Below are 115,343 nucleotides of genomic sequence, written 5' to 3' on the forward strand. Positions count from 1 at the left end.
GGAGCTCGCCGCAACCTGCCCCGTTCCCTTGAGCTGTTGAGAGGAACTCGCGTTGATGATCGGATTCAATGCCGGGGGTGCATGGCCTGCGATCCCGGTAACTGCGGAATTGGCAGCGAAGGTTCTGTTTTGCGCAGAGTTGCCATTACTCTGTGCCGACGTTTGTTCGACTACCTGAATGATGATCGTGTCATTCAGCCGTGCTGCTTTGAAATCGGCCGCAACATCCGCGAGTGGTGCATTCGGAGTCCAAAGGCTGCCGGTTGTTCTCTCAACTGGCTGCGCGACCGAAGACTGCTGCACCTTTCGAACATAGGCGGCGCGCATGTCGGCAGAAGTATCCTTCTGCTTCGCTTTGGCACAGGCCGGCAGAGATGCCATGACGAAGAGGAGGCCAATTGCAAATTGGAGTACCTTGGCCTGAGACATCATTTTCAAAGCGAACTCCTTAGCATTGCAGGACCGACAACCTCTGCCTGATACACTCGCTTGCGATCTGTCGATGACACTCGGATTCTTTCTCCGATCTTTCCGTTTTCAAGGCACACAACCGGCACTCGAATTGTCATTTCCGAAGAGGTGATTTCCAGCGTGACGACACTTCCCTTCTTAAGCGTCGGAGTGACAACGGCATGCGTCTTTTCAAGCTTTGGAAGTCTAGGGGCCCCCTGCACAGAAGAGGACTTCACAACAGCGTAGAAAGGTATGCACGAAGTGCGATCAGCACAGCGCAGCATCACTCGTGTGACATCTGACGATAGCTGTTCCAACTTCATGCATTCGAGGTCTGGATGTGTTTTCGAAGCCGGAATCGAAGCAGTGAGAGACACCTGTTCTTTCGCAACATTGACACCTTTCTCTCTCATCGCAGCAACGACATCATCTGCTGTGATGAAAGCAGCCTCTGATTGCGCGTACAGTGCGCCAGCCAGAAGCACGCTTGCGAAAATGTGCCAGCTCAGCCTCATGATCTTTACCTAGCCAACTGATTAAGCTGCTGCAACATCTGGTCAGCCGCCTGCACCACGCGCGAGTTCGATTCATAGGATCGTTGCGCGAGAATCATCTGAATGAACTCTTCAACGACGCTAACGTTCGACTGCTCAAGCATTCCCTGCTGAAGACTTCCGAGTCCTTCAGAGCCTCCGGGAGTGCCAACGATAGGATCGCCTGATGCGGTAGTCGCTAGCATCAAGTTATTGCCGATGCTGTTCAGACCACCCGGATTGGCAAACATTGCTAGCTGAACCGAGCCCACTTGCTGAGCGGCACTCTGACCGGGAATCGTGACCGAGACGGTTCCGTCGGAGCCGATCGTGATGTTCTGTGCATTCGTCGGAATGGTTACAGCCGGTTCGATCGCGTAGCCATCTGCGGTAACCAGATTTCCTTGCGCGTCCATCTGGAATGCACCCGACCGCGTATAAGCAATTTGGCCATCCGGCATCTTGACTTGGAAGAAGCCAGTGCCTTTGATGGACATGTCGAGCGGATTTCCGGTGCTACTAAAATCACCCTGTGACTGCACGACCTCAGAAGCAACCGGTCGAGAGCCAAGGCCGATCTGCAGTCCTGTCGCAACCGTGGTCTGCTGAGTCGAAGCCGCACCCGGTGTCACCATGTTCTGGTAGATCATGTCCGAAAACTGCACACGGCGCTTGCGAAACCCAGCAGTGCTAGAGTTCGACAAGTTGTTTGCAATGTTGTCGAGGTTCATCTGTTGAGCGGTCATACCGCTGGCTGCTGTATATAGAGAACGAAACATTGGGATTCCTTATGGATTCACGCGCGGAAGTTCTTCCGTTGCTGTCTTATTGAGATCAGAGTTAAAAAGCGAAAGCGCTTTCTCCATCATCTCGGCCTGGCGCTGAATGTTGATTAATTCAACCGCGCTGTTCACCGGATTCACGTTGGAGCCTTCGAGCACGCCCTGCTGCACAGAGGATTTCGTCGATGCTGTCGCGGCCGCGGCAGGAGCTGACAAATATTTGTTACCCATCGCCGTAAGCGAAGTATTGGCCGGGAATTCTACGATCTTGAGGCGTCCCGCAACCGCACCGTTCACCGAGACAGTGCCATCCGTTGCGACATGCACTTGTCCGCCTGACACATTGATTGGCCCCTTCTCACCAAGGACGAAATCACCTTCGCCAGTCGTCAACTGACCTTTGGCTGAGACCTGGAAATTGCCGCTGCGTGTGTACACCGGCCCGGCACTTGTCTGCACGGCGAAGAAGCCAGGGCCATCAATCGCGAAGTCAAGATCGTTGTTAGTATGCTCAAAGTTGCCCGGGGATAGATCAGTTCTAGTTCCACCCAGAAGACCGTAATTGTTGACCGCACGATTGAGAGGCGATGCGCCAGTGGGGGAAACACTAGCGAGAATGCTTCGAAACTGATTGCGCTGTGATTTGAAACCCGCAGTATTCGCATTCGCGAGATTGTTCGCGACCGCGTCCAATGCTTGCGTTTTAGACATCAGCGCCGTACAAGCTGCATAGAATCCGCTATCCATTTGGATCTCCGCTTTATCTAGAGCAAGCGAATTACCAGAACGCGGATCCTTGTGAGTGATGTAAGTAGCTGAAAAACTGTGTAAATCCAAACATACGAATGAGAGCTACATTAGCTCTCATTCAGAGCTTACTGCGCTCTCATTTGGCAGTGCCCGTAATCTGAGAATTGGAAAAGGCGGCTCATGTACATCGTACGGATAGTGCGATCATCGAGCATGCCTTCAAGACGATCATCAAGGCTCTGCAGGAAAGGCTCAATGCCTTCCGCAAACTGCACCGGAAGATACTTCAGCACGAACTCACTGGACGTCGAAAGACGATCTTCGGAGCGAGTCTCGGCCCACAGGATCGACCTGTCAACCCACGCGCGGGCGAAGCTAACGACGCGCGATAACGAGGTCATTTCGCCGCACGAGACATGATTATGAACATCGGTCAGAAAGTCGGAAGCGAATGTTGGCAGGTGCCAGCGCGTGGCAAGCTCCACGGCATCGAAAGGCGTGCATTGGAATCCGGCCCAGCCGATTCCCTCAACAACACGAGGCAACTGATGCATATTATGTATCAGTCCACAGATGTAAGCCTGTTCGCTCTCCACTCCCAATTCGAGAAAGTACGACGCGGTCGCCTCAGACACGATGGCCACCAACTCCGCTTCTTTCCAGAACGCCTCGGCTTCCTGGGACAGAACCTTGGATGGACAACACAGGGGGGTCGATACGGTCAGGAGCGAGGTTCCAAGCTGAACGATGCAGTCGGAAATTCGCTGCGCTCCCGGTTCAGTACCGGATCCGCAATGTCTGAACATTTGGATGAGCAGGCCAAGATCGGAGCGGACCAACTTACATACCTGCTCAAGGTCGATGACCGGTGCTTTGAGCAAAAGCTCCAGTTGAACCACTGTTCTGGCTAGTGCTGGAACCTCTTCGGGGGCATGCACAAAGGCCACATGCTCGCCCCCCATCATTGAATACGGCAGATTCAGAACTGTATCCGACATAACACCTACTCGCCGCAGTTCTATCGGCAGAACTGCCCGACTTCATCAGCAAGTATGTGTTCCGCGTGATCATATTCTGCTCAGAATGTCCATTGAAAGCTTTGCGCCCTCGAGCCGGCTCCAAACGTAGTTCTGGCAGACGCAGAAGCTCGCGGTAGAAGAATCTATCTGCCACGCGTAGTTACGCGCGATAGAAGCAATTTCAGACGTGCTCGAGGGCTGTTCAAACACAACCTCCTCGGCCTCCTGCTGTGGTTGCACCCGTGGCAGGTGGGATTCGAACTCATCACGCGTGATGAAACATGGTACGACCGTGCACCGAAGCATCGTCTCCAAGGTGGTAACGATTCGATGCTCTACAAATTCAGCCATGCCGATTACGAGCTTCTTGGTTTTAGCAACATAATGCACAGGCAACATGCTGTACATCTTCATCAGCGATGACGGGAAATGCAAAGGAAGCCGTATCTCCCTGTCGTGAAGCGCGAGAACCGGATAGCCCCACTGCGAAGACAGGACAGTCGCAATTTGCGGTTGGTTCATGAATCCGAGTTCCATCAGATTCTCGCCAATTCTGCCGCCCTTCTCCTTCTGACGCTGAAGAGATAAACGCAACTGTCTATCCGTAATCAGACCGAGAGAGAGAGCTGACAACCCGAAAGGCAGCCGAGGTCTGCGGGTCTCTACTCGCAGTCTTTGACGGGAGCGGAGCCGCGTGAGAGTTTCGCGCGTGGCGGACTCAAAGCAATCTGCACTGCAGAACCAATCATCGCCGATCGACACGCCGTCCGAGCGAAACGGAAACGACAGTTTTGAACGCGATGTGCATTCAGACGAGGCGCACTTGGGCAAGAGTTGATTCTGTACGGCTGGTAATGCGTAACGTAATAAATGGCGCATAAACTCTAGTTTCCTTACGACAACATAGAACGAGCATCGATTGGACCAAGTTCGGTGACCCTCAGTCCGTAGTTTCCGTCGACGATTACCACTTCGCCGAGAGCAATGACGCGATCGCCGAGCAGAAGTTCCACAGGCTCATCGACCTCACGATCAAGTTCGACCACGGAGCCGGTAGTTAAATCTGCGACCTCGCTCAAAGTGAGTATCTTCTGTCCAAACCTAAGCGTCAGCTCTAGTTCGACGTCCATGACCAAGCCGAGGTTCTGCGGGCCGGAATCGTCTACCGGCTTGCTGGGTTCGGCTACCGGCGGTGGAGGTGGTGCGGGAGCCTCGGCGGCTACGGCCTGAGTGAGGGAATCCTTGAGTCGCTGCGAAATGCACAGTCTCAGTACAACAGACTTATCACCAGATGCCGGTGACAGCACAATTTCTGAATCGCTGGATGACTTCGCTTCTTCGCGGACGACCTCGATGGCAGCGGCCCCAAACCGATCGCGGAGAGAGTTCGCCATTCCGCCTGCGGTCTGATTCACAATCTCCTGCAACGCATCTTCCTGCTCAGACTCTGCCATCTCGTCCGACATGCCAAGAAGAACCGACGCAAGAGCAGCCATGCCTGCCTTGTTCACAAGGACGGTAAGGTTGCCACTCAGCTCACCTGAGAACTGGAGTGAATAGCAAATTTCATCTGCCCCGTCTGCAGTCGCTGCGGCGTCGCCATCTCCCAACGGATAGGCTTCTCCGACAGTTTGCTCGAACACCGAAGAGAAGGACTCACAAAAGAGATCTCGAAGAATGCGGGTGGAGTCTATGGATGCCATCGTTAGCCCTTTCTCTCGGAACGCTTCGAGTAATCACGGGCATTGCGAGTACTCAATTGTGCTGCGCGCTTCACTCCAACCCTAACGGGAGTACCATCAAAAATCGGACGTCCGCTGACAAGCAAGGAGGCTGACGAAGTCTCTGGGACATTGAAGGTCAGCACTGATCCAGCTTTGGCTTGGAACAATTCGCGAACCTTTAGCCGAATCGCAGGTATGCCGAGCATCACCTGGAAGTCACAATCATTTAGATTCCTCCGCAACCTGGCGCTCACGCCTTCCGAACCGCGGGGGCGACGATACTCCCAGTCAATCGAAAGCTTACGAAGCATGGCGTTGCTGACGGTTGCAGGAAAAACGAGGTTCATCGTTCCCTTGCTCGCGTTGACGCTCACCTCGAAGCTGAGGGCAAGCACCTTTTCCTGCGGAGGAAGAAATCGCTGGATCTGCATGGTGGAGTGACGTTCGCCGAGATCGATTTCGAACCCGAGCGGTGCCCAACCTGTGCCGAGTTCACGAGTAATGATCTTGGTTACGCCGTTCATGATCTGCTCTTCGATCTCGCTGACCTCTCGCGAAATGTCGAGCTGCTTTCCTGAACCTCCGAGCAGAACGTCCACGATTGGAAAGACAATCGCGTGATCAATTTGCAGAGCGGCCATTACACCTTGAGGGTTCAACTCAAGTGCAACAAGGTAAGTGAGCTCGGGGACGGTGGCTAAGAACTCCTCAAACATGAGTTGTTCAACCGAGACCAATGACACTTCGAATGGAACGCGCAGGTACGCGCCGAGAGAGTGCGTAAGGCTCTTCGCCACGGATTCATGCAGGTTTGTAATTGCACGCGCCTGATCGTTGTGCATCTGACCAGAGCCGCGAGGATCCCACAGTTGCACGAACTTCGTCGGCGCCGCGTCAGCATCGGCCTTGCGAGCATGACCGAGGATGACGTCGATTTCCTGCTGGCTTAGGATCTTGCCCATGTGGATGCCTCACTCTTCTTCGGAAGAAACACGGCAGGCCCGATCTTTCTCGACAGGCTCTTGCGCAGCCTGAAGATTGCAGCCGAATGAATCTGCGAAACCCGCGACTCTGCGATTTCGAGCACCTGAGCAATTTCCTTCATCGTCAACTCTTCGCGATAGTAGAGGGACAGGATTCGCTGCGAACGCTCGTCGAGCTTCGCCACGGCTTCGGCAAGCAACTCGCTGTTCTCTTCTCTAAGGCAAATGTCAAACGCGTCCTCGCCCATGGACGGAGCGCTCTCGATCAGGTCGTGCACCTCCGAGCGATCGTAGGCCGCACTCACGTTTTGCGACACAACAAACAGCCCGTCAATCTGCGACAGAGTGTCGTATAGCTCCTTCAGGTCCATGTTCAATTCGTCAGCGATCTCTTGCTCATTCGGTTGGCGCCCCAATTGCAATTCCAGCTTCGCCGCTGCGGCGTCAATTTCGCGACCTTTGCGGCGAATCAATCGTGAGCCCCAATCAAGCGCCCGCAAGCTATCCACGATGGCTCCGCGAATACGGAATTTGGCATAGGTCTTGAACAGCACGGGCTTGCTGGCATCGAAGTTGTTCGCAGCTTCGATCAAACCGATCACTCCAGCGTTGACGAGATCTGACAGTTCGACATTTTGCGGCAGACGTTCTCGAATGCGTGACGCGATGTAGTGCACCTGCGGCAGTTCCTCGAGAATGAGGCGATCACGTTCGCTCATGTCGTATTGTGTGTTTTGATAAGCGCGTTCGGGGCGTCGGGACATAGGATCCTCTTCTTTGCGTTACCGTACGGAACCGATTGCCTGTACTTGGACAAGCGGCGGAATCTCTGTTGGGCTAATAACAACAACCTTTGGCAGGAAGGGCTCAAGCAGTCGCCTGAGATAGAACCTGCCGGGCGATGAACACAGTAAAACTGGCGGTGCGTTCAGCACTTGCTCTCCGAACGTCGTACGTAAACCGTCCAGAACACGACGTGCGACCGATACTTGCAACGTGCCATACGACATTCCTGAAAGCTGTTGAGTGGCGGCTCGGCTGCACTCTTCTTCCATCGCTTGATTCAATGTGAAAACCTTCAGTCCGCCGGTCTCATCGAGCAAACCGCGCACAATTCCTCTTCCCAGTGCCTGCCGTACGGCTTCGACGAGAATGACCGTGCTCTTGTTCATCGGCGCAGTGTCAACGAGGACTTCAAGGATGGTGCCGAGATCTCGGATCGAAACCTGCTCACGCAAGAGTTGTTGCAGCACCTTCTGCGTTTCTCCGAGCGTGAGTAGTTTCGGAATCAGTTCATCCACGAGCTTCGGATGCGACTCACTGAGGCGGTCAACCAAGCGCTTCGTTTCCTGCCGCGTCAGCATTTCATGCGCATTCTGCTTGATCAGTTCAGACAGGTGCGTAGCGAGCACGGATGTTCTATCCACAACGGTGTATCCGCTCGACAACGCCTGAGCTTGCAAGTTTGGCGAAATCCACTTAGCGCCAACGTTGAATGCAGGGTCTTTGGTTTCGATGCCGGGCAGGGCCGGCGAATTGGGATCAGAACTGATGGCCAGCAGACTATCTCGGCGCAACTCCCAGCGGGCGATCTCTACGCCGCGGAGATACACGACGTACTCCTGGTCCTTCAATGAGACGTTGTCAGTGATGTGAATCGACGGCACCAGGAATCCCAGGTGCTGAGCGAGGTTCTTGCGGACCGAACGAATCTTCCCAAGTAGTTGCCCGCCTTGTTTGGCGTCCACCATGGGTATAAGCCCGAGTCCAACCTCAAGCATCAGTTCATCGAGCTTAATAACGCTCTCAATCGCTGCATTGGGTGAAGCTGCCTGCTGCCCAGGTCCGGCAGCAGCATCCGTGGTTGCATCGCCTTCGGCAGGCTTTGCTGCCGGCTCTTTAATCCGGCGTGCAACCATGATCAGAACGCCACCTATCACCAGGAACGACAGCTTGGGCAAGCCCGGTATCATCGCAAGCGCAAGTAGTACACAGGCAGTGATCCAAAGTGGTTTGGCGCTACTAAATAGTTGGGTCGACAGGTCACTCCCAAGCGCTTTTCCATCAGACGACGCGCGAGTCAGGACGATGCCGCCAGCAACCGACACCAGCAACGACGGGATCATGGTAACCAGACCGTGGCCAACGGTGAGTACCGTATAGGTCTTCAGCGCGTCGGCAAATGGCACACCTTGCTGAAGCACTCCGATCAGGAATCCGGCGACGATGTTTATGACCGTGATCAAGATGGTCGCCATCGAATCGCGTTGGCTGAATCGCGCCGCGCCGTCCATTGCGCCGTAGAACTCAGCCTCGTGTGCGATTGCCTTGCGACGTGCACGAGCCTGCGCCTCATTGATGAGGCCCGCGTTCATATCGGCGTCGATCGCCATCTGCTTCCCTGGCATCGCATCGAGGGTGAAGCGCGCAGTCACTTCAGCAGTACGCACCGCACCGTGACTGATGACGAGAAACTGGATTGCAATCAAAGCTATGAACAGAACGAAGCCGACGACGTAATTACCGCCGACGACGAACTTGCCGAACGCTTCTATAACGGTGCCCGCTGCACCCATGCCCTCGTTACCGTGCAGCAGAATTCTTCGACTACTCGCCAAATCGAGCGAGAGACGGAAGAGCGTCAGTAGTAGCAGAAGACTTGGGAACACGGAGAACTCGACAGGCTTCAGCAACTGCAACGCAGTCAAAAGTACGAGAACGGAGGCAGTGATGCTTAAGGAAAGCAACAGGTCGAGTATGAATCCCGGCAATGGCACGAGCATGACAAACACTACGCACACCACAGCCAGAGGCACGATCGATTCACTTCCTGCAGAACGTATGGTGTCGAGCAGGCCTTTGTTGTTAGCCATTATTGTTGACCTCCATTCCCCGGTGTTCCCCGGCGATTTCGCGCGGCGGCTGCACGTGCTGCCTCTGCTCGCGCACGGAACACGAAGGCGAGAATGTCAGCGACGGCGGTGTAGAGCTTGGCTGGGATCTGCGAACCTATTTCAACGGATCGGTATAAGGCTTGAGCAAGGGGACGATTCTCGATCGTCGGTATTCCGTGCCAACGCGCAACTTCCTTGATCTCTTGCGCGAGCAGGTCTTGCCCTTTCGCCACAACAATTGGGACGTCCATGTCGAGTTCGTACTTCAGAGCAACTGCAAAATGGGTGGGGTTCGTGACCACGACTGTCGCGGTCTCTACCGCTTTGACCATCTTCTTTCTGCGAACTTGCCGTTGGAGCGACCGGATCTTTCCCTTCACGGCTGGATTGCCTTCTGACTCCTTGAACTCTTCCTTGAGTTCCTGGTGGCTCATTTTGAGATCGTTCTCCATTCGGCGCCAGGTAAGGAAGTAGTCGACTCCGGCCCAAACGGCGAGGACGAGGCCGCATTTAAAGAGCACCTCAAAGCAGAGCGATCCAAGGAACAACGTGTAGGTGCGCAGGCTAACCATGGAGGCAGTGACGATCTGCGTCCAGTGCGAGGTGAGGATGCCTGCGCAGACGTAGAGCATGGCTGCGAATGGCAGTAATGACTTCAGCAGCCCCGCGGCTCCGGATATTGAGAACAGTTGTTGAAGCTTGGTGGCTGGATTCAGACGTTCGAACTTGAATGCAAGTGCCTCCGGCGCGAGGACAAAGCCACCTTGCGCAAAGCCGACAGCGACGCAGGCAGCCCACGCTGCCAACATTGCAGGGACAGCCCATCGCACAGTCTCGAATACGGTCCACAACAGTATTGGACTGCTGAATGTGAGCGGTTCCGACGTGGCGACATCGAGCATGCTTCTATACATCCCCTGCCACCGCTGAAGCGCATTCGGACCTGTCCACACCATTACCGCGATTGCCGTTCCCGAAGCGGCAAGGTTCGTCAGGTCACGTGAACGCGCAACCTGGCCTTGCTCTCTCGCCTTCTGTCTTCTCCGTGGAGACGGCTTTTCTGTTTTGTTCGATTTGTCCGACATCTCAATGCGCCAAATGCAGAATTCGTTCGGTACAACCCATCGACTCGCTGAACAGCCGCGAAAATAGCCCGGGCCAGAAACACATAGAACCAGAAAGCACTACGAGCCCGAGAATGCTTTTGAGCGATGGCCCCATGAGCATCAAGGGCAACTGAGGAGACGCCTTGCTGAGCATCCCCAGTGCAAAGTCCGCGACCATGGTCGAGGCCAGCACCGGCGCAGCGATCTGAAGTCCAAGCTGCAAAATGCTCGCGCCCTCGTGCAGCACGCTAAAGACAAGCTCTCCATTCACCGGGTTCGAACCCGGTGGTAGGTAATTGAAGCTCTGAACGATCGTGCGAAGTATCCAGTGATGTACGCCAAGGCGGATGAAAATCAGCAGCGCTATCGTCTGGTGAAACACCGACATCACCGTAGTCTCGATTTGGCTGGTCGGGTCCATGATGTTCACCAGCGAGTACCCCATCTGCACGCTCAGGATCTGTCCTGCAAACATTGCCGCTTCAAATATCATGTTCGACGTCAGGCCGACAGCCAGGCCGATGATCATCTCGCTGCACACAACCCAAGGTGACAAAGGAGCATTGGCCAGCGACGGAGACAGCAAGGGGAACAACAGTGCCGTCAGCAGCAACACCAAGCACGCCTTGATTCGAGGTGGAATTGCAGCATGCCCATAGAACGGCGCGAATATCACGAGGCCCGACACGCGTAACGCGATCGGGATGGCCGTGTTCAGGATAGGTTGCAGTTCAATCGTCATTTCACTCACCGAACGTACTGGCTGAAATCCGAAAGCAAGTGGGTTGTGTAATCACCCAAATGGCGAATCATCCATGGCAGCAATGCGAATACGACAGCAGCGCTTGCCAACAATCGAGGCACTGTAGAGATAGTTGATTCCTGAATAGAAGTGAGAACCTGAATGATGTTCACAATCAAGCTCACAAGTATCGCCACACCCAGAACGGGAGCGATCACTAGGACCACTTCTTTGAGCACCGATCGTCCGAGCAACACCACCATGTCCGGCGTCATATTCAAAAGCTCCTGAGCAGAGAACCAATGAGTAAGTGCCATCCATCGACCATTACGAAAATGATCAGCTTCAGTGGTGTGGACACTACCACCGGAGGTAGTTGCATCATTCCGATCGAGGTGGTGATGGACGCAACCACCATGTCGATCACAAGAAACGGAAGAAAGAGAACCGCACCAATCTGGAATCCAGCCGCGAGCTCAGACGTGATGTATGAAGGGATCACGACTCTCAACGAGAGGTCGGATGGATTTTGTGGCCGAGGCTCCTTCGCTATGTCGACAAACATTGCGACATCTTTCTCACGGGTATAGCGCAACATGAAATTTCGAATTGCAGGTGTAGCTCGCTTCAGAGCCTCGGTAGCGTCGATCTGGTTTTCCTGCAGCGGCCGAACCGCATCGTTGAAAATTGTTTGACCTACAGGCTGCATGATGAAGACCGTGAGGATCATCGCAAGACCAATTAGCGTCTGATTCGACGGAGTAGTCTGAACCCCAAGTGCCTGGCGCAGGAAATGGAAGACGATCAGCAGCCTTAGCAGCGGCGTCATGCACATCAGAATCGCCGGCAAGAAGGAGAGGAATGTCAGCAGAATGACGATGGACCACGAACTAGTCGCTCCGGTCCCAATCCCCGTAATCCTGATGCCGCCAGCATCTGCAGTTGGCGACTGCTCAGGAATGAGCGGTGCCGCTTGCAAGCTGCCGGCGAGCAATACGAGCAGGATTATGAGAAAGCTAATGCGTCTTCTCACTGCTGCTCCATCTCCGATGTAAGGTCTTCGGGTAGAAATGATTTGAATTCGTCGCCTGACGGGGCAAGTGTCGCGAGGAGATTGATGGAACTGCTCGTCGCTCCGATCAGGAATCGCTGGCCATCGGCCTGAATAAGAGCGACGAATCTCTTATCTCCGAGCTGGGCTGTCTCACAAACGCGCAACTTGCGCGCCTGCTGCCGGACCCGATTGCGTTCCTGCATTCGACTCCATGCATCTGTAACGGCGGCCAATGCTCTCGTCACGAACGATGCGACATTGAAGCGGGCTCCGGGGCGGAGACCATCATTCGTCTGGGATTGAGGCGCTGAAGCGTCCATGGGATTCGCTTCGAATTCATCGATCGCACGAAGATTTCTCGATGAATCTATCTCTCTTTGCAGCTTGCGCTTGTTTCTCGCGCTCAAACTCATGCCAACTCCGTAATGCGCACGGCCAACGTATTTCCAACCACTTCGAACTCAGTCCAGCCAACCAAGGTCCCGTTCACGCGAAGTGGAACATCGCTGGTCGCCTTGGCTGCGGTTTCCAAAACTGTCCCTCGCCGCAGGGCGAGCAAGTCTCGGATCGTAAAGTTCACGACGCGCAGTTCGAGAGAAATGGTGCACTTCAACCACGGAAACATTTCCGTCGGTTCTTTTGCCGGTGCTAACGCGCGATGATCGGCGCGATCATCTGCAGGCAACTGAGCGGACTGTGAACTTGTACTCATAGCGCGCACTATCGAGCTACTCCGCTTGAGGGAGATGCAATCGATGTGCCGAACACGAACAGATTTCAGAGAGTGACAGATTGTCTGTAAGTGATTGAGGAACGTAGAGGTTCTTGAAAGTCGTGCTTTCCATCAGAGCTCAGGGCTGAGTAGATGGTTAGAATCGATGATCTAGAGAGACTCGCCAGCTCCGGGAAATGAGAATGGAACTGGCGGAGTCCTCATAGAGTGTTAACAGATCTCAGCGAATCTATCGCTGGATGTTGATGGTGTCTTGCGTGATGGTGTCGAATGCGGTGATTACCTTAGCATTCGCTTCGAAGCCGCGCTGATTGGTGATCATCTTCGAAAACTCCGTCGCAAGATCCACATTCGATTGCTCAAGCGAACCACTTGTCAGCGTACCCAGGCCACCCGTCCCCGGCACGCCAATCACAGCCGATCCCGAACTCGACGACGTCTGGAACGAGTTCGCTCCCACGCGGGTCAACCCGTTGGTGTTTCCAAATTGCGCCAGCGCCAACTGACCGATTGCCAAGGACTGTCCGTTGGAGTACGAACCTTCGATAATGCCATCAGGCGTAATCGAGAAACTGTTCAGCGTTCCGCTCGCATAACCATTCTGTGACTGCGCTGAAGTCGAATTCGCCGCCGCCGTCTGCTTGAGAAGTGAATTTGACATTGAATCAAGCACGGTCCAGCTTAGCGTCATGTCGGCGGCTCCATCCCTCAAGCTCTTGAGGGCGATGCCCGAGATGCTTGCATTTCCACTACCGACAGCGGCACCGTTCACCGTCGACAAATTTCCACTCGAATCAAAGCTCAAAGTGCCGGTACCAATTGTGAGCGGAGCCGTAGAAGACGAAGATACGGGGTTCCCAGTTACGGGATCAACGGACAAGTCAGTGCTCGGAGCGGTGGCAGTATAGCTCCATGCATTCGACCCAGTCTTCGTGAACTGGAAGTTCAACGTATGACCGGCACCGAGTGAATCATAAACAGTCAGAGGGCTGGAGTACGTAGAACCAACTGCGGCCTCAGCGTTGAGATTCATCGTCATCTGCAGAGTGGTGGTCGCAGTTGCAGGAACCACGGACCCAGTACCCACTTGCAAGGCACCAAGGCTGGTTGCACTGACAACTCCGTTCGACGCGCCATACCCCATTACCTGCTGGCCCTCTTGCGTCGTCAAGAATCCGTCTGAGTCGACCATCAGATTTCCGGCGCGAGTGTACTCGTAGTGCCCGTCCTGCTTCGTAATCAGGAAGCCGTTGCCATTGATGGCCAGATCGGTTGGAACTCCAGTGCTCGTAACGTTCCCGCCGGTGAAGTTCGCCGCAATTGCGCCCACAGCGCTGCCAGCACCCACCTGGAGCGATTCTCCTGCACCATTGGTGCCGATCGACTGATAGAAGAGATCACGGAAGTTTACCGTCTGATCCTTGTATCCAACCGTGTTCATGTTGGCCAAATTGTTGGCGACCACAGAGAGAGCCGTTTGGGCGGCGTTCAGACCTGACAGAGGAATCGAGAAAGATGGCATTAGTTATCTCCAGCCGTAGAGGAAGTCGCAGAATCGTTAGTGGCAGATCCGGTGTTTGTGCCCGCCATTGTTTTTAGCGTGGTATTGATGCTCATGAGTTGCTGAAGCTGGTTCAGGCTCACCATTTGACCCACCATTTGCGTCGTATCCATTGGGGAGGTGGGATCTTGCGACTTCAACTCCGTCAACAACAGAGTCATAAACGTGCTGTCAACAGTCGGCGAAGTCGAAGCACTGGATGACCCCGCATTGGACGTGGACGAAGACTGCGTTGCGTTCGTCGTCGCCTGCGCCTTTGGAAATACCGAGTTTACGTACATACAATCTCCTGATCTGCGATCGAAATTTGCAACTGGCTAGACGTGCATGTCCAGCCCTTGAGACTTGCTAGTAGATGGCTCGTAAATGTATTCGGCAGTCGCGGTCGTGGGAACAACGTCCTCATTGCGATATTCGGACGAGTCTTGCGCCAATCCTCGGTGGCTTTGTTGCTGCGGCTGCTGATGCCCCGAATGTGAGTTGTTCAACCCTGTATTCACCAACTCTATATCGGCGTTGATGCGATGGTCGCTCGACAACTGCTGCTGCAATTCGTGCAAACTGCCTGTCATCACCTTCTGAATGTCTTCGTGCTCAACGTAAATCTTCGCGGAAAGATGATTCTGATTCATGGAAGTGAGCACGTCGATCTTGCCGAACTCACCAGCCTGGATGCCAACTTTAAGCTCCGACTGTGACAGGTGTTGCACTAGATCCGCAGTTTGTACCGATCCCAATGGAGAGGTTGAGGGCTCCGACATTCGAGGATCCAACTCTCCAGCACCTTTGAGGGATTCGGAAGCGTTAACCTTAGCGGCAGCATCTCCCTTCGCGCCTTCCCCGCTAGGTTGTGGCACGCTGAAGGTCGTCGTTGCATCGGTCCGCTGCTGCGCGTTTTGTTGGTGAGCGTCGGTAGACTGTCCAATGTTCTGGGTGGGCTTAACTGAGGCGTCCAGTTGAACCTGCTTGCGTTCGCTCAGACCGCTGTCGCTGCCATTCTTCGCCTTCGGCTCGCTCCCCTTCTTGCCCAATGATGAGACCGTCTTCGACGGACTCGATTTTTGTGCTCCAGCTCGACCAAGCATTACGTTTGAGAACTGGTCCTCTATCGCCCGCACGTCACCATGAGCCAAATCACCATTCGTTGTGTTTGCGCTCGCACTCAATTCGACCGAGGTGTTCGCCGTCATTTGAGCAGACCGCGGCTGATCATCTGTTTGCTGCAACTGGGCCATGGCAGCAGATCCGTCGTCTGACATCATCCCCTGCGCAATCCTGCCTTGCGATTGGGCCACCAAATCATTAAGAACCGGTGAGTGAACCTGAGGCACCGCTGCAGTCACATCCGCTTTGATTAGAGAATCATGCTCGTCGGAATGAAGTCTCTTCTCAGGAACTAGAGCAGTCGCAGTCTGGATCTGCTGGCTCTCATCTGAGATGTCTGCTGCGAGTTCCCGACCGGGAGCAGAGCTCTGCTGCAAGCCGATTGCGGTGGCGCCCTGCATTAGCCACGCGTCTCCAACATGTGCTGCGCTCAACGGAATAGCACTGTCCGGAGCAGAGGCCAGACCAGAGTCACTAGACAAAGCTAATGATCCCTCTTCGGACTCGATGGCAGTTGGACTACTGGAAGACGATACTTGAAGACAAGCCATGCTGCTCGGCTGCGATGGGGGAGTGCTCATTTGCAAAAGTGACGCAAGCACGGACAGATCTGTCGTCCGTTGCATGACGGCCGAAACATCTTTGTCCGACTTCTCGCCGCTACGCTTCGGAGCGACAATATCAGAATCGCCCAGCTTGCCGACGCCTTGCTTACCTCCGGCATCCGCGGTCGAATTAGCTTCCGCATCCATGTCAAGGAACTCAACCAGCCCTCGAAATCCAGCGTGTGCCTGATGGCTCTGCACACTCTTCGGGGTGGACTCAACTGGCGCGTTTTTGAGGGTTAGCTTCACGTCTACTCACTCTGCATGCACATTGCCAATTAGCTTGTTCTGTATCGCAGCCGAATCAGTTTTGTATTTCGTTTATAACCTGATTCTTACGCCGCTCCCTGCCGATAGAATCGAACCCATTGCCGACGACCGAACCGAGCTAGGCACCATATGCCCACATTTGCTAGGCAAACGATGCCTACTGTTCTCTATGCCTGCGTGACAAGAACATTTCGTTAAGGCTCTGTTGCTCTCGCCGCTCGTATTCCAGGTAATACGCTTCTTCTTGCTGATCTTTGAGTTCTGCAACAATTTCGTGTCGCTGTCGAGCGTGAAGGAACCTCTTCATTTGGTTATCGTAGTTATTCTTTGCCGCGACAATCTTTTGACTCAGTTCAATCTCACACAACTCCATCTGCTTGAGCGTTGCTTCAAGAGCTTGTATTTCGTGAGCTATGGCCCCACGCTCCAAGATGTTGCACCGCTCGCGCGCGAGCATCTGAAACCCGGCGCGCAATTCAGCAAGTTGCTTTTCCAACTTACTCAGAACTTCACGGTGCTGCTCAAGGATTCGCTCCTCTCGCTTCTCAAGTTCTTTGCGATATCGCAGCACGGCAGAGAGTGAAAAGTTGAATGACATGTTATGACGGAAGCTCCATAAGCCTGTGAGCGTTCTCTTCGAGACGAGCGACTTCCTTTGATCCTTGTTGCAGGAACTCCCGAACCTTGGGCAAGCATGCAATTGCCTTGTCGATGACTGGGTCGCTGCCGGGCTGGTATGCTCCGATGCGAATGAGATCTTCTGAATGGGCGTAAGCGGACATAAGTAGTCGAAGCGCCTTCACCTTCTGCACGTGTTCAGCAGATGTAATTGCAGGCATAAGACGACTAAGACTGTCGAGAATCGAAATGGGTGGGTAATGATTTCTCGCCGCAAGCTCTCTATCGAGTACGATGTGGCCGTCAAGTAGTGAGCGCACCGTATCGACGACGGGATCCTGCTGATCATCTCCCTCCATCAGCACGGTGTAGAAAGCTGTGATGCTGCCCTTCGTAAACTTCCCCGCTCTTTCGACGAGTTGCGCCAGTCTGTTGAGCACAGAGGGCGTATAGCCCTTCGCCGTCGGAGGTTCGCCTGCGGCCAAACCAATTTCGCGCTGCGCCATTGCAAAGCGCGTCAGTGAATCGACGACGAGCAGCACGTTCTTACCGGCTCTGGAGAAGTACTCTGCAACCGCAGTTGCGGACATCGCCGCTCTAATACGCAGAAGTGGAGATTGGTCCGATGTGGTAACTACAACGACCGATCGCTTCAAGCCCTCTTCGCCAAGTACCTCGAGGAACTCGCCGACTTCGCGACCGCGTTCGCCGACTAGAGCCAATACAGTGAGGTCGGCCTCCGTACCCCGCGTCATCATTCCGATCAAAGTGCTCTTGCCGACGCCGCTGCCACCGAAGATGCCTACACGTTGGCCACGTCCACATGTCAGGAACGAATCGACTGCGCGGATACCAACTCCAAGCGGCTCGCGGATAGTTACGCGCTCCATTGGTGAAGGAGCGTTGTTATCAACCGGCACCGCCGTAGTCGCGCGATAGTCACCGCCGTTGTCGAGCGGAGTTCCATTCGCATCAATGACGCGCCCCAGCATCTCGGGTCCCACACGCAATGACGGCCTGGTTCCCCATGTGACAATCTGATCTCCGAACCTTACGCCGCGCGGCTTCTCCAGCAGCATCGAGAGCACCGTCGATCCACGAAAGCCTACGATCTCTCCGGGCCACGAGAGGCCATCGGCTGTCCGAACCTCGCAGGTTTCTCCGATCGAGCAGAACGGCCCCGAAGATTCGATCAGATTTCCAAGCACCTGAGTCACGCGCCCTCGCCAGCGAATGGGAGAACAACGCTCAAGGTAATGACGTGCGGCGGCTAGGGGTTCGTTACTCATTTGTCGGGACGCTGTGCGAGAAGGTCGAACAGTCCGCGCTCTATTTCTTTCAACTGAGTTTCGATTCCGAAAGAGGCGTTACCCACATCTGCATCAAGGGTGCAGTCCCCAGGCTGGAGTGACGCGTCTGGAACGAATTCAACTTTGACTCGGCAGCGCCCCTGCTTTTCGAAATAGTTCTGCCACGAATCCACTTCATCAGGGCGCACGTGAATGGAAACCTGGCTACCCTGTTTGAAGTTTTCTAGTGCGACTCTTACGAGCGCGGCGACCAGCAAGGGATCCACTTGTGCTTCACGATGCAGAATCTTGCGAGCGATATTGAGTGCAAGGTGAACTACTTCATCCTCGACCTTCGAGTAGTATTCCGCGCTATTCTGCTGAAAGCTATCAACAGCAGCCTTGATGCGAGCACGCTCTTTCCCGATCGCGATTGCATGCTGCTCAGCCAGACGCTTTTCGGCATCGACTCGACCAGTTTGCCAACCGCGATCATAAGCAGCAGCCAAGTCCTGCTCCGTGATAGTAGGCTTTTGCTCAACCACTTTTGGCTGACCCTGGACTGGTATCTGCGCAGCAACCTGCGGCACAGCACCGATCGCACTCAGCACATCCGGATAGCTAAAGGACCTCACAGCAGAATTTCGAGGCAAGTGATCAAAGGACGTACTCATCGTCTCCATCCGTTTTCAATACGATTCTGCCTTCGCTTTCAAGTTGACGGGCGACGGCGACAGCTTCTTGTTGTGCTTTAGCGACTTCTCGTGAACGCACTGGGCCCAACGACTCAATATCTTCTTTCAACATCTGTACAGCACGGGATGACATGGTGCGGAAGATATGGTCGCGAAGCTCATCGGTAGAACCCTTGAGAGCGAGAGCCAAAGTCTTCTTGTCGATACTCGACACAATTTCGCGAATTGCGACTTCTGATACGTTCAGAAGGTCCTCGAACGTGAACATCAGGTTTCGGATATTCACGGCTAGTTTCGGTTCGCTTGTCTCTATCGATTCGAGGATCGATCTCGCAGCAGACCCATCGAGTCTGTTCATAAGATCAGCCACGCTCTTAAATCCAGCGTAGGTTCTCCGGCTCTGCTCACCCAGCGACTGCAGCTTTCGGTTCAAGACAACTGAAACCTTTTCAGCCATTTCCGGCGAGAACTGACGCAGTTGCGCGAGACGCTTTACAGCTTCACTGCGTAGCTGCTCTGGCAGCTTCATCAATAGAGTCGAAGCTTGCTTCGACTCCATATGCCCCAGAATGAGCGCGACTGTTTGCGGGTGCTCTCCCTCCAGGAACTTCGCTAGTTGCTGAGGATCAGCTTTCTGCAGAGAGGCCAACTTACTGGCTGCCTCCATCTGCGTGTTCGAGAGTTCGTCAAGTAGTTCGCGCGCCCTATCCTCTCCGTACGCATTTACCAGAAGGCGCAGCGCGTACTCGTGTCCTCCTTGGCCAATGCACTCCTGCACCTTCGAGAGTTGGATGTACTCCTCGACTACCTTTTCCGCAGACTCAACAGGAACATTGTTCAGGGTCGACAGTTCAGCAGTGATCGCCTGTACAGATCTCTCCGAGAGGTTGCGATACACGGCCGCCGCTGCTTCCTCTCCGAGAAGTACCATCAACACTGCAGCTCTGCGAGTACCGGTGAGTGTAGGCGTAGCTTCAGCTTTCATCCGGCATCCTCATTGATCCACGCCTGAATCAATCGGCTCGTGGCAAGTGGGTCACGCTTGACTCGTTCAATTAGTTCTTTCCTGACATTCTTCGCCGACTCTCCCAGCAGAGTTTCCTCGCTCGCTTTCGCTGGTGCGGGTTGTCCGTTCGCGTCGGTCTTGCCTTCGGCCGGAAGTGCAACGCTGCGGAATGCAGCTAGTGCTTCGCGCTTCACCGGCCTTAGCACGAAGAAGTAGACGATGCCGAACAACATCAGAATGGCAGCGCACCGCACGAGCATCGACCAGTCATTCAAAACGGTGCGAACGCGCTGTGCCTTGCTTATAGGAGGAACATCGTTAGGAATCTGCTCGAAGGAGATGTTCTGAATCGCGAGTTTGTCCCCTCTGTTCGAATCAATCCCTAAAGAGTTCTGAGCGAGCGTTTCTAGCTGTGCAAGTTCCTCAGGTGTCCACTTGCGACGTTTGCCAGGACGGCCAGGAGTTGAAGGCTCGGCGAAATCATCGACCGCCACGGCAGCAGTGATGCGGCGAATCCTGCCTGCTGGCTGCGAGATATGACGAACTACACGGTTGATTGCAAACGCCTGATTCTCCGTCTTCGACACGTGGACGTCGGAGCTAGGAGGAGCTGATTGCGCGGTCGTGGCATTTTTTGCATTGGGTATATTGCTGGACGTCCCCGGAATCCCTGTATTGATGGCAGAACCGCCGATCTGTTCCTCAGACGTTTGCTTGCTGACTGCTACTTGCGATTCCGGATCGTACGATTCCTGGTTTTCGTCCACCGTGCTCGGGTCGTACTCAACATCTACACTGGCGCGAACGTGGTCCGGCCCGACGATTGGCTCCAGCGTTGACATGAGCTTTGCGACCAACAAGCGCTCGGCATTCGCATCCGCGATCCATCCGTTAGACTTCGGTCCGCCAAGCGGCTTGTTCGTGTCCGCGTCAGTGACAATCACATTCTCGGGAGAGAGGCCGTCGATCGCCCCTGCCACTAATCTCGAAATGGCCGTCTGACTCTGCTCAGAGAGCTGACCGCGTTTCGTTTTAATGATGACCGATGCCTTCGCAGGTCGTTCACGGGAGATGAACACGGAGTCAGTGGGTAGAACTAGGTGAACGCGCGCGCTCTCCACGTCCCGTAACGTCTGGATGGTGCGTTCTAACTCGCCTTCCAGAGCACGTTGGTAATTTACTTTCTCATCGAACTCGGTCTGTCCCCAGCTAACTTTGTCAAAGAGTTCAAATCCAAGCCTGCCGCTGTGAGGCATTCCTTCAGCGGCCACTTCAAGTCTCGCCGCATCAAGCTTGTCGGAAGGCACGCTAAGTACCTTTCCGTCAGTGCTTATTTCAAATGGGATATTCTTCGCCGCAAGCTGCGAGCTAAGTCGTTGTGCATCCTGCTGCTCCAACCCTGTGAATAGAGGCTTGTATTCAGGTTTGTTCAGCAATTTCACAAACACTAACAGCGACGCCAGCGTAAGCACTGCGCCAGCGCCCAACATCAACCGCTGCTTCTTACTGAGCCCGGTAGCGAGACGCTTTAGCTGGTCGACAACCTGAATTTGCGTGGACATAAGGACGTCAAGAAACCTCTAAAGTCTAGAACTGCATTCTCGATACTTCTTGATAGGCATTCACGATCTTGTTGCGCACCTGCATCATCAGTTGAAAAGCTATGTCCGCTTTTTCCACGGAGATCATGACGTTGTGAATGTCCTGCCGATCGCCTTCGGCAAGTTGCGTGACTTGCTGCTGCGCGGTCGAGTGCATTTGCTCGACGCCGCTTACAGCGTTCTTCAGAACAGAGCTGAAGCTCGCAGCGTCTCCGCCCTGACTGGGCGCGGTTGGCTGTGTTGGAGCCGTCGGCATCTGGGCTGCAGATGGCGTGTAGATCGCTCCGAACTGATTTGCCGAAATTGGATTCATCGCTAGTCGTCTCTACTTAAGAATGTCTATTGCGCCGGTAATGATTTGCTTAGAAGCGTTCACGGCCGCGGCATTCAACTGATATGCCCGAACCGAGTCCATGAGGTCCGCCATTTCCTGCACCGGATTGATATTCGGATACGCGACATAGCCTTCGCCGTTTGCGTCAGGGTTGCCGGGCTCGTAACGCATCACAGGCGGCGCCGGGTCTTCAACGACCTTCGTGAGTCGAACTGCCGGAGGATTGAAGTTCGCTAGTTCACCACTCGCGCCAGCCAGCATCATGCGAAACGAACTGCTTGGCGTGCTCGAGAAAACAACTTCTTTGCGCCGATATGGGCCGCCTTCTGGAGTGCGCGTCGTTTCGGCATTGGCCATGTTCGCGGCCACCACTTCTGCACGCTGTCGTTCGGCCGCGAGCGCGGAGCCACTGAGTTCAAGCATTCTGAAAAGGCTCATCTCTATTTCCCTTCGTTGATTGCGGTCATAATCCGATGGAACTCAGTCCGAATCAGCTGCACGCCAATGCGAAACTGCAGTTGAGTCTCAGAAAGCGCCGTACCCTCGCGCTCTAGGTTGACGTTGTTTCCGTCCGGACGCTCGATCAGACCAGGAACAGACTGGGCGACCGGAGATCCTGAAACTTGCGTTCCGTTCAGTACTCGATCCAACTCAGCACGAAAATCTATGTCTTGCGTGTGGTATCCAGGCGTGTCGATGTTCGCCATGTTATTGACCACAAGCTGGTGGCGCGAGTTCGTCACATTCAGGTACGACTCGACAGTCTTTAACATTGAAGGTAGTTCGCTCATCGGACGGCAAAGCTCCTCGGTGGAAGTCCATACTCCCGAATTCTGTTACGAATGGTTCGGAGGCTGACGCCAAGCAGTTCCGCGGTACGAGTCCGGTTTCCCTGCGTTGCTTCCAACGTCTTCTCCAGTAACGCACGTTCAATCTCGCGCAACGACTTTCCGACACCCGCATCTTGCGTGGGGAGCGCACGTGGCGCGATATGAAGAAACTCTGGCGTAAGCCAGCGGGCGTCGACTACTGCTGACTCATTCAATGCCATGATTCGGCGCACGAAGTTCTCGAGCTCGCGAATATTGCCGGGCCAGTCATGCTTGAATAGTCCCGAGATGAATTCAGCACTGAACTGCGGTATTCCGCGACCAGGCATAGCATGCTTTTGTGCGAAGTGATGAACGAGCATCAAGATGTCTTCCCGGCGGTCGCGCAGCGGCGGCAAGCAGATCGGGATCACATTGAGTCTGTAGTAGAGATCCGCGCGGAACGCTCCCTCTCCGACCATTTTCACCAGCGACACATTCGTGGTGGCAATCACGCGAATATCCACCTGCACCGGCCGCGAATTTCCGAGCGGATCGATTTGCCGCTCTTGTAGAGCACGCAGAAGCTTAGGCTGCAACTCAATTGGCATCTCGCCAATTTCATCAAGCAGCAGAGTGCCACCATGGGCTGCCGCGAACTTTCCCGTTCGACTCTGCACTGCTCCGGTAAAGGCTCCTCGGGTGTAACCAAACAACTCGCTCTCAAGCAGGTGCTCCGGCAGTGCTGAGCAATTAATTGCGACGAACGGACGCCCTTTGCGGTCGCTGACATCGTGGATGTAACGCGCGAGTAGTTCTTTCCCAGTCCCGCTCTCGGCTTCAATCAGGACATCGGCATTCGCCCTTGCGGCCTGTCGGGCTTTCTCCAGACAACGCTTCAGAGCAGATGAGTTTCCGACGATTCCTTCTACACCTGCGCTAACATCTTCGGGTGTGACACGGGCCGGAGTCGTTGCTTTTGCGAGGTGTTCGCGTAGGACTGCGTACGCAACTGGTTTCGTGAAATAGTGACAAGCGCCTTCCTGCATTGCGCTCACCGCTTCGGGTACACTCCCGTATGCAGTCAACACAATGACAATCGTCGATGGCGACGTCCTCCGCACGTGGGTCATCAACTGAATGCCATCCCCATCCGGCATGCGGACGTCGGTGATAAGCGCGGCGTACTCCTTCGTGGCGATTCTGCGCGTTGCTTCCTGAACGCCCGATGCCGCGTCGACCTGCCACCCATCCCTTTCGAGATTTGCTGCAAGCCCTGCCCGCATTCCTGGCTCATCATCGACGACCAGAATCGATTTTGATTTCTCTGACGTCATGCGGTTGGTATCTCCACGAAAACGGTTGTCCCCTGAGTGCTTGTCTGCGCCACTTCGATTACTCCGTTATGGGCTTCCATGATCCGCCTGCAGACTGCTAAGCCCAATCCCGACGACCTTCCATCTGCGCTGAATCCGGCTTCGAAAATATTTGGAAGGTGCTCAGGAGCAATGCCCGATCCATTGTCAGCCACTTCGACGCGCACCATTTCGCCTACGAGCCGGCTTGTGATCGCGATCTGACCTCCGTGCAAGTAACGGATCGAGTTGCTGCAGAGGTTCAGAAATACTTGCTTCAGCGCCTGAGCATTCCCTTCAACGCAAACATCGCCCGCATAATCCGCAAGCTGGACAGAGACGCCATTACTTTGAGCGACTGGACGAACAAACTCTACGCACTCCCTCAGAACAGGCAACAGAGGAATTCGCGCCAACTGAATGGATCCAGCGGAGTAGAACTGCAAAACCGTATTCACGATCGTCGAGAGCGTTCTCACGCCAGATGTCAGTTGCTCCATCCACGCCACGGCCTCAGGACTGAGTGATTCTTCTGAACGAAGGAGTGACAGAAACAGCTCCATCGATCCCAACGGATTTCTAATCTCATGGGCTAATACAGAGGAAATCTCACCGAGCGCTAATGAGGTACGAGCAACCTCACGCTGACGTGCAAGCTCTTTCACGACGCTGATGTCTCGCACAATGACGAGGTAATTCGGGATCTGCGAATCACGTGCCGATAGCTTTACCTGAATTGCCTTGATGGATAGCCAGCGAGCAGTTTCCGCACTGATCAAGACCTCTTCTTCAGCCGCATCCTGATTCGCCCTGGCGCGACGAACAATTCGAGTGACCGAGCCTTGAACGCGATCTCCCGACGCGACGGAGAGCCCTAGCAGTCGCTTCGCTTCCGGGTTCGCCACTGAGACGACTACGGCGTCAGAGTCCAGCAGGGCAACTCCGCAAGGAAGAGCGCAGAGGATCTTATCGAGGACTTGCCGTGTGCATTCCGTCTCCTGCAGGCTGAGCAGCAACTCCTGATTCCGGAACTCCAACTCACGACGCAGCCTCAGCACCTCTTGGCGCAATTGCTCGTGAGAAGACTCGAGCCGGTTTGCTGAATCGATGAATGCATCGAAGCTCGCGACCAAGCCTTCAGGGGTGCTTGGCCCGGCGTGCATTGGATCGAGATGAGAAGTGGGCAACATCTGCCTACTCACATTGCACGATCGATTCCAAACATCCGTTGCAAAAAGAAATCGCGGCTAGACGCCGCGACTTCTCGAATCCAATGCAGCTTAGTACAAGATATGTTCTGCTTTGATTGTCGTACCTGCGCCAACTAGGATGCTCGCTCGCTCTATCACGTTCCTTAGTTCACGAACGTTTCCAGGCCAAGTGTGATTCGCCAAGACTTCAAGTGCCGTATCTGTGAGTTCAATTGCACGCGGTGAGAATCTACTGAGGAAACTTGCCGCCAACGCGGGTACGTCTGACAACCGATCACGCAGGCTTGGCAACTCCACGGGGAAGACCGCGAGCCGATAGAAGAGATCTTCGCGAAACATCTTCTGCTTCACAAGTTCACGAAGGTTCGCGTTGGTTGCCGCGATCACCCGCACATCGACTTGGAAGTTTTCGGTACTGCCAAGCCGCTGAACTTCACCCTGCTCGAGGAAGCGCAGCATCTTGGACTGCAACGCAACAGGCATGTCGCCGATTTCATCGAGGAACAACGTACCCTTGTGTGCCGCGTGTATGCGGCCCACCCGGGACTGCAGAGCTCCGGTGAAAGCACCTTTCACGTATCCGAATAATTCAGCTTCGAGCAATGGCTCAGGAATCGCAGCGCAGTTGATAACGACGAAAGGATTCGCATGTCTCGTGCTCAGGGTGTGAACCGCCTGAGCAAAGAGGTCTTTACCTGTTCCGCTTTCGCCCGTAATTAGCACGGTCGTGTCTCTGGGAGCTACCGCGCGGATCAGAGAGTAGACCTTCTGCATCGCTAGAGAATCGCCGATGAGCCCAGGGAGACTTCGATCGGAGTTGCTGTACTCCGGAAGATCAGGAACTGCCGTAACCTGACGCAGTGGGCCATGATGTCCGATCAGTTCCACGACTTTGATCTCCAGCGGCGCGGTCGGAGACGCGAGTGGCTGCCCCGTCCGCGGATTCACAGCGATCACCTGCAAATGAGGATGCAATGAATCCAGCAACTCACGGAAATCTCCAACAGCAATATCTGGCAGGAACGGCTCGTAAATGAGCACATCAAAATCGCTACATGCGAGCTTTCCTAGTCCGTCGGTACCGCTTACAGCATCCTCTATAGCCCATTTCGTGGGATTAAGTCTTGCCCTGAGATTGGAGCGAAAGTCCGCATCGCTACTCACGATGAGCACACGAGGATTTTCGGATTCATCCCCGGATTTGGTAGAGAATTGCTGAGGTCGCAAGGGAGAAGTACCCATACAGCTATGCCTTTATAGAAAACTTATTATTCGTGTAACAGAAGCAGCTTTGGAAACGCAATCCGAAGCGATGAGAAATCCTCAGAGTGAACAAACTCCCCCGCAAACGCATTCATGTACGAGCGCAGCGCCGCTAAACCAGATGAAATCTCTTCTGCGCTGCCTCGCTTCACATCTGCTAGAACTTCAATACTCGCTGCCTGCTCAGATTCTCTCACACGCAAGTTCATCGACCGGGGCGAAATACTACGTAGTAGACAAACTAAGTAGCTACACAGGCGAACAACAAAGCCCTTCGGTGCGGTGACGATAGCGTCCGATTCTTCAGACACTTCGACCTTAATACCCTCGTATTGAAAGAGCTCTTTATGCTCTTCCAGCACATGAGTGATCGCTTCCCTTACAGAAATTGACTCACTTTGTATTGAGCCTCGAAATGGACGAACGATCTCGCGTATCAGATCCAGCCGGTTAACGGCAGCACTCAAAGATTCAAGCGCCTCAGAAACCCGCTTCTGTGATTCCTGTACATCAGCGGGATTCAGGGCCGCAAGTTCCAGGTTCCACTGCACCAACGTCAATGGCTGGGCAAATGCGTGCAGCTCCGACGCAATCGCGTCTGCTAATTGGGCCGATGTCCGAGTCATGCTATTCATCACTCATTACGTAGCCGATGCCGCGCACGGTCCGAATCAGCTTGAGGTCGAAGCCTGCATCCACTTTGTCTCTGACGTACTTTACATAGACGTCAACGAGGTTCGTCGTTACCTCGAATGACTGATTCCATACACGTTCTACCAGCTCCGCACGCGTGATGGGACGACGCGCATTGCGTACGAGATATTCAAGCAGGCTGAACTCCTTCGATGTGAGTTCGATCTTTTTGCCCCCACGCTCAACCCGATACTTCTTTCGGTCGAGGGTCAAATCCGCGATGGTGGAGACCGATTCGCTGGCCGCGGAGTTGCGTCGTAGCAATGCACGAACACGTGCAGAAAACTCGGGCAACGAAAAAGGTTTGTTCAAGCAGTCGTCGGCGCCGCAATCCAGTGAGAGAACCCTGTCTTCGACTTTGTTCCTGCCTGTGAGCACAAGGATGGGCATATCAGGTTTGGACGGCCTGATCTCTCTCAGAATGTCGAGACCATCGACATCTGGAAGATTAAGATCCAGGATCACCAAGTCGAATATGGACTCGGTCAAGGCGCGCTTGGCAGATTGGCCATCTGCGGCCAGATTAACCGAGTACTGCTCTGATACCAGTCGCTTTCCTATAAACGAAGCGAGAGGAAAGTCGTCTTCAACGACAAGTACTTGCGGAGGTTTCGAGAAGAGTCGGTCAGTACGTACAGAAACAGCCATTATGCATCCATCCTGAGAGTTCGAACTGGGTCTGGCGGCGATGGTCACCTTCGCTCGAAAGTGAGTTGCTGCATTATGGATAAACTATTATCGGAGATTAGAAAATACGTAGAATCACGCACTCTGAAGCTAAGAAGGCACGCCGCATCTCTCCTTCGGACATGTCCCTTCGCGCACTGGTAACCAGTTCTTCATCACACATCCACAATTCACACAAGTACTCATTAAAGTGGGATTGACGATACCCACGTCGCAGCCTCAACGTAAGCTTTGCTCAGGTCCTGCTCATTCAGCGACAATGCAGCAACATACTCCTCGCACCTGCTCCATTCACATCTCTCATAACCGACGACGAGATCCAACAGCCGACGCAGAGGGCCAGACTTTCCCGCGAGAGCCGCGCTAACTTTTACCGGCAGTTCGATGCGATTCGTAATTTTTGTCGCTTCGATTCCGAGAATTGCAGCCATCAAAGAGAACAGACCTAGGAGAAATCCCTCGTATTCCGTGCAGTGCGCGCGCACAGCCAGTAGTTCGCTGAACTTTGCCCTCAGCAACGCACAGCGGAGCAATTCACGAGGCTTTCCATCCGCGGAAGCAACCGTCCCGGTCAGCAACACCCAGCGACGCGCGCCACGCTCGCCTATTAACGACAACGCATGCCGAATGGACTGCACACTAGAGTGCAGACAAAACTCTGCAGAGTTTATGAATCGCAGCAAACGGTAGCAGAGCGCCGCGTCCTCTTTGATGATTCGCTCAAGTTCGTCGAACTTGAGTTCTTCATTCACCGTAGCCTGTAAGAGTCGGAGGCTATTAATGCGCGACGGACTCATCTCCCTGGTTTCCATGATCTGAGGTACACAGAAGTAGTATCCCTGGAACCATTTAAACCCTAACTCTCTCGCTCTGTCGTACTCCTCGCGGGTCTCCACCTTCTCGGCGAGTAGAATCGTGCTTGGCGATATACGAGCTTTGATCTCGGCTAGATTCTCCTCTGATGCGGCCTCGATATTTATCTTCACAACATCAATCAGAGGAAGAAATGCAGCGGTCTCTTCTTTGAACACATAATCATCAAGCGCCAACGAATACCCGCGAAGCTTTAGCCGCTCACAAGCCTTCAGTATTTCGGGCTCCGCCGGCACCGACTCCAGAATCTCGAGGACCGCTCTTCGAGGTGGAATAATGCTGATGAAATCGCTTGTAAGAACGCTGGCAGTACAGTTGATGAAGGCCTTGGCCTGACCGCACAGTGTCTCAATACCGAATAGGTACGCACTGTCAAAGACTTGAATCGAGGCTTGGCCTGCATCTGCGAATCTGGCTCTGTCGGTGTCTGCATCTCGGTACAGCAACTCATAACCGATGCAGTTTCCAGCCCCGTCCAGAATGGCTTGCCTAGCGATAAATCGGTTGGTGAAATCCATAAAAGGTTCAACGCTCTCTATCGGCACAAAAGTGCTGTGACTTCAGCAAAACTGCAGTCGAAGTTCCCGAGTTGGTTACGGACGTTCATGCCTCACCGATCATTCGGTCACAAGCGTGGAGCGCCGATGCGACAACCTGATCCATGTTGAGATACCTGTATTCCGCAAGCCTGCCTACAAACACGACATCTTTCTCCGCTGCCGCCATCGCCTTATAACGCGAGTACGCCTGGCTGCTTCCGGAGAAAGGCACTGGGTAATATGGATCGCCCTCGTCTGTGGGGTACTCACGAACGATCGACGTTCCTGAGTGCGTTTGTCCCGTCAGATGCTTGTACTCCGTGATCCGGGTGAACTCATGGTCGTTTGGATAATTCACGACGGCCACGCTTTGAAACTTAGGACTGTCAGCAATGTGTTCGTGCTCAAATCGAATGGATCGATATGGCAGTCGTCCACACCGGTAGCCAAAGTATTCATCTACAGGTCCCGTGAAAATCGTAAGAGCGAATTTGCTCTTGAGCTTCACTTCAAACCTCGAACCAAGTTCTGTGTCGATATTTGAATGCTCCAGCATGCGGTTAAACATCACTGTAAACCCATCACGCGGCATTGCCTGGTACACGTCGGTGAAGTATCGATCGTCACTGTTCGTACGCGTCGGAATTCTCGACACCACCTGAGGGCTTAGCTGTGCGAGATCCAACCCCCATTGTTTTCTGGTGTATCCGCGAAAGAACTTGTCGCACAGTTCGTGCCCCACCGTGGATAGCACTACATCTTCACTGCTTCGTATTTCCGGCCGAATTTCTCTGACCGCTTCAAGAAACTGAGCGACACCAACCTCGTCCAGACAGAGACCATAAAGTTGATTGATCGTCTCTCTGTTGATCGGGATCGGCAGCAACTGCTTGCCGACCTTCGTCAGGACCCGATGTTCGTATTCGCGCCATTCCGTGAAGCGAGATAGAAACTCCCACACCTTTGTCGAATTCGTGTGAAAGATGTGTGGCCCGTAACGATGGATCAGCACACCGGAACTGTCGTACTCGTCGAAACAGTTCCCCCCGACATGAGTTCTCCTGTCGATGATCGTGACGTGCCATCCAGCCTCGGCCAGTCTGCGCGCGGCCACCGCGCCTGCGAATCCGGCACCCACAATCAATGCATTCATTGCGCCGACCTCAAACTCAGCGAAAGTGTCTTATTCACGACACCTGTGCTCCACTGTCTTGCGACAGCAGCACCTCGTTGCCACTACGATCGATACCACCGGAGATTACAGGCCACCGCTGCGGAATCTGGTACTTCCACAGAAGTTCCTGAAGTTCGTTGCCCGGTGCTTTTCCTGCCGCTGCAAGCGCCTGATAATTTGGACCGCCAATTGGGCGAGTGTGCCTTACCTCGCATGCATCGATGATGGCTATCTTGCGTGGATCATCGACCCATGTAGGCCAAAGAGAATCAAGGCCCCATCCACTGAGGTTCTCGCCAAAACTGTCGGCACATCGTTCGAGACACGCGCGACTGAATACGGGCGCCATGATTTCGATGAAATTCGTGTAGCGCAGTATGAATGAAGACTCGACAAGCGTGGCCGTATAAGAGATATAGCTATCTAACGTCAGAGCTGGCTGCGCGAGTTCCAGCTTCAACTCTGCACATATTGCAAACATCCGGTTGATAGTTTTGGCATCTGCAGCGAGATCATCGTCGGGAAACCAGACGTAGTCATAGTGCGAAAGATCAACATGCAGAGCTTCAACCAAGTCATGCAACGCTGGCCATTTAGGCCCCTTGCTATCGATCCGAACCACGCCATCGGCCTTGTACAGTTCTGGATCGTCGCCAAAGTAATTCACGACGATGTCCCAGTTTCGCGCTTCCGTACCGGCCATCCACTCTGGATGGAGCGAGTTGTTTCCTGCGCGGACGATGACGAGATTCTTTGAGGTCTTCGGCAGATGCGCGCTGATCGTGAGTCGTTTCCGGCCTGATGCCGCTTGCGGGACTGTGTTCACCGCACCTACTGGAAGGCTTGCTCGCAACTGCGCAGTCAACTCGAGAATGGCACTCTTCTCTTCCGTAGTCAGCGTGGCCTGATGCCTCTCCAGCAGCGCAACTGCTTCGGCAAGTCTTCCTTGTGCCAGAAGCAAGAGCCCAAGATTCACGGCTGCTTGTCGATCCGATGCAGTCAGCTCAAGCGCTCGCCGATATCCCTGCTCCGCTTTGTCGACATCACCGCGTGCGTACTGGATCGTAGCCCAGTCATTCCAAAGATCCGCGGTAGGGCTGTTGGTGATCGCATCATCAAGCAGACCAATCGCTGCATCCAGATTGCCTTGGCTCGCCAGCAAAGCCGCGTTCTGTCCGGGATCTCCCGTTTGCTGATCTAGGTGCTCCAACATCGAGTCTCCTTCTGTGATAGCAAGCATGAATGCAATTGCCGTGCCTAATCATTTCCTAACTATATCTGCGGGCAATTCATGAATGGCAGGCCGACACCTCAAACATTAGCTGCGAATTAGGCGGGTAAATTGCATCGCGAGAAGGTTGAGGCTAGATGAATACTTTTCAGCGGAAGGACTTGGAGTGACTGTTCCTAAGCAAATTCACATAATTTGGATTGGAGACGAAACAAAGCGGCCCGACTCTCTAATCGAAACTTGGCGCGAGATGAATCCGACGTACTCGGTGCGCGTCTGGGGAAACGCTGATCTAGCCAACACGGGCTGGCACCTGAAAACGCAAATCGAGCAGTGGCTCACTCGCGAAATCAACGGCGCTGCCGACGTGATGCGTTGGGAAATCCTCTACAGACATGGAGGCGTAGCGCTTGATGCAGACAGCATGTGCGTTCGTCCGCTTGAGGATTGGCTGCTGGAGCCGGACTGCTTCGCAGTTTGGGAAAACGAGATTGTGCGCCCCGGTCTGATTGCCTGCGGTGCTCTAGGATGCACGCCACAGCATCCCTTGATTGGCCAGATCATTCACGACATCGCAGAAGATCCGGCACCGCTGTCAGGAATGGCGTGGGAGAAGGTCGGCCCAGGACGCATCACACAAACGGTTCGCGCCAACAAGTACCCGGGACTTACGATTTACCCAAGTCATTACTTCATACCTCGGCATTTCACCGGAATCGAGTACAACGGATCTGGTCACGTGTTCGCATCACAAAAATGGGGGTCTACACTGCGCGGCTATGGCAAGCGGCAAGCGAATGCTGATGCTGCCGCAGCGCACAACGCCAAAGTGGCCGCAGCTAAGCTCCAAGCTACCGTGGAGCAATTACTCAAGCAAGGAAACACCACCCAAGCTCTAACCATGCTCGACGCCGCGCTCCGCTCTGGAGAAACAGCGGAATTATGGAACGACTGGGCGACCGTGCAGAGCGCGGTTGGTAGTGCTGACCAGGCAGAGTCAGGATATCGTCGGGCACTAGCCCTCGAGCCAAATCATCGTGCAGCAGCCGTGAACCTCGGACTTCTTTTGCTATCGCAAGCGAAACTGCAGGAATCGATTCCGCTACTTGAACAACACCGAGACTCGTTGTCGGCTGAAGAAAAGCAGGCCATTCAACAATTGATTCAGCCGCTGCTCATGGCACAGGCTGCATCGCCGTCTCCTGAACAACAACTTAGTGGCGCTGAGCCATCATCGATTTCGCACGACGCGAATAATCCTCCCACCTGCAGCGTGATTGTTCCCTGCTACAAGCAGGGACAGTATCTTCGAGATGCCGTGGAGAGCGTCATTGCTCAAACGTTTACAGACTGGGAACTGATTATTGTTGACGACGGTTGTCCTGAGGACACGAGCGCGGTCGCGCACGAACTGATTGCAAAATATCCCGACCATCGCATTCGTCTCATCAATAAGGAAAACGGTGGCTTGGCCGATGCTCGCAACTGCGGCATACGAGAGGCCTTGGGACGTTTCATCCTGCCACTCGATGCTGATGACCAGATCATGCCCGACATGATGCAGAAGATGGTGCGCGCCCTTGATGCGGATCCCACGGTCAGCATCATTTATTCCGACCTCCAGGAGTTTGGAGCTTCAGATCGGCTATACCGAAATCCTGACTACGATTTCGCTCGGCTTTGCCACAGCAACCAGCTCAATTACGCCTCCATGTTTAGACGTGGAGCTTGGGAAGCGGCCGGCGGATACAACACGAATATGGTCTGGGGATATGAGGACTGGGATTTCTGGATTTCATGCGGTGAGCGCGGACACAAAGCGCGACGCATTGCAGAACCTTTGCTTCGCTACCGAATCAAAAGCGGCAGCATGCTTACCCAAGCGCGCTTGCACGACGCGGAGTTGAAGGCGCAGATCGTTCTAAATCATCCGGCCCTCTACAATCCCGGCACACAGCAGTGGGCGAAATCGATCCTCGGAGAGACGGCGCCTAGTATTTAGGCGCCTCTCATTTCCGTGTACGCAGTGCGTAGTTCGACTGACTCCGGAAATAATTCCACGCCACGAGCAAGCAGATTCACCGCTGCTTGCTCCTGGCCAATATGCGAACGCAACGCCGCAGCTCGCAACATTGTTTTCGGGTGAGCCACCCTGCTTGCAAACTCCTCCGCAGCTTCGGCCGCATCCGCCAGGTTCCCAATCGAGAAATGTGCCTTTATCAGCCGCTCATGAAACTCGGCCGCATAAGGCAACGCATTAATCGCGTTTCTTAGATGAGAGAACCCTGAGCCGTTTTCTCCCAATCGTACTTCGGTGTAGCCGAGCTTACTCTCGACTTGAGGATCCGTTCCGACTAACTGCAAACAGTGTTGATACGCCTGCCTCGCTTCTGCGAATCGCCCCAGGTCATGGAATGCATCGCCACGGAAGTGCTCGCACTCTGCCGACATTAATCCCTTCTTCTGCGCATGATCGAAACAAACGAGAGCATCTTGCGGTCGTTCGAGTCCACGCAACGCCAAGCCAGCAATGAACCACGCCTCGTGTAAGCTCGGTGCAAGCGTGATCGCTTTCTGAACACAAGAGAGCGCTTCTTCGTGCCGCTTGAATGGATCATTTAATTGGTGCGCGAGTTCCAGCCACGCGTACGCATTCGTAGGCTCTTGCTCGGCTTTCTTGCGCAACAATCCAAGATAGAACTCTGCCTTGCGTTGATACTCATCTTTTCCCGCAAGGTAGCCGAGATGATGAATACAGAAATCTGCCTGTTGCAGCTTGAGGCCAGTTGCAGCGATCTGTGGCGCCACAACTTCGTGAATGCAGCCTGTGTAATAGATTTCTGGAATCCGCCGAAAAAGCCTGACGACCGGGTGCTCGGCGAACGCAGGGGCGTGCGCGGCATCGGCACAGCGACCATCATTTTCCTGCGCACGACTTCCGTTCACGCTGCCATGGCGTAACGGAATATAGCTGCGAATAGGAACGATGTAGCCTCCCACGTCCGCTCTCTCTGTGTGCCTCTGAATGCAGTGATCTGCGTCTTTATCTAGCTGCTCATCGGCATCGAGAACGAGCACCCAGTCCGTCGTGTTCTGCTTGAGCGCTGCGTTACGGGCAGCAGAAAAGTCATTCTCCCATGGAACTCTAATGACTGTGGCACCTAGTTCGGACGCGATCTCAGGGCTTCCATCGACGGAGCCTGTATCAACTACGACGATTTCGCTCACGACGTTCCGGGCACTTTCAAGACACCCACGAAGCGTTTTTGCCCCGTTCTTAACTATTAAAGAGAGCCCAATCGATGACATCGAAGTCCTTCCGCACAATCTGAGTTTCAGGTGTGAATACCTGCCTAAACATTGAACAGAGCGCATCTCAGCTTCCAAACGCTCCACGACGTCAACATTCTTAACCACCCGAGAAAGGCATCTCGCTTGCATGTATTCCTGAAGGTACTCTCATTCTTCTCTCAGGATCGCAGGTTCACATGCCCACCGTTGGCCTATCGATGATCGTCAAAAATGGCGGCGAAGATCTTCGCCAATGCCTCGCCAGTGTTCGTGGAGTAGTGGATCAAATCGTCGTTGCTGATACCGGCTCAACCGATTCGACTCGCGACATCGCGTTGGAAGCAGGCGCAACCCTGATCGACGTTCCGTGGACGAATGATTTCTCTGCGGCCCGCAACGCAGCGCTGGCACCGATCAACACGGACTGGGTGTTGGTGCTCGATGCGGATGAAGAACTCGATCGCGAAGCTGCGAATCACCTGCAATATCTGACGTTGCGGCAGGATATCGGAGCCTATGCGCTTCCTATCCGGAATTACGTTCCCATAAGGTTTGCGCGAATGTACAACAGCATTTCGCGTCCCAATGACGAGCGTGTGCCAAGAGCAAACGGCTGCCCCAGTTTCACCGAACATCTGAACTGCCGCCTTTTTAGGCGTCACCCCGAAATCTATTTCGAAGGGCGAGTTCACGAGCGAGTAGAGGACCGCGTGCGAGCGTTGGGTCTGAAACTCGGAAAAGCTGAGGTCATCATCCATCACTTCGGCCAACTCGCGGCCGATGACGTCCGTGCCCAGAAGAATGTCTTCTATCGTGACCTGGGACGAGCAAAAGTTCAGGAGCAACCAAACTCGGCGATGGCCTGGATGGAGCTTGGGCTAACGGAATACGAGCATTTTCATCAATACGATGAGGCCATGCGTTGCTTCACACGCGCAGTCGAACTGGACCCGAAACGATCCGATGCTTGGACATTCATGGCAATGATTCACGCCGATCAAGGCCGCTGTCATGAGGCCTTGGCTGCACTGGACAAGGCAGGAAACGGCTTATCAGGCGCTGCACTTAGAGAACAACTTCGTGGGGACATGCTTCACGATCTCGGTCGCATTCAGGAAGCGCGAGTCGCATATACGCGCGCCTTAAAGACCGACACATCAAGCCCGATTCTCATGAGCAAGCTCGGCTACACCGAGGTTCGGCTCGGCATGAAGCGCCGAGGTTTGCGCCACATGCAGGAGGCAGTTGACTCGGCTCCTGAGTTACCCGATCTTCATGACCGTCTTCTGAAGGCACACATCTCTCAGGAAGATCTCACCGCCGCAGCTACGGTAGCCAAAACTATCGCTGAACGATTCCCTTCTCCAAAGTCAATCCTGCGCGCTGCTGGAATCCATGCACACATTGGTCAGTGGCCGTCAGTAAAGCAGCTGCTTGAACTCGGCTTACAGCAGTTCCCTGCATCTTCAGAACTTCAAGCTGCTTATCGCGAGTCAGTTCAACAATGATTGACCTCGGCAGAAAGAAGTCGGCCAGAACTAAAGGTTTGTACGTCGCGCCTCCGACGCTGAAGCTAGGACTCACGACCGACCAGCAGATTCATGCTGTTTCGAGCGTTCGCAATTGGTGTCGCAACTCGCTCACTTACATCGCTTGGGGCAGTTGCGTTTCTCATTTTTCGCTGTTGAAACGCGGCCTTCCTGCCGATAGTTGCTCCTTGGAAAGACGTCCCCTCCGCTTTCCGCTGCTACGCGTGGCACAAAACCGAAGCTTAGCTTTCGAAGAGAATAGGTAATTCAGTGTTTATCATCATCGGCTTAGTTTTCGTAATCGGCGCCATCCTCGGAGGGTATCTCATTGAGCACGGGCAATTGCTGGTTCTTCTTCAACCCGCCGAACTCCTTATCATCGGCGGAGCGGCAATCGGCACGGTACTCATTGCCAATCCACTTCACATTTTGAAGAAGATCGTTGGCAGCCTTATATCTGTGGTCAAGGGATCACCGTTTACCAAGAAGCGGTACCTCGAAACTCTCCAGATGATGTTCGAACTCTTGAACAAGGCGCGTAAAGACGGCCTTGTCGCGGTCGAGAAGGACGTCGAGACACCAAACGAAAGCCCAATCTTCTCAAAGTACCCGACCTTCTTGAAGGATCATCACCTCACGGCTTTCGTTTGCGACACCATGCGCATGGCGATAACGGGGGGAGTTGATCCGTTCGATATCGATCAGATGATGGAACTGGACATGGATGTTCATCATCATGAACAGTCGCAGCCTGTCGGTGCTCTGTCCACGATGGCTGATGCTCTGCCTGGTCTCGGCATCGTGGCTGCGGTGCTTGGTGTCGTAATCACGATGGGCGCTTTGGGTGGACCGCCAGAAGAGATTGGAAAGAAAGTGGCAGCCGCCCTCGTCGGCACCTTCTTGGGAATTCTCCTCTGTTACGGATTCGTTGGTCCCCTAGCTTCGCACATTGGAAAGATCGTCGAGGATGAACACGCGTACATTTATACGATTCGCGTTGTACTGCTTGCTTTCATAAAAGGTACGCCACCAATTATGGCTGTGGAGATGGCGCGGCGCGCTGTTCCTTCGCGTGTGCGTCCAACGTTCGCAGAGCTGGAAGATACTTGCCGAAGCGGTTCGGCGCCAGCGGCAAAGGCATAGGCCATGGAAGCAAAGCCGCAAATCATCGTAATCAAGAAGCGCAAGTCCGACCACGGAGGACACCATGGTGGCGCGTGGAAAGTGGCATACGCCGACTTCGTGACCGCCATGATGGCGCTATTCATCGTGCTCTGGCTTCTGAACACGAGCAAGCAGATCCAGGAAGCCGTTGGCGGCTACTTCAAAGATCCCACCGGAAACTCCAAGAAGGTCGGTACGAATCTCGCTGGATCAGGCGAGAACTTTATAGTCAACAAGGACAATCTCACGATCCTCAAGGAACAGCTCGAAAAGGCCGTTCACAAGATCAGTAACTTCGACAAGCTGAAGAACCAGATCACCATTACTGTGACTGACGAAGGATTACGGGTCGAACTCCTCGAGACGGAGAAAGGAACCTTTTTCGATCTTGGAAGCCGAGTCCCTAATGCAGACGGAACCGCCCTGCTCGAATCGATTGCGGAAGAGGTTGGGAAGTTTCCGAACAAGCTCTCCATCGAGGGTCACACCGATTCGACGCCGTATGCGCCCAATGGTGACTATACGAACTGGGAGCTTTCGGCCGACCGCGCAAACTCGACCCGAAAGCTGATGCAGGCACATGGGGTTCGAGCAGATCAGGTGGATAAAGTAACGGGTTTCGCCGACCAAAAGCTCAAGATGCCGAACGAGCCAACAAATGCATCGAATCGACGAATTTCTCTACTTATCGAGTACCTTCCAAACGAGAAGCCTGAAACATCAGAGAAGGAATCGCAATCCGCTCATGTGAGCGAACTCCCAACCGGAAAGGCCGGGTCCGTCGAGACGGCCCCCGCAGCCACTAAGGAAGAGAAACATTAGGAAACAGCAGTACTGAACTTCGCGTCGTGCGAAAGATAGCTAACGAAGCGCCAAACGTTAGGTGGAGTGATCAAAATGGAAGACTTGCAATCAGTGCAACCGGTATTTCAGCAGCCTGTAAGCGTTAAGTACACCGAGCCCGGATACTACGAGTTCAACGAGGTTTCGGATGAAGACTCTGTCCCGAACCTGTGCTTCTCTTCTCCGCAGGCACTCAAGGTGGGAGAGCGGGTAAACGTGACGCTCATGCTTCCTTCCGGCAGCGCGCAGCGAGTCCCCATGCACATTCAAGGCACTGTTGTGCAGTTTCAGAAGCTGGCTCCAGTGCAGGCATTCAGCACATTGGTGATTGCTCCAAACTACAACGCCGAAGCGAGCCACGTTTAGCCGCTCGTTCTGAGTTGCAAGTTCGCACGAAAACGCTTTACAGGTCTAGTCCAACACACGATTCGAAGGTTACTTCAATGGCCATACGCAAGAAAGCTCTACTTGCCCTAGGTACAATCCTGTTTTCCGTACTATGTCTTTCGGCATGGTCTCTCTACGAGCGGCATCAATACGATAGCGAATTAAAGGCCGCATCCGGTCGCGACTATCGCAAGGTTGCCGTAATCAGCCAGATCAGATCGCAGATCATGCAGATGCGATTGGCTCAACGCGGAACACTGCAATTCACGCTTATCCACGACCAGGCAAAGTTCGACGCGAGCAATCAGCAGTTCGAGCAGAACTACTCGGACCTGAAGCAGTCTATCTCCGAGGTGGGAACACTGCTCTCCACCGATGACGGATCATCCGAGCTGCGCGAGCTTGCGGAGAATGCAACGCAGTATGCGCAACTCCATTACCAGACGTCCGAGCTTTGCAAGCAAGGCAAGGCGATGGAGGCTATCGAGTTCGATACGAAGAACTTGGTCAGCGTCGGGAAAAGTCTGATTGGACATGCCGATTCACTCTTCAAGGCTCAGGAGCGGATGAACTCCGAAAAGGTGGATCGAGTTGACAGGCTAAGTCAGTTGTCATTGCTGGTGAACCTGCTCGTGGTTTGTCTCACAATCGCGAATGTAGTTGTGGTCTGGTTTGGCGTCCGTGGAATTGTGTCGAAGCTTTTCACTGCCACGATGGACCTTTCCTCGAGTGCGGAGCAAGTGGCCAGTGCGGCTGGACAAGTATCATCGTCTGCACAGGGCTTGGCGCAAGGCGCATCAGAGCAGGCGGCCACGCTGGAGGAAACCTCCTCGAACGCGCAGGAAGTGAATGCCGTCACCCAGAAGAATGCTCAGAATTCTCGCACGGCCGCAACCGCCGTCGAAGCTTCGCACCAGCATGTGGTTGATGCTGAAGCCGAATTGAAGGCGTTGGTTGAGTCGATGGGCTCCATCTCCACATCCAGTGAGAAGATTTCGAAGATCATCAAGCTGATCGATGAGATCGCGTTCCAAACCAATCTGCTTGCCTTGAATGCCGCTGTCGAAGCTGCACGCGCCGGAAGCGCAGGAGCAGGTTTTGCTGTAGTTGCTGACGAGGTGCGAAACCTGGCTCAGCGTTGCGCACAAGCCGCCAAGGATACTTCACTCCTGATCGAAGAATCCGTCACGAATGCGTCGGAGGGTGCCGCGCGGGTCCAATCAGTAGTGGCCGCTGTCAATTCGGTGGTCGGCAAGTCGGAAGAGATCAAAACGCTCGTCGAAGAAATTACGACCAGTAGCGCGGAGCAGGAGCGCGGACTTCAGCAGATCGCAACCTCGATGTCGCAGATGGAGCACGTCACCCAAAGCAACGCAGCCACGGCGGAGCAAAGTGCGGCGGCAGGCGCAGAACTCACCGCCCAGGCTGATACGCTCCGCACCATTGTTACGGGATTACAGTCATTGGTTTCTGGTGATCACGCCACGATGTAGTCTGGAAGGACCACAAACTCTCTCGAAACTGCGTTTCGGATTCACCCGAGGCAATCGGCCCACGCCGATTGCTTTTCTTCTTGCGCGACAGCTTTAGTCAGAACATTGGTGCACAAACGGCGAACTCTGCAAAGAGGTATTTGGGGATTGAATCTGGATGAACTAGAACCGGGGTAAAAGCTAGGCGTAAAGGTCGAGTCGGGAAACCAAGTCAGAGCCGGGCATGCTCATATGAGTCTGGTACTGATACACAGCTCTCATCACTGCGCCTGCGAGGAAGCCACCATCGGTCGAGTGCTGACCGAAATCTCCGAACGCGCTTGCAACCCCCAGGCCGGGCAGTTGCGGAGTCGGATAGGGCGCATCGTCAGAATATACAGGGGCGGACCAGCGATAAGTGTCGGTCGGGATCGCTATGCTCGGGCGTATGCGGCTCTTTGCTGCGAGCGCATTGCTGCCGTGCACGGCCAGAGCCGTCGTCTCGCTACTTATCCTCGATGCCGGTAGTAGAATCACGCGTCCGCTCATACCCTGAAGTTCGTGTCGCTAATGCCTTGCTGTGCGATAGATATATCGGCACAGCGCCAGAAAACATTAGACTGCAAAGAGTTGCGTGTCAACCCATTGGTTCGCGCGCGTATCTGGCATGTTGCCTTGCAGCCAAAAGACGAAAGGCCCGCCCATAAGGGCAGGCCTCCCGTACCTTGCAACAAATGCATTATGCAGGCGAACTATTCACCATCGCCCTGAGGCTCACGACCAGTTGCTGCATTGCTTGAGACTGAGCGCTCAACTGTGCTCCAGCCGATGCACTTTCCTCCGCTCCTGCGGCGGATCTCTGGGTAACGAGTTCCATCTCCTGGACCGCCCGGCTAATTTGCTGGAGTGATTTCGCCTGATCCTGGCTGCTGAGACCAACTTCCTGAACCAAGACCTTGGCCTTCTCCGCTTCAGCCGTTACGGCGGCGATGGCATGGGCGACTTCGGTCAATTTCTTGCTGCCCTGCTGAGAGGTCTCGATTGATTCTTCGATCAGAACGGCGGTGTCCTTTGCCGCTTGGGCGCAACGCTGTGCCAAATTTCGAACTTCATCGGCCACAACTGCGAATCCCATACCCGACTCTCCGGCGCGAGCGGCCTCCACGGCAGCGTTCAACGCAAGGAGGTTGGTCTGGAATGCGATTTCATCAATAGTCTTGATGATCTTGGAGATTCTCTCTGATGAAGCGTTGATCTGACTCATCGAGGCGTTCATCTCTTCCAACTTGCGATTGCCCACGTGAATTCTTTCGCTTGTAGCTTCCATCAGTTCCACTGCTGATTTGGAATTCTCAGCATTGCGATCAGTCATAGAAACTACTTCCTGCGTAGAGGACGACGTCTCTTCCAGAGATGCGGCTTGCTCTGAAGCTCCCTGAGCCAACGACTGCGAGGACGTTGAAATCTGATCCGCCGCACTCGCAACCTGTTCAGAGCCAGACGACAGATCGTGAACGATCTTCCGCAGTGCTGCGGTGACACCGAGCACCATTCGCAACGACACCACTCCAGCGACGATCGAGAGTAGGAGTCCAATGGTAGCCATTAACTTCGCTGTCCCTGCTCGTTCAAGATTGGCATTCTTCTGTTCAGCAAACTGTTGCTTCTGTGTATTGGCTAGCCACTGAATGTCCGCCGCTAACCCTTCGGCGATCGACTTGGTTTCGCGTGTGCCATATGCTTCCGCCTCGACCGGGTTGTTCGCTTTGCAATGGCCGTAGATAACTTCGAACTTTTCTCGCCACAGCTTGAAGTTAGTGGAGAGCTGTTCGGTCCTCCTGCGTCCCTCGTCGGTCTGGAGAAGCGGTCTCATTTGGTCGAGAGCGTCGAGCGCGCGATCGAAGGACTCTTCAGTTTTCTTGCGGTTCGCGTCCACGAAGTCGGGCTTTCCTGCATAGGTATAGAGAATCGTAGCGCGCAGTGAAGCTCGTACGTCGGCACGCGCGGTGTCTACCTCGCCGATAAGGAATAGCTTCTTTGCAGAAACGTCCACCGTATTTACATAACTGGCGCGCATTGAATCAATGAGATAAAGGAGCGTTGCGGTTAGAACAACGAATAGAACAAGCAGAGAGCTGAAAGCTAGAAATAGCTTGCGGCCAATAGTCATGTACGGGGACCTCGACGGAACGTTAGGCACGTATATCGGCAGAGCTATGATGGTTCATCAGCATTAATCGAGCCGTAAACACCACCATGCCTTATGGATAACGCTCTGGCTAATACACGGATTGCACACTCACGATTCCGGTGCGCTGTTCGGTCGATCAGCTTGTGTTCAGCCCTGGGTTGGAGCGAGCGACTGCCCAGAGTTGAAACCGCCTGCTTGGCGGAGCACTCTAAAGGAAGGTACTGATTCGAGAGGAATGTATGTCATCGCAGATTACAGAACAGATCGAACAGAAGCTTGAGTTGAAGGATGCTCGCCTGCTTCGCCAGCAGTGCTACATCGATGGCTCATGGGTGGACGCCGACAGTAAAGAAGTGATTCCTGTGACGAACCCGGCCGATGGCGCTGTGCTTGGGAGCGTCCCGAAGATGGGTGCTGCAGAAACACGACGTGCAATCGAGGCAGCGAATCGAGCCTGGCCAGCTTGGCGCGGCATGGCCGCAAAGGAGCGAAGCATCATCCTTCGCCACTGGTACGACCTTGTCATGGCGAACCATGAAGACCTTGCAAGACTCATGACGGCGGAGCAAGGCAAGCCGTTGACAGAATCGCGCGGCGAGGTGACATATGGAGCCTCGTTCATCGAGTGGTTTGCCGAGGAAGCAAAGCGCGTTTACGGAGACACCGTTCAATCACCGCAAAGGGACAAACGTGTGGTTGTGGTAAAGGAACCTATCGGAGTTTGCGCTGCGATCACGCCGTGGAACTTCCCTATTGCGATGATTACGCGCAAGGTAGCTCCGGCGCTGGCAGCTGGTTGTGTCGTTGTAGTGAAGCCCGCGGGATTGACTCCGTTTTGTGCGCTCGCGTTGGCGGAACTCGCCGAAAGGGCCGGGGTGCCCAAAGGGGTGTTCAATGTGGTGACTGGTGACACGAAGGCCATCGGTGGAGAGCTAACGTCAAACCCGCTCGTCCGCAAGGTCACGTTCACCGGATCTACGGCCGTGGGAGCTTTGCTGATGAAGCAGAGTGCTGCGACGATCAAGAAAGTGTCATTGGAACTCGGCGGCAATGCACCTTTCATCGTCTTTGATGATGCAGATCTGGACGCTGCAGTCGAAGGCGCGATTGCGTCCAAGTATCGCAACACCGGACAGACCTGCGTGTGCACCAACCGCGTGCTCGTGCAGGAAGGTGTTTACGATGCCTTCGCCGCAAAGCTGGTGGAGAAGGTGCGTCAATTGAAGGTAGGCAACGGATTCGAAGATGGCGTCACCCAGGGACCATTGATAGACCAAGCCGCTGTGGAGAAGGTGGAAGAACATATTTCTGACGCCGTAAGCAAAGGCGCGCAGGTGCTGACCGGAGGCAAACGTCACGGTCTCGGTGGAACCTTCTTCGAGCCCACTGTGCTGGCGAATGTAACTCCGAAAATGGCCCTAGCGCGAGAGGAGACATTCGGGCCAGTTGCTCCGCTGTTCCGCTTCAAGACAGAAGAACAAGCTATTCAGATGGCCAACGACACCGAGTTTGGGCTAGCCGCTTACTTCTATTCACGAGACATCGGCCGAGTGTGGCGAGTCTCAGAAGCGCTCGAATACGGCATGGTGGGAATCAACACCGGCCTGATCTCGAATGAAGTGGCCCCATTCGGAGGAGTAAAGCAGTCCGGAATCGGGCGAGAGGGATCGAAGTATGGAATTGAGGAATTCCTGGTGATCAAGTATCTGTGCATGGGAATCAACTAGGGAAATTCTCGGTTCCAAGGGGGCGTAATCCAGAGGCGCTCTTTCTTTGTTCCTCGATGTGTTTCGCCCTGCAAACGGCGCTAGCGTAGACGCTCTTCCCTGGTTTGGCAAGTATTTTGGATATCAAGCTACAACTAAAGTGCGTCCAACGGGTTTAGGCACCTCGGGAGGTGACCTATGCGGCGTCTTCTTATCGCAGTTGTGTTGCTGGCCGTCGGCACCTGCGTTGCTCAAAGCGGCCGCGGTGGCGGTCGCGGCGGAGGCTTCCACGGCGGTGGAGGATCCCACGCGTTCCATAGCGGTGCCGGATCGCACGGTTTTGGGGGTGGCGGCGGAGGATTTCGTGGTGGACCCGCGATGCATGGTGGAAGCGCTATGCGTGGCGGCACCGTGATGCGTGGCAACACTGCTGGATTCAGTGGCAGTGCGTTTCGCGGCGGGAACCGTGGTACTTCCAGAGGCGGCTACTCCGGAGGATACGGCGGCGGTAGTGGCTACAGCGGAGGCTACAACGGCAACTATCCCGGAGGGTACCCGCGCGCTGGTGGTGGTAGTGGAAGCGGATATGGCGGTGGATACAACGGGAATTATCCCGGTGGATACCCACCTGCGGGCGGCGGAAGTGGCCATGGTGGCGGACACGGCGGCTATGGTGGACATGGCGGTTATGGATGGTACGGCGACCATGATCGAGGTCACCACTACGATCGCGGAGGCTATCGCGGCGGCTACTACGGACGCGGATATTACGGACGCGATTACCGGTACTATCCTCGGTACTGGCGCGGCGGCGGATGGGACACCTGGAGTGTTGGGTTTGGCTACTACCCCTACTACGGTGGCTACTATGCCAGCTATCCGTGCTATGCGTACCCCTACTACTATCCGTATTACACGTGCCCAAATGCGTATCCATACTATCCATACACATACGTTCCGGGCGATGACGAGTAACGGTGTAGTTTGAGTGACGACGAGGCTCGATGCGGGAAGTGTGGTTGACAAGACTGAGAGCGCTTCCCGCTCCTTGCTCGCAGAAGTTGCAATTACCTCGTCGTGGACTGACCTAATGAGGACGGTGCTGCCGAATTCACTCGCAGCAGCAATGCGGTTCCGGCACGTAGTTTCAAGTCGCCTTTAGTTGATTCGAGCACGAACTGCCCGTCGACAGTCTTTCCTCCCGCGTCTTTGATCACGGCTTCCATTCCATAGACTCCGCAGGCATCATGCGAGAAGACCCACAGCGCCTGAGGTTGATCGTTCCCTGCTACCGCTGCCCGGCATTCGGTGCCCGACCCTGAATCAACGCGTGCGAGAATTCCCCAGTCTCCCGCATACACCGACTCTCCCACTTTCTGCCCACCGCGCTCGACGAGACCTGTCTCTCGATACACCGCGTCTCCACCAATCTGAACTGTGTTTTGCGACCACGGAGGTTGTGCCCCTCTTTCGAATCCTGAGCGCTGAGACTGTGCTGCTTCGACCTCGAGCCGCGATGCTATCGCTCGAAGATTCGCCGAGACTGTAATCGGGTGTCGGGGTGACTCTATCTTCTTGAATTGCAGCGTCACGGAACCCGGTTGCCCAGATTTTGCAGGCGAGACGGCCACCGCCTCTCCTATGACTCTGGTTCCAGCTTTCAGTCTCGAACCGTTAGGTAGCGGAACGTCCTGCGCGATCTTCGCGACCACAGCTTGGCCCGGCTTACTCCGATGGGAGTCGAGCGAAGTTTCAAGAGAAACTGGGATGATGGTACCGACGGGAATCTCGGTTTGGGCCAGGCCGAGACCAGAAAATGCTGCCAGCCCGATCAACAGCAAAACGGTTTTCATATCGACTGTCGGCACAGAGATGTTCGGCAGCGCGCATCAGGTTGCAGCGCAAAAAAGCGCGACCCGATGTGGCCGCGCTTCAAGAGAATGGGATGTCGATGTTAGTTCGACCCACCGCCCATGCCGTTTCTATCCAACCCAGTCTGGTATGGAGTGGCAATGGCAGCGCTCTCCGGATTGAGGAGCCCGTGCTGACTGGGTCCCAAGCCCAGTTTGATGAGAGCTCGGGAATCCGGAACGATCTTTGTTTGCCAGTGATTGTCATTCTGAAAACGCACGAGTGCGTCGCGAGTGGACTGATCCCATTGGCCGCTGGGCTCTCCGTCAAGGTAATGTTCGCGGATAAGCGCCTGTTGGATCTCGACGGTTCGGGACTGATCAATCGACTGTTGCCCACGAAACTTTGGCTTACTCACGGCGGCGGGCTGAACTCTTCCTTTGCGTCCCTTACGTGTGGATGCGACACGGGTAGATGTGTCGGAGTCTTCATCGTGAGTTTTTTTATTAGAGGCAGTAGCAGAACTGTGAGAGGAAGTGCGTTTTGCGCTTGCTGATTTTGATCGTGATGCGGAGACCGCATGGTGTGACTTGACTCGTGTCACACTCGACTTGCTCTTGCTGGCTGCCGCTGCCGGCGAGGTGCACAGCAGAGCTGCGGCGGTCAGCAAAGAAATATGTTTCAGTTTCTGGAATGAAATCATCCGATGCACCTCGATGAGTTGAAACTTCCTTGCGCTTGAGCGCAGGGCGCGATTCGACCGGCAGCTAAATTGTCCCCGTGCGCAAATAGGCTCGGTCGATCTCACAGAAATGTTGCCGGACATCAATTACGATGCCCGGCAACATTATTGAGATTGCTCTAGGGTACTACGGCAGAGTGCCTCCCAAGAAGGTATTTGTCGCTTCTCGGCCCTGTACAGCCTGGCGAACCACAAAGACGACGTCCTGTCCGGACTTCAAACCCGACTCGATTTTGGTCAGCGCGTCGGGGTCATTTACCGGCTGGCGATTCACTTCGAGTATCACATCACCACGCGAAAGCTGCACGGTCTCCGCAAAGCTTCCGGGCTTCACGTCGCTGACGATGACACCCTGATTAGGCTGTAGATTCAGCCGCTTAGCAACAGATGCGGGCACCGGGCGGACGGTGATTCCGAGCTTGCTCTCTTTCGGAGCCTGCTCCTCGTTGTCTTCTTCGTTGGTGCCAAGTTGAGCGCCGAAGAGCTTCTGGCGATCGGCCACTGTGACGGTCGTATCCATCTGCTTGCCGTTCCGGAGGTATCCGATCTTCAGTTTGTCTCCGGGATGGTGCGAACTGACCTCGTTCACCAGTTCGTCGCCGGTCGTGATGTTCTTGCCAGCGACCGAGATGATCGCGTCACCGCTCTTGATTCCGCCCTGAGCAGCAGGACCGCCGGGCGTCACATCCTGAACCACGACACCCTTGCCGCCGCCATACATGCGAGTCACCGCAGGACTGGTTTCGGCGCTGAACGTGATTCCAATGGAGCCGCGCTCAACTTTGTGAGCAGGCGAGACCAACTGGTTGAAGACCTGGGCAACCGTGTTGGACGGCAAAGCGAAACCTACGCCCTGATAGCCCGAGCTCTCGGTGTAGATCGCCGTGTTGATGCCGATGATTTCTCCATCCATATTCACGAGCGGACCACCGGAGTTTCCCGGATTGATGGCTGCGTCTGTCTGGATGAAGGATTGGAATTGGCGTCCGGGCACGATGTTGCGGCCCTTTGCGCTGATGATTCCGGCGGTAACCGTGGACTTGAGTCCAAACGGGCTGCCGATGGCCAGAACCCAATCGCCAACCTGCATGCTGTCCGAATTGCCGATCTTTGCGGCGGGTAACGGACGGTTCACGTCAATCTTGATGACTGCGAGATCGGTTTCACGGTCGGTTCCCACAACCTTCGCTGGGTAGCTGACGCTGGCAGGCTCGCCCATGAGGCTGACGCGAATTCGGTCTGCTTTATCCACCACGTGGAAGTTGGTGACGATGTATCCATTGGCGCTGACAATGATGCCAGATCCAAGCGACTGCGAAGTCATATCGCCGCCACCGGGCGCGCCAGGAACGCCATCGGGTTGCTGCCCGAAGAAGCGGTCAAACCAATCCTGCAAGCCGCCATTTCCGTCCTGCTGATCGTCTTCGCCATTTGGCTGTTGCTGCTGTGGCGGCATTCGGCGGAGACGCCGATGGGGATTCTTTATGGTCGATTCTGTATTGATGTTGACGACCGCGGGCTCTACAGTCTTGGCCACTCGCGCGAATTCATTGTCGTGCGTGCGGCCAGCGGGCACCGTCAATTGGGGTGCGTCGGCGCTGTCCACGTTCTTCGCGCGCGCAGTGTAGGTGAGCACGGTTCCGATCAACAACACCAGCGCCATGGTGACCGACCCTACGAATAAAGGCGCAAAACGACTCTTCTTGTACGGCTTTTGTTCCTGCGACAATCCGCTTGCATCTTTCAGCGGTTCCATGTGCCCTCCGGCAATTCAATCTGCAACCCATTCTAACTTGTAGGAAAGAAAGGCGCACTGACCTAGCGAGGGGGTTTGAGCCACGCCGGTTCAGGTTTGTTAGACGCACTGCTGTAGCAATTCGTCAACATAATTTGGCCTCCAACACGGATATCCGAATTAGGGAAATCCACTGAGACCCTCTGACGAAGAAATTAAACACCGCGCCAAGCTCATACCGCAAAGCTGGGGATGTCAGTGGCAACAACCGCAGCTTTGGCCTCGGAACGCCCGCCGACCTTCAACAACCAGGATCGGAATAGCGGCGACAGCGGCGGCAGAATCGGCCCAAGCAATGTGGAATCCAGCATTTACGGCGAGCCCGGCCAGCGAAATAAGTGCCAGGTACGCACAAGTAGCAGACTGGACGGCATCGGCCGCGAGCGCGTTGTTTTGGGTGCGTCGGGCGAGTTTACGCTTCTGCCATGCCAGCACAGGCATAACGATCAGCGCGGCAAGGGTGATAGCAATTCCAAGAGGACTAGATTCAGGCTCGACTCCCCCGAGTAACGAAACGACCGAGGCCACCGCGACGACTCCGGCCAAGGCGAACAACAAACTGCCAGCGACTCGGTCCACACGCTTGCGGCTGAGATGCGGTGCTATCGAGAGTACGACGAGGGAGGCAGACAGCAACTCGACAAAACTGTCGGCCCCGAAGGCCAGCAGCGCAGCGCTATGAGCGCGTGCAGCTGAGAAAAGCGCGACTCCGCATTCGACGACCATCCATACGAGTGTGACCACCTGAAGTATGATCAGGCGGTTCTTCGACGGAGAGAGCGAATTGGGAACAGTCGTCATGATGCTCTATCGCAATAGATGCCAGCGCTTCAGCCTGCGCTAGACAGCTTCTTCCGCGAGTTCTTCCTCGGGTTTTTGAACATGACCAAGGAGTTCACTTGCGAGGACCCCGGCAAGGATGAGCGTGGCTCCAATGATTCCTCGTGAACCAAGCCGTTCTCCGATCAAAACGTACGAAGTCAATCCGGCGAAAACGGGCTCTAGAGAGAAGATGAGCGCCGTGTGCGTTGGCGGGGTAAATCGCTGGGCCCACGCTTGCACGATGAAACATGCCACTGTCCCCAGAAGCGCAGTTACACCGAGGGCTGTCAACATCGCAGGAGTAAAGCGAATGAATCCGTGGCGCTCTGCGATTGGAATGGAAAGAACCATCCAGCCAGCGCATACCGCAATCTCTATTGGAACCAGATGGGCAAAGTCGTAGTGCAGTGCGCTCCGCCCCAGAATGATGATCTGAAACGCAAATGCTAGAGCGCAGGCAAGCGTAAGGATATCTCCGCGATTCAGCAACGCGAGAGACAACCCCTGACCGGGTGGTACGCAGAGGAAATATAGGCCAATCAGTGCCGCCATGACTCCGCCGAGTGTGTAACGATTCACGTGGCGACGCCAAAACACACCGAGCAGGATAGGTACTAGAACGACGGACAATCCCGTAAGGAAGGCCGATTTCGATGCCGAGGTGTAGAGCAGGCCTGCAGTCTGAAATTCGTAACCAAGCCACATCAGCGTTCCAACTTCGAATCCCGCCCGGAATGCTCCGACCGGAGTGTGGCGCAACTGCTTAAAGAAGATGATGCCGAGGACAATCGCGGCAAATGCCATGCGCACGGCATTAAACACGAGCGGAGTTGAGTCCGCCAAGGCCGACTTGATGACTATGAAAGTTGAGCCCCAAACGAAAGTTGCCGCGATGAGCAGGAGGTGAGCCTTGAGCGAACGCGACATCAAGCAGACTCCTGCGACGGACCGGAGCTTCTATCCGATGATGCCGGGGGCAATCCTGCGAGCACCAAAATCAGCAAAGCTAAGCGTCTCAATGCGTAGTCGCGTCCAATTGGATCGAACCACTCACGAAGAGTGTGCGCTCCACCACCCGACCCGCCTGCGCCGAGCGCGACAGCATCGAGGCCAAGCGACAGCGGAATATTGACGTCCGTTGATGCGCGAAGGATTTGCGACTTGATTCCGAGTTGGTGATCTACGGCGCGAATCGCCACCAACAGTGGAGAGGAGGCCGAAAGCTCACCCGATGGACGCTCACCTACCTTCGCGATATGGTGGCGAAGCTGGACTCGCGCATGTGGATTTGCCGAGAGCACCTGAGTCTCGGCACATGCCTCTGCTGCCGCCTGTCGAATCCGTTGCTCGAGCGCGTCAAGACGGTTCGGCTCGGACGAGCGAATGTCCACCTTGAGCATCACGCGTTCAGGAATGGCGTTGACGGATGTGCCGCCCTCAATTGTGCCTACATTCAGTGTGGCGCGTGGACTCGTGGGCAGCGAGATATGAGCAAGCTTCTCGATAAGAATTGCAGCGGCAACGATTGGATTCGGTGTGCCGTAATCGCTCCAAGAATGACCGCCGGGACCTTCAATAATGATTTCGAATCGGCGACTGCCCAGAGCTTCGGAAATGATGTTGTCGGTGCCTGCACCATCCAGTGCTATCAGTAGTCCTATCGACGGCGGAGGCGTCTCATCCGGCACGCTCAGTGGCGTTCGGCCCAGGTATTCACGATAGATGTGACGCATTCCCTGCAGATTTCCACCGCCTTCCTCGCATACGTTGGCAATGAACAACAGGGGTAAGGAGGTAACGATCCCTGCATCGTGAAATGCAGAAGCCAGCGCCCAGAGGCCAGCCAGTCCAGACGCGTTGTCGCTGATGCCAGGGCCGAGCAACCGCGAGTGCTCTCGATGAATATTCAGTTCGGTAGTTTCCGGAAATACGGTATCCAGATGAGCGCTTACGGCAACGGCGGGTGCTTCCGATCGCAGCCCCGACCGCATGTCTTCGTGCATCCCTTGACGGACTGCGAGGAGGTTTCCGACCGCGTCGATGTATGCACTGAGCCCAAGTGGCTGAACACGCTCGAGAAGCCACTCAGCGCGCGCCTGCTCCGAAAAGGTCGGAGCCGGAACGGATGCTATCGCGAGTTGAAATTCGGCAATCTCTCGCTCGTGGCGTGAAAACCAGTCGAAAACGCGATGGACCCGCGAATCGGCGCACAACACGTCGACTTCCTGCGCGAGTGCTCCAGGCTGGAGCTGGTTTCGCTCAGAGAAAGATCTCCATCGGGTCCAAGGGCGAAAAGGCATTTCAGACTTGATGGTACACGAGACATACGGGGCGTGGGCAAGGGATCCAGAGCATGCCGGGGACTAATGACGCTGGCTGAAAAGAAGAGAGATAGACCGCAGCGCAGCCGAGATCCGCTGCCGAACTCCGGAACCGTGAACAAGCTCGGCAAATGCCGACATTGATGAAAACTTACTGGCGTACGGATACCACCAGAGCTTCTTCATCCTGGGCAACAGGTCAATATCCATATAACGTGGACGCACAAGTTCCTGCATTCCGAGCAGGCCGTGGGTTCGTCCAATGCCGCTGAGCTTGAATCCTCCATGCGGCGCGCCACTGATGGCAAAACCAGAGATGAGGTCATTGATCATGACCGTGCCGGCAACAATGCGCTTTCCGACTGCCACAGCGTGGCTGGTTCGTCCCCAGACACTGGCGGCAAGACCAAAGTTGCTGTCGTTTGCGAGCGCTACAGCTTCGTCGTCCGTGCTGAACGGCGCAATTGGGAGCACCGGGCCGAAGGTCTCCTCCCGCATCAAGTTCATGGACGGATCAACTTCGGTCACGAGCGTTGGAGCGTAGAAATTCGATCCAAGATCAGGCAGTCGCACTCCGCCGGTATGGATGGTCCCGCCGAGGGCACGTGCCTCATCCACCTGCTGCTCCACGATCTCCAATTGCTTATAGGAAATCATCGGACCGAGATCGGTCTCGGGATGTGCGCCATCACCGATCTTGAGCTTTGCGATTTTTTCCAAACACAGCGAGATGAATTTCGAGTAGAGGCTCCGGTGAACATAACAGCGCTCTACGGAAAGGCAGGTTTGCCCGGCATTCATCATTGAGCCCCACACGGCGGCGCTGGACGCAACGTCGATATCGGCGTCCTCAAGCACGATCATCGCGTCCTTCCCACCCAACTCAAGCGTGACAGGAAGCAACCGCTCTGCGGCTGCCGTGGCAACCTTGCGTCCTGTGGCGACACTGCCAGTAAAGATCAATTTGTCGATGCCACTTGTGATGAGTGCCTGACCTGTGGGTGCAAGTCCGGTAATGACCTGGAAAGGACGGACTTGCGATGAGAATCCTTCCTGGTCCAGCGCAGCGCAGACAATACGCTCCAGTTCGAGAGCAATCTGTGGAGTCAATTCGCTGGGTTTCAACACCACCGCGTTCCCTGTCACCAGTGCGGCAAATGTATCGGTCGCTGGGATGGACAGTGGGTAGTTCCACGGCGAGATGATTCCGACGACGCCTAGAGGCTCCCATGAGAGCTGCCCGCGCTTGAACCGCAAGGCCGGATTTGTATGCGGAATTTCCTGATTGCGAAACACCTTTGCGGCGTTGTCGGCGCAGAAGACAGCAGCGTCAGCCGCGACCAGCACGTCGTTTACGAGTGCTTCCTGCAACGGCTTGCCGGATTCAGCGGTGATGATTCGGGCCAGTGATTCTTTTTCTGCACAGAGTTGCCGCGCGACCCGGCGAAGCACGTCGGCGCGGCGCAGCAGAGGCAGTCGCGACCACCAGCTCTGACACAGGCGAGCATTTTCTACAGTCGAGGTAACCTGCTCAGCCGAAGCCGCAAGGTACTCGGCTACAGGCTCCCCGGTAGCTGGATTGAACGTTGAGAACCTTTCGCGGGAGCCGTACTTATTTACGAGATGAATACCGGTTTCCATCAGTGCGTTTCTACAGCAGATTGGATGCTACCGGAAGACGCAAGAAACAGGAATTTTCCCTGCTCCGGCCGAAAGGAATAAAGACACCGTCATGGAGATTCATCACTTTCAATTCAGTAGCTTACGCAAATTTAATATTCGACATTGACAAGGTAAAGCCCCTCTGGCGGGGCCGTTGGGCCAGCAGCACGGCGATCATGCGCTTCTGTGATTTCGGGAATAGCGAACGGAGCGATGCTTCCCTTCCCTACGAGTAAAAACGTGCCCACCAGATTGCGCACCATGTGGTGCAGGAACCCGTTGCCCCGCACAATATAGCGCAACTCGTCATCGATGCGTTCAAAGCGAGATTCGTAGATTGTGCGAACGTTGGAAGCGCCTTCGCAATCGCCAGAGGCTGCAGCCAAGCGGAGCCTGCGATCAGGATCGACTGCAGCGAAGGAAGTGAAATCGTGCTCGCCAATTACCAGTGCCGCCGCTTGTTCCATTGCCGACTCATCCAGCGGGTATGGATGATGCGTAACGTAACGCGCAAGAAATGGCGGAACGACATCGCCTCGCCAGATTCGATATTGATAGGACTTGCCATGTGCGGAGTGTCGCGCGTGAAATCCCGCGGGCATTTCATTGATACTTAGAACGCGAATCGACGCCGGAAGCCGATCGTTCAGCACGACGCGCAAATTGGGTACGGGGATTGAGCTGGAGGTTTCGAAGCTTGCCACCTGCGCGAGTGCGTGAACACCAGCATCCGTGCGTCCCGAACCCTGCGGCAGTAGTTTCTCGCCAGTAAGCCCCTCTATCACTTCCGCGAGCGTGCCTTGAATCGTTGGCTTCCCTGGCTGCACCTGCCAGCCATGAAATGCAGATCCGTCGTACGCAATCGTGAGTTTGAGTGTGCGAGTCAATGTTTACAGGTTGCTGAGTTTCGTGTGCAAAGTCAACTGCACCGAGTCGCAACACAGCCGCGGATATTTCAACGCGAACCAACGTAAGCGAGTCGGCTATACTCAATTCTTGCGCGCAATTCCATCATGCGTGTCCGGTGCGTTTGCAAAAGTTTACAAGGACCGGGAACTTCGGGTGGGAGAATTGCGTAAGAGTTCTTGTGCTTCACGAAACGCAGCCCATTTCCTTCAGGTTGCAGAGCGGGTCTTGAACCCGAGATGAGATTACTGAATTTATAACGGAGAAGAGCGAATGTCCGTTTCGCGTCCAGACAACGTGTTTCATCGAATGGTTGCGTCCATTTCCATCGTCGGTTTATTGTCCTCAACCTTACTGGCGCAGACGGGAACGGCGCCGCTTCCGGACGGTCCTCAACCGAGCGCGCAAGCGTCAACTCAAACTGCGCAGCAGAATGCCGTCCCTCAGCCAAACGCTCAGGCACAATACACGGCGCCTCTGAACGAGTACACGAAGCCTTTTTCAATCCTCAGCGTATGGAAGCCGTATACGCCACATACTCTTCCTCAGCCTGTTATGAAGAACAGCGACCGTCTGCACGATCTGATTAAAGACGGCAAGCTGATGCTGTCCTTGAATGACGCCGTGGCGCTGGCGCTTGAAAATAACTTCGACATCGCGATCGCGCGCTATAACCTCGACATCGCCGACATGGATCTGCTCCGCACGAAGGCGGGCGGAACGGTTCGCGGTATTTCGAGCGGATTGCTGACCGGAACCCCGGGCGGTAACGCAACCAGCACGAGCACGGCCGGATCAACTGGCAGCGGCTCGGGCGGCACCAGCACGGGTACGGGCGGTGCGGCTTCCGGTACGGGTGGCGTGGTGCAATCAACTCAGAATTCCGTTGGCTCGGCCATCGACTCCTATGATCCGGTTCTCACCGGGACGGTCGCAACGGATCGAACGCTGACTCCAGTCTCCAATCCGGCACTGTACGGCATCAACAGCTACCAGCAGAACACAAACACTTACAACTTCAACTACGCACAGGGATGGGCTACCGGCACCCTAGCTCAGGTCAGCTACTCAAATCAGCGAGTGATCAACAATATTCCCTCGAACAGCCTGTTTGCGCCAACGTTCAACCCTGAACTGACTGCTTCCTGGAGAGGTACGGTCCGCCAGCATTTGCTGCAGGGCTGGGGCATCGACAATAACCGCCGTCAGATCATCATTGCCCAGAACGATCGCAAAGTGACCGACGCGGCATTCCGTCTGCAGGTCATTACTACCGTTGCGCAGATCCAGAACATCTACTGGGATTTGGTCAACGCCTACGAAGACGTGAAGGTAAAGCAGACGGCCCTGGAGTTTGCACAGCGCACGTTGACCGACAACAAGAAGCAAGTCGAAATCGGTACCCTGGCTCCAATCGAGGTGGTTTCGGCTCAGTCTTCGGTGGCGACCGCGCAGCAGAACCTGATCGTGTCGCAAACCAACCTGCAGTACCAGCAGCTAATCACCAAGAACGCGATTGCTCGTAATTTCAGCGATCCGCTGTTGACCTCCGCAACGGTGATTCCGACTGACACGATGGTTCTAAGCGATGAGCCGGTTCCTCCAGCCGAAGAACTTGTGTCGTATGCAATGGCAAATCGTCCGGAACTGCTTGAAAGCGAGCTGAACCTTCGCAATGGCGAAATCAACAACCGCGCAGCGAAGAACGCTCTGCTGCCGACGTTGGACTTGGTGGGCTATTACGGTTCTTCGGGACTCAACAACAACTATGGGGACGTATTCTCAAGCTTGGTGAACCGTAGCCGTCCAGACAAGGGTGCATATATCTCTCTAACCGTGCCCTTGCGCAATCGTGCAGCCCAGTCTGACCAGATTCGTTCGCAGTTGGAATACCGCCAGAACCAGTTGAACTACCAGCAGCAGAGGAACCAGATCAACCTGCAGGTTCGCAACGCGGCGTTTGCGCTGCAACAGGCTCGGGCAGGTGTAGAGGCAGCTCGCGCTGCTCGCGACTATGCACAGCAGAATCTGGAAGCCGAGCAGAAGAAGTATGCACTGGGAGCTTCGACCAGCTATGCGGTCTTGAACCTGCAGAGCGCGGCCACCCAGGCGGCTTCCAACTACGTGGCGGCACTATCTACTTATGAGAAAGCCCGCGTGGCGCTGGACCAGGTAACGGCGCAGACGCTGGATCGCAACGGCATTTCAATGGAGGATGCGGCTGCGGGACGTGTTGCACATATGCCCTCGGTTCCGGGACTTCAGCCGAACCTGACCCCCGCCACGGTGAATCCACAGCCGGTCGCAAAATAATTGCTAACCTTTTTCAGGAGGTCGCGTCTATCACGTGTAACCTCCTGATGAAGACTTCAGGGCCGGAATGGTTCATCGAACCTACCGGCCTTAACTTTTTGGTCCGGCAATCCTGTTTTGCTACGATGGGGCCATGCCAGAACAGAATTCAGCTTCTCTCGCCGAGCGTGGGGGGGGTGAGAAGTCACGCAATTCCCTATCTATAGCTATCGTGGCTTGCAACGAAGCCGCCAACATCGGACGCACCCTGGAAAGCGTGAAGTGGGCTGACGAGATTGTTGTGGTTGACTCTGGCTCCACCGACGAGACGATTGCGATTGCCCAATCCTACGGTGCACGAGTAGTTTCCGAGCCGTGGAAGGGCTACGGTGGGCAGATGAATTCAGCGCTCGATCACTGCCGCAGCGGCTGGGTGTTCTCGCTGGATGCCGACGAAGTCATGACCCCGGAACTGTCTGATGAAATTCGAACGCTTCTGGCTGGCAAACCAAAGTACGACGCGTATTGGACGCCTCGCCTGAATCTGATCTTTGGGCGATGGATGCGACATGGCGGATTCTATCCCGACCACAAGTTGAGACTATTCCGCAAGGGCGCCGCTCGGTTAGAGGAAAACACTGAGCCGCATACCACACCAAAGACGACGGTTCCGACCGGCAAGTTGAAACAAGATCTGCTGCATTACCAGTATCCGACCGTGGCGCTCTACATCGAGCACATGGACCGCTACAGCACGCAGAGTGTGCCCTTGGTTCTGCGGAAGGGACGGACAAGTCGCTCGCTTCCAGCGTTCCTTTTCAACATCGTCGTAAATCCCACTGCCATGTTCATAAAGAACTATTTCTTCCGTCTGGGATTCCTCGACGGACGCGAGGGGCTTATGGTGAACCTCTACCACTCGGCCTATATCAGCTGGAAATACGCCAAGGCGTGGGAAAAGAGTCGCGACCTGACGGCCTGATGGCCACTTGACGACAGTTCGGTTCCGGTGCCTCCCCAAGTTGTTCTCCTGAAAGCAGATTTCGCTTGAGCGCAAGTTCCTTGCCCGCATCCCGCCCTGGATGAGACGGGTATGCTGCTCCGTGCATCTGAAGCAGGGGGAGGGTGAAGATGGCGGAGAGAAAACTTGCCACCGTGATTCCGGTGAACGTAGCCCAGGACGGACGACAGCCAACTGAAGCCGAGCGCCGATGGGCTAAGACCACTTTGGCCAGGGCCTTGGAACGTCAACCGGAGAAACCGATTGGCGCACCGACTGGAATCAACCTCAACGAGGATGGGACCGCCCGCTTCACTACTGTTTCAGGTCAGCCCATACGGCGCCTGTACACCAGCGCCGATCTGCCCGAAGACTGGTCCGAAGAAAAGTATTTAGGGTATCCGGGGGAAGCTCCGTACACCCGGGGCATCCACGCCACTGGCTACCGCGGGAAACTGTGGACGATGCGGCAGTTCTCAGGCTTCGCCTCGCCGGAGGAGACAAACCAGCGGTACAAATACCTGCTCCAACATGGCGGCCACGGGCTGTCAGTCGCGTTCGACTTGCCTACCCTTATGGGATACGACAGCGATCACCACTTCAGCGAAGGCGAGGTGGGTAAGTGCGGCGTCGCGATTGACTCGCTCGAAGACATGGAAATTCTGTTCGACGGCATCGATCTGGAAAAGACCACGGTCTCGATGACGATCAACTCTCCGGCAAGCGCGCTGTGGGCGATGTACCTGGTCGTGGCGGAAAAGCAGGGTGCCGATTGGAAGAAGATTTCCGGCACGCTGCAAAACGACATTCTGAAGGAATACATCGCGCAAAAAGAGTACATCTATCCACCCGCACCCTCCATGCGGCTCGTTATCGATACCTTTGAGTTCGGCTCTTTCTACACTCCGCGCTTCAACACAATTTCCATCTCGGGATATCACATTCGCGAAGCAGGCGCGACGGCGCTGCAGGAGTTGGCGTTCACCATCTATGACGGCGTGGAATATGTCGAATGGGCGCTTCGGCGAGGGCTCAACGTGGACGAATTCGGGCCGCGGCTCAGCTTCTTCTTCAACTCGCACAATGATTTCTTCGAGGAGATCGCAAAGTTCCGCGCAGCCCGCAAGATTTGGTATCGCCTGATGAAGGACCGCTTTGGTGCGAAGAACGAGCGCACCTGGCTGATGCGGTTCCATACGCAAACGGCAGGCGTTTCCTTAACGGCGCAACAGCCGCTGAACAACATTGCGCGGGTGGCAATTCAGGGTTTGGCCGCGGTGCTGGGCGGCACTCAAAGCCTGCACACAGACAGCTACGACGAAGCGCTCGCTCTGCCTACCGAGGAGTCGGCGCGCACCGCTCTGCGCACTCAGCAGGTAATTGCCTATGAGAGCGGCGTGGCTAACACCATCGATCCCCTCGCGGGTTCGTATTTCGTCGAGCGCCTCACACTGGATATGGAGAACGGCGCATTCGAGTATTTCGACAAGTTGGACTCGATGGGCGGAATGGTTAGGGCGATTGAGCACGGCTATCCGCAGAAGGAGATTGCCGAATCAAGCTACCAATTTCAACGCGCGGCTGAGGCCAAAGAGAAAGTCATGGTAGGCGCGAATGAGTTCATCATCGAGGAGCCATCGCCAAAAATCCTCTATATCGACGAGCAAGTCGGCGCGCGTCAGCGGGCGAAACTGCGTGCCTTGCGCGAGCGGCGTGATAACGAAGCAGTTCAGCGGGCACTCGATGCGCTGAAACGTGCAGCAGCCACGGTTCCCAAAGCGGGAAGCGATGGAAAAATCTCTGAGGCAAACACGATGCCGTACATCCTCGACGCCGTCCGAGCGTACGCTACGGTGGGAGAGATTTGCGCAGCGCTGCGCGAGGTGTACGGAACGTATGAAGAGTCAGCCTTCGCCTAATACGTCATCAAAACCAAGCGCCGGATCCATCATTCGCGAGCGCTACAGCAAGCGGACTACCGCGCCACAACCGCTGGTGCTCATCACGGGCGTGGTTTGGTGCATTGTGCTCGTCTGCGTAAACGTCGGCACGCGACCGAAGTGGGCCTGGGCAATGGTGGTGTGCGCTTCGATCTTGACGCTGTACGTTGCTGTGAGGCTTTGGATCTATGTGGCGGCAAGGCGACGTTAAGTCGCGCTGAAATGTGTTGCACTACATTCAAAGCGTCCGGCGATCGCCGGGCGTTTTGCTTTAATCTTCTGGAACAATTGCATCGGAAGGAGATGTGATGGCGGAAAACAAGAGTGCAGTCGAACCCTGGATGCGAGGAACTCATCAGGATGTTCCGGCGGTGCTGCGCGCAGTAATCCATGCGCTTGAACTAGCGCGCGAGGACGTACAGAAATGGTGCAGTCATCTCACGGACGAAGAATGGAACCTGCGCCCGCATGGGCTCGCTCCCGTCGCATTTCAGTTGCGGCACATGGCACGCAGCATCGACCGCTTACTGACTTACGCCGAGGGGAAGCAACTTTCCGAAGAGCAACTTCAAATGCTGAAAAGCGAAATGGACCAGCGCGCCATTGGTAGCGCAGTCCTGAGTGAGTTCGAGTCAGCTCTCAAGTCGGCGGAAAGCCGGATTCGGGCCTTTGCTACGGCCGATCTGGAAGGCAAACGAGCGTTGGGGAGAAAAGCGCTACCTACTAGCGTTGGAGGGTTATTGGTGCATGTGGCTGAACATACGTCCAGGCATGTAGGTCAGGCGGTGATCACCGCAAAGCTGGCAGTCGCCTCAAGAGGTGCGTTCTAGGGCAAAACGGGCGTTTTCCTGTGGGTACAATGAATATAATCCTTCCACTGGACAAAAGACCTGCGTTTTGCGATGTCGGAACTGCTTCCTGAGCGGTATCATAGAGGCGAGTAATTTCCTTTTGTATTGGGGACGCTTCGCACTTATATGGCAAACGAAAGCAGAATTCGTGTACTAGTTGCAAAACCCGGTCTCGACGGACACGACCGGGGCGCTAAAGTGATTGCCCGCGCCTTGCGCGACGCCGGCATGGAAGTTATCTACACAGGACTGCGGCAGACGCCGGAGATGGTTGTACAGGCTGCGCTGCAGGAAGACGTGGACGTCATCGGACTGTCCATCCTTTCCGGAGCACACAACGCTATTGTTCCGCGCGTTACCGAGATGATGAAGGAACAGAAGATGGACGACGTCCTGCTTCTCGTGGGCGGAATCATCCCGGATCAGGATGTCGCTGGCTTGAAAGCAGCCGGAGTGAAGGGTGTATTCCAGCCGGGAACCCCGATGGAAGAAATCGTCACCTTCATTCGCGAGAACGCAAAGCCTCGCGAAGTGCCTGCATAGTTAAGCCGTAATTCCAGGTGGTATTCGACCGCACAAAAGTGTATCCGGCAGTTCCGTGAGCTCTACGGACCTGCCGGACACGGTTGTGGGAAGTGGGCATCTGTCAGGTCGTTCTCCTTCGATGCTCCCAAGACCGAGAAACGATAAAAACCGGTCGCCATCCCGTTATCTGAAAGCTTAGAGCGTTTTCCTTCCCGAAAGTTTGCTTAAAAATCGAGAGCGCGGCAGAGGTATGCCTCGCGCAGACCCTGTGCTAGGCAAAGTGTCCTCACAATGCAACTCACACCATAATCAGCCATCGCAGATACCGAATCGGGATAGTTCACGAGAAGGCCTGTCATGGCCACCTATCTATTCACATGCTGATTAATTGTTGATATCGTTTCGTTGCAACACCATGAACCGACTTTGGAAAGTAATCAAGCATCCCCTTGATCCAGAACGATTTCACCAACTTCTCACCCAAAAGCAGTGGTTTGTCATCTTCAACGCCCTATCGATCATATGGGCCATAAGCACGGGGCGGCTTCGGTGGTCAGTGGAGTCAATTTTTGTAATGGCTTTCGCGCTGACTCTGATGAACGGGATTGCGTACATATCAGGCAGGAACTTTCACAACTGGAAATGAGTTCTGATCAATTCCGCAACCGTGTTCGGCCTCGCCTGACGAGGAGCAAGGCGTATGCAGCGGTGCATTTCATGGATTGTCATCGCAGTTTGTGGCGTAGCGTACGGACAGAAGGCGAATGTTGACGCCAACCAGAGGATCCGACGTGCTCTACGCACCTTCAATAAGGCGCAAGTTCTGTATCAGCGTTATGGCGAAGGTTTCGCGTGTCGGCTAGAGCAACTCGGGCCACCACGGAAGGGCGAAAAGCTTTCCGCCCAGGCCGCGGGGTTGATTGACGAGGAACTCGCATCCGGCAAGTTCGCTGGCTATAACATCCGATTGAACTGCACGCCTGACGACTATCAGGTCACAGCTGCTCCTGCGTCTGATCCCGCGGGAGCCGTGTGGTGCGTTGATAAGAGTACAGTCTTGAGAACTGCGGATACGAGCGATGCGTGCATCGCTGAAGGTAGGGTTCCGCCACCGCCGAAGCGGGCGACACAAGATCAGTTCTCAAAGACGGCTCCCAGCGTGGCTCGGGAGACTCAGGCCCGTGGGTACTGGGTCGATCCGTCCAATGGGCTTATGTGGGCCGCGAAAGATAGTGGCAAACGCAGGAGCTGGCACAAGGCAATGATGTACTGCCGCAAGCTGCGACTGGCGGGATATTCGGATTGGAGGTTGGCGGCGATCGATGAACTGGAGAGTCTCGTTAACCTGTCGGCTTACGCCACCGAATATGTAGGTAGCTCCGAAGTTTTGCATCGCAATGCCGACCTTCAAGTGAGCGGAGGCCTTCTGCTTTCCGAAGGGCGCCAATGGAGCAGCACTCCGGTAGTTGAGGCGAATGGGCATGCTTCAGGCACCCACTTCTGGTCCTTCTGGTTCGATGAAGGGCGCAGGTGGAAAGGCTTCGAGGATCTCTTGGAGGGCGACACTATGAATGCGCTCTGTGTTCGGGATGCCAACGCTCAGCCGGCGAAATGACTCTCCATTGCGGAGTTTCCCAAAATTGGTCCAAACGGACCTATCGTCTGCATTTTCGACCAGATTTTTTCGCGGATACGGGCTGATTTGTCCAACAGAGAACTCCAGCGCACAATCTGCCACCTTGAACTCTAATTCACACACAATTGCTTGTTGATTCCGGCTCGGGTAGGCTGGTGCGTTTGCATCTACCTCTGGTGAGGAGCTGATGACCCAATTCAAGTCCCCCTTTCTCGAAAACCAGTTAACGTCGGCGGTAAAGACCGATGCTCCGCGCTATGTCCGCAATCAGGAAGCGATGAAAGCGCTCGTCGCCTCTCTCCGAGGCGAGGAAGCGAAGTTGCGCGAGGGCGGCGGCCCGAAAGCAATTGATGCCCAGCACAGCAAGGGACGATTGACCGCGCGCGAGAGGATTTCCCTGCTGCTCGACGAAGGTACCGAGCTGTTCGAGATCGGCTTACACGCGGCTCACGGCATGTACGAGGAATGGGGCGGAGCTCCGGCTGCAGGCGTGGTGACCGGATTGGGACGGGTGCATGGGCGATTGTTCATGCTCATTGTGAATGACGCGACAGTGAAAGCTGGCGCGTTCTTCCCGATGACGGCGAAGAAGGTCATTCGCGCACAGAACATCGCCATCGAGAACAGCCTGCCCACAATCTACCTCGTCGATAGCGCAGGCGTCTTTTTGCCTTTGCAGGAAGACGTTTTTCCCGATCAGGACGATTTCGGACGGGTCTTCCGAAACAACGCCGTCATGTCCGCCAAGGGCATTCCGCAGATCACGGCCATCATGGGCATGTGCGTGGCCGGAGGCGCATACCTGCCCGTCATGTGCGACCACATCCTCATGACCGAGGGCAGCGGACTCTTTCTCGCCGGACCGGCGCTGGTGCAAGCTGCGATTGGACAGAAGGTGAGCGCCGAAGAATTGGGCGGAGCGAAAATGCATGCAGAAATCAGCGGCACCGTCGATTTCCGAGAACCCACCGATGAAGCCTGCATCGCCCGCGTGCGCTCGCTGGTGGAGAAGATGGGAGCGCGGCCCGAAGCTCCATTTGACCACATTGAGCCCGCCGAGCCTTCGTATGCTGCCGAAGAACTCTACGGAATCGTGGAGACCGATCCTTCGCGCCAGTACGACATGCGTGAGGTGATCGCCCGCATCGTTGACGGCTCGCGTTTTGACGAGTACAAAGCCGGGTACGGTGAGACGCTGCTTTGCGGATACGCCCGTATCGACGGCCATGCAGTGGGCATCGTCGCCAACCAGAAACTGCATGCCACGCAGATCGACCACAACGGCAACAAGCGCACCGAATTCGGCGGCGTCATATACACCGAGAGCGCCGAGAAAGCCGCACGTTTCATCATGGATTGCAATCAGGGCCGCATCCCACTCGTGTTTCTGCATGACGTAAACGGCTTCATGGTGGGTCGCGATGCCGAGTGGAGCGGCATCATCCGAGCCGGAGCAAAGATGGTCAATGCCGTGTCGAACTCCGTCGTACCGAAGATCGCTGTCATTATCGGCGGCTCCTTCGGCGCGGGACACTACGCCATGTGCGGCAAGGCCTACGATCCGCGGTTTATGTTTGCATGGCCTACGGCGCGGTATTCGGTGATGAGCGGTGAGAGCGCAGCAGGCACGCTGGTTGAGATTAAGCTGAAGCAACTGGAGCGTGAAGGCAAGCCGGCAGACGAAGCCGCGCGCAAGGCGCTCTATGAATCGATTCGCTCAACGTACACCGAGCAGATGAAGCCTCAGTACGGTGCAGCACGCCTGTGGATCGACAAGATCATCGATCCCGCCGAAACGCGACAGGCGCTCGCATGGGCACTGGCCGCAGCGCGGAGCAATCCGGTCGTCGAGCCGTTCAGCGTGGGGATTCTGCAGACATAAAAATACCCTGCGGCGTGGAATCCTCACCGCAGGGCAGATGATTTAGAACGCGAAGAAATCGATAACGATGTTTGTCTTGCGATTGACCAACACCACATTCGCGCCGATCAGCACGTGGGCGCAGTCGGGAGGCGGAGGTGGAAGTCTACGTTCGAGCTCCGGCGGGCATGGATACATGTTGCGCCGCAGTCCCGGAGGCAGGGTTCCGCGACGCACAAGTTGCCGCTCCAGGCCGGGAGGCAGACGGTCGCGCTTGGCCAGCCCCGGTGGCAGATGGTTGCGATTATAGGCATACCACTCGCGCGCGGCGTGCGATTCACGATCGCCATAGTAACGGTCCCGCTCATAGTCTCTGCGGTCGTCGTCACGTTGTTCCTGCTTCTGGTGCCCGCGTCCATGACCATTCCCACCCTTGTCGGCCAGAGCAGTGCCACTGAACATCAATGAGACCGCAAGTAGTGCGGAAACTCCATATCTTCTAACGTTCACATCGTCTCCTATGTAGGATGTCGCGCATCCGACGATACGGCGTTCAGCAGTATACGTCCAGATGCTCTTAGGACAATGCTCCGGGCGCACAAAAGTCCAATGCCGGCCCGCCCCGCATCCGTTATCCTGTAAAGCTATGACTGAGAACGCAATAAAGATTGTGGAGTGTCCTCGCGACGCCTGGCAGGGGCTCACAAGGCAGATTCCTGCCGACACCAAGGCCGACTATCTTCGCGCACTCGTGGGAGCAGGATTCAAGCACATCGATGCGGTTTCGTTTGTGTCGCCCCGCGCAGTGCCGCAAATGGCCGACAGCGAAGATGTGCTGAAACGGCTGGACCCGCCGGACGATGTCGAGATCATTGGCATCTTGGTGAATGAAAAGGGCGCCGATCGCGCAATCGCAACGAACTCTGTCCGCACACTCGGATTCCCGTATTCCTTGAGCGAAACTTTTCTCAAGAAGAATCAGAATCAAACGGCCGAAGAAAACAGTGATGCGCTCGAATCCGTTTGGCGCAAAGCGGAAGAAAACAATCTGAGCATGGTCGTGTACATCTCAATGGCGTTCGGAAATCCGTACGGCGACCCGTGGAATGTCGATGAAATTGTGCAAGCGGTAGAGAACGTGGCTGACATGGGAATCCAGACTGTCTCGCTGGCCGACACCGTAGGCCTTGCAACACCGGAGCAGGTGTCAGAAGTTCTTGGGGCCGTGGTTGAACAGTTTGATTACATCGAGGTCGGTGTTCATCTGCACGGAACGAAAGACAATGCTGCGGCGAAGATTCTTGCCGCATACCGCGCAGGATGCAGGCGCTTTGACTCAGCTCTCGGCGGCCTTGGAGGATGTCCTTTCGCGCAAGACGCACTGGTCGGCAATGTTCCTACGGAAGTTGTCCTCAAAACGCTTGCTGATCATGGGGCGGGAGTGCCGGTTCGCAAGCCGTTGGACAACGTGCTGCGCATGAACGAGGACATCGCGCTGCGTTTTGCACGATGAGGGAGCCGGACGAATTCGGATGCAAGCCGGTTCAGCTTACGATACAATCGCGCCCGAATCATGAAGAGAACTCAGAACATCACTCTCGGCCTGCTTGCCGGGATGGCGATGGCTTTTACATCCGGATGCCATCGTCAGGCTGAGCGCCGCGATTGCGTGGACGAGACCGGGCGCATCACCTACGACCAGAACTGCCAGATGGTGGAGCAGCGCCGTCGTTCGGGATACACGGGAGTCCTCCCCTATTACCACTATCTTTACGGCGGCAGCTCAGGCGGACGCATCGGCGATTCAGTGATCAACGGGAATCCGATGCCTGGCATGAGTTCCGGCACAGGACGCTCGGGCGGATTTTTTGGCGGAATCTCGCGTGGTGGATTTGGCAGCATCGGCAGTCACGGGGGAGGTGGGTAATGCAACGACACACAATCGATCCACGTGCTGACTGGAAAGAAAAGGTGGAGAAAGTCGGGCTCGTCTTCCATTCCCTTGACGACAATAGCGGTACGTACTGGGACGAATCCGCATATTACGAGTTCACTTCCGCTGAGGTTGATCGTCTTGAAGCCGCAACAGAAAAGCTTCAGGAAATGTGTCTGGCGGCGGGCCAATACATCATCGACAACAATCGATGGAGCGATCTGAAAATTCCGATCGAAGCCATTCCCGCGATCAAGAAGACGTGGAATGATGAACCGCCTGCGTTGTATGGGCGCTTCGACCTAGCCTACGACGGCAAGCAAATCAAGTTGCTCGAATACAACGCCGACACTCCGACCGCGCTGCTCGAAGCCGCCGTCGTGCAGTGGTATTGGTTACAGGACTGCTTCCCCAACGCCGATCAGTGGAACTCAATTCACGAAAAGCTGATCGCAAAGTGGAAAGACCTCAAGAACTACGTCACCGAGCCAGTCTCCTTCGGATACGTTGAAACCGTTGAGGATGAGTTCACGGTGGGCTATCTGCGCGACACAGCCGAGCAGGCTGGAATCAAGACGCAGGCAATTCGCATGCTCGACATTGGTTTCGATGTAAACACATTTGCATTTGTCGATGCTGAGAACAAGCCGATTAAGACTATCTTCAAGCTGTACCCGTGGGAGTGGATGCTGAAGGAGCAGTTTGGCGCCCGGGCACTCGACTTCATACATAAGGTGCAGTGGATCGAGCCCATCTGGAAGATGATGTTCAGCAATAAGGGGCTACTGGCGATCCTCTGGGAGATGTATCCGAACAACGAATTGCTGCTGCCCGCGTATTTTGACGGCGCGCATGGAATGAAAGACTTCGTTCGCAAGCCGCTCCTTGGGCGCGAGGGTGCCAACGTACAGGTGATGCGCAGCGGCGATAAGGAGCAGACGTACGGCCCTTATGGCGAGGAAGGATTCCTGTACCAGGCGATTGCGCCAATTCCCTGCCTCGATGGCAAATATCCCATCCTCGGCTCGTGGATGATCGCCGATCAGGGTGCCGCAGGCATGGGCATTCGCGAGAGCGACACGATCATCACCAACAACCGCAGCCGCTTTGTGCCACATCTGTTCAGGTAAGCGAACTTGCCCGGCGCTCACGTTGGTGCACCAGTCTGACTGATTTGCCAAAATAGCTGCTGCATAGGTAAGCTCTCTGCCGCCATGTATACGACGCTGAAGCTCGCTTACGACGACAAAATCGCAAATATCACCTTGACCCGCGCCGAAAAGCGCAATGCGATTAATCAGCAGCTTATCGACGACTTCCTCGCGGCCCTCAAGGAAATAGAGGACTCCCCCGCACAAGTCATCATCCTAACCGGCGAAGGCAAGGCCTTCTGCGCGGGAATGGATCTCGAAGATCTGCAAGCGCTTGTTTCACAGACTCCCGAAGAGAACCATCGTCACAGTCAGAGGATTGCGACTCTCTGCAGCACTCTCTACAACTTTCCGAAGACGACGATCGCTGCGGTTAATGGCGCGGCTATCGCGGGGGGCACAGGGTTGGCGACACTTTGTGACTTCACGCTAGCCTCGACGGCGGCCACGTTCGGTTATACCGAAGTTCGAATCGGATTCGTGCCAGCTATCGTTTCGGCCTTTCTGATTCGCCAAGTCGGAGAGAAGCACGCGCGAGACCTGCTCCTCACCGGACGCATCATCACCGCCGCTGAAGCGTATCGCATGGGACTGGTGAACGAGGTTGTCGAACCCGCGAATTTGCTCTCCGGCGCGCAACGACTCGCCGAGCAGCTATTGGAGAACTCTCCTGCATCCCTGCGTGCAACAAAGGCTCTGGTGCGCGGCTACGCCAAAGACCAGCTCGAGCGGGACATTTTGAGCGGCATGCAAGCAAATGCGACGATCCGCATGAGCGCAGATTTCAAGGAAGGAGTCGCGAGTTTTCTAGAGCGCAGAAAGCCGCGTTGGAGCGAGTAAGGTCGGCACGGCAGTCCGATCATCAATGCGAGTGGCTGCATGATGTAACCTACACTCATGAGCACAATCTGCGAAACGACGATTCGGGTGCGCTATGCCGAGACCGACCAAATGAAGGTTGTCTATCACTCGAACTACCTCATCTGGTTCGAAGTTGGGCGAGTCGAACTGTTGCGGCAAGTTGGATTCAGTTATCAGGAACTGGAGAACGAGGGGTTGAATCTACCCGTGGTCGACGTGAGTTGCCGCTACAAGCATCCGGCGCGTTATGACGACGAAATCATAGTCCGCACCCAGATAGGGCATCTTAAGACCTCGGTTGTGCGGTTCAATTACGAACTCGTTCGTAAATCCGACGACAGAATTCTGGCCGAAGGCAGCAGCACTCACGTGGTGACGGGTCGCGATATGAAGCGCGCCCATCTGACAGGAAAGTATTGGAACACGCTCTCAGCAGCCGCGGGAAAATCCGCGGCCGGAGCAGAATCGTAAAGGGGATCCATGGCCGCACTGCATTTGAACGGGAACGATCTCGACTTGGAAAGTTTCGAGCAGGTAATACTGCACAATCAGCCGGTGCTGCTTGAACCCGATGCCCGTGAGCGTGTTTCACGCGCACGCGAAGTTGTGGATGCGTTGGTGGCCGGGGATCGAGTGGCTTACGCCATCACGACCGGAGTCGGCCAGCTTGCTGACGTACGCATCTCTCACGAGCAGGCTCGCGAGTTGCAGGTCAATCTTGTTCGTTCCCACGCAGTAGGAGTTGGCGATCCTCTCTCTGAGCATGAATCTCGGGCAATGATGCTCCTGCGGGCTAATTCCCTGTCAAAGGGCCTCAGCGGAGTGCGCACTGAGATCATCGACACGCTCTGCAATATGCTCAACCGCCGCGTGCATCCCGTCATCCCCTCGCAAGGCTCGGTTGGTGCCTCGGGAGACCTGGCTCCGCTCGCGCATCTGGCGCTGGTGCTCATCGGCGAAGGAGAAGCATGGTTCGAAGGCCGCCGGATGAGCGGCGGCGAGGCAATGAAAGCCGCGCAGATTCCTACCATCCAGCTTCAACCCAAGGAGGCCATTTCGCTGATCAACGGCACGCAGGCGATGCTGGCTCTTGGGTCCATCAGCCTGCTTGAGGCGCGAACGCTGGCCACAACGGCCGATGTCATCTCTTCTATTTCGCTGGACGCTCTTCAGGGGACAGATGTCGCCTTTGACGAGCGCATCCACCACGCACGTCCACATGCCGGACAGACCGTCGTGGCAAAGCATCTGCGAACAATGCTCGAAGGATCGGCTCTTCGGGAGCGCCACCGCGACTGCAAGCGTGTACAGGATGCTTACTCGATGCGCTGCATTCCGCAGGTGCACGGAGCTGTGCTCGACGTCTTGGATTATGCGCGACAAGTTTTTGAAACCGAGATGAATTCGGCAGTCGACAACCCGCTTGTGTTCGTAAAACCGCGCCCTGCAGGTTCCCCACGTCCTGGTCCCGCAGAGCCCGTTGAAGGCGACGTGATCTCGGGCGGCAACTTCCACGGACAGCCCGTGGCCTTTGCGCTGGATTTTCTTGCGATCTCCATCTCGGCGCTAGCCGGCATAAGCGAACGTCGCATCGAGCGCATGGTGAATCCCGCACTGAGCGAAGGATTGCCACCGTTCCTTGCGACCGGCGCGGGGCTAAATTCCGGATTCATGATGCCGCAGGTGACCGCCGCCGCGCTCGTCAGCGAAAACAAGGTGTTGGGACACCCTGCATCGCTCGACTCGATCACAACCAGCGGCAACAAGGAAGACTATGTTTCGATGGGCATGACGGCGGCGCTCAAACTGAGGCGCGTGCTCCAGAACGTGCGGAACGTGCTTGCTATCGAGGCACTGGCAGCCGCACAAGCCGTGGACTTGCTCAACCCTCTGAAGCCCGGAAAGCGTGGACAGCAGGCATTGAAGGAAATCCGTGCCGTGTCTCCGACCGTAATTCAAGATCGCTCGCTCGCACCCGATATTGCGCTCGTGGCAGATGTGATTCGCCAAGGGAAGATCGCGGCAGTTCTACGGTAATTGGTAGCTTCAATATACCGATTTGCGAATATACGCCGCTTCAGCTATGAAATTTCACAGGCATGGAATCCACAAGCGTTTGCAAGCTGGTGAGCCGACAAAGGTTACATTCGGCTGATTTGGACAAGCGATTGCACATGTAGAAGGCATTCATTCCTGCGTCGGTTGCCAAATGCACGTCTGCGTCCGACGCACTTGTGCCACGGAGGTTATGTCGTGGCACATTTTGTGCAACGTGACTTCGTCAGGGATCAGTCTGCACACAGAGCCAACCGCGTGTTGGCTCTTTTTTTGACGGTTCGCGAACCACAAGAGTAAACATTCGGAGATCGCGTTCCGCTTTGCGGTTTTGTCCGTGTTTCTTCGGTTTTTGCAGGCGTTTGTTTGTAATCTCAGGTGGTTCTCACAGATTTGTCTGAATTTTCTATTGACATCGGAAGGGGAAACACCGCAGATTATGAATTGTCACAGGTGTACGCAGATGCGTGATTCCTGGCGACGGGAGTTTGCCCCCGCTCTGGCGGCTCCGTACAAAATCGCATGGCTACGACTCTAGCGCCCGTGGATTCGCGGGAAGTGGTTCGTTGCGACGATTGTCACTTAGTCCAGTTCCGGACTTTCAATAACATGTGCCGCCGATGCAAGACCTATCTGGACGCCGTTCCAGAGGTTGTTGCAATGCGTACTCCCGCCAGCAAGCCGGCGGTTACGACCATGCCTTCCAGCCAGGTCCCGGTAGCGGCGGCAATCCGATCGCTGCGGATGCGCGCTGGATTGAGCCAGCGTCAACTCGCGCAGCGGATGTGCGTTCCCCGCACATATGTCTCGAAGATCGAGAACGAAAAGGCTTGTCCGACACTGGGCTCGTTGGAGCGTCTGGCAGGAGCGCTGCGCGTTCGTGTGAGCGACCTGCTTACGACAGGTCGTACAACCGAAGATGAGGTCCGCGAACTTTCGCAGGATGATTTCATCTCCGAGTTGATGCCCTATGTGCGTCAGCTAAACGGCATGCAGTGGACAAGCGTTTTGAACCAAGTGCGCGAACTTACAGCGATGACCCGACGCACGGCATAGCGCCGGGCCATCGCTCGACCGCCCACTTGCAAGCCAGTCGAGTGGTCTTTTGCCGTTGCAAAATGTGCGTTGTTTCGATTGGATAACTCTATCGGATTTCCCCGCTTCCTAAAGAGTGAATGGGCAATCAGAAGTCTGTTGTTTGCTCGGCGGAAACTACGTACAACCGACGCTGTGAAGCCAGCGCAGTCGGGCTGGCCGAAACCAGGGAAGGAACGGTCAGGACACGATGAACAACGCGAACGTCTCAAAGTGTGCGAACCCGGAATGCAATAACCAGTTCAGAAGGTTGGGCGAAGGACGGCTGTTTGTCCGTCCCGCCCGCAAGGAAGACAAAGACAAGGGTCTGAACCAGAAAGCGTTGTGGTTGTGCCCCGAATGTGCACGCTATATGGAACTCCGGTACGACCGTAGGAAGCAGCAGTACAACCTCGTTCACCACCGGGCTGCGTAGCCACAGCCCCGACGCATCGATTGCAAGAAGCCGAACCGTGTGCTAGCTTCAAAATACTCGATTTTTGAGGAATCGCTTTGCACACCACCATCCCTGCCGGTCTGACTCGTAAACAGGCTGAAATTTACGCCAAGCTTGATCCAGAGCGGCTACCGCAACACATCGCAGTGATCATGGACGGCAATGGCCGCTGGGCACAGCGCCGCCATCTGCCTCGGATCGCAGGTCACAAGCGAGGTGTCGAAGCCGTTCGTGAAATCATCACGCTTGGTGCACGCATCAACCTGCATGCGATGACCCTGTATGCGTTCTCAGCCGAAAACTGGAAGCGTCCGAAGACCGAAACCAGCTTTCTAATGAGCCTACTGCGCACATACCTCAAGAACGAAGTTCCGCTGATGAACGAAAACAACATCCAGCTCCGCTACATCGGGCGAATTCATGAGCTTGCTCCCGAAGTGCAGGAGAGGATGGCTTGGGCCACGGAGCAGACCAGCAAGAACACTGGCATGATCATGACCCTGGCGCTGAACTACGGAGCCCGCGCCGAGCTGATCGATGCCTTCCAGTCGATTGTGCGCGCGGCTGCAAACAATGGCGGGCTTGAGCACCTAAAGATCGACGAGGAACTGGTTTCGCGTCACCTCTACAGCGACCTGCCCGACCCCGATCTGGTTATACGTACAAGCGGTGAAATGCGCTTGTCGAACTTCTTGCTTTGGCAGTTGGCCTACACCGAAATCTACGTCACGCAAACGCTCTGGCCAGACTTCGACGGCACTCATTTACTTGAGGCTTTGGTCGATTTCCAAAAGCGCGAGCGGCGATACGGCGACGTCGGTGCGGCAGTCTAGCAAACTTTCCTCCACGAAAATCTAATCTCGCTTTGCGTCCAGAGTACGTATGAAGGTACCCTTGCTGGTATCGACATGAAACGTATCATTACTGCTGCAATCCTGATCCCGCTCGTGCTGCTTGCTGTTTTTCGCGCTCCCCTTTCGATATTTCTGATCATTGGTGTGATCGTCGCGCTGTCGGCCACATTCGAGTATCTGGGCATCACCGCCGCATACGGCTTTGAACCGTTCCGACTTCTCACATACATCTACACGGCTGCGCTGTTCGTGCTTTACTACTACGCGCAAGGTTTCGGTGCTGGTGCACTGCTGGCAGGACTGATGTTGCTCTTCCTGCTCGCGCCATTCGTTCTGCTGATTGCCGCGATGGGACGCGAAGACCTGAAGACCGCTCTTCCCGCAGCAGCCATGAGCTACATTGCCCTTCCCTACATTGGTCTGCCCCTGCTCATATTGGCCATGATGCGCGAGTCGTTCCGAGGATGGGTGTTCGTGGTCTTCACCTTCCTTGCCGTGTGGGTGGGAGACACCGCCGCAATGTACGTTGGCAAGAGCATGGGACGTCACAAGCTGGCTCCGCGCATCAGTCCCGGCAAGACGGTTGAAGGTGCCGTCGCTTCTCTCTTGTTTGCAGTCGCCATCTGCTGCTTGTTCACCTACTATGTTCCCCAGATCGCAGCGGGCCTCACCAAATCGCATTTGCTGATTGACCCTGCTGAATCGCTTTTGATTGACGCACCGGCCTACCCGCGTGCTCCGCTTTGGATTGCCGCAATTCTCGCGGCCGTGATCAATTGTGCCGCGCAGATTGGAGATCTTCTCGAGTCGGTTTTGAAGCGTGGTGCAGGGGTGAAGGATTCAGGAACGATGTTGCCCGGCCATGGAGGCATTCTGGATAGGATAGACGCCTTACTTCTCGCATTGCCGGTTGCTTTCCTTCTGTTCCTGGCCTTCGGACGCAAATTCATTCAGGGCTAAACGGGGTCGGTACGTTAAACTGGAAGTACCTCAAATGAAACGAATCGCAATTCTGGGCTCGACCGGTTCGATTGGTTGTAGCACCCTGAAAATAGTTGAAAGCTATCCTGACCGTTTCGCGGTCGCAACCTTGGCCGCGGGCTCCAATCTCGATCTCGCCTTTGAGCAAACTCTGCGTTGGCGTCCCAAGGTCATTTCTGTGGCGCGCGAAGAAGCAGCCGAAACCTTGCGCAAGCGTTTGCGCGAAGTCGGCGTAACCGAGACCGAAGTCGTCTGGGGCACTCCCGGCACCATAGCTGTTGCCACTCACTCCGAAGTTGATTTCGTGGTTAGCGCGATTGTTGGCGTCGCGGGACTGGAAGCGACATACGAGGCGGTGAAGGCCGGCAAGGAAATCGGCCTCGCGAACAAGGAATGCCTTGTAGCCGCCGGAGAGTTGATTACGGCCGAAGCACGCCGCCACGGCAAGCCGCTGCTTCCTATCGACAGCGAACATAACGCGGTTCATCAATGTCTGCGCGGTGGGCGAGCAAACGAGGTTGAACAGATCTGGTTAACCGCCTCTGGTGGTCCTTTCCTGAACACTCCCAAGGATGAGTTTGAGAACATCACGGTCACTCAGGCCCTGAATCACCCAACATGGAAGATGGGCCGTCGCATTACGATTGACTCCGCTACCCTGATGAACAAGGGATTCGAGGTAATTGAGGCAGTTCGGCTGTTCAACATGCCTCCCTCACGCACTAAGGTCGTGGTTCATCCGCAGAGCACGGTACACAGCATGGTCGAGTTTGTGGACGGAAGCATTCTCGCCCAGGTCAGCGTGACCGACATGCGGCTTCCGATTTTGTACGCTCTCACCTGGCCGGAACGAATCCAAAGTGATCTCAGATTTGACGTGTTGTCGTTGAAACATCTGGACTTTTGCGCACCAGATTTGGAAAAATTCCCCTGTTTGCGGCTGGCCTATGAGGCCGTTGAAGCTGGTGGGGCAAAGACGGTTGCCCTGAACGCAGCCGACGAAGTAGCCGTTGCTGCTTTCCTTGAAGGTCAAATCCCATTCACCGGGATTCCGGCCACAATTCGATCCGTTCTGAATGAAACGCCAGCGCGCAAACCGGAATCTATATATGAGGTTCTTTGTATGGATTCCGAAGCACGCGAATTGGCCCGCCGGTTTGTAACTGCGAGCGGCTCGCGAGTAGCCGTTACCAGACAAGCACTCCGTTAGTGGAGGCAATTTATTCCGTATATGATTAGCGCTCTTTACACTCTGGCCGGTGCGATTCTCGTGCTTGGCGTCATGATTCTGGTGCACGAGTTCGGCCACTTCGCCGCAGCCAAATTGCTGGGCGTACGCGTCGAGGTCTTCTCACTTGGGTTCGGCAAGCGGTTGTTTGGCTTCCGGCGCGGCGAGACTGACTACCGCGTCTCTGCTCTTCCGCTTGGCGGCTACGTGAAAATGACCGGGGTCAACGCGATCGAAATGCCGGAAGAACGTACGGCAACTGACTCGAACGACGAGGGCCAGTTCCTGAAGCATCCACGTTGGCAGCGCCTGATCATTGCTGCAGCGGGTCCCGCAGCGAACGGAATCTTGGCTGTAGTGCTGCTGACGGCCGTATTTGCTCTGCATCATGAAATTCCCTACGGGCTCTATGAGCCCGCGGTTGTGGGTTGGTGTGTCCCCGGATACCCGGCCGATCAGGCTGGACTGAAGCCGGGCGACAAGATTCTGCAGGTTGCCGACACCAGCAATCCGACGTGGCAGGACGTTCACAACAAAGTTCTCATCAGCCCGAATCAGCCTCTAGCGCTGAAGGTAAAGCGTGGCGAAGAAACGCTCTCGATCACGCTAACGCCTAAGGCTGATGGCAAGGCACAGAGCGGTGATGCAGGCTGGCTTCCGAAGCAGCCATTCATCGTGACCGCGCTCGATCAGGAGATGCCGGGCGCACAGGCCGGTCTCCGGATCGGCGATCAGATCGTCTCCGCCGATGGCAATCCGATCCAGGCGACCGGCGCCATGCAAACCTACCTACAGCAGACAAAGGACAACCCCGTCCACCTGCAGGTGCTTCGTGATGGCAAGCCGCTAGAACTGACGATCACCCCGCGGCTAACAATGATCGATTCCCGTCCCATATATCGGATCGGGTTCGGTTCGGAGCCTGTGCAGGTGGAGCAGCTACCTCTTCCTGAGGCCTTTGGACGCTCGATCGAGGAATGCAAAAAGCTTTCGGGATTGATCTTCGATCTGATCGGACGTATGGCGGAACGCAAGGTCTCCGTAAAGCAGATGTCCGGCCCAATCGAGATCGTGCGCGTGTCTGGCGAGATGGTCCATCATCGCAGTGCAAACGATGTGATGGGATTCATCGCCATGATGAGTCTGCAACTCGGGCTCTTCAACCTGCTGCCCATTCCCATCCTGGATGGCGGATTGATCGCCATGCTGCTGGTTGAATCGGCCATGCGACGTGACATCAACGAGGGGATCAAGATCCGGCTTTATCAGGCTGCATTTGTTTGCCTGGTGCTCTTTGCCGGAATGGTGATCTTCAACGATGTGGTGAAGATGCTGCCAGGACAGTAGTTCAATAGTGTTCAGCGAAGGGCGCCTGCGGGCGCCCTTTTCACCACCCCGCGAGTGATAAACTATCCAGAGAGCTCTCCATGGCAATCATCAAGCGCAGAAAAAGCTATACAGCAAAGATCGGAAACGTTCGAGTAGGCAGCGACGCGCCCGTAATGGTGCAGTCGATGACTAACACAGACACGGCAGACGTAGCCTCCACCGTCCGGCAGGTCGCGGCACTGGCTGCCGCCGGCTCTGAAGTAGTTCGAGTCACGGTGAACAACGAGGCCGCAGCCGCAGCCGTTCGCCCCATCGTAGAAGAGCTCGCAAGCCGCGGCATCCATGTGCCGATAGTCGGCGACTTCCACTACAACGGGCACATCCTGCTCAAGAAGTTCCCCGATTGCGCGAAGGCTCTCGCAAAGTACCGTATCAACCCCGGCAACGTCTCTATCGGCCGCAAGAACGACGACAACTTCCGCACGATGATCGAGTGCGCTATCGAGAACGATAAGCCGGTCCGCATAGGTGTGAACTGGGGTTCGCTCGACCAGCAGCTGCTCGCTCGCATGATGGACGAGAACGCCAAGCTCGCCGAGCCCAAGGATCCCCGCGACGTGATGATCGAAGCCATGATCCAGAGCGCGCTTCACTCCGCCGAACTCGCTGAAAGCTACGGCCTCGCCGCAGACCATATCCTGCTCAGCGCGAAGGTAAGCGGCGTACAGGATCTGGTCGATGTTTATCGCGACCTTGCTTCGCGCTGCGAATATCCACTGCATCTCGGCCTGACCGAAGCCGGTATGGGAGCCAAGGGAATTGTGGGCAGCACCGCCGGACTCTCGATCCTGTTGCAGGAAGGCATTGGCGACACCATTCGTGTTTCGCTCACGCCCACTCCCGGCGGTGATCGCACCGAAGAAGTTCAGGTTGCGCAGCAGATATTGCAGTCGCTCGGGATTCGCAGCTTCCTGCCCCAGGTCACTGCCTGCCCCGGATGCGGACGCACGACCTCGACCTACTTCCAGGAATTGGCACAGCAGATTCAGCTCTTTGTGCGCGAGCAGATGCCCGGGTGGCGCAACGAGTACGAGGGCGTTGAGACCATGAAACTCGCCGTAATGGGCTGCATCGTGAATGGCCCGGGCGAGTCAAAGCATGCGAACATTGGCATTTCATTGCCGGGAACCTTCGAGGAACCGAAGGCTCCGGTGTTTGTCGACGGAAAGCTCGTCACTACGCTTAAGGGCGATCACATTGTTGATGAGTTCAAGCAGATTCTCACCGACTACGTAGAATCCAAGTACGCGAAAAGGAACGAGCCCGCGAAGGTCTAGTATCCGTATCTGACTCAAGGAGCCCCAGCGCGCATGGGGCTCTTTTGCTTATTCGTATTTCCGCGTTACCCCTTGTTGGCAAGGAACATCAATCCAAACACAGCCCAGAACCATGCAGAAAATGCTGCCGCGCTTATTGCGCTGCGGATCGGAACGCTGTCGATAATCCAGTTGTATTTTGCTTCCATTGCTCTCGCCTCCTCACCTTTCGTGAACACCCCACGTGTTCGCTTGTGATGTCAGAGATACGCTGGGAGGCGTAAGCTAGTTCCCTATTTCACCGAATTTCATTTTGCCTAGAAATACGTCACGACCACGATCCAGAAGACAGGATTTTCGTAGCTCGAACTCTTCTGATAGCACGCTCCTACCGAAAAGCCGCTCGCAGGCTGGCTCCTAAGTCGCTCCAAGGACTTCGGAATTTGGGTCAGATCGACGGCCGTGAACGTCACAGCATTACTCACGTTTTGCAGTGACAGCGCGGCGCGTGGATTGAGCTTGTTGCTGGCAGCCATCTCACAAGCCTGCCGTCGCAGGGTAGGCGCGGGCACTCGGTTGAGCATGGGAGCCCCAGCATTGCGGCGCATGCGATTCAGTGCTACAGCTATCTGCTCCTCTGCCTCGCCAACGCTCGCCTCAGGCAGTCGCCTCGCAAAGTCCTGCGTAACATAGATTCCCTGCGGTGTGCGCACCACCCCAATGCCTACCGAGTTGAACTTCGGATCGAGAATGTTCGCCCGGTGTCCGGGAGAGTGCATCAAGGCGTCGTGTGCACGTTCAGCATTCGCTGCGAGCCCGACGTTTTCTCCGCTTACGTCGAAGCGAATCTCCGTAACGCCCAGACGCTGTGTCAGCTTCGGCTCATTTCCGATCTGGTGTTCGACTTCTCCGGTGCGAGCCATGATTTCGCTATGCTTGCGCGCCGCCACCACCAATCGCTCGTCGACAACCAGCGAGGAAAGCCCTCGCGCCTGTCGTTCCCGATTCACAAGCCGCAGAATGTCCTGCTCCGCATCCGGCGCAACACGCGATTGCGCCAGAGCGCTCGCTGTCACCAGCAGCAACAGCACGATGGGGGGAATCATCCGCGATACCCCCCGGCGATAAAGGTGGAGTACAATCCAAGAACCCGGAGTCATCTTAATAGTCATGCAAATCCTTATCGCTATTCTTGCATTCCTTTTCGGAGCTTGCATCACTGCGGTCGTGCTCGGAAACCGCTGCTCATTGATGAAGGCCCAACTGGCATCGCTCGAAACTGAACTGGCGACCAGTCGCACGACCATGGGATCTTCGCAGCAGCAATTGAATAAACTCTCGGCTGAGTCGAAAGTTGTGATCGAAGCTCGTTTCGCCGCCGAACGCGAAGCCACGCGTCTCGCCGAACAACTCAAGCAGCAGGAATTACAGTCCTCTCAGCAACTCGAACAGCAGGAACAGCGATTCGCGGAGCAGTTGAAGAGCGAGCGCGAACAATCCCGCGAAAAACTCGAGCTACTCACCGCTGCCCGTGTCGAGCTTTCGAATCAGTTTAAGACCCTGGCTAACGATATCCTCGAAGAAAAATCCCGCCGATTTACCGAGCAGAACCAGGCGAACCTTTCGCAGTTGCTCTCGCCCCTCGCGACGCAGATCAAGGGATTTCAGCAGAAGGTCGAGGAAGTGTACTTCCAGGAAGGCAAAGACCGCTCCGCTCTGGCTGAGCAGGTAAAGATGCTGATGGGCCTGAACCAGCAGCTCTCCGACGACACCGGCAAGCTCACGCGCGCTCTTACCACTTCCTCGAAAGTTCAAGGCGACCTCGGAGAAATGATTCTTGAGAAGATCCTCGAATCCTCCGGCCTGCGCAAAGATGAGGAGTACTTCATTCAGAACAGCTTCCGCAATGAAGACTCGCGGCAGGTGCGTCCCGACGTCATCCTGAAGCTCCCCGAGAACAAGCACCTCATCATCGACTCCAAAGTCTCGCTCACGGCCTATAACGAATACGTCAACGCGGAGGGCGACGAAGTGCGCAAGATCGCCCTCGCCCGTCACATGGAGTCCGTTCGCCGCCACATCAAGGAGCTTGCGGAGAAGAACTACCAATCGCTACACCAGTTGCAATCGATCGACTTCGTCTGCATGTTCATCCCGATCGAAGGCGCTTTCATGGCCGCCATCAGCAACGATTCCGAACTGTGGGGCACTTCCTACGAACGCAATGTCCTTATGATGAGCCCCAGCACCCTGCTCTTCGTGGTGCGCACCGTCGCCCACCTCTGGCGTCAGGAGCGCCAGAAGCAAAACGTGCAGGACATCGTAAAGCGCGGTGCCGAACTGCACGACAAACTCGTAGGATTTATCGAAGACCTCAAGTGCGTTGGAGACCGTCTTGATCAAGCGAAGGCAAGCTATTCTGACGCATTCAGCAAGCTCTCCACAGGACGCGGCAACGTCATTCGGCAGGCCGAGATGCTGAAAGCTCTCGGCGTAAAACCAAAGAAGAGCCTCCCAGCGGATTTAGTGGAGGCCAGCATCGAAGACGAGCCGCTGCTGACCGAGAGAGCCGACGCGGCTAGCATTTCCTAACGATCGTAAGCAAAGAAGAAGCCCCGCACAAAGCGGGGCTTCTTCTTTGTAGTAATACTTACTATCCGCGCAGAGAACCACCCAACGATTCCACTGCCTTGATGATCTGCTGCGACCAGTTTGCGACCTCGTCGTCGCGTAGCGTACGCTCCGGTGACTGGAACCGCACACGCAACAGGAACGAATACGTCCCCGCCGCCAGGGATCCACCACGGAAAACCTCAGCCGGAATGACCGCCGTGAGCTCCGCGATTCCGAGCGCTGCAACCTTCTCGCGAATGCTCTCGAACTCCACTCCCTCAGGCAGCACAAACGAGAAGTCGCGCTCTACCGCCGGATACTTCGAGATCGGAGTGTATGCGGGCTGATGCAGCGCATGCTTGTACAGCGCCTCGACATAGACCTCCGCGATCAGCACATCCTGCTTCAGCTTTCGCACTGCCGCGACCTCAGGATGCAACTGCCCGAAGATAGCCACCGTGTCCCCGTCCACCTGCACGCGCGCGGAACGGCCCGGATGTAGCCACGAGGGCACCGTTCGATCAAACGTCACATTCTTCGCATCGAATGCGGCCACTAAACGCTCAACATCTCCCTTGATGTGGAAGAAATTCAGCGGTTCAGGCTTGCCGTGCACACTTGATTCACGCGCGGCACCGGTTCCGACGAATGCAAGCGAGTTATGCTCATCCACAGTCTCACCCTGCATTGCATACACATGCCCGGCCTCAAAGAGACGGACGTCGCTGTTCCCGCGGTTCAGGTTGTATGCCACTTGCAAAAGCAACCCGGGCACGAGAGAGGTGCGCATGAAAGACGCCTCTTCGCTCAACGGATTTGCGATTCGCACCGGCTCCGATCCGGCAAAGAATCGAGCATCTTCCTGCGGGATGAACGTGGACGACAGAGATTCGTTGTAGCCCAACGCCAGCAAACGGCTACGCGTCTCCGCCTTCTTGCGCGCGTCCGGCTGTTCCACAACGCTTCCGGCAAAAGCAGGCAGCGTATTCGGAATCCGCAGGTACGAGTAAATGCGCGCGACCTCTTCGATCAGGTCGATCTCGCGTTCCACGTCCAGTCGCCACGTAGGCACCGTGACCTTGAACTCCGGGCCGTTGCCTTCGATTTCGAATCCAAGCCGATGCAGGATACGCACGATATCCGCCGGCGCAATCTCCACGCCCAGGATGCGTTTCACCTCGCTCGCCTCCAGCGCAATGCAGGGCTGCGGAATCGTGCGGCCGATGGCATCAATTTCCTGCGAAATCGTGCCTCCGGCACTGGCCACGATCAGTTCTGCCACTCGCGCGCACGCTAGTTGCGTGATGCCACGATCGGCTCCACGTTCGTAGCGATGCGACGCATCCGTATGCATTCCAAGACGACGCGCTGTGCGGCGGATTGAGACTGGATCGAACCATGCCGACTCGATCAACACATTCTTCGTCGAGTAGGTGATCATGCTGGATTCGCCGCCCATGATTCCCGCGAGCGCTAGAGGCTTCACGGCATCGGCAATCACCAGGTCTTCAGGCGCAAGCTTGCGTTCGATACCATCAAGCGTCGTCAGCGTTTCACCCGCGCGCGCACGCCGCACGATGATCTTGCCACCCTCGACTTTATCGAGGTCAAATGCGTGTGTAGGTTGGCCAAGTTCGTTGAGTACGTAGTTTGTCGCGTCCGCTACGTTGCTGATGCTGCGTTGATCGATCAGCTCAAGACGATGCGCAATTTCGGCCGGAGCCGGAGCTACTTTCACTCCGCGCACCACGCGTGCGGTGTATCGAGCGCAGCCTTCGGCATCCTCAATCGTGATCGAAACGTCTGCAGGGCCGCCTTCCGAGATCTTCGGCGCGATGCGCGCGAGGTCCAGATTGTAAACGGCCGATACCTCCCGTGCCACGCCGTAGTGATTCATGGCATCGACGCGGTTCGTCGTGATCTCGGCTTCCCACGTCTGATCAACGCCTTCGCCGAAATAGCCCTCGATGGCGATGCCCGAGATGGTGAGTGCCTCTGCGACATCGCGGTCACTAACCGCAGGAGAGACAAAGTCGCGAATCCAACTTGCTGAGATTTTCATTACGCAAACTGCTCCAAGAAGCGCATGTCGCCATAGAAGAACTGCTGAATGTCATCAACGTTGTAGGTCATCATTGCCAGTCGCTCGACGCCCATGCCAAATGCGAATCCGCTGAGCTTCTTCGGGTCGTAATCAACGAAGCCGAAGACGTTCGGATCGACCATGCCCGCGCCAAGTAGTTCAATCCATCCACTCTGCTTGCAGGGACGACAACCCTTGCCTCCGCAAAACGGACATGAGATCGAAACCTCCACGCTAGGCTCGGTGAACGGGAAGAACGATGGACGAAAGCTGGTCTTTACGTCCGAGCCGAACATCGACTTCATCGCGTGGTCGAGTGTTCCCTTCAGATCGCCGAACGTGATGTTCGTATCTACGCACAATCCTTCGAGTTGGTGGAACACGGGCGAGTGCGTGGCATCGGGCGCATCATTCCGATGCACCTTGCCGGGGCAGATCACGCGCACCGGAGGCGCAAGCTTCTCCATCGTGCGAATCTGCACCGGAGATGTGTGCGTGCGCAGCAACAGGCGATCGCGTTGTGCTTTCTGCTCCTGATTGGCCACGAACAGCGTGTCCTGCGTGTCGCGCGCCGGGTGATTCGGCGGAAAGTTCAATGCCTCGAAGTTGTAGTAATCGCTTTCAATCTCCGGACCTTCAGCGATGGAGTAACCCATCTTCACAAACACCGAGATCAGTTGATCCAGCGTGCGCAAGACCGGGTGACGCACCCCGAGCGGGCGCTCGATGCCGGGCAGTGAGATGTCCACGGTCTCGGACTTCAGCTTCTGCGCTAATCCGGCGCTCGCTGCCTTTTGTTCGGCATCGGCTACGAGGCTCTCAGCCTTCTGCTTCAATCCGTTTACGCGCTGGCCGACGTCGCGCTTTGCGGGGCCTGGTGCGGCTTTGAGCCACAGATCATTTACGTGTGTCAGCAGGCCGTTCTTGCGCGCCATCCAACGATTGCGGAACTCCTCGAAGGCCTTCGGGTCGGAAGCCGCCTGCGACTCGGCTTCCAGCGCCGCCACGAACTCGGCGGCAGCTTGGTCGAGCGCGGCTGGAGAGAAATCTTCAAGTTTGGGAACGCTATACATGATTGCTTTGCTGCTCCTGACTTACTAGAACGCAAGAAAAAGCCACGAACGGCTCGAGAAACTCATGAACCGTTTCGGTTCGTGTTCCCGTGCCATTCGTGGCTTTGATACTGGGTCGAGGACGCTTTACGCTTGTGCCGGCACGGCGGCCTTGGCCTGCCCGACCAGGGCGGTAAAGCCCGCGGGATCGTTGACGGCGATGTCGGCGAGGATCTTGCGATCCAGCTCGATACCGGCGACCTTGAGGCCGTGAATCAACTGCGAATAGCTGATCCCATTCAGCTTGGCGGCGGCATTGATGCGCACGATCCAGAGTGAACGGAACTGGCGCTTCTTCTGCTTACGACCGATGAAGGCGAACTTCAGTCCGCGCTGTACGGCTTCCTGAGCTGCCTGGTAGAGCTTCGACTTAGTGAGGAAATACCCACTAGCCCGCTCTAAAATCTTTTTGCGCTTATCACGGCGCTTAGTACCACGTTTTACGCGAGGCATTGATGCTACCTTCCTTTTTAAAACCGCTGGATTCGAAGATCCGCGGGATTATGGCGGCTGGAGGCAGGAGGCTGAGCCCTTGAACCTCTTCACACACCCGGGTTTTCACCCTTTGTAACACCAGACGAATCGATGCCGTCTGGCGGGAGATCGTCCTACTAGTAGGGGATCATCCTCAATACTTTAGGCAGATCGGCCTTGTCGACCATTCCACCCATGTCCATCTGGCGCTTCCGCTTCGTGTCCTTCGAAGTCAGGATGTGGCGCTGGAAAGCAAAACCGCGCTTTACCTTGCCAGAACCTGTCTTCTTGAAGCGCTTCGAGGCGCCACTGTGAGTTTTCATCTTCGGCATTTTAGGGTCCTAAATAACAGCTACTGTCATTAAACACGAGAACACCCCTTCCGGGCAAACCGCACCGGAGCGGAGTTCTCACAAAAAATCACGGAGGCGGCATGCGAAACGGCAAAACCGCGATCGGCCCCTGCTGAGGTCTCAGCAGAATGTACCTGATTACTGCTTCTGAGCCTTCGGCGGAGCGAGAATCAGATGCAGGGTGTTGCCTTCCTGCCGGGGCATATTCTCGACCACAGCCTTGTCCGCGACATCCTTGATCAGCCGCTGCAAGATCTCACGACCGAGCATCTGGCGAGTCATTTCACGACCGCGGAAAAAGATGGTCGCCTTTACCTTGTCACCCTCACCCAGGAAGCGCAGAGCATGATTCTTCTTGGTCTGATAGTCGTGCTCGTCCACATTAATGCGGAACTTGACTTCCTTGATGGTGATGACTTTCTGATTCTTCTTGGCCGCGCGCTCCTTCTTTTCCTGTTCATACATGTACTTACCAAAGTCCATGATGCGGCAAACAGGAGGCTGCGCGGTGGGTGATACCTCCACCAGGTCGAGTCCTTTTTCCCTGGCAATTTTGAGCGCGTCGAGCGGCGTCATGATGCCTAGCTGCTCGCTCTGATCGTCGATCACGCGAATTTCGCGGACGCGAATACGCTCATTGGTGCGGATAAAACGCTTATCGATACGGTCCTCCGATGGTACTCATAACCGGCATAAAGTATAGCATGGAAAGGACGTTGCTCCTCAATGGCCAAAGGCTGAATCCAATCGCCAAAGCTTGAAAACTCAGGCTTTTGCCTTTAGGGCCTTCGCAATGTCCGAACTGATTTCTTCCGGGTTGGTCGTGGGAGCAAAGCGGCCAAGCACCTTACCTTTACGACTCACCAGGAACTTCGTAAAGTTCCACTTGATCGAGTCGCCAATCAAGCCGCTTGCCTCGCTCTTCAAATACTTGAATAGCGGGTGTTGACTCACGCCATTAACATTGATCTTCGAAAAGATCGGGAAAGTCACGCCATAGCTAAGTTCGCAAAAGCTGCGTATCTCGGCATCGCTGCCAGGCTCCTGATGTGCAAACTGATCGCACGGGAACGCCAGAATTTCCAGTCCCTCTTTGCGATACCGCTTGTAGAGTTCCTCTAGCCCCTTGTACTGCGGCGTGAATCCGCATTTGCTCGCAGTGTTAACGATCAGCAAAACCTTGCCTTCATAATCGGCAAGTTGCTTTTCTTTTCCATCATTCAGCTTGGCAGAAAAGTCGTAAATGGTGGCCATGGAGTCCTTTCAGGGCGAGCCTACTCCACTACCTCACCCACCAACGCATCGCCTTCTACGGAATGGATGCGAGCATTCAGCAAACGATTCGGCGGTAGAGATCCAACGATCCAGAGCTTCTGATAGTTATTCGTTAACGCCTCGGTCCTACCTTCCGAAACCTGCGTCAGCGTGAGCGCCGAAATGTTACTGCCAACGAATTGTTCCTGAAATTGACGCTTCTTTCTTGCAGCCAATTCACGCAACACCCGGTTGCGCTCACGCGCTCGATGCACCGGCACCTGGTCCGGCATTGCCGATGAAGGCATCCCCGGCCGCGATGAATACGTAAACACATGCAGGTATGTGAAGGGCAGGCGCTCAATAAAGGCGCGAGTCTCCTCAAAATCCTCATCCGTTTCGCCGGGAAATCCGACCATTACATCCGCACCAATTGCGGCTTGCGGCATTGCGGCGTGAATTCGCCGGATGCGATCTTCGTAATGCCATGGCCGATATCGCCGATGCATCCTGCGCAGAATACGATCGCTACCACTTTGCAATGGAACGTGCGCGTGCTTCGCGATACGTGGTGATGAGGCGACCAAGTCGATCACTTCATCGCTCCAATCCATCGGCTCCATCGAACTGATTCGTAGCAGGGGCACGCTCGTGCGCTCAAGAATGCTCTGCAGCAAATCGACAAACCGCAGCCGTGAGGGCGCTCCACCTTCGCTGCGCAGGTCGCGTCCCCAGCGCCCAAGATTGATGCCACTGAGCACGAGTTCCTGATAGCCGTTGCCAACGAGTTGGTCCACATTACGCAGAATCTCGCCGACTGGCAGTGAGCGGCTTCTGCCTCGCACGAATGGGATCACGCAGAACGAGCAACGATTGTTGCATCCGTCCTGAACTTTCAGATTTGGACGGGTCTTCTCGTTGTCGGAATCGAAGACCGGTGCTGCCAGCAATTGCGTGTGAGCAAAGATGTCTTCGACCACCACTGGAGCATGATGATTCGCTTCCGGAACGCCAAGTTGCGCCAAGTTCTGCTGCTCAGAAGGTATGAGCGAGGAGACGGAAACGAACCCGTTCCCTGCTGCGATCTCTCCAAGCCGATGCTTGTGCGAGTTTCCAATGACAAGCGACACACCTTCGATTGCGGCGATTTCCTCCGGCGCCCGTTGTGCGTAGCATCCTGTGACAAGTATGCGCGCGCCAGGATTGGCGCGGTGAATGCGTCGTATTGCGGCGCGAGCATCTTGGTCGGCCGACGACGTCACGGTGCAAGTATTGAGCACAACTACTTCGGCATCGACAGCAGTGCCCGCTCGATTCAATCCGCGTTCGGCAAGTTGGCGTTCAATGGCCGCACCATCTGCCTGAGTCGCGCGACAGCCGAAGTTTTCAACATAGAAACTTCCCACGGGAGTATTATATGGGACTCGGGGTGATGCAGTAGCCGTTTGACAATGGCGTCTGCAGTTCCTATGACGATTTCCTAGCGGTTTAGTTTCTGACTTTCAGCCATAACGAAAACCAGCCAGCCGCATCCAAAGATGGCTGCTGTTTCACAAACGGCGTTGCCACAGAATTCCTGGGAGCTAGCAATGAAGAGACGCATCTTGATCGTGGACGACGAACTGGCAATCCTGCTGACACTCAAGGCAGTCCTCGAAATGAACGGATTCGAGGTTGAGACAGCCAGCTCGGCACGTGAAGCTGAGCAGAAGCTCCGCAGCAGTAAGTTCGAGATGGTGATTACCGACATGCGGATGGAAAACGAGACGTCGGGATTCGCCGTGATTCGCGCCGCTCGCGCGCAGTCTTACAATCCGGCAACCGCCATCCTGACCGCGTTCCCAAACCTGGGGGGAGATTGGAAGAGTCAGGGAGCCGAGTCTCTACTGGTGAAGCCGATGAACACCGGTGACCTGCTGCGCCAGATCGAAGCGCTTTTGATTACTCATCAAGACGCCAAGCAAAATCAGGACAGCAGACATAAAGCAGATGGGAAGCAGCCGTCGACGGGCGCCACAACACCGGGTCCGGTCGTTGTAGAAAAGCAGAGCGCCGCAAAGGAAAGCGCTCCGAAAGCAGGCTGATACTCCCCTACAAATTTTGAAACCTCCGCCTCCCATTCCGGCAGGCGGATCAGCAATTTCAAGTTAGGCGGATACGCCTGACGCCTTTTTGTTCTGGCCAAAACATGCGCGGCAAAAGACCGGTCTTCCTTGTGTAGGACGGAACGGAATGATCGTCTCTTTGCCGCAGGCCGAACATACGGCATGGGTCTCATTCTTCTTAAACGCACTGCCTGCCTTGTCAGCGGGAGTCCTCTTCTGCTTACAGGCCTTGCACCGCTTGGGGAGGTTCTTAAACTGCTTGTCGTGGAAAAAGAGCTGTTCACCCGCAGTGAAAACAAACTCCTGCCCACAATCCACACATTTCAGCATCCTGTCCTGGAACTCCATGGGTTCTCCTTTCGGCCCTGACTCCCACAACGTCGCTGCAGACCGCACCTTGCGGCACCTGAAGACGATCACTGGAAATGCGAACTAGCTTTATTACTACTGAGAGGATGTACGATGACACCCAAAACTGATCGGGGAATCATACCCTGAATTTGGCAATTTCGTGGGAAATCTATGTGGACTTTGCGATCCAGATTCGCGAAACGGAACATTAGCCAGAGACCGATGCAAGCTTCAGGGCCTAGCTTCTGAAGCCGCACTCGGGCAGGCAGGAGGAAGGTTGCAGGTTTTCATCGCACCTTTGGTTCTGGTATGGTCAGAATTCTGGGACGATTTTTGCGCTGGGTGATCGGACGATGGCTGTAAACCACGTTAGTCCTGTCCCAAGTTGGAGGTTGCCAATGATTCGACCCTACAAGGGCGTAACGCCTACTATCCCCAAGTCCTGCTACGTCGATGTCTCCGCCCAGGTGATCGGCGACGTAGTGCTGGGCCAAAATGCAAGTATCTGGATGAATGCCGTGGTGCGGGGCGATGTGCACTACATCCGCCTCGGGAAGAACACCAATGTACAGGACAACTCCGTGCTGCACGGCATGCTCGGAAAGTGGCCTGTGGTTCTGGGTGACGATGTCACCGTGGGCCACAATGTTACGTTGCACGGCTGCGTCATCGAAGACCGATGCCTCATCGGCATGGGCGTCATCATCCTCAATGGCGCGAAAATCGGACATGATTCGATCATTGCTGCGGGCACGCTGATTCCTGAAGGAACAGTCGTCGAGCCGGGTTCGCTCTGGATGGGCGCTCCGGGCAAATTCCGCCGTGCGCTGAGCGATGAGGAGAAAGCCAGTATCTTGACGTACCGTACAAATTATCTTGGCTACAAGGACCAGTATCTGCGGGAGCTGGGGCAGTGAGCACCGCGCCCGAGCCGCTGACCACGGAAGAAAAGACGGTCGGAATCCTCATCTATCCCGATGCTGAAGTCTTGGATTTCTGCGGCCCATACGAGGTCTTTGCCACCACGCGTCTGAATGAAGAGACACGTCGTGAAAGCAGCTCCCCGATTCGCCAGCTTCTGGTTTCCGAGACGAAGGACATGGTTCGAGTCAGCGGAGGCATGCAGCTACTGCCTGACGTAGATTTCAAAACCTGCCCCAAACTCCACATGTTGCTGGTTCCAGGTGGCCACGGCGTCCGAGCGCTGCTTCATCAGATTGAGTATCTCGGCTGGCTGAAAGGCATGGCGCAGCAGGTTGATCGACTTGCTTCAGTTGGAGCCGGATCTCTGCTGTTAGCCGAGGCCGGACTTCTGATTGGAAAGACTGCCACGACGCACTTTCATTCGGTGGACTTCTTCCGCGAACACTACTCCCGCACTTCCCTGCTGCCGGAATTGCCCATGGTTGTTGACGGCAATATCACCACCGCCAGCAGCATTCGCGCCGGAATTGACATGGCGTTGTACCTGGTGGGGCGGATCTACGGACAATCGATTGCACGCGCAGCAGCGCAGCAAATGGAATACCCATACCCGGATGAGCAACGACTCCGGTCAAGGAATAGACAATGATCAAAGCAGTACGCGGCACCCGCGACCTGCTGCCTCCCGATATAGAACTTTGGAACTTCGTGGAGCGCAAGGTGCGCGAGGTGTTTGCCCGCTACAACTATCACGAAATTCGTACGCCGATTTTTGAGTCCACGGAATTGTTTGCGCGTGGCGTCGGCGAAGAAACCGACATCGTCTCCAAGGAGATGTTTACCTGGGAAGACCGCGCACGTGCTGCCAGCGAAAAGACGCAGTCGCTGACACTTCGCCCCGAGAACACCGCAGGCGTCGTTCGCGCATACATCGAGCATGAACTCGGACGCAGCGGCCTGCTACAAAAGCTCTACTACATCGGCCCGCAGTTCCGTCGCGAGCGTCCGCAGAAAGGCCGCTATCGCCAGTTCTTCCAGATTGGAGCTGAGGTCATTGGGCCGCAGTCCGCAGGAAGCGAACTCCCGATTCGTGATGCCGAAGTTCTCGACATGCTCACCGCACTGCTCGACGCGGTTGGACTCAAAGGCTGGACGCTCTACCTGAACTCTGTGGGTTGCGTGAACTGTCGTCCGGCCTACAACGAGGCTCTGCGCCAAGCTCTTGCCGGCGTGAAAGACCAGATGTGCGGTGATTGCCAGCGGCGTGCAGAGACGAATCCCCTTCGCGTGCTCGACTGCAAGGTCCCCGATGACCAGCCCATCATCGAGAAGCTGCCGAAAATCTCCGAGTACCTCGACGAAGGCTGCCGTGAACACTTTGCGCAGGTACGCTCCATCCTCGACACGCTCGGCATTCCGTATCAGGTAAATGAGCGCATGGTGCGCGGCTTGGATTACTACACGCGCACGACTTTCGAGTTCACTCATGGTGAACTAGGCGCGCAAAGCGCTGTTCTGGGCGGCGGCCGATACGACGGTCTCAGTGAGCAGATCGGCGGCCCCAAAGCTCCAGGAATCGGCTTCGCCATTGGTGAAGATCGCCTCGTGTTAGCGCTTCAGGCACAGCAACAGCAGGCAATTGCGTCGCTGAAAGCAGTTGTGTTTCCGCTAGGCAGCGGCATGAATCGTCATGCATTGAAGTTGGCCAAAGAACTTCGGCTCAACGGCCTCGCAGTGGATGTCACCGACGAGAGCTTCCGTATGAAGAAGAGCTTTGAAACCGCTGAAAAGCTGGGCGCGACCTATGCCATCATCGTGGGCGAGAACGAAGTGCAGTCCGATGCTTTCGCGGTAAAAGACCTTAAGACCGGCGAACAGAAGACTGTTTCACGCGCCGATCTTGTGGAGTATCTCGGAAAATAGCGAACAAATTCGCGAAAACCTGTGGCGCGTCAGCTAGCATGGCGCGCCATTTGTCGTACGATGGAGAATGCGGTGTTTCTCTCCGCATTATGGAAAGCGACGATGCAACTTGATTACTTGGGAACATTAAAGCGGACGCACCGCTGCGGCGACCTGCGCGCCAGCGATGCGGGAAGCACGATCACTCTGATGGGCTGGGTGAACCGGCGGCGCGATCATGGCAATCTTATCTTCATCGATCTTCGCGATCGCTCCGGCATTACTCAGATCGTATTCGACAAGGAACGCAATCCTGAAATGCATGAGCGCGTGGAGTCCGTGCGTAATGAGTACGTACTGGCGGTCACGGGCGTGGTCGAACCGCGCTCTGAGAATACACGCAATCCGAAGATGGATACCGGCGACATTGAGATAATCGCCAGCGAACTGAGAGTGCTCAACGAGAGCAAGGTTCCGCCATTCTTCCCGGGCGACGCCAATGTAAATGTGAGCGAAGAGGTGCGCCTGAAGTATCGCTACCTTGACCTTCGCCGCCCCGAGATGCACCACAACATCGAGATGCGTCACCGCGTCACGTTGGCGATCCGCAACTATCTTGCGAGCAAAGACTTCTACGAGATTGAAACTCCGATCATGACGCGCTCGACTCCGGAAGGCGCTCGCGATTACCTCGTACCCAGCCGCGTGCATCCCGGTGAGTTCTACGCGCTGCCGCAGTCTCCGCAGATCTTCAAGCAGATACTGATGATCGGCGGCATGGATCGCTACTTCCAGATCGCTCGCTGTTTCCGCGACGAAGACCTCCGCGCCGATCGCCAGCCTGAGTTCACCCAGATCGACCTCGAGCTCTGCTTCCCGACCGAGGACACGATTCATCAAGTGGTAGAAGGCTTCCTCGATGCAGCGTTCACCGCGGCGGGCCACACCATCGAGCGGCCCTTCCCCCAGATGCCTTACGACGAAGCTATCCGGCTCTATGGCATCGATAAACCCGATCTCCGCCTGCCCGCGATGACCGATGTGAAATCGGCATTCACCACTGAGGCGTTAGAGACGCTCGGCGCTGACACCTCCCTGCCGGTAATTGTTATCCGCACTCCAAAGGTCGGCGATCTCTCGCGCAAAGAGCGCGACGAGCACAAGGCCCTGCTCAGCGAAAAGCAACATACGGTGATCAAGTTCTTTGATGACTTCAAGCGCCTAGAAAAGAGCTGGCCTGATTCGGTCGCCAAGGTGCGTGAACTCTGCGGAGCCGAGGACGGCGACCTGCTCGTGCTTGTTGCCGCTCCGAAGAAGGCCGTCGCGGAGAACGGCAGTTCCGATGATGCCGTAGCTGAACGTCGCCACCATCGCGAGGAATTCGACGTTTACACCAACGCCGGACAGCTTCGCCTCTCCTTGGCACAGCGTTATGCTGCGCGCCACAAGGCCTTTGAAGGCAAAGAATTCAAGTTCCTTTGGGTCACCGATTTCCCATCATTCGAGTGGGATGAGAAGACCGGAAGCTGGACCTTTGCGCATCATCCCTTCACGTCAATTCACGACGAGCACATGGAACTTCTGAGCGAAGGCGTGAAATCGCAGCGTGACCCGAACTCGGCGCTCGGAGCCATTCGTGCGCGTGCGTACGACGTAGTTCTCAACGGCATCGAGCTTGGCTCAGGTTCCATCCGTATTCACCAGCAAGATGTTCAGGCCAAGATTTTCGAGGCCCTCGGAATGGACGAAGCCGAACAAAAGCTTCGCTTCGGATTTTTCCTCGAAGCGCTGCAGTACGGCACGCCCCCACACGGCGGAATCGCATTAGGACTGGATCGAATTGTAATGATCCTCGCCGGTGCGCCCAGCCTTCGCGAAGTGATTCCCTTCCCGAAGACCGCGGCAGCCACCGACCTCATGATGGAGGCTCCGACTCCGGTGACTCCCGAACAGTTACGAGAGCTAAGCATCGCTGTGAAGAAGTAGCTCAAAACTCAGCAAAGAAAGAGGGCACGCGACGAGCGTGCCCTTTTTGCTGCTCCGACTCTCGCACACAAAAAAGCGGCAGTGCCGAAGCACTGCCGCCCAAGTGGAGAGACTTCTGATTAGAACGTCACGCGCGCGCCAATCTGTACCTGGCGAGTCGAGTAGACGAAGTTGCTGTTCGCGGTGCTGGGAACCATAAACTGCGACACACCGTTGGAAACGGCTGTCGTGTACGGAACCAGCGTCGGGTTCGTAACGGTGCTCGACGGCGTTGTGGACGCCGGCGCCGAAGTCGAGATGGTGTAAGCGCTCGTGCTGCTTACGCCCGTTACGTTGCGATGGTTAAAGAGGTTGAACACATCGCCCGAAATTTCCAGCTTTACGCGTTCGTAAACTGGGAACTGCTTCGAGAGGCGGAGGTCAGCCACATAGGTCGGAGGCTGGCGGTATCCGTTGCGTTCAGTTCCTGGGATCTGAAGTGAGCTACCTGCACCGAGCATGCCGTTGCCGATCGCATTGTAAGGTTGCGTTCCCACATAGACGTTCGGGTAAGACGATGCGACCTGGAGTGTGTTGCCCAAGCCATACTGCATCTGCAGAACAGGAGCAGCTTGCCACCCGTCCAACGCGTACTTCATCCAGCCCTTGTGCTCCCAGGGAGCCTGCAGGATGGCGTGCAGCGTGAAGCGGCTAGGAACGTTGTACATCGAGTTGCCGTGCATTGCATACTTTGGATTCAGCGGATCGATCACCGCGCCATAGCTAGCAGCGCCGGTGGTTCCGTTCACGCCGTAGTCCAAAGCGTGCGACCAGGTGTAGTTCACAGAGAACTGTACGTGGTTGCTCATGTGCTTATCCAGCTGAATTACCAAAGCGTTGTAGCTGGAGTTGGTTCCGCTGAAGATGTCCATGATCGTGCCGTACTGCGGGTTCAGGCGCGAGGTGTACAGCGGCAGATTGCTGAACGATGTGCCATCTGCTAGCGGCAGTCCCAATGTGGTTCCGTTCTTAACAGCCATCGAAACCGTCTTGGGAGGCGTGATCATAGCTCCTACTGTGCCGGAACAGTTGCTAACCGGAGTGGAGCTCTGGCTACCCGAAGGCAAGCCCTTACGAGTTCCGCTGGTAACAAGGCTCGAGCAGTAGGACGTGCCCGGTGCCGCAAGGTTCACATCGTTGAAGTTGGTCAGGTGCCGGCCAATGCTGCCAAGGTAGCTAACCGAAAGGACGAGGTTGCGGGTAAGTTGCTGCTGCAAGCTCAGATCGATTTCCTGAACCTGCGGAGCAGTGTACTTAGGATCGAAGTAATCCACAGTCAGCGTTCCGCCATTATCTGGCGCAGTCGTCAACACCGACGGGAAGCTCGGAGTGATGGACGTACCAGCCGAGTTAGTTGCGGTAGCCTTGAGGCTGTATGTGTTCTGACCCGCTTGCGAACCAGTTGCGGTCATGCCCGAGAACAGGGTCGAGTTGATCAGACGACCGTAGTAAAGTCCGTAGCCGCCACGAACAACTGTCTTGCCGGTTCCAAACACGTCATATGCAAATCCGACGCGCGGTCCCCAGCTCTTCGGTGTGTCAGGCAGACTGCCAGCCTTGATGGTCTGGGTTCCGACCGTGATGGTATTCGCCAACTCGGAATATGCGCTGGGCATCAGTTCCGTTTCGAAGCGAAGACCGAGGTTGATCGTCAGCTTGCGGCTGACCTTCCAATCATCCTGAGCAAACGCGGCCCAGTCATTGGTTGAGAACTCGTACGTCTTAACGGCGTTTAAAGCCGAATTCCCCTGGAATGCCTGATAGTACGTGGTGTAGTACTTGTTCTTGGAATCGTAAAGTCCAGCAAAGTAGGTTGGCAATCCGCTATAGCTGTATTCGCCGTACTGCTGGTACAGGTTGTTGATCTTGTCGGTGTTCTTTACGTAGTCGATACCGAAGCGCAGGTTATGTGCGCCGCGGGTCACAGAGACTGTATCTGCAATCTGAGTCTTGTACTCGTTCGGGTATGCGACACGGTTTCCATAGAGCGTGCTGCCCCACTGGAAGCTGCCAAGATAAATGTTCGGAGCGACGCCAAATGGATTGTTCTTTCCGGTCAGCAGCGTTTGGCGGTCGTAATCCGAAGGATCCTGGTTCGTCTCAAATTCAAAGTCGCGACCATACTGGAAGCGAATCTGGTTGGAGATCGTGTTGGTGAGCATGGTGTCCAACTTCGCAACACCCCACGTGTCCTTCACATAGTCGTTACCAAACGAAGTACGACCGTAGTTGTTCGTGGCCTGCGACTGGATGCCTGCAGGAGACCACCAACGCATGCGGTTCACTTCGAATGAAGCATGGTTCTTCTGGTTGATGACCCAGTCCACCTTCGGGAAGAAGATGTCCTGATCGCCGCTACGCGGGGTGCGGCCGGTGTCGCTAATCAGTCCGAGATTGTTGCTATCGCCGAACAGATACTGCATCCACAACGCACGTGCACTTGCATACTCGGCCTGAGTTACAGCCGTCATCCCTGTGGAGTTCGTGACCTGACCGTGGTTCACCAAAGAAGCCAACTGACACACATTGTTGACTGCTGTTCCGGAAGTGGTCGTGTTGCAGTAACCGGCTTTGAACGCCGAGGTCGAGAGAACCGGCGGCACGGCAAAGAACGAGCTCGCGTTGTTCGGAACCGCAGTGCCCGGGAAGTTGCGGTGGAAGCGATCATATGCAACGAACCAGAACAAACGATCCTTGATGAGTGGACCGCCGACACCGAAGCCGCCCATCTTGCGGACGTCGATCGGCTTGTAAGGAGCCGTCGTCGAGGTCTGAGACGTTGCATTGAAAGTGGTCAGGGTGGTGAACGGGTTCATGGAACCCAGGCTGTTGTTGCGGTCGTACCAGAACGCTTCGCCGTGAATGGAATTCGAACCGCTCTTCGTGATGGTGTTGATAACGCCACCGGCCGAACGTCCGTATTCTGACGAGTAGTTCGAGGTGTTGACCTGGAACTCCTGCACTGCAACCTTCGGAGTCGAGTAGCCCGCGCGAGTGCGTCCGCGTTCTTCGGAGAAGTACGCCTGGTTGTTGTCTGCACCGTCAACCGTTACGTTGTTGAGCAGCGTGCTCATGCCGCGGAAGCTAACAAGTCCGAAGCCGTTCGAGTCGCTGACGACGCCAGGGGTAAGGAGGACGAAGCTGGACCAGCGTCCGCCGTTGATGGGGAGATTTTCGATGGCTGTTTCGTTGAGTGTTGGAGCGAAATCGGCGGAGGTGACGTTGATCAGCGGAGTTTCAGCTGTTACATCAACCTGTTCAGTTGCTCCGATCGTCAGATGGGGATTTACGGCAGTCAAGCTACCGACTGTGACAGTGACCTTTTCCGCCTTGTAAGGGGCGAATCCGGGTGCGCTGATCATCACAGTGTAGACAGCAGGCTGCAACTTGCTAAAACGAAAATAGCCAGTCTGGTCGGTCTGTGTCGTGAGTGTCTGGTTGTTCCCGACGTTCTTCACAACCACAGGCGCTCCCGCTACAACCTTATCCTGCGGATCGACCACAGTTCCACCGATTGCACCTTCAGTGGTGGACTGTGCCCAAGCTGTGATAGTGGACAACACAAGGCAGCAGAACAAAAGCGTCAACAGCAATCGTGTAAAACGATTGCCTGTGATTCCCTTCATTGGTGCTCTCCTGAAACGACGTTTAATGCGCATTGGCTGCGCGTAGGTCTTGCAACTCACCGGGCGGTAGCCTCTAGACGGGCTCTGCCCCGGCTTACATAGAAGTGTGTTCTGTCAGGGTTCTGCAGTTCTGATTGTACCTATTGTGAGTACTCGAATGAAGCTGAATGTTGAATATCAATTGTTATTGAAAAATTGAGTTTTCTCTTGACAACCCGGTCCCGTCTGAGCCTTCTGCATCCAACTCTGGTTTTTCGCCTAGACTGAACCTAAGGAGCGCACCGATGGCAAACCTGCCCGACTATGCGTAGAATCCTATTCAGAAGAGCGGCGTGCGCACTCCAGATTTGCGCGCTCACCTTGCACTTCTTGCTTTTGGTTGAAGTTCTTGCCCGCGCTGAAAGCTGCATTTGTTGTGTGCGGGTTGGCTAATTCGTTTTTGTATCGATTTTGGGTTCCTATTGAATATGCCGCTTTCAAAATTTGACTCCTCGACCGCCATCGCAAAAACCCTCCGCGAAGGTATCGAGCGCCATGTGCGCTACACACTCGTAAGGTCGCTGGATCATCTGACCCCTGCCGAGCTACTCGTCCCCGTATCACTGGCCGTCCGCGATCTGTTTGTGGATGAAATGCGCTCCACCAGTAATCGGTACGCGCAGTCTGACGCCAAGCACCTCTACTACTTGTCGATGGAATTCCTGATGGGCCGCCTGCTAGGTGACACTGTCTGCAATCTGCGCCTCACGGGAATTCTCGAAAGCGTATTGAGCGAGTTCGGTGTTCGCTTCGATCAGGTACTCGAGAGTGAGGCCGATGCCGGTCTTGGCAACGGCGGCCTGGGTCGCCTTGCTGCCTGCTTCCTTGAGTCGTTGGCAACGCTCAACATGCCCGGCTACGGGTACGGCATCGATTACGAATACGGCATGTTCCGCCAGGAAATCTCCAATGGATTCCAGCGCGAGAAACCAGACCGATGGAAGGCGAACGGAACCCCGTTCCAGATTCAGCGTCCAGAGGAAGCCATTGTCATCCCTTTGTACGGACGCGTTGAGAACGCGCGTGATCTCGGCAACTATCGCCAGAGTTGGATCGACTACCAGGTGGTAGTTGGTGTGCCCAATGACATGCCGGTGGTTGGCTACAATGGCCAGACGGTGAACTTCCTGCGCCTCTTCCAGGCGCGCTCGTCTGACGATTTTGATATCGAAATTTTCAATCGCGGCGATTACATTCGCGCGGTCGAGCAGAAGATCGGCAGCGAAAACATCTCGCGAGTGCTGTATCCCAGCGATTCGGTCATGGCTGGCAAGGAACTCCGCCTTGTTCAGGAATACTTCCTTGTAGCCTGCGCTGTGCGTGACATCGTGCGCAACTACCTCTCGCGGCATAACGATTTCAGGGTATTCGCTGAAAAAGTCGCGATTCAGATGAACGATACGCACCCAGCCCTGGCCGTCGCCGAGTTGATGCGCGTCCTCGTAGACGAGAACAATTTGGATTGGGAAGACGCGTGGGAGATCACCAAGAAGTCGGTCGCGTACACCAATCACACCTTGCTGCCTGAAGCGCTGGAAAGGTGGAGCGTCTCGCTGATGGAGCGCGTTTTGCCGCGCCACATGCAGATCATCTACGGGATTAATCACAACTTCCTGCGCAGTCTGACCTCTTATTCGTGGGTCGATGGCGAAAAGCTCCGCAGAATGTCGATCATCGAGGAAGGCCACGACAAGAACGTGCGCATGGCTCACCTTGCGATCGTCGCTTCGCACGCTGTCAATGGCGTTTCGGCCCTGCACAGCGATCTGATCCGCACTTCGCTAGTACCGGAATTTGCACAGCTCTGGCCCGAGAAGTTCAGCAACAAGACCAACGGAGTTGCCCCTCGGCGTTGGCTGCTAAAGGCCAATCCTCACCTGTCGCGCTTGCTCTGCGAAAGCATCGGCGAAAAGTGGATCACCGACCTCTCTGAATTGAGCAAGATCGAGCCCTTCGCTGACGATGCTGGATTCCAGGCGCGTTTTGGCGAGGTCAACATACAGAACAAGCTCAAGCTAGCTCGCATCATTCGCGACGAAACCGGAGTCACCACCGATCCGCACTCGATGTTTGACGTGCAGATCAAGCGCATTCACGAGTACAAGCGGCAGCTCCTCAATGTTCTGCGCGTAATGCACGACTATCTCCGCATCGTGGAAGATGGGGATGCTCCGAAAACGCCGCGCACGGTCATCTTCGCCGGAAAAGCTGCTCCTGGGTACTGGGCTGCAAAGCAAATCATTAAGCTGATTCACAATGTCGCAGCCGTCATAAACAAAGATCCCAAGGCTAATCAGCTTCTACGAGTCGCGTTCCTGCCCGACTATCGCGTGTCCCTTGCAGAATCGATTATTCCTGCCGCGGATCTTAGCGAGCAGATTTCTACCGCAGGAATGGAAGCTAGCGGCACCGGCAACATGAAGATGATGATGAACGGTGCCGTGACCGTCGCCACCTGGGACGGTGCCAATATCGAAATCGCGGAAGAGGCCGGCGAGGAGAACATATACATCTTCGGCCTTCGTGCAGAGCAGATCGAGCACATGGAGCGCAACGGCCTGTACCATGCCCGCGAGTACTATGATCGCGACCCGCGCATCAAGCGAGTGCTGGATTGTTTCCTCAACGACCGCTTCTCTCCCAATGAGCCGGGTCTGTTCCGGTGGATCTTTGATGAGTTGATCAATCGCGGAGACCGCTTCTTCCACGTAGCGGACCTGCCGCAGTACATCGACATCAACCAGAAGATCGACGCAGACTTCCAGAACACTGCAAAATGGCGTCGCATGTCCATCCTGAATACGGCACGCTCGCACAAGTTCTCAAGCGACCGTACGATTGAGGAATATGCCTCGGATATATGGGATCTGAAGCACTATCCAGAGAAGACGGCCATCATTCCGTCCAGTTCCGTGGCTATCACTCCCGCACCTTCTGTCGAGATCAGCGCCGAATAATCCCGCAAGACTGAAAAGGCCCAACTAAATTTCATTTTTAGTTGGGCCTTTTCTATTCCCTTCCAGTAACATCTCCGGATGAAACTTTCACGCGATATCGTGACAACGAGCTCGGTACGCGCGAAAGCAACATTGCTTGTATACAAGTCGCAAATCGTTGTTCATTTTTAAGGGGAATGATCAATGTCCAATGTGAAGTCGCACAAGGGAGTCATAGGAATCCTAACCGGTGGCGGTGATGTTCCGGGCCTGAACCCAGCAATTCGCGCCGTTACCATCCGCGCTCTGCGCGAGGGATACCAAGTGGTCGGTATTCGCCGCGGCTGGGGCGGACTTATTGATATCGTTCGTGAGAAGGACTACGACAATACCGGCAATTATCAAATTCTTACCGAAGAGATCGTAAATCGCGCCGGACGCACTGGCGGCACATTCCTGCACACATCGCGTACCAACCCCGGCAAGGTCAAAAAAGACAGCGTTCCCGTGCATCTGCAGGACAAGTACAACCAGGACAGGAACGATCTTACCCCGGAAGTACTGGAGAATCTGGCATGGCTCGGCGTCGACTACCTGATCCCCATCGGTGGCGACGATACTCTGAGCTACGGCGTGCGCCTATACGAGGAAGGGTTCAAGGTACTCGCAATCCCGAAGACGATGGACAACGACGTGCCGGGAACCGACTACTGCATTGGATTCAGCACCTGCGTCACCCGCACCATCCAGATGACGAACTCGCTGCGTACCTCGGCCGGGTCCCACGAGCGCTTCCTCGTGCTCGAGGTTTTCGGACGCTACGCCGGCTACACTGCCATGTTGCCGACGATGGCCGGAGCAGCAAATCGCTGCGTCATCCCCGAACACAAGTTTGACATCGAGCAACTGACCGAGTTGTTGAGCTATGACCGCCGCAAGAATCCCAGCCGCTACTCCGTCGTGCTGGTAAGCGAAGGCGCCATGTTCGCAGGCGGCGAGATGGTCTTCTCCGGAGAAACCACCGACGCCTACGGACACAAGAAGCTCGGCGGCATCGGCGACCTCGTCTCCGAGAAGCTGAAGGAGCTCTCGCCGAAATACAACGATGGCAAGTGCGTGGACGTCATCAACCAGAAGCTCGGATACCTCGTCCGCGGCGGCGATCCGGATGCCATCGACTCGATTGTCCCGATGGCCTACGGCAACCTCGCTCTCGACCTGCTACTGCGTCGCGTTCACGGAAGACTCGTTGTGCTGAAGAATGGCCGCTATGATGACATGCCGATCGACTGCGTCACTGGCAGCAAGAAGGTGGTCGATGTGAAACAGCAATACAACATTGAACGCCTGCGCCCGCACTACAGCAGCTTCCACATGAAACCACTGTTCATCATGACCAGCGAATAGTTCTCAGATTGTGGATGTTTATCCTGCCCCGCGACCTGCGGGGCAGTTCTTTTTGTGCTGAGTGCAATCAATTCTGCCGGGGTATCTTCCGTTCAGCTATGCAATATAATCTGCTGAGGCTCGATCCCTAGTCTTGACAGGGTATGACAGTTGCATCGTACCTTCAACAAACCTTCGTCAGCAGCGCAAACCATGAGGTCAAAATGATTCCGTAAAAAGTACTGGAAATTATGAAGCAGGATGGAGTGGTTGCAATTGCAAGCTTAGGGAAAGATGGGCCGCACATGGTCAATACCTGGAATTCCTATCTACGAGCGACCGAAGATGGGCGTCTGTTGATTCCTGCCGGCTACATGCATCGTACCGAGGCAAATGTAGCTTTCAATCCAGAGGTTTTAATAACTTTGGGGAGCAGCAAGATCAAAGGCCTCCATGGACCGGGTACAGGTTTCCTTATCAAGGGCAAGGCCGCATTTGTGACTTCTGGTCCGGATTTTGAGGCTCTAAAAGCAATCTTCAAGTGGATGCGCGCCACCATGGTGGTTGTCATTGAATCTGCTACTCAAACTATTTGAGTCAGCAAAGAGCATCCATTCCCAACCTGTATTGGGCGGGTGGCCCATTCAAGCCCGTTGTTGGCTTGAGTGGGGCTTTTGACTTTGCAGGAGTACTGAAACAGAAAATACTATTCTTCTTGCCTGACCAGTTGCCGGAGCTCATCCAGCGATCTCAGCATGGTCTCGATTTTGCGCTCGCCCATTGGCTCGAGCAGGCCGTCGATCTCGCGCAGCTTTGGATCGATCTCATCCAGCAGTTTCAGTCCCGCGCTCGTGATGCGCGTGACTACCACTCGACGGTCAGCCGTGTCGCGGGAGCGCTTGATGAGCCCGGTCTTTTCCATGCGCTCCAGCAAACGCGTCACATCTGGTTCGCGAGCGATCATGCGCTCGCCGATCTCCCCACAAGTGCGCCCATCCGATCCCGCACCGCGCAGAATTCTCAGCACGTTGTACTGCGTCATCGAAATGTTAAAGGGACGGATTACCTGCTCAAATCGCGCGCTCAACAGATCCGTGGTGCGCAAAAGCGACACCAACAGCTCTTCTTCAATGGTGGCGAAGGGCTTGGTCTGATGTATCTCTTCTCCTACCGCGCTCGGAGCTTTCCTATTCATAGTCCCTACTTCTCTGATAACCGCGGGGCGTCACAGGATGCAATACTTTGTTGCAACAACTTTCTTCGACGTTCTACAACCGGTTGATCAACGACGCCACGTACGCCGCGCCGAACCCATTGTCTATATTCACGATAGAAACATTCGATGCGCAGGAGTTGATCATGCCAAGCAGGGCAGCGATTCCGTTGAAAGCCGCTCCATAGCCGACGCTGGTCGGAACCGCGATTACCGGCACACCCACCAAACCTCCAACGACGCTGGGCAGCGCGCCTTCCATTCCGGCGCACACCACCAGCACTCGGGCTTGGCGCAGCTCTTCGCTATGCGAAAGCAAACGATGCAGGCCCGCAACTCCGACGTCGAACAGGCGCATGATTTTGTTGCCCATTACATCGGCAGTGACGGCAGCTTCCTCTGCCACAGGAATGTCGCTGGTTCCCGCAGAGATGATGCCGATAGTTCCCTTACCTAGCACCTCGCACTTCTGCCGAAGCACCAGCGTACGGGCAATCGGATTGTGCTCAGCCTGCGGGAATCGTTCTGTCGTGATTGCAATCTGCTCTGGCGTCGCTCTCGTGGCGAGCACGTTATTCCCGCGCTCAGCGAGCCGGGTGAAGATTTCGACAAAATGTTCAGGAGCCTTGCCCGGTCCAAAGATCACCTCTGGTACACCAACACGCACAGCGCGATGGTGATCGACCTTGGCAAAACCGAGATCCTCGAAAGGCAGTGTTTTGATTTGCTCGAAGGCCTGATCCGGAGTCACTGCCCCGGCGCTCACGCTCTCCAGCAGGATTTTTAATCTATTTGCGTCCACACTATTAGCCTATCATCGCGTTGTAAGTTGATGGTTGAGCTTGCTGTTCACAAAGTGAAGCACTAGGCTATTTGGGAATGGTGGATGGAACAGACAAACCGAAGCGCACAATAACACTCGCCGTTACCGGTGCCAGCGGATCCGTTTTTGCTCGCGAAATGCTGCGTGCCCTGGAAGAGGACGAGCGTGTCGGGTGCGTAAACTTCGTGACCAGCGATAGCGGACTGCGGGTCATGGCAGAAGAACTCGGCATCAATCGCAGCACGGTACTGCCGCAACTGCTAGGCCGTGAGCCGCAGAAAACGCGGCTGCTGAACAATCAAGACATCGGATCCAACATCGCCAGCGGCTCTTATCCGACCGATGCCATGATCGTGCTTCCCTGCTCAATGGGAACTCTGGCCAAGATCGCCCAAGGGATTGCATCCAAGCTGATCGACCGCGCAGCCGATGTTTGTCTGAAGGAGAGAATCCCTCTGGTGCTCTGCGTCCGCGAAACCCCGCTGAACCGGATTCATCTACGAAACATGTCTCTTGCCGCAGAGGCTGGCGCGACGATCTATCCTCTGATACCCACGTTCTACAACCGGCCAGAGTCGCTCGACGAGATCGCGCGAAATTTTGTAAATCGGGTGCTCAAGCACATCGGGCTCCCGCAAAAGGGAGCTTACGTTTGGAAGCCGGACAGCGACGATTAACTGAACGAGCAATCAGGATCCAGTCAGACGTTTACTCCTAAAGCAATGGTTTCGCTCAACTTGCAAACCATTTACTAATCAGCAACTCTGCGGACCACGGCATATTCACCATAGAGGTATTAACAATTTGACAACCCACACGTGGTCCTCTAGTATGAAAACACACTGGAGAGGAGGTGGTCCGATGGATAAAAGTTCAAGCGACTGTAGCAGACAAATCGTGATCAGTGAGGTGGCTGAGGCTTAGGGCGGTATCGCTCTAACCACTCGCCGAACTTCCCGACGTATTTGAAGTTTGTCGCAGGGTCGCGTTTCATCCGTTTTCGCGCACATTGGGTTGTGTGAATGCGGAGGGAGTGAGCCCGCCTCAAGCCAATCCAACACAGCTAACCGACGCCCCGCAGGCTACAGTGCGGGGCGTTTCTATTGCGCAGATCTCTTTCATTACCTTTGTACCCGCCTCATTCATCGAACTTCGATTGACTTTGCCCTGACTGAAGCGAATCATTCGTTTATCTAAAAATCACAATGTGGAAGTTGGGCAGAAGCCCCGTTTTCCATATGCGTCGTCGCCCTGCACGACGGCCGCTGAGGTGCGCAAGTTGAACTCAGGTTTTCGCAGCAGTGTACTAATACTTTCCCTTTTTCTCTTCAATTCAGTCTCACTCGCACAATCAAATCTCATTCAACAGCTACGAACCGACGATAGCGGCCTAGCACGTCCAGATGCCATCGGGAGAATGCACATGGATGTGAGTGCCTCCGGACACAGGCTCGTCAGGTTTAATGGAAAGGCATTGGACTCAGCGAACAGTCCAGTGACGGGAGTGGTCGGAGTCACGTTCGCAATTTACGAGGAGCAGACCGGTGGTGCTCCGCTCTGGCAGGAAACGCAGAACGTCACCGCAGATGCAAGCGGGCAGTTCAGCGTGCTGCTGGGTGCAAAGAGCGACGCGGGAATTCCGCCTGACGTTCTTTCCGGTGACTCGCGATGGCTCGGAGTATTGGCCCACTTGCCCGGAGCCGTCGAGCAGCCTCGCGTGTTGCTGGTGAGTGTTCCCTTTGCCTTGCATGCGGAAGACGCAGCGATGCTCGGCGGGAAGCCAGCATCGGCCTACGTGACCGCGGATTCGCTTGCGGCAGCGCAGCAGGCCGAGCCCGCGACAAACGCCTCAGTCAGTACAGCTAAACCCAATTACAAATGTGCATTCGTCGATCTCACTTCGGCGATCGTGGCCAAGGATGCGAGCACCGGATTTCTGCCTGTATTCTCTGACGTTACCGGCGACCTGGCCAACTCGGTCGTTGCGCAATCGGGAAACAACATTGGAATCGCGAACCCGAACCCTGCCGCGACCCTGACGGTTGGGCCCGATGCAGACACAACGACTCACTATCCGATTCTGTCGCAGTCGCGCGATCACTCCGTTGGATGGGGACAGTTCGTTGGAGCTTGGAGTTCTCCTTCCTACTGGGCTCTCGGTCCGCTGGATGGGACGGCGAACAATACGGTGAGGATCGGCAATGCAGACCAGAAAGGAACGTGGCTTCCCACGCAGAACCTGAATCTGGTCGTTGGCGGGAACGTCGGAATTGGAACCACTACGCCGGACAAGCCGCTCACTGTGAATGGCGCGATCCATAGTACGTCGGGCGGATTCGTCTTTCCGGATGGAACGGTGATGACGACTGCACCGACGCAAGGAGGAGCCCAGGTGCAAGGCGCCAACCTGCTGCTCCCAGCCGGAACTGGAACGAACGGCGCGGGAAATCTCCAATTGCAAACTGAAGGCTCGGCGACGAACACCACCGTTGACCGCCTGATGATCGTAGGCACGCCCAAGGCGATGGTCGGATCTGTTCCGGTCGCGAATCTGTTCTCGATCCACATTGCGGCGGGAGATGCGGCAGGTGGACGTGTGAAGTTCACGATCGTAGCCACGGACGGCACGAACTATGCAATGGAAACTGGGGAGATGGCGTACCTGGCAAGCCCGAAGCAGGTTACATGCGCCGTCATTACATCGCAGATTTCGCCAGCTCCGCCTACGTACACCAACACAGTGCTGGCGATTCCCGGACAGGGGCAATCGGGCTTCCTGAATGCGCAGTGCAATACGACTTGGACCAGCGACGGAGATGCGGAGTTTCAGATCTTTGACACAGCTCCGACGACGTTCACTGCAACAACGCACAAGGTGTACTACACGATTGAGAATCAGTCGCAATCGGCAATCACTCTGCAGCCTTGAGTCAAACGAGAGTGAAGGCTTTGCGGATGAGGTCAACAGTGATCTGCTTGATGCCTAAGCTTTCGAGTTCTTCAGGACCTACCCACCGCACCTCACTCGCATCGGACGATGCCTTAAGGGTTCCAGAGCGCGGGTAGCAGAGATAGTCGATGAGCACGTAGTGGTATTGCGTGCGGCCTTCGCTGTCGGGAAAGATTGAATCGAACACGTCCAGAACCGGGCCGACTTCTACTTCGAGCCCGGTTTCTTCTTTTACTTCACGCGCGACGCCGTCGCGCAACTTCTCTCCAAGGTCCAACCCTCCCCCAGGAATGGACCACTCTCCCTGCAATGGCGGGTTCGCACGACGAGCAATGAGCACTCTTCCGTTTTCGATTACAACCGCACCAACTCCGACGATAGGCAGCGACGGGTAGAGACGCGACATAGCAACATTGTAAGGCGTTGTGAGATAGAACAGGCGGGGCTGAGTTCCCCCGCCTGAGAAGTATGTGGAGCAATGGCTATCGGTATGAAGGAATGGCTTAAGTTTGCAGCAGGCGGTGGTATGAATTCTCGGGTATGAATCCCGCCCGGCGCAGACGGACATCGATTGGGTTTCGCCTTTCGATGACATTTCTATTGAAGAACAGTTTGGCGAAGATGCGTCGAGAAATCGTCGGGGTGGAGGAACGCGCTGGTTCCGATGGCGGATGGTTCCGATGTGGGATGCGAACGTACCGCGGAGACTGGATATAGGTGACCTTTGACGTCATCAGCGATTTGGGCCTTGCTGGGGTCCTTCGCTTCGCTCAGGATGACACCAGAATCAGAGACAAGGCGACATGGCTGTATCATCGAAGTGATGCCTCCGATTCTCAACGCCCAAAACCTATCGAAAGCCTTCGGCGCTGAGCCGCTGTTTCGCAATGTGTCGTTCACAGTCAACGAACGCGACCGAATTGCCCTGATCGGGCCCAACGGCTCTGGCAAATCTACTTTGCTGCGAATTCTTGCCGGGCTGATTGCGCCTGATAGTGGCGAAGTTGCGCTCCGCAAACGTGCGCGCCTTGCTTATGTTCCGCAGGAGTCCGTCTTTGATCCGGGACGAACCGTTCGTCAGGTGATCGAAGCAGCGCTGGTTAGCTCAAATGTCCCCGCGATGGATCGCGATGCTAATTTGCATGAGACGCTGGGGCGCGCGGGATTCGAGGACTTCGAGGCCGAGGCACATTCGCTTTCTGGTGGATGGCGAAAGCGGTTGGCGATTGTTGAGGCTCTGGTGACGGCCCCGGATGTTCTACTGCTGGACGAACCAACGAACCATCTTGACCTTGCCGGGATCGAGTGGCTCGAACAATTGCTCGAACAGGCGACTTACGCCTGTGTCGTGGTTTCGCATGATCGCTATTTTTTGGAGAACGTCGCGAGCGACACCGCAGAACTTGCTCGGGTGTATCCGGATGGGATCTTGCGCGTGGCGGGTACGTATTCATATTTCCTTGAGAAGAAGGAAGAGTGGATGAAGGCGCAGGTGCGTCATCAGGAAGCTCTTGAAAACCGCGTGCGGACCGAAATCGAATGGCTGAGGCGTGGGCCGAAAGCGCGCACAGGAAAATCGAAGTCGCGCATTGACCGTGCGCACGAGTTGATCAACGAGTTGGGAGATGTGCGCACGCGGGCGCGCACGGCCACCACCGATCTGGATTTCTCGGCGACGGGGAGACAAACAAAGCGGCTGATCGAAGTGGAAGGGCTGGCGTATCGATTCAGCGAAGATCGGCAGATAGTAAACGATCTGAACTTTACGATCACGAACGGGATGCGCGTGGGACTTGTGGGTCCGAATGGCAGCGGGAAGACAACTCTGCTGCGATTGTTGCAGGGCGAGTTGCAGCCGCAGGCCGGAAAGATTCGCACGGCTGACCACTTGAAGATCGTTTACTTCGAACAGGATCGCACGCTCGATCCTGACATCACGCTGAGGCGCGCACTGGCTCCGGATTCGGATTCGGTCATTTTTCAGGATCGCGTGATTCACGTAGCGGCGTGGGCAGACCGTTTCCTCTTCACTGGAGAGCAGTTGAATCAACCAGTGAGCAGGCTGAGTGGTGGCGAGCGAGCACGAGTGCTGATCGCACGGCTGATGCTCGAACCCGCAGACATTCTGCTGCTGGACGAACCGACCAACGACCTAGACATTCCGACGCTAGAGGTGCTGGAGGAAACGCTGCTGGAATTTCGCGGTGCGCTGGTGCTGGTAACGCATGACAGGTATCTGCTCGATCGCGTTTCGACGACGGTACTTGGGTTGGATGGACTGGGGAATGCGGATACGTTTGCCGATTATCAGCAGTGGGAGGAGTGGCGCGATCAACAGCAGCGCCCGCAAAAGCGCGAACCGAGTGCTCCGGCCGCAACTCCGCCTCAGAACGGTACGGCGGCGAAGAAGAAGCTTTCGTACATGGAAGCACGCGAATACGCCTCGATCGAACAACGCATCTCGGCAGCAGAAGCAAGGCTGGCGGCGGCGCAAGAAGCTTTGAACGATCCAGCGATCCAAACGGATGCGGCAGCTTTGATCGCAGCGCAGACGGAAATGGAAGAAGCAGATCGCGAACTCGATCAGCTTCTGACTCGGTGGACGGAGTTGGAGGAAAAGCAGCAGTAAGCTGATTTATGCCGCCTTGCACTCCTTCGCCGTTTTGTCCAAGCGTAAGCCGAGGAATACGGGGGCACGCATTTTCAGGCCGCCCTTTTGACCTTCGTGCGTCCACTCGGTGAACTTGATTTCTGCGACAAGGTCGGGCGTGACGTAGTGAATGCCGCGCGAGCTGTCGACCTTGTTGGCAAACGGGTTTTTCTTCGTCTCGCGCTCCTTCAGCAGCTTGAAGACTTCGGCTTCGGTTTCACGATTGAAGCCAGTACCCGCTTGCCCGACTGACATGAGGTGGCCCTGCTTGTCGTAGAGGCCGAGGACAAGCGAGCCGAAATATTCGCGGCTTCCCTTCGGATCGGTCCAGCCACCGATCACGCACTCTTCGGTTTGCGTGATTTTCACCTTTGCCCAGCAGCGCGAGCGCTTTTGTTCGTACTTTGAATCACGCTTCTTCTGAACAATGCCTTCGAGACCCTGTTCGCGAGCAGCGAGTAGAAGCTTCTCGCCATCGTCAAACTCTTCGGAGTAGCGCACACGAGCATCGGGATCGAGGACCTTGCGAAGGAGGCGCTTACGATCCGCCAGCGATGCGCTCATGAGCGACCAGTCGTCTAATTGCAGCAGGTCAAAAGCGTAGTAGGCGATGGGAACTTCGGTGTGGGCGGCACGTCCGAGAGTGCGTCCGTTCTTGCCGATTCCGGTGCGCTGCTGCATGAGGCTGAAGCTTGAGCGGCCATGTTCATCAAGCGCTACGACTTCGCCATCAATGAGCGCCCGTTTGGCTCTTATGCGGGCAGGAAGTTCAGCGGCGAGTTCGGCGAAGGCTTGCGTCATGTCATTTTGATTGCGCGACACGAGCCGGGCTTTGCCGTTTTCGATGAAAGCGAGCGCGCGGTAGCCATCCCACTTGATTTCGTAAAGCCAATCTTTCGAGTGTTCCGGTTCGTCCACGAGGGTTGCGAGCATTGGACGCACGACGTCGGGCATTGCAGATTTGCGCGCGCCTTTTAAGTCCCTGATCGCATCTGACCATTCCATTGATGAATGTCGATCTTTGGCGGGGCGCTGGGTTACGACACGATCCTTGGTGACAACCTTGACTGTTCGGCTGCTCGCTTTTGGTTCAGCCTGCTTGTTCGAAATCCACTCAGCAGATTTTTGGTCTTCAGCGATTTCCTGCATGGAGCGGCGAGTGACGACAGATCCGTCGTGGGCGTCAACGTCGTAGCCGGGTTCAACGGATTCGTCGCGATGCTTGATCAGCAGCCATTCAGTGCCTTTAGTGCCTGGGCGACGCGACTTCATGTGAGCCAGAACGAAGCTGCCATGGAGTTTATGTCCGTGGAGCGAAAACTTGAGATCGCCCTTCTCGAGCATGGCGCGGGCGTGGGCCTCTCGTTCGGCGGAGCTCATGTTCTCGGAGCCATAGGGTTCCCAGGTGCCTTCGTCCCACACCATGACGGTGCCAGCGCCGTAGTTGCCTTCGGGAATGCGTCCCTCGAAGGAAATGTAGTCCACGGGGTGATCCTCAACCTGCATGGCAAGGCGCTTGTCGGCAGGATCGAGCGAAGGGCCCTTAGGAACGGCCCACGACTTGAGCACGCCGTCGAGTTCGAGACGAAAATCGTAATGGAGGCGAGTCGCTCGGTGCTTCTGCACGACGAAACGCCAGCCTCCGTGCTTGGCTTCGATCGGCTTGGGCTCGGGAGTCTGGGCGAATTTTCGTTTACGCTCGTATTCTGCAAGGGACATTGTGCGCTCCGTCGGACGTGACAGATCATAGGATGCGCGCAGCGAAATTCTGAACACAGGTGGGCTGCAGGTGCTTTATTCTTTTGTGCGATCAGGAGACGGTACGTGAATAGACGCGTTCTTATGCTTGTGACTTTTGCTCTGTTAGGTTTTGTGCTGTCCGTTGGGGCGCAGCTAATAGCTCAGGAGGTGACGCCGGGCAGCAATGCAACTCAGAAAGCGGATGCGCAAAAGAAGGACGGCTCGGCTGCGGGCGAGAACAGCCAGTTTGACGAGCGTGTTGCCGCGCAGGTGGTTGGCACGATGTGTGACGGTCTCGAAAGCCACTCACAGAGGAAACTGCTTTCGGTGTTTGATCGAGACAAGATGGATGGATATCTAACGCTGCGAGACCAGGTAGATGCGCTCTTCGCCCGAACTGAGTCATTCAGAGTAACTGCGCACATCGTTCAGACTTCGGTCGAGAACGGGCGCGGCGCAATACTGGTGGACTTCCAAATGGAAAGCGAGCCACGAGCCGGTGGAAGGACCGTGCACCAAGAAGGCCAGCTTCGTTTTGAGTTGGAGCATGGAGCCAAAGGCTGGAAAGTTGTGGACTTCACTCCGCGCGAATTCTTTTCCTGATTCTCCTCAGATCGCCAGCTTCTTACTTTTTGCGACAGACCAGGTCGCCGGTGCCGATGGGGACTAGGACGGAGTCCATCCGCTCGTCGGCAAGAGCCCGGTCGAGCATCGGCCGCAGCTCGCGCTCATGGCTGATGGCATTGTCGGCGACAAGGATTCCGCCGCGCACCATGCGAGGCACAACAAGGTCATAGCAAGGGTCGTAGATGTCCTTCTCGGCATCAAGGAAGCAGAATGCGATTCCTTCCTTGAGCTCGGGCAGAAGGTTCAGCGCATCGCCATGGATGAGGTCGACTGAGTCAGTCACTTCGGAGGTGGCAAAGGTTTCGCGGGCAAGTGAGACCTTGTGGGCATCGATCTCAAATGTGGTGACACGCCGATTCGTGGCCTGAGCTGCGAGGGCGAGCCATAGGGTGGAGTATCCGGCACTCGTTCCGATTTCAACGATGGCGCCTGCGGGCACAGAGGCTGCAAGGATCGCGATGAAGCGGGCCGCATCGGGCGGAACCTGGCGCAGGCGCTTGCTATGCGGAGTTCCGTCCGTTCGGTCGCGAAGATCGATTGCTTCCAGTTCACGCATACGAGAAAGCATTGCCGGGGTGATCGATTCGAACATAGCAGGAATTCTACCGGAAGCTTGGCAGGGCTCGTGCCCAAAATGGGATCGAGAGATCCAGAGTAAATGAAAGACCTATTTGACGAATTGTTGTACTAGTTATACATTCTTTTCCTGTGGACACAAGAAACGGTGACGCGCGCAACGGAGCTCAGCTATACAACCGGATCGCAGTGCTGCGGGCCGAACGGGGCTTGAGCAGGCAGGAACTGGCCGACGCCGTCGGGATCAATTACCAGACGGTGGGCTACATGGAGCGTGGCGACTACAACCCGAGCCTGGAGCTGGCATTTCGGCTAAGCGAGTATTTCAGGCTGCCGATTGAGGCGATCTTTTCGCGGGAAACGTTCAGGCCGCTAAGCGAAGAGGTGTATGGCAGAAAGTGATTCGTCCTGTTTTGTGAGCGGAGATTGCAAGGAGGCAAGTCATGTTTCAGGATGCGCAGTTGTGCGGAGTTTCATTCCGCGGTCGTGATCGGCGGAGAGCTCTGGTAGAGGCTACCTATGCTGCGGTGCTGCTGTACCTGATCGCTGTTGCCTTTGCACCCTTGCGCGTATCGATGCTCATGCAGAACATGTTTGCCCTCGTACTGATCAGCATCACCTATTACGTGTTTGGAAGCATAGTGCGGCAGCAGACATTCCGAGACCGTACGCAGCAGGAACAACTTCAGGGTCTGGGGATGGCGCCACGGGTGATTGGAACTGAGGCGGATCCGGACGAGTATGAGGTTTCGGTGCGAAACGCGGCGTACTACAAGGCTTACAAATTCATGGCGTACTATGGCTTGATCATGGGGCCTTTGTCGCTAAGTGCAATGGAGCGCGGAGGACGGAGCTATGCCCTGTTCGGAGCGGATGCGGTGTTGCTGATGATTGTTCTGTTTTTCTCATTACCGCAGGCGATCATACTTTGGGAGCAGCCCGACCTGCTGTCAGAGTAGCGAACATCTACCGGGTGAGTTGCATCACTCCGCCGTGTGATAGAGTACTCCGGTCAGACTCGGGCCCCAGTTCAAATCCGACGGAGTCACCTGATGTCCACTGCCCCTACTCGAAACACGACCGAGACGCAGAGCCCGCATCCCGGATCGGAGCACGTACAACATGTTTTCCAGCTAGCGACCAGCATGTTTCTTTGCGCTGCGCTGCACGCGGTGCTGAAGTGCCGCATTCCTGACCAACTTGTCGACGGCGCCAAGAGCGTTAGCGAACTTGCGCGCAGAGCAGGCGTTCACGAACAAGCCCTGCGGCGATGCCTTCGAGCCGTGGCCTCGGCTGGAATTTTTACCGAGATTTCGCCGGGATTTTATGCGAATACTCCAGCTTCCGAGGTGCTGCGCTCGGATCATCCGGTGAAGGCGCTGGATGCGGCGATTTGGATGACAAATCCCTTCCACTTCCGCGCGTATTCCGAGTTCATGCATTCGGTTCGCACTGGGGAAACGTGCGTGGAACGTGCGGTGGGCGTGCCGGTTTTCGATTACTTCCCCACCGACAAGGAATGCAATCAGGAATTTAACAATGCCATGACGGCGATCACCGCGATGGTGGTTCCGGCGATTCTTGAAAGCTACGACTTCTCGGGCATGGGAACACTTTGCGATGTTGCAGGAGGCCATGGAATGCTGCTCACGAGCATCCTGCAAAAGCACGATGACCTGAAAGGGATCGTGTTTGACCTGGACCACGTGATTGAGCAGACGCGGGAACGTGTAAGGAGCGAGGGGCTGGATGGCCGCTGCGAGACGGTGGGCGGCAACTTCTTTGAATCGGTGCCCGAGGCCGATAACTACATCATGAAGCACATCATTCATGACTGGGAAGAATCGAAGGCCATCACGATTCTGCGCAACTGCGTGAAGTCGATGCGAGGCGATGGCAAGATCCTGCTGGTCGAAGCGATTCTGCCTGAAGGTGACGAGCCTCATATTGGCAAACTGCTCGACATCGAAATGATGGCGCTTCCGGGCGGGCAGGAGCGAACGGATCGGGAGTATCGAGAACTGCTGGCGAAAGCAGGGCTGCGGCTGCAGAGCATCGTTCCGAACAATTCTCCGCTATGGGTGATTGAAGCAGTGAAGGCGTAGGGGGTTTGTGCTGGCAGAAAAAGGCTCTTGAGCGGCGGGAATTGCGAGTTTGTAGGGGTCCTTCGCTGCGCTCAGGATCACAACAAAGAACAAAGGCAAAGACCAAGGCAAGAGCAAGATCAACTACCCCACCCTAAACTCGAAAGAGCGAGTTTAGGATGGGGCACCCCGGTGTTCTCTCTGCGATACTCCGGTATCTCCTCTCCCGGTACTTTTTTCCCGGTACTCTCTACGACCCTACTTCTTCTCCCCAGCTTGGGCGCTGATATTTTCCAGAACCCACATCGAGGATGCACTCTTCGAGCACATCGAGGGCGATGTCTGCCTGCTGCTTTGTGACTACGAGCGGCGGACTCAGACGCAAAGTGTTGGTGCCGCAGCCGAGGAAGAGGATTCCCTTCTCGAAAGCAAGCTCAACAACGTGATCACGCTGCTCTCCGGCTGGTGCCTTGGTGTGTTTGTCGGCGACCATCTCGATGCCGATCATGAGGCCGCGGCCACGAACATCGCCGACGAGCGGCAGACGCTGAGGCCAATCGTAGGTGCGTGAAAGGATGTATTCACCGACTTCGCGCGCGTTGTCGAGCAATTCGCGTTCGATGATGTCGATGGTGGCGAGGGCTGCGGCGATAGCGACGGGGTTTCCTCCGAAGGTGGAAGCGTGCGAGCCCGGAACCCAATCCATGATGTCGGCGCGGGTGATCAAGGCAGAAAGCGGGAGACCGCTGGCGATTCCCTTTGCGACGGTTATCATGTCCGGAGCTACGCCGGAGTGTTCGATAGCCCACCACTTTCCGGTACGTCCCATGCCGGACTGAACTTCGTCGATGATGAGCAGGATGCCGTGCTTATCGCAGATGCGACGGAGTTCCTGCAGGAAGGCAGGAGGTGCGGGCAGATAACCACCCTCTCCCTGGAACGCTTCGACGATAATGGCCGCGCACTCTTCAGGCGGAACTTCGGTGCGGAAGACCCAATCTTCGATGTAACGCGCAACATCGCGAGAGTAGGCTTCGGGATCGCTTCCAGCCGGTCGGCGATACAGGTTTGGATATGGCACGTGTACGACGCCAGGAACGAGCGGTGAGAAACGGCGGCGCTGCTGAGCCTTGGAACAGGTCACAGAAAGAGCGCCCATCGTGCGTCCGTGGAAAGCTCCGTAGAAAGCGACGATGTACTGGCGCTTCGTGTGGTAACGAGCGAGCTTGATCGCTGACTCGACGGCTTCGGCTCCGGAGTTGCCGTAGTGAACGCGATGCGGCCCAGGCATGGGAGCAATTTGGGAGAGCCGTGCGGCGAGTTCTGTGAGTTGCGGATAGTAGAAGTCTGTTCCGGACATGTGCAGCAGTTCGGCTGACTGCTTCTGAATGGCGGCGACGACTTCGGGATGGCAATGTCCGGTGGAGGTTACGGCGATGCCAGCAGAGAAATCGAAGAATTCGTTGCCGTCCACATCTTCGACAACGATACCATGACCGCGCTTCGCCACAAGCGGATAGGAGCGCGTGTAGGACGGCGAGATCAGCCGGTTGTCAGCCGCAACGACTTTGCGCGCGTTGGGGCCGGGTAACTTCGTGCGAATGACCGGAGCTTCGGTGGCTGTAACTGTCGAGGTCGAGTTCGAGGGTGGCATGGCGTTCCTCCTGATGAGAGCTTGTGAAACAGGTACGAGGGGTCGGGCCAATGTTTCTGAAACGTAAGTTCAGACAGAAACAACAGCCTGCGAGCACAAAGGGAGGAAAACGAAACTAGTCGCCGG

General features: G+C 55.5%; 110 protein-coding genes (1 of these 110 running past the window's edge). 45 read left to right on the top strand and 65 right to left on the bottom strand.

Going from position 1 to position 115,343, the window contains the following annotated elements:
* The 35 genes from AC6IZD_RS11510 to AC6IZD_RS11680 all read right to left on the bottom strand — a co-directional run.
* On the bottom strand, window positions 1-432 hold the 5' portion of the coding sequence (locus tag AC6IZD_RS11510; RefSeq protein WP_497787579.1) for a flagellar basal body L-ring protein FlgH. The gene continues 276 nt to the left of window position 1, outside the view; only the first 432 of its 708 coding nucleotides appear in the window; the start codon lies at window positions 430-432; the stop codon falls past the left edge of the window.
* A 2-nt stretch (window positions 433-434) separates the two neighbouring features.
* Window positions 435-968 carry a flagella basal body P-ring formation protein FlgA gene (locus AC6IZD_RS11515; RefSeq protein WP_497783456.1) on the bottom strand — a complete coding sequence of 178 codons (534 nt, stop codon included), beginning with the start codon at window positions 966-968 and terminating at the stop codon, window positions 435-437.
* 5 nt (window positions 969-973) lie between these two features.
* Window positions 974-1,765: a flagellar basal-body rod protein FlgG gene (gene flgG, locus AC6IZD_RS11520; RefSeq protein ID WP_497783457.1), complete on the bottom strand. Its 792-nt coding sequence runs from the start codon at window positions 1,763-1,765 to the stop codon at window positions 974-976.
* Window positions 1,766-1,774: 9 nt separating this feature from the next.
* A complete protein-coding gene (gene flgF / locus AC6IZD_RS11525; RefSeq protein ID WP_497783458.1) occupies window positions 1,775-2,515 on the bottom strand; it encodes a flagellar basal-body rod protein FlgF in 741 nt (246 codons plus the stop codon).
* A 128-nt stretch (window positions 2,516-2,643) separates the two neighbouring features.
* On the bottom strand, window positions 2,644-3,516 hold the full coding sequence (locus tag AC6IZD_RS11530) for an HDOD domain-containing protein (RefSeq protein WP_497783459.1): 873 nt from the start codon (window positions 3,514-3,516) through the stop codon (window positions 2,644-2,646).
* 69 nt (window positions 3,517-3,585) lie between these two features.
* Entirely contained in the window at window positions 3,586-4,416 is an 831-nt protein-coding gene (locus AC6IZD_RS11535) for a cyclic di-GMP-binding domain-containing protein, MshE-related (protein WP_497783460.1), read from the bottom strand.
* 14 nt (window positions 4,417-4,430) lie between these two features.
* Window positions 4,431-5,240 carry a FliM/FliN family flagellar motor switch protein gene (locus tag AC6IZD_RS11540; RefSeq protein WP_497783461.1) on the bottom strand — a complete coding sequence of 270 codons (810 nt, stop codon included), beginning with the start codon at window positions 5,238-5,240 and terminating at the stop codon, window positions 4,431-4,433.
* 2 nt (window positions 5,241-5,242) lie between these two features.
* A complete protein-coding gene (locus tag AC6IZD_RS11545; protein WP_497783462.1) occupies window positions 5,243-6,223 on the bottom strand; it encodes a flagellar motor switch protein FliM in 981 nt (326 codons plus the stop codon).
* The gene (locus AC6IZD_RS11550; RefSeq protein ID WP_497783463.1) at window positions 6,208-7,008 is read right to left on the bottom strand and encodes a sigma-70 family RNA polymerase sigma factor; all 801 of its coding nucleotides are present in this window, start codon (window positions 7,006-7,008) and stop codon (window positions 6,208-6,210) included. Before AC6IZD_RS11550 ends, AC6IZD_RS11545 begins: the two co-directional genes overlap by 16 nt.
* A gap of 18 nt (window positions 7,009-7,026) precedes the next feature.
* Window positions 7,027-9,117 (bottom strand): flagellar biosynthesis protein FlhA, encoded by a 2,091-nt coding sequence (gene flhA, locus AC6IZD_RS11555; protein WP_497783464.1) that lies wholly within the window; start codon window positions 9,115-9,117, stop codon window positions 7,027-7,029.
* Window positions 9,117-10,223 carry an EscU/YscU/HrcU family type III secretion system export apparatus switch protein gene (locus tag AC6IZD_RS11560; RefSeq protein WP_497783465.1) on the bottom strand — a complete coding sequence of 369 codons (1,107 nt, stop codon included), beginning with the start codon at window positions 10,221-10,223 and terminating at the stop codon, window positions 9,117-9,119. The genes flhA and AC6IZD_RS11560 overlap by 1 nt, the downstream gene beginning before the upstream one ends.
* A gap of 1 nt (window position 10,224) precedes the next feature.
* Window positions 10,225-10,986, bottom strand: a complete 762-nt coding sequence (gene fliR, locus AC6IZD_RS11565; RefSeq protein ID WP_497783466.1) for a flagellar biosynthetic protein FliR — start codon at window positions 10,984-10,986, stop codon at window positions 10,225-10,227.
* A 5-nt stretch (window positions 10,987-10,991) separates the two neighbouring features.
* The gene (locus AC6IZD_RS11570; RefSeq protein WP_497783467.1) at window positions 10,992-11,261 is read right to left on the bottom strand and encodes a flagellar biosynthetic protein FliQ; all 270 of its coding nucleotides are present in this window, start codon (window positions 11,259-11,261) and stop codon (window positions 10,992-10,994) included.
* A 2-nt stretch (window positions 11,262-11,263) separates the two neighbouring features.
* Window positions 11,264-12,019: a flagellar type III secretion system pore protein FliP gene (fliP, locus tag AC6IZD_RS11575; protein WP_497783468.1), complete on the bottom strand. Its 756-nt coding sequence runs from the start codon at window positions 12,017-12,019 to the stop codon at window positions 11,264-11,266.
* On the bottom strand, window positions 12,016-12,453 hold the full coding sequence (locus tag AC6IZD_RS11580; RefSeq protein ID WP_497783469.1) for a flagellar biosynthetic protein FliO: 438 nt from the start codon (window positions 12,451-12,453) through the stop codon (window positions 12,016-12,018). Before AC6IZD_RS11580 ends, fliP begins: the two co-directional genes overlap by 4 nt.
* Window positions 12,450-12,752, bottom strand: coding sequence for a FliM/FliN family flagellar motor switch protein (locus AC6IZD_RS11585; protein WP_497783470.1), 303 nt, complete (start codon window positions 12,750-12,752; stop codon window positions 12,450-12,452). Before AC6IZD_RS11585 ends, AC6IZD_RS11580 begins: the two co-directional genes overlap by 4 nt.
* Before the next feature lie 250 nt (window positions 12,753-13,002).
* Window positions 13,003-14,295, bottom strand: coding sequence for a flagellar hook protein FlgE (locus AC6IZD_RS11590; protein ID WP_497783471.1), 1,293 nt, complete (start codon window positions 14,293-14,295; stop codon window positions 13,003-13,005).
* Window positions 14,295-14,615, bottom strand: coding sequence for a flagellar hook capping FlgD N-terminal domain-containing protein (locus tag AC6IZD_RS11595; protein WP_497783472.1), 321 nt, complete (start codon window positions 14,613-14,615; stop codon window positions 14,295-14,297). The genes AC6IZD_RS11590 and AC6IZD_RS11595 overlap by 1 nt, the downstream gene beginning before the upstream one ends.
* Window positions 14,616-14,651: 36 nt before the next feature.
* Window positions 14,652-16,292 (bottom strand): hypothetical protein, encoded by a 1,641-nt coding sequence (locus tag AC6IZD_RS11600; RefSeq protein WP_497783473.1) that lies wholly within the window; start codon window positions 16,290-16,292, stop codon window positions 14,652-14,654.
* A 178-nt stretch (window positions 16,293-16,470) separates the two neighbouring features.
* The gene (locus AC6IZD_RS11605; RefSeq protein WP_497783474.1) at window positions 16,471-16,911 is read right to left on the bottom strand and encodes a flagellar FliJ family protein; all 441 of its coding nucleotides are present in this window, start codon (window positions 16,909-16,911) and stop codon (window positions 16,471-16,473) included.
* Window position 16,912: 1 nt separating this feature from the next.
* Window positions 16,913-18,220: a FliI/YscN family ATPase gene (locus AC6IZD_RS11610; RefSeq protein WP_497783475.1), complete on the bottom strand. Its 1,308-nt coding sequence runs from the start codon at window positions 18,218-18,220 to the stop codon at window positions 16,913-16,915.
* Window positions 18,217-18,894 carry a FliH/SctL family protein gene (locus tag AC6IZD_RS11615; RefSeq protein WP_497783476.1) on the bottom strand — a complete coding sequence of 226 codons (678 nt, stop codon included), beginning with the start codon at window positions 18,892-18,894 and terminating at the stop codon, window positions 18,217-18,219. Before AC6IZD_RS11615 ends, AC6IZD_RS11610 begins: the two co-directional genes overlap by 4 nt.
* Complete coding sequence (gene fliG / locus AC6IZD_RS11620; RefSeq protein ID WP_497783477.1) at window positions 18,878-19,900, bottom strand: flagellar motor switch protein FliG; 1,023 nt, start codon at window positions 19,898-19,900, stop codon at window positions 18,878-18,880. The genes AC6IZD_RS11615 and fliG overlap by 17 nt, the downstream gene beginning before the upstream one ends.
* Window positions 19,897-21,483 carry a flagellar basal-body MS-ring/collar protein FliF gene (gene fliF / locus AC6IZD_RS11625; protein WP_497783478.1) on the bottom strand — a complete coding sequence of 529 codons (1,587 nt, stop codon included), beginning with the start codon at window positions 21,481-21,483 and terminating at the stop codon, window positions 19,897-19,899. The genes fliG and fliF overlap by 4 nt, the downstream gene beginning before the upstream one ends.
* 25 nt (window positions 21,484-21,508) lie before the next feature.
* On the bottom strand, window positions 21,509-21,835 hold the full coding sequence (gene fliE / locus AC6IZD_RS11630; protein ID WP_497783479.1) for a flagellar hook-basal body complex protein FliE: 327 nt from the start codon (window positions 21,833-21,835) through the stop codon (window positions 21,509-21,511).
* A gap of 12 nt (window positions 21,836-21,847) precedes the next feature.
* Complete coding sequence (flgC, locus tag AC6IZD_RS11635) at window positions 21,848-22,294, bottom strand: flagellar basal body rod protein FlgC (RefSeq protein ID WP_497783480.1); 447 nt, start codon at window positions 22,292-22,294, stop codon at window positions 21,848-21,850.
* A 2-nt stretch (window positions 22,295-22,296) separates the two neighbouring features.
* Window positions 22,297-22,647, bottom strand: a complete 351-nt coding sequence (locus AC6IZD_RS11640) for a flagellar basal body rod protein FlgB (protein WP_497783481.1) — start codon at window positions 22,645-22,647, stop codon at window positions 22,297-22,299.
* Window positions 22,644-24,002 (bottom strand): sigma-54-dependent transcriptional regulator, encoded by a 1,359-nt coding sequence (locus tag AC6IZD_RS11645; protein ID WP_497783482.1) that lies wholly within the window; start codon window positions 24,000-24,002, stop codon window positions 22,644-22,646. The genes AC6IZD_RS11640 and AC6IZD_RS11645 overlap by 4 nt, the downstream gene beginning before the upstream one ends.
* Window positions 23,999-25,210, bottom strand: coding sequence for a sensor histidine kinase (locus AC6IZD_RS11650; RefSeq protein ID WP_497783483.1), 1,212 nt, complete (start codon window positions 25,208-25,210; stop codon window positions 23,999-24,001). Before AC6IZD_RS11650 ends, AC6IZD_RS11645 begins: the two co-directional genes overlap by 4 nt.
* A 90-nt stretch (window positions 25,211-25,300) precedes the next feature.
* Window positions 25,301-26,395, bottom strand: coding sequence for a sigma-54 interaction domain-containing protein (locus AC6IZD_RS11655; RefSeq protein ID WP_497783484.1), 1,095 nt, complete (start codon window positions 26,393-26,395; stop codon window positions 25,301-25,303).
* A 104-nt stretch (window positions 26,396-26,499) separates the two neighbouring features.
* Window positions 26,500-27,132 carry a hypothetical protein gene (locus AC6IZD_RS11660; RefSeq protein WP_497783485.1) on the bottom strand — a complete coding sequence of 211 codons (633 nt, stop codon included), beginning with the start codon at window positions 27,130-27,132 and terminating at the stop codon, window positions 26,500-26,502.
* Complete coding sequence (locus AC6IZD_RS11665; protein WP_497783486.1) at window positions 27,122-27,835, bottom strand: response regulator transcription factor; 714 nt, start codon at window positions 27,833-27,835, stop codon at window positions 27,122-27,124. The genes AC6IZD_RS11660 and AC6IZD_RS11665 overlap by 11 nt, the downstream gene beginning before the upstream one ends.
* Window positions 27,836-28,059: 224 nt before the next feature.
* Window positions 28,060-29,265: an EAL and HDOD domain-containing protein gene (locus tag AC6IZD_RS11670; RefSeq protein WP_497783487.1), complete on the bottom strand. Its 1,206-nt coding sequence runs from the start codon at window positions 29,263-29,265 to the stop codon at window positions 28,060-28,062.
* Window positions 29,266-29,350: 85 nt separating this feature from the next.
* Window positions 29,351-30,439: a UDP-galactopyranose mutase gene (gene glf, locus AC6IZD_RS11675; RefSeq protein ID WP_497783488.1), complete on the bottom strand. Its 1,089-nt coding sequence runs from the start codon at window positions 30,437-30,439 to the stop codon at window positions 29,351-29,353.
* Window positions 30,440-30,473: 34 nt separating this feature from the next.
* Entirely contained in the window at window positions 30,474-31,673 is a 1,200-nt protein-coding gene (locus AC6IZD_RS11680) for a tetratricopeptide repeat protein (protein WP_497783489.1), read from the bottom strand.
* A 184-nt stretch (window positions 31,674-31,857) separates the two neighbouring features.
* Here AC6IZD_RS11680 and AC6IZD_RS11685 point away from each other — a divergent pair, with 184 nt between their 5' ends.
* Window positions 31,858-33,693: a glycosyltransferase gene (locus tag AC6IZD_RS11685; protein ID WP_497783490.1), complete on the top strand. Its 1,836-nt coding sequence runs from the start codon at window positions 31,858-31,860 to the stop codon at window positions 33,691-33,693.
* On the opposite strand, the gene AC6IZD_RS11690 is transcribed toward AC6IZD_RS11685, so the two are convergent.
* Window positions 33,690-35,000, bottom strand: coding sequence for a glycosyltransferase (locus tag AC6IZD_RS11690; protein WP_497783491.1), 1,311 nt, complete (start codon window positions 34,998-35,000; stop codon window positions 33,690-33,692). The two genes, AC6IZD_RS11685 and AC6IZD_RS11690, sit on opposite strands and share 4 nt — an antisense overlap.
* A 179-nt stretch (window positions 35,001-35,179) precedes the next feature.
* On the opposite strand from AC6IZD_RS11690, the gene AC6IZD_RS11695 reads away from it, so the two are divergent.
* From AC6IZD_RS11695 to AC6IZD_RS11715, 5 genes are all read left to right on the top strand, one after another.
* Window positions 35,180-36,490, top strand: coding sequence for a tetratricopeptide repeat-containing glycosyltransferase family 2 protein (locus AC6IZD_RS11695; RefSeq protein WP_497783492.1), 1,311 nt, complete (start codon window positions 35,180-35,182; stop codon window positions 36,488-36,490).
* Between the two features lie 291 nt (window positions 36,491-36,781).
* Window positions 36,782-37,654: a flagellar motor stator protein MotA gene (gene motA, locus AC6IZD_RS11700; protein WP_497783493.1), complete on the top strand. Its 873-nt coding sequence runs from the start codon at window positions 36,782-36,784 to the stop codon at window positions 37,652-37,654.
* A 3-nt stretch (window positions 37,655-37,657) separates the two neighbouring features.
* Window positions 37,658-38,497 carry a flagellar motor protein MotB gene (locus AC6IZD_RS11705; protein ID WP_497783494.1) on the top strand — a complete coding sequence of 280 codons (840 nt, stop codon included), beginning with the start codon at window positions 37,658-37,660 and terminating at the stop codon, window positions 38,495-38,497.
* A 75-nt stretch (window positions 38,498-38,572) separates the two neighbouring features.
* Window positions 38,573-38,884: a hypothetical protein gene (locus AC6IZD_RS11710; RefSeq protein WP_497783495.1), complete on the top strand. Its 312-nt coding sequence runs from the start codon at window positions 38,573-38,575 to the stop codon at window positions 38,882-38,884.
* A 77-nt stretch (window positions 38,885-38,961) separates the two neighbouring features.
* Window positions 38,962-40,398 carry a methyl-accepting chemotaxis protein gene (locus tag AC6IZD_RS11715; RefSeq protein ID WP_497783496.1) on the top strand — a complete coding sequence of 479 codons (1,437 nt, stop codon included), beginning with the start codon at window positions 38,962-38,964 and terminating at the stop codon, window positions 40,396-40,398.
* Between the two features lie 180 nt (window positions 40,399-40,578).
* On the opposite strand, the gene AC6IZD_RS11720 is transcribed toward AC6IZD_RS11715, so the two are convergent.
* Window positions 40,579-40,914, bottom strand: a complete 336-nt coding sequence (locus AC6IZD_RS11720; RefSeq protein WP_497783497.1) for a hypothetical protein — start codon at window positions 40,912-40,914, stop codon at window positions 40,579-40,581.
* 202 nt (window positions 40,915-41,116) lie between these two features.
* Window positions 41,117-42,547, bottom strand: a complete 1,431-nt coding sequence (locus AC6IZD_RS11725; RefSeq protein ID WP_497783498.1) for a HAMP domain-containing methyl-accepting chemotaxis protein — start codon at window positions 42,545-42,547, stop codon at window positions 41,117-41,119.
* Window positions 42,548-42,807: 260 nt separating this feature from the next.
* Here AC6IZD_RS11725 and gabD point away from each other — a divergent pair, with 260 nt between their 5' ends.
* Together gabD and AC6IZD_RS11735 are read left to right on the top strand one after the other, a co-directional pair.
* Window positions 42,808-44,295, top strand: a complete 1,488-nt coding sequence (gene gabD, locus AC6IZD_RS11730; protein WP_497783499.1) for an NADP-dependent succinate-semialdehyde dehydrogenase — start codon at window positions 42,808-42,810, stop codon at window positions 44,293-44,295.
* 177 nt (window positions 44,296-44,472) lie between these two features.
* On the top strand, window positions 44,473-45,249 hold the full coding sequence (locus AC6IZD_RS11735; RefSeq protein ID WP_497783500.1) for a hypothetical protein: 777 nt from the start codon (window positions 44,473-44,475) through the stop codon (window positions 45,247-45,249).
* A gap of 92 nt (window positions 45,250-45,341) precedes the next feature.
* On the opposite strand, the gene AC6IZD_RS11740 is transcribed toward AC6IZD_RS11735, so the two are convergent.
* The 8 genes from AC6IZD_RS11740 to truA form a co-directional block, all read right to left on the bottom strand.
* Window positions 45,342-46,127, bottom strand: coding sequence for a hypothetical protein (locus AC6IZD_RS11740; protein WP_497783501.1), 786 nt, complete (start codon window positions 46,125-46,127; stop codon window positions 45,342-45,344).
* A 101-nt stretch (window positions 46,128-46,228) separates the two neighbouring features.
* Window positions 46,229-46,543 (bottom strand): peptidoglycan-binding domain-containing protein, encoded by a 315-nt coding sequence (locus AC6IZD_RS11745; protein ID WP_497783502.1) that lies wholly within the window; start codon window positions 46,541-46,543, stop codon window positions 46,229-46,231.
* Between the two features lie 451 nt (window positions 46,544-46,994).
* A complete protein-coding gene (locus tag AC6IZD_RS11750; RefSeq protein WP_497783503.1) occupies window positions 46,995-48,623 on the bottom strand; it encodes a Do family serine endopeptidase in 1,629 nt (542 codons plus the stop codon).
* Window positions 48,624-48,857: 234 nt separating this feature from the next.
* Window positions 48,858-49,463, bottom strand: a complete 606-nt coding sequence (locus AC6IZD_RS11755; RefSeq protein WP_497783504.1) for a cation diffusion facilitator family transporter — start codon at window positions 49,461-49,463, stop codon at window positions 48,858-48,860.
* Window positions 49,464-49,502: 39 nt separating this feature from the next.
* On the bottom strand, window positions 49,503-50,411 hold the full coding sequence (locus tag AC6IZD_RS11760) for a DMT family transporter (RefSeq protein WP_497783505.1): 909 nt from the start codon (window positions 50,409-50,411) through the stop codon (window positions 49,503-49,505).
* On the bottom strand, window positions 50,411-51,784 hold the full coding sequence (locus tag AC6IZD_RS11765; RefSeq protein WP_497783506.1) for a M20/M25/M40 family metallo-hydrolase: 1,374 nt from the start codon (window positions 51,782-51,784) through the stop codon (window positions 50,411-50,413). The genes AC6IZD_RS11760 and AC6IZD_RS11765 overlap by 1 nt, the downstream gene beginning before the upstream one ends.
* Window positions 51,785-51,847: 63 nt before the next feature.
* Window positions 51,848-53,446, bottom strand: coding sequence for an aldehyde dehydrogenase family protein (locus AC6IZD_RS11770; protein WP_497783507.1), 1,599 nt, complete (start codon window positions 53,444-53,446; stop codon window positions 51,848-51,850).
* Window positions 53,447-53,577: 131 nt separating this feature from the next.
* Window positions 53,578-54,354: a tRNA pseudouridine(38-40) synthase TruA gene (gene truA, locus AC6IZD_RS11775; RefSeq protein WP_497783508.1), complete on the bottom strand. Its 777-nt coding sequence runs from the start codon at window positions 54,352-54,354 to the stop codon at window positions 53,578-53,580.
* 292 nt (window positions 54,355-54,646) lie between these two features.
* On the opposite strand from truA, the gene AC6IZD_RS11780 reads away from it, so the two are divergent.
* From AC6IZD_RS11780 to AC6IZD_RS11815, 8 genes are all read left to right on the top strand, one after another.
* Window positions 54,647-56,686 (top strand): TolC family protein, encoded by a 2,040-nt coding sequence (locus AC6IZD_RS11780; RefSeq protein ID WP_497783509.1) that lies wholly within the window; start codon window positions 54,647-54,649, stop codon window positions 56,684-56,686.
* Between the two features lie 133 nt (window positions 56,687-56,819).
* Entirely contained in the window at window positions 56,820-57,647 is an 828-nt protein-coding gene (locus AC6IZD_RS11785) for a glycosyltransferase family 2 protein (protein ID WP_497783510.1), read from the top strand.
* Between the two features lie 149 nt (window positions 57,648-57,796).
* Window positions 57,797-59,584: a methylmalonyl-CoA mutase family protein gene (locus AC6IZD_RS11790; RefSeq protein ID WP_497783511.1), complete on the top strand. Its 1,788-nt coding sequence runs from the start codon at window positions 57,797-57,799 to the stop codon at window positions 59,582-59,584.
* Entirely contained in the window at window positions 59,562-59,816 is a 255-nt protein-coding gene (locus AC6IZD_RS11795) for a hypothetical protein (RefSeq protein WP_497783512.1), read from the top strand. The genes AC6IZD_RS11790 and AC6IZD_RS11795 overlap by 23 nt, the downstream gene beginning before the upstream one ends.
* A gap of 97 nt (window positions 59,817-59,913) precedes the next feature.
* A complete protein-coding gene (locus AC6IZD_RS11800; RefSeq protein WP_497783513.1) occupies window positions 59,914-60,435 on the top strand; it encodes a DinB family protein in 522 nt (173 codons plus the stop codon).
* 147 nt (window positions 60,436-60,582) lie between these two features.
* On the top strand, window positions 60,583-60,999 hold the full coding sequence (locus tag AC6IZD_RS11805) for a cobalamin B12-binding domain-containing protein (protein ID WP_497783514.1): 417 nt from the start codon (window positions 60,583-60,585) through the stop codon (window positions 60,997-60,999).
* A gap of 682 nt (window positions 61,000-61,681) precedes the next feature.
* A complete protein-coding gene (locus tag AC6IZD_RS11810) occupies window positions 61,682-62,596 on the top strand; it encodes an Lcl domain-containing protein (protein WP_497783515.1) in 915 nt (304 codons plus the stop codon).
* Between the two features lie 208 nt (window positions 62,597-62,804).
* The gene (locus AC6IZD_RS11815) at window positions 62,805-64,499 is read left to right on the top strand and encodes an acyl-CoA carboxylase subunit beta (protein ID WP_497783516.1); all 1,695 of its coding nucleotides are present in this window, start codon (window positions 62,805-62,807) and stop codon (window positions 64,497-64,499) included.
* Window positions 64,500-64,541: 42 nt separating this feature from the next.
* Here the strand turns inward: AC6IZD_RS11815 and AC6IZD_RS11820 are convergent, their stop codons facing one another.
* Entirely contained in the window at window positions 64,542-64,988 is a 447-nt protein-coding gene (locus AC6IZD_RS11820; RefSeq protein ID WP_497783517.1) for a hypothetical protein, read from the bottom strand.
* 136 nt (window positions 64,989-65,124) lie between these two features.
* On the opposite strand from AC6IZD_RS11820, the gene AC6IZD_RS11825 reads away from it, so the two are divergent.
* From AC6IZD_RS11825 to ispG, 13 genes are all read left to right on the top strand, one after another.
* The gene (locus AC6IZD_RS11825) at window positions 65,125-65,991 is read left to right on the top strand and encodes a hydroxymethylglutaryl-CoA lyase (RefSeq protein ID WP_497783518.1); all 867 of its coding nucleotides are present in this window, start codon (window positions 65,125-65,127) and stop codon (window positions 65,989-65,991) included.
* A 60-nt stretch (window positions 65,992-66,051) separates the two neighbouring features.
* A complete protein-coding gene (locus AC6IZD_RS11830) occupies window positions 66,052-66,405 on the top strand; it encodes a hypothetical protein (protein ID WP_497783519.1) in 354 nt (117 codons plus the stop codon).
* Window positions 66,405-67,541, top strand: coding sequence for a glutathionylspermidine synthase family protein (locus AC6IZD_RS11835; protein WP_497783520.1), 1,137 nt, complete (start codon window positions 66,405-66,407; stop codon window positions 67,539-67,541). Before AC6IZD_RS11830 ends, AC6IZD_RS11835 begins: the two co-directional genes overlap by 1 nt.
* Window positions 67,542-67,625: 84 nt before the next feature.
* Entirely contained in the window at window positions 67,626-68,402 is a 777-nt protein-coding gene (locus AC6IZD_RS11840) for an enoyl-CoA hydratase/isomerase family protein (RefSeq protein ID WP_497783521.1), read from the top strand.
* Between the two features lie 57 nt (window positions 68,403-68,459).
* On the top strand, window positions 68,460-68,894 hold the full coding sequence (locus AC6IZD_RS11845; protein WP_497783522.1) for an acyl-CoA thioesterase: 435 nt from the start codon (window positions 68,460-68,462) through the stop codon (window positions 68,892-68,894).
* 9 nt (window positions 68,895-68,903) lie between these two features.
* On the top strand, window positions 68,904-70,460 hold the full coding sequence (gene hutH / locus AC6IZD_RS11850) for a histidine ammonia-lyase (RefSeq protein WP_497783523.1): 1,557 nt from the start codon (window positions 68,904-68,906) through the stop codon (window positions 70,458-70,460).
* Between the two features lie 540 nt (window positions 70,461-71,000).
* Window positions 71,001-71,534: a helix-turn-helix domain-containing protein gene (locus AC6IZD_RS11855; protein WP_497783524.1), complete on the top strand. Its 534-nt coding sequence runs from the start codon at window positions 71,001-71,003 to the stop codon at window positions 71,532-71,534.
* Window positions 71,535-71,763: 229 nt separating this feature from the next.
* Window positions 71,764-71,988, top strand: a complete 225-nt coding sequence (locus AC6IZD_RS11860) for a hypothetical protein (RefSeq protein WP_497783525.1) — start codon at window positions 71,764-71,766, stop codon at window positions 71,986-71,988.
* Between the two features lie 77 nt (window positions 71,989-72,065).
* A complete protein-coding gene (uppS, locus tag AC6IZD_RS11865; RefSeq protein WP_497783526.1) occupies window positions 72,066-72,842 on the top strand; it encodes an undecaprenyl pyrophosphate synthase in 777 nt (258 codons plus the stop codon).
* A 75-nt stretch (window positions 72,843-72,917) separates the two neighbouring features.
* A complete protein-coding gene (locus AC6IZD_RS11870; RefSeq protein WP_497783527.1) occupies window positions 72,918-73,823 on the top strand; it encodes a phosphatidate cytidylyltransferase in 906 nt (301 codons plus the stop codon).
* Window positions 73,824-73,857: 34 nt separating this feature from the next.
* Window positions 73,858-75,054, top strand: coding sequence for a 1-deoxy-D-xylulose-5-phosphate reductoisomerase (locus AC6IZD_RS11875; RefSeq protein ID WP_497783528.1), 1,197 nt, complete (start codon window positions 73,858-73,860; stop codon window positions 75,052-75,054).
* Window positions 75,055-75,075: 21 nt separating this feature from the next.
* Window positions 75,076-76,419: an RIP metalloprotease RseP gene (gene rseP / locus AC6IZD_RS11880; protein WP_497783529.1), complete on the top strand. Its 1,344-nt coding sequence runs from the start codon at window positions 75,076-75,078 to the stop codon at window positions 76,417-76,419.
* A gap of 80 nt (window positions 76,420-76,499) precedes the next feature.
* Entirely contained in the window at window positions 76,500-77,738 is a 1,239-nt protein-coding gene (gene ispG, locus AC6IZD_RS11885) for a flavodoxin-dependent (E)-4-hydroxy-3-methylbut-2-enyl-diphosphate synthase (RefSeq protein ID WP_497783530.1), read from the top strand.
* A gap of 65 nt (window positions 77,739-77,803) precedes the next feature.
* Here the strand turns inward: ispG and AC6IZD_RS11890 are convergent, their stop codons facing one another.
* Both AC6IZD_RS11890 and AC6IZD_RS11895 read right to left on the bottom strand, forming a co-directional pair.
* Entirely contained in the window at window positions 77,804-77,926 is a 123-nt protein-coding gene (locus AC6IZD_RS11890) for a hypothetical protein (RefSeq protein WP_497783531.1), read from the bottom strand.
* 108 nt (window positions 77,927-78,034) lie between these two features.
* Entirely contained in the window at window positions 78,035-78,823 is a 789-nt protein-coding gene (locus AC6IZD_RS11895) for a CAP domain-containing protein (RefSeq protein ID WP_497783532.1), read from the bottom strand.
* 64 nt (window positions 78,824-78,887) lie between these two features.
* Here AC6IZD_RS11895 and AC6IZD_RS11900 point away from each other — a divergent pair, with 64 nt between their 5' ends.
* On the top strand, window positions 78,888-80,309 hold the full coding sequence (locus AC6IZD_RS11900) for a DNA recombination protein RmuC (RefSeq protein ID WP_497783533.1): 1,422 nt from the start codon (window positions 78,888-78,890) through the stop codon (window positions 80,307-80,309).
* A 61-nt stretch (window positions 80,310-80,370) separates the two neighbouring features.
* Here AC6IZD_RS11900 and pheT read toward each other — a convergent pair whose 3' ends face one another.
* The 7 genes from pheT to mtaB all read right to left on the bottom strand — a co-directional run bounded on the left by pheT (window position 80,371) and on the right by mtaB (window position 87,012).
* Complete coding sequence (gene pheT, locus AC6IZD_RS11905; protein ID WP_497783534.1) at window positions 80,371-82,392, bottom strand: phenylalanine--tRNA ligase subunit beta; 2,022 nt, start codon at window positions 82,390-82,392, stop codon at window positions 80,371-80,373.
* The gene (gene pheS / locus AC6IZD_RS11910; RefSeq protein ID WP_497783535.1) at window positions 82,392-83,486 is read right to left on the bottom strand and encodes a phenylalanine--tRNA ligase subunit alpha; all 1,095 of its coding nucleotides are present in this window, start codon (window positions 83,484-83,486) and stop codon (window positions 82,392-82,394) included. The genes pheT and pheS overlap by 1 nt, the downstream gene beginning before the upstream one ends.
* Before the next feature lie 126 nt (window positions 83,487-83,612).
* Window positions 83,613-83,978 carry a 50S ribosomal protein L20 gene (rplT, locus tag AC6IZD_RS11915; RefSeq protein ID WP_497783536.1) on the bottom strand — a complete coding sequence of 122 codons (366 nt, stop codon included), beginning with the start codon at window positions 83,976-83,978 and terminating at the stop codon, window positions 83,613-83,615.
* Between the two features lie 158 nt (window positions 83,979-84,136).
* Complete coding sequence (rpmI, locus tag AC6IZD_RS11920) at window positions 84,137-84,331, bottom strand: 50S ribosomal protein L35 (protein WP_497778536.1); 195 nt, start codon at window positions 84,329-84,331, stop codon at window positions 84,137-84,139.
* 159 nt (window positions 84,332-84,490) lie between these two features.
* Window positions 84,491-85,015 (bottom strand): translation initiation factor IF-3, encoded by a 525-nt coding sequence (gene infC, locus AC6IZD_RS11925; RefSeq protein WP_497787580.1) that lies wholly within the window; start codon window positions 85,013-85,015, stop codon window positions 84,491-84,493.
* 102 nt (window positions 85,016-85,117) lie between these two features.
* Window positions 85,118-85,606 carry a glutathione peroxidase gene (locus AC6IZD_RS11930; RefSeq protein ID WP_497783537.1) on the bottom strand — a complete coding sequence of 163 codons (489 nt, stop codon included), beginning with the start codon at window positions 85,604-85,606 and terminating at the stop codon, window positions 85,118-85,120.
* 20 nt (window positions 85,607-85,626) lie between these two features.
* Window positions 85,627-87,012 (bottom strand): tRNA (N(6)-L-threonylcarbamoyladenosine(37)-C(2))-methylthiotransferase MtaB, encoded by a 1,386-nt coding sequence (gene mtaB, locus AC6IZD_RS11935; RefSeq protein ID WP_497783538.1) that lies wholly within the window; start codon window positions 87,010-87,012, stop codon window positions 85,627-85,629.
* 183 nt (window positions 87,013-87,195) lie between these two features.
* Here mtaB and AC6IZD_RS11940 point away from each other — a divergent pair, with 183 nt between their 5' ends.
* Window positions 87,196-87,690, top strand: a complete 495-nt coding sequence (locus AC6IZD_RS11940; RefSeq protein ID WP_497783539.1) for a response regulator — start codon at window positions 87,196-87,198, stop codon at window positions 87,688-87,690.
* Window positions 87,691-87,753: 63 nt separating this feature from the next.
* Here the strand turns inward: AC6IZD_RS11940 and AC6IZD_RS11945 are convergent, their stop codons facing one another.
* On the bottom strand, window positions 87,754-88,059 hold the full coding sequence (locus AC6IZD_RS11945) for a zinc-ribbon domain containing protein (RefSeq protein WP_497783540.1): 306 nt from the start codon (window positions 88,057-88,059) through the stop codon (window positions 87,754-87,756).
* A 401-nt stretch (window positions 88,060-88,460) separates the two neighbouring features.
* Here AC6IZD_RS11945 and AC6IZD_RS11950 point away from each other — a divergent pair, with 401 nt between their 5' ends.
* The 4 genes from AC6IZD_RS11950 to aspS all read left to right on the top strand — a co-directional run bounded on the left by AC6IZD_RS11950 (window position 88,461) and on the right by aspS (window position 92,874).
* Complete coding sequence (locus tag AC6IZD_RS11950; protein WP_497783541.1) at window positions 88,461-88,979, top strand: gamma carbonic anhydrase family protein; 519 nt, start codon at window positions 88,461-88,463, stop codon at window positions 88,977-88,979.
* Window positions 88,976-89,635 carry a DJ-1/PfpI family protein gene (locus AC6IZD_RS11955; protein ID WP_497783542.1) on the top strand — a complete coding sequence of 220 codons (660 nt, stop codon included), beginning with the start codon at window positions 88,976-88,978 and terminating at the stop codon, window positions 89,633-89,635. The genes AC6IZD_RS11950 and AC6IZD_RS11955 overlap by 4 nt, the downstream gene beginning before the upstream one ends.
* On the top strand, window positions 89,632-90,909 hold the full coding sequence (gene hisS / locus AC6IZD_RS11960) for a histidine--tRNA ligase (protein ID WP_497783543.1): 1,278 nt from the start codon (window positions 89,632-89,634) through the stop codon (window positions 90,907-90,909). Before AC6IZD_RS11955 ends, hisS begins: the two co-directional genes overlap by 4 nt.
* A 102-nt stretch (window positions 90,910-91,011) precedes the next feature.
* Window positions 91,012-92,874, top strand: a complete 1,863-nt coding sequence (gene aspS, locus AC6IZD_RS11965; RefSeq protein ID WP_497787581.1) for an aspartate--tRNA ligase — start codon at window positions 91,012-91,014, stop codon at window positions 92,872-92,874.
* Window positions 92,875-92,993: 119 nt separating this feature from the next.
* Here aspS and AC6IZD_RS11970 read toward each other — a convergent pair whose 3' ends face one another.
* On the bottom strand, window positions 92,994-96,539 hold the full coding sequence (locus AC6IZD_RS11970) for a TonB-dependent receptor (protein ID WP_497783544.1): 3,546 nt from the start codon (window positions 96,537-96,539) through the stop codon (window positions 92,994-92,996).
* A 467-nt stretch (window positions 96,540-97,006) separates the two neighbouring features.
* On the opposite strand from AC6IZD_RS11970, the gene AC6IZD_RS11975 reads away from it, so the two are divergent.
* The 3 genes from AC6IZD_RS11975 (at window position 97,007) to AC6IZD_RS11985 (ending at window position 101,496) form a co-directional block, all read left to right on the top strand.
* Window positions 97,007-99,535, top strand: coding sequence for a glycogen/starch/alpha-glucan phosphorylase (locus AC6IZD_RS11975; protein ID WP_497783545.1), 2,529 nt, complete (start codon window positions 97,007-97,009; stop codon window positions 99,533-99,535).
* A 183-nt stretch (window positions 99,536-99,718) separates the two neighbouring features.
* Entirely contained in the window at window positions 99,719-100,921 is a 1,203-nt protein-coding gene (locus AC6IZD_RS11980; protein WP_497783546.1) for a 6-phosphofructokinase, read from the top strand.
* 230 nt (window positions 100,922-101,151) lie between these two features.
* A complete protein-coding gene (locus AC6IZD_RS11985) occupies window positions 101,152-101,496 on the top strand; it encodes a pyridoxamine 5'-phosphate oxidase family protein (RefSeq protein ID WP_497783547.1) in 345 nt (114 codons plus the stop codon).
* A gap of 110 nt (window positions 101,497-101,606) precedes the next feature.
* On the opposite strand, the gene AC6IZD_RS11990 is transcribed toward AC6IZD_RS11985, so the two are convergent.
* A complete protein-coding gene (locus tag AC6IZD_RS11990; protein ID WP_497783548.1) occupies window positions 101,607-102,095 on the bottom strand; it encodes a MarR family winged helix-turn-helix transcriptional regulator in 489 nt (162 codons plus the stop codon).
* Between the two features lie 73 nt (window positions 102,096-102,168).
* A complete protein-coding gene (gene larB / locus AC6IZD_RS11995; protein ID WP_497783549.1) occupies window positions 102,169-102,879 on the bottom strand; it encodes a nickel pincer cofactor biosynthesis protein LarB in 711 nt (236 codons plus the stop codon).
* Between the two features lie 113 nt (window positions 102,880-102,992).
* On the opposite strand from larB, the gene AC6IZD_RS12000 reads away from it, so the two are divergent.
* Window positions 102,993-103,613, top strand: coding sequence for a UbiX family flavin prenyltransferase (locus AC6IZD_RS12000; protein WP_497783550.1), 621 nt, complete (start codon window positions 102,993-102,995; stop codon window positions 103,611-103,613).
* 746 nt (window positions 103,614-104,359) lie between these two features.
* Window positions 104,360-105,865 carry a DUF8740 domain-containing protein gene (locus AC6IZD_RS12005; RefSeq protein ID WP_497783551.1) on the top strand — a complete coding sequence of 502 codons (1,506 nt, stop codon included), beginning with the start codon at window positions 104,360-104,362 and terminating at the stop codon, window positions 105,863-105,865.
* Window position 105,866: 1 nt separating this feature from the next.
* On the opposite strand, the gene AC6IZD_RS12010 is transcribed toward AC6IZD_RS12005, so the two are convergent.
* Complete coding sequence (locus AC6IZD_RS12010) at window positions 105,867-106,292, bottom strand: NUDIX hydrolase (protein ID WP_497783552.1); 426 nt, start codon at window positions 106,290-106,292, stop codon at window positions 105,867-105,869.
* 191 nt (window positions 106,293-106,483) lie between these two features.
* Window positions 106,484-106,702 (bottom strand): hypothetical protein, encoded by a 219-nt coding sequence (locus tag AC6IZD_RS12015; protein WP_497783553.1) that lies wholly within the window; start codon window positions 106,700-106,702, stop codon window positions 106,484-106,486.
* 7 nt (window positions 106,703-106,709) lie between these two features.
* Here AC6IZD_RS12015 and AC6IZD_RS12020 point away from each other — a divergent pair, with 7 nt between their 5' ends.
* Window positions 106,710-108,515 (top strand): ABC-F family ATP-binding cassette domain-containing protein, encoded by a 1,806-nt coding sequence (locus AC6IZD_RS12020; RefSeq protein WP_497783554.1) that lies wholly within the window; start codon window positions 106,710-106,712, stop codon window positions 108,513-108,515.
* Between the two features lie 6 nt (window positions 108,516-108,521).
* On the opposite strand, the gene ligD is transcribed toward AC6IZD_RS12020, so the two are convergent.
* Window positions 108,522-110,255, bottom strand: a complete 1,734-nt coding sequence (gene ligD / locus AC6IZD_RS12025) for a non-homologous end-joining DNA ligase (protein ID WP_497783555.1) — start codon at window positions 110,253-110,255, stop codon at window positions 108,522-108,524.
* A 105-nt stretch (window positions 110,256-110,360) separates the two neighbouring features.
* On the opposite strand from ligD, the gene AC6IZD_RS12030 reads away from it, so the two are divergent.
* Window positions 110,361-110,879: a hypothetical protein gene (locus AC6IZD_RS12030; RefSeq protein WP_497783556.1), complete on the top strand. Its 519-nt coding sequence runs from the start codon at window positions 110,361-110,363 to the stop codon at window positions 110,877-110,879.
* A gap of 22 nt (window positions 110,880-110,901) precedes the next feature.
* Here AC6IZD_RS12030 and AC6IZD_RS12035 read toward each other — a convergent pair whose 3' ends face one another.
* Entirely contained in the window at window positions 110,902-111,495 is a 594-nt protein-coding gene (locus AC6IZD_RS12035; protein WP_497783557.1) for an O-methyltransferase, read from the bottom strand.
* Window positions 111,496-111,611: 116 nt separating this feature from the next.
* On the opposite strand from AC6IZD_RS12035, the gene AC6IZD_RS12040 reads away from it, so the two are divergent.
* The 3 genes from AC6IZD_RS12040 to AC6IZD_RS12050 all read left to right on the top strand — a co-directional run bounded on the left by AC6IZD_RS12040 (window position 111,612) and on the right by AC6IZD_RS12050 (window position 113,584).
* Window positions 111,612-111,881: a helix-turn-helix transcriptional regulator gene (locus AC6IZD_RS12040; RefSeq protein ID WP_497783558.1), complete on the top strand. Its 270-nt coding sequence runs from the start codon at window positions 111,612-111,614 to the stop codon at window positions 111,879-111,881.
* A gap of 41 nt (window positions 111,882-111,922) precedes the next feature.
* On the top strand, window positions 111,923-112,438 hold the full coding sequence (locus tag AC6IZD_RS12045) for a hypothetical protein (RefSeq protein ID WP_497783559.1): 516 nt from the start codon (window positions 111,923-111,925) through the stop codon (window positions 112,436-112,438).
* A 93-nt stretch (window positions 112,439-112,531) separates the two neighbouring features.
* Complete coding sequence (locus AC6IZD_RS12050; protein ID WP_497783560.1) at window positions 112,532-113,584, top strand: methyltransferase; 1,053 nt, start codon at window positions 112,532-112,534, stop codon at window positions 113,582-113,584.
* 229 nt (window positions 113,585-113,813) lie between these two features.
* Here the strand turns inward: AC6IZD_RS12050 and AC6IZD_RS12055 are convergent, their stop codons facing one another.
* On the bottom strand, window positions 113,814-115,217 hold the full coding sequence (locus AC6IZD_RS12055) for an acetyl ornithine aminotransferase family protein (RefSeq protein ID WP_497783561.1): 1,404 nt from the start codon (window positions 115,215-115,217) through the stop codon (window positions 113,814-113,816).
* Between the last annotated feature and the right edge of the window lie 126 nt (window positions 115,218-115,343).

The sequence above is a fragment of the Koromonas humicola genome, from assembly GCF_059726255.1.

Excerpts from the sequence above, each read along its gene's own strand:
- fliE (WP_497783479.1), bottom strand. The coding sequence starts at position 21,835 with ATGAATCCAATTTCGGCAAATCAGTTCGGAGCGATCTACACGCCATCT.
- AC6IZD_RS11855 (WP_497783524.1), top strand. The coding sequence starts at position 71,001 with ATGGCTACGACTCTAGCGCCCGTGGATTCGCGGGAAGTGGTTCGTTGC.
- rplT (WP_497783536.1), bottom strand. The coding sequence starts at position 83,978 with ATGCCTCGCGTAAAACGTGGTACTAAGCGCCGTGATAAGCGCAAAAAG.
- AC6IZD_RS11560 (WP_497783465.1), bottom strand. The coding sequence starts at position 10,223 with ATGTCGGACAAATCGAACAAAACAGAAAAGCCGTCTCCACGGAGAAGA.
- fliF (WP_497783478.1), bottom strand. The coding sequence starts at position 21,483 with ATGTCCACGCAAATTCAGGTTGTCGACCAGCTAAAGCGTCTCGCTACC.
- AC6IZD_RS11580 (WP_497783469.1), bottom strand. The coding sequence starts at position 12,453 with ATGAGTTTGAGCGCGAGAAACAAGCGCAAGCTGCAAAGAGAGATAGAT.
- AC6IZD_RS11540 (WP_497783461.1), bottom strand. The coding sequence starts at position 5,240 with ATGGCATCCATAGACTCCACCCGCATTCTTCGAGATCTCTTTTGTGAG.
- AC6IZD_RS11515 (WP_497783456.1), bottom strand. The coding sequence starts at position 968 with ATGAGGCTGAGCTGGCACATTTTCGCAAGCGTGCTTCTGGCTGGCGCA.
- AC6IZD_RS11845 (WP_497783522.1), top strand. The coding sequence starts at position 68,460 with ATGAGCACAATCTGCGAAACGACGATTCGGGTGCGCTATGCCGAGACC.
- AC6IZD_RS11535 (WP_497783460.1), bottom strand. The coding sequence starts at position 4,416 with ATGCGCCATTTATTACGTTACGCATTACCAGCCGTACAGAATCAACTC.
- pheT (WP_497783534.1), bottom strand. The coding sequence starts at position 82,392 with ATGAAAATCTCAGCAAGTTGGATTCGCGACTTTGTCTCTCCTGCGGTT.
- AC6IZD_RS11595 (WP_497783472.1), bottom strand. The coding sequence starts at position 14,615 with ATGTACGTAAACTCGGTATTTCCAAAGGCGCAGGCGACGACGAACGCA.
- AC6IZD_RS11860 (WP_497783525.1), top strand. The coding sequence starts at position 71,764 with ATGAACAACGCGAACGTCTCAAAGTGTGCGAACCCGGAATGCAATAAC.
- AC6IZD_RS11830 (WP_497783519.1), top strand. The coding sequence starts at position 66,052 with ATGAAGAGAACTCAGAACATCACTCTCGGCCTGCTTGCCGGGATGGCG.
- AC6IZD_RS11765 (WP_497783506.1), bottom strand. The coding sequence starts at position 51,784 with ATGCCTTTTCGCCCTTGGACCCGATGGAGATCTTTCTCTGAGCGAAAC.
- AC6IZD_RS11710 (WP_497783495.1), top strand. The coding sequence starts at position 38,573 with ATGGAAGACTTGCAATCAGTGCAACCGGTATTTCAGCAGCCTGTAAGC.
- gabD (WP_497783499.1), top strand. The coding sequence starts at position 42,808 with ATGTCATCGCAGATTACAGAACAGATCGAACAGAAGCTTGAGTTGAAG.
- AC6IZD_RS11985 (WP_497783547.1), top strand. The coding sequence starts at position 101,152 with ATGAAGCAGGATGGAGTGGTTGCAATTGCAAGCTTAGGGAAAGATGGG.
- AC6IZD_RS11755 (WP_497783504.1), bottom strand. The coding sequence starts at position 49,463 with ATGACGACTGTTCCCAATTCGCTCTCTCCGTCGAAGAACCGCCTGATC.
- AC6IZD_RS11805 (WP_497783514.1), top strand. The coding sequence starts at position 60,583 with ATGGCAAACGAAAGCAGAATTCGTGTACTAGTTGCAAAACCCGGTCTC.
- AC6IZD_RS12045 (WP_497783559.1), top strand. The coding sequence starts at position 111,923 with ATGTTTCAGGATGCGCAGTTGTGCGGAGTTTCATTCCGCGGTCGTGAT.
- AC6IZD_RS11945 (WP_497783540.1), bottom strand. The coding sequence starts at position 88,059 with ATGGAGTTCCAGGACAGGATGCTGAAATGTGTGGATTGTGGGCAGGAG.
- AC6IZD_RS11930 (WP_497783537.1), bottom strand. The coding sequence starts at position 85,606 with ATGGCCACCATTTACGACTTTTCTGCCAAGCTGAATGATGGAAAAGAA.
- AC6IZD_RS11605 (WP_497783474.1), bottom strand. The coding sequence starts at position 16,911 with ATGTCATTCAACTTTTCACTCTCTGCCGTGCTGCGATATCGCAAAGAA.
- AC6IZD_RS12055 (WP_497783561.1), bottom strand. The coding sequence starts at position 115,217 with ATGCCACCCTCGAACTCGACCTCGACAGTTACAGCCACCGAAGCTCCG.
- hisS (WP_497783543.1), top strand. The coding sequence starts at position 89,632 with ATGATCAAAGCAGTACGCGGCACCCGCGACCTGCTGCCTCCCGATATA.
- AC6IZD_RS11895 (WP_497783532.1), bottom strand. The coding sequence starts at position 78,823 with ATGATTCCCCCCATCGTGCTGTTGCTGCTGGTGACAGCGAGCGCTCTG.
- AC6IZD_RS11690 (WP_497783491.1), bottom strand. The coding sequence starts at position 35,000 with ATGTCATCGATTGGGCTCTCTTTAATAGTTAAGAACGGGGCAAAAACG.
- flgG (WP_497783457.1), bottom strand. The coding sequence starts at position 1,765 with ATGTTTCGTTCTCTATATACAGCAGCCAGCGGTATGACCGCTCAACAG.
- AC6IZD_RS11750 (WP_497783503.1), bottom strand. The coding sequence starts at position 48,623 with ATGGAACCGCTGAAAGATGCAAGCGGATTGTCGCAGGAACAAAAGCCG.
- AC6IZD_RS11530 (WP_497783459.1), bottom strand. The coding sequence starts at position 3,516 with ATGTCGGATACAGTTCTGAATCTGCCGTATTCAATGATGGGGGGCGAG.
- AC6IZD_RS11610 (WP_497783475.1), bottom strand. The coding sequence starts at position 18,220 with ATGAGTAACGAACCCCTAGCCGCCGCACGTCATTACCTTGAGCGTTGT.
- AC6IZD_RS11875 (WP_497783528.1), top strand. The coding sequence starts at position 73,858 with ATGAAACGAATCGCAATTCTGGGCTCGACCGGTTCGATTGGTTGTAGC.
- flhA (WP_497783464.1), bottom strand. The coding sequence starts at position 9,117 with ATGGCTAACAACAAAGGCCTGCTCGACACCATACGTTCTGCAGGAAGT.
- AC6IZD_RS11715 (WP_497783496.1), top strand. The coding sequence starts at position 38,962 with ATGGCCATACGCAAGAAAGCTCTACTTGCCCTAGGTACAATCCTGTTT.
- glf (WP_497783488.1), bottom strand. The coding sequence starts at position 30,439 with ATGAATGCATTGATTGTGGGTGCCGGATTCGCAGGCGCGGTGGCCGCG.
- AC6IZD_RS12010 (WP_497783552.1), bottom strand. The coding sequence starts at position 106,292 with ATGTCGCGTCTCTACCCGTCGCTGCCTATCGTCGGAGTTGGTGCGGTT.
- AC6IZD_RS11980 (WP_497783546.1), top strand. The coding sequence starts at position 99,719 with ATGTCCAATGTGAAGTCGCACAAGGGAGTCATAGGAATCCTAACCGGT.
- AC6IZD_RS12035 (WP_497783557.1), bottom strand. The coding sequence starts at position 111,495 with ATGTTCGAATCGATCACCCCGGCAATGCTTTCTCGTATGCGTGAACTG.
- AC6IZD_RS11760 (WP_497783505.1), bottom strand. The coding sequence starts at position 50,411 with ATGTCGCGTTCGCTCAAGGCTCACCTCCTGCTCATCGCGGCAACTTTC.
- ispG (WP_497783530.1), top strand. The coding sequence starts at position 76,500 with ATGGCAATCATCAAGCGCAGAAAAAGCTATACAGCAAAGATCGGAAAC.
- AC6IZD_RS11795 (WP_497783512.1), top strand. The coding sequence starts at position 59,562 with ATGAAGAGTCAGCCTTCGCCTAATACGTCATCAAAACCAAGCGCCGGA.
- rseP (WP_497783529.1), top strand. The coding sequence starts at position 75,076 with ATGATTAGCGCTCTTTACACTCTGGCCGGTGCGATTCTCGTGCTTGGC.
- AC6IZD_RS11975 (WP_497783545.1), top strand. The coding sequence starts at position 97,007 with ATGCCGCTTTCAAAATTTGACTCCTCGACCGCCATCGCAAAAACCCTC.
- AC6IZD_RS11665 (WP_497783486.1), bottom strand. The coding sequence starts at position 27,835 with ATGGCTGTTTCTGTACGTACTGACCGACTCTTCTCGAAACCTCCGCAA.
- AC6IZD_RS11950 (WP_497783541.1), top strand. The coding sequence starts at position 88,461 with ATGATTCGACCCTACAAGGGCGTAACGCCTACTATCCCCAAGTCCTGC.
- AC6IZD_RS12005 (WP_497783551.1), top strand. The coding sequence starts at position 104,360 with ATGGATGTGAGTGCCTCCGGACACAGGCTCGTCAGGTTTAATGGAAAG.
- AC6IZD_RS12000 (WP_497783550.1), top strand. The coding sequence starts at position 102,993 with ATGGTGGATGGAACAGACAAACCGAAGCGCACAATAACACTCGCCGTT.
- AC6IZD_RS11650 (WP_497783483.1), bottom strand. The coding sequence starts at position 25,210 with ATGTTGCCCACTTCTCATCTCGATCCAATGCACGCCGGGCCAAGCACC.
- AC6IZD_RS11825 (WP_497783518.1), top strand. The coding sequence starts at position 65,125 with ATGACTGAGAACGCAATAAAGATTGTGGAGTGTCCTCGCGACGCCTGG.
- AC6IZD_RS11940 (WP_497783539.1), top strand. The coding sequence starts at position 87,196 with ATGAAGAGACGCATCTTGATCGTGGACGACGAACTGGCAATCCTGCTG.
- aspS (WP_497787581.1), top strand. The coding sequence starts at position 91,012 with ATGCAACTTGATTACTTGGGAACATTAAAGCGGACGCACCGCTGCGGC.
- AC6IZD_RS11970 (WP_497783544.1), bottom strand. The coding sequence starts at position 96,539 with ATGAAGGGAATCACAGGCAATCGTTTTACACGATTGCTGTTGACGCTT.
- AC6IZD_RS11815 (WP_497783516.1), top strand. The coding sequence starts at position 62,805 with ATGACCCAATTCAAGTCCCCCTTTCTCGAAAACCAGTTAACGTCGGCG.
- AC6IZD_RS11740 (WP_497783501.1), bottom strand. The coding sequence starts at position 46,127 with ATGAAAACCGTTTTGCTGTTGATCGGGCTGGCAGCATTTTCTGGTCTC.
- AC6IZD_RS12020 (WP_497783554.1), top strand. The coding sequence starts at position 106,710 with ATGCCTCCGATTCTCAACGCCCAAAACCTATCGAAAGCCTTCGGCGCT.
- AC6IZD_RS11870 (WP_497783527.1), top strand. The coding sequence starts at position 72,918 with ATGAAACGTATCATTACTGCTGCAATCCTGATCCCGCTCGTGCTGCTT.
- AC6IZD_RS11990 (WP_497783548.1), bottom strand. The coding sequence starts at position 102,095 with ATGAATAGGAAAGCTCCGAGCGCGGTAGGAGAAGAGATACATCAGACC.
- AC6IZD_RS11645 (WP_497783482.1), bottom strand. The coding sequence starts at position 24,002 with ATGACGTCAGAGAAATCAAAATCGATTCTGGTCGTCGATGATGAGCCA.
- AC6IZD_RS11800 (WP_497783513.1), top strand. The coding sequence starts at position 59,914 with ATGGCGGAAAACAAGAGTGCAGTCGAACCCTGGATGCGAGGAACTCAT.
- AC6IZD_RS11615 (WP_497783476.1), bottom strand. The coding sequence starts at position 18,894 with ATGAGTACGTCCTTTGATCACTTGCCTCGAAATTCTGCTGTGAGGTCC.
- AC6IZD_RS11785 (WP_497783510.1), top strand. The coding sequence starts at position 56,820 with ATGCCAGAACAGAATTCAGCTTCTCTCGCCGAGCGTGGGGGGGGTGAG.
- AC6IZD_RS11835 (WP_497783520.1), top strand. The coding sequence starts at position 66,405 with ATGCAACGACACACAATCGATCCACGTGCTGACTGGAAAGAAAAGGTG.
- AC6IZD_RS11735 (WP_497783500.1), top strand. The coding sequence starts at position 44,473 with ATGCGGCGTCTTCTTATCGCAGTTGTGTTGCTGGCCGTCGGCACCTGC.
- AC6IZD_RS12050 (WP_497783560.1), top strand. The coding sequence starts at position 112,532 with ATGTCCACTGCCCCTACTCGAAACACGACCGAGACGCAGAGCCCGCAT.
- AC6IZD_RS11840 (WP_497783521.1), top strand. The coding sequence starts at position 67,626 with ATGTATACGACGCTGAAGCTCGCTTACGACGACAAAATCGCAAATATC.
- flgC (WP_497783480.1), bottom strand. The coding sequence starts at position 22,294 with ATGAGCCTTTTCAGAATGCTTGAACTCAGTGGCTCCGCGCTCGCGGCC.
- fliR (WP_497783466.1), bottom strand. The coding sequence starts at position 10,986 with ATGACGATTGAACTGCAACCTATCCTGAACACGGCCATCCCGATCGCG.
- AC6IZD_RS11890 (WP_497783531.1), bottom strand. The coding sequence starts at position 77,926 with ATGGAAGCAAAATACAACTGGATTATCGACAGCGTTCCGATCCGCAGC.
- AC6IZD_RS11695 (WP_497783492.1), top strand. The coding sequence starts at position 35,180 with ATGCCCACCGTTGGCCTATCGATGATCGTCAAAAATGGCGGCGAAGAT.
- AC6IZD_RS11780 (WP_497783509.1), top strand. The coding sequence starts at position 54,647 with ATGTCCGTTTCGCGTCCAGACAACGTGTTTCATCGAATGGTTGCGTCC.
- AC6IZD_RS12015 (WP_497783553.1), bottom strand. The coding sequence starts at position 106,702 with ATGATACAGCCATGTCGCCTTGTCTCTGATTCTGGTGTCATCCTGAGC.
- fliG (WP_497783477.1), bottom strand. The coding sequence starts at position 19,900 with ATGAAAGCTGAAGCTACGCCTACACTCACCGGTACTCGCAGAGCTGCA.
- AC6IZD_RS11900 (WP_497783533.1), top strand. The coding sequence starts at position 78,888 with ATGCAAATCCTTATCGCTATTCTTGCATTCCTTTTCGGAGCTTGCATC.
- AC6IZD_RS11590 (WP_497783471.1), bottom strand. The coding sequence starts at position 14,295 with ATGCCATCTTTCTCGATTCCTCTGTCAGGTCTGAACGCCGCCCAAACG.
- AC6IZD_RS11670 (WP_497783487.1), bottom strand. The coding sequence starts at position 29,265 with ATGGATTTCACCAACCGATTTATCGCTAGGCAAGCCATTCTGGACGGG.
- pheS (WP_497783535.1), bottom strand. The coding sequence starts at position 83,486 with ATGTATAGCGTTCCCAAACTTGAAGATTTCTCTCCAGCCGCGCTCGAC.
- rpmI (WP_497778536.1), bottom strand. The coding sequence starts at position 84,331 with ATGCCGAAGATGAAAACTCACAGTGGCGCCTCGAAGCGCTTCAAGAAG.
- AC6IZD_RS11570 (WP_497783467.1), bottom strand. The coding sequence starts at position 11,261 with ATGACGCCGGACATGGTGGTGTTGCTCGGACGATCGGTGCTCAAAGAA.
- hutH (WP_497783523.1), top strand. The coding sequence starts at position 68,904 with ATGGCCGCACTGCATTTGAACGGGAACGATCTCGACTTGGAAAGTTTC.
- AC6IZD_RS11545 (WP_497783462.1), bottom strand. The coding sequence starts at position 6,223 with ATGGGCAAGATCCTAAGCCAGCAGGAAATCGACGTCATCCTCGGTCAT.
- AC6IZD_RS11550 (WP_497783463.1), bottom strand. The coding sequence starts at position 7,008 with ATGTCCCGACGCCCCGAACGCGCTTATCAAAACACACAATACGACATG.
- ligD (WP_497783555.1), bottom strand. The coding sequence starts at position 110,255 with ATGTCCCTTGCAGAATACGAGCGTAAACGAAAATTCGCCCAGACTCCC.
- AC6IZD_RS11810 (WP_497783515.1), top strand. The coding sequence starts at position 61,682 with ATGCAGCGGTGCATTTCATGGATTGTCATCGCAGTTTGTGGCGTAGCG.
- AC6IZD_RS11680 (WP_497783489.1), bottom strand. The coding sequence starts at position 31,673 with ATGTTGGAGCACCTAGATCAGCAAACGGGAGATCCCGGACAGAACGCG.
- flgF (WP_497783458.1), bottom strand. The coding sequence starts at position 2,515 with ATGGATAGCGGATTCTATGCAGCTTGTACGGCGCTGATGTCTAAAACG.
- AC6IZD_RS11705 (WP_497783494.1), top strand. The coding sequence starts at position 37,658 with ATGGAAGCAAAGCCGCAAATCATCGTAATCAAGAAGCGCAAGTCCGAC.
- AC6IZD_RS11770 (WP_497783507.1), bottom strand. The coding sequence starts at position 53,446 with ATGGAAACCGGTATTCATCTCGTAAATAAGTACGGCTCCCGCGAAAGG.
- AC6IZD_RS11725 (WP_497783498.1), bottom strand. The coding sequence starts at position 42,547 with ATGACTATTGGCCGCAAGCTATTTCTAGCTTTCAGCTCTCTGCTTGTT.
- AC6IZD_RS11640 (WP_497783481.1), bottom strand. The coding sequence starts at position 22,647 with ATGAGCGAACTACCTTCAATGTTAAAGACTGTCGAGTCGTACCTGAAT.
- AC6IZD_RS11585 (WP_497783470.1), bottom strand. The coding sequence starts at position 12,752 with ATGAGTACAAGTTCACAGTCCGCTCAGTTGCCTGCAGATGATCGCGCC.
- AC6IZD_RS11790 (WP_497783511.1), top strand. The coding sequence starts at position 57,797 with ATGGCGGAGAGAAAACTTGCCACCGTGATTCCGGTGAACGTAGCCCAG.